General features: G+C 70.2%; 105 protein-coding genes and 2 tRNA genes (2 of these 107 cut by a window edge). 71 read left to right on the forward strand and 36 right to left on the reverse strand.

The window, feature by feature from the left end; all coding sequences use genetic code 11:
• The 4 genes in view from HUJ41_RS02245 to sufU are tightly spaced (at most 22 nt apart) and all read left to right on the forward strand, a layout consistent with a single transcriptional unit that may run on beyond the window.
• Window positions 1–143: the 3' portion of a hypothetical protein gene (locus HUJ41_RS02245; RefSeq protein WP_179873168.1), read on the forward strand. Its footprint begins 553 nt before the window's first position; only the last 143 of its 696 coding nucleotides appear in the window; the start codon falls outside the window, past its left edge; the stop codon is at window positions 141–143.
• A gap of 5 nt (window positions 144–148) precedes the next feature.
• Window positions 149–841, forward strand: a complete 693-nt coding sequence (locus HUJ41_RS02250; protein WP_179873169.1) for an aspartate/glutamate racemase family protein — start codon at window positions 149–151, stop codon at window positions 839–841.
• 22 nt (window positions 842–863) lie between these two features.
• Window positions 864–2,186, forward strand: a complete 1,323-nt coding sequence (locus HUJ41_RS02255; RefSeq protein ID WP_246299287.1) for an aminotransferase class V-fold PLP-dependent enzyme — start codon at window positions 864–866, stop codon at window positions 2,184–2,186.
• On the forward strand, window positions 2,183–2,641 hold the full coding sequence (gene sufU, locus HUJ41_RS02260; RefSeq protein ID WP_179873171.1) for a Fe-S cluster assembly sulfur transfer protein SufU: 459 nt from the start codon (window positions 2,183–2,185) through the stop codon (window positions 2,639–2,641). Before HUJ41_RS02255 ends, sufU begins: the two co-directional genes overlap by 4 nt.
• Before the next feature lie 270 nt (window positions 2,642–2,911).
• Here sufU and HUJ41_RS02265 read toward each other — a convergent pair whose 3' ends face one another.
• Entirely contained in the window at window positions 2,912–3,346 is a 435-nt protein-coding gene (locus HUJ41_RS02265) for a nitroreductase family deazaflavin-dependent oxidoreductase (protein ID WP_179873172.1), read from the reverse strand.
• Window positions 3,347–3,464: 118 nt separating this feature from the next.
• On the opposite strand from HUJ41_RS02265, the gene HUJ41_RS02270 reads away from it, so the two are divergent.
• Window positions 3,465–4,451 carry an IS481 family transposase gene (locus HUJ41_RS02270; RefSeq protein WP_431356474.1) on the forward strand — a complete coding sequence of 329 codons (987 nt, stop codon included), beginning with the start codon at window positions 3,465–3,467 and terminating at the stop codon, window positions 4,449–4,451.
• Window positions 4,452–4,461: 10 nt separating this feature from the next.
• On the opposite strand, the gene HUJ41_RS02275 is transcribed toward HUJ41_RS02270, so the two are convergent.
• Window positions 4,462–5,355, reverse strand: a complete 894-nt coding sequence (locus HUJ41_RS02275; protein WP_179873174.1) for a DUF4349 domain-containing protein — start codon at window positions 5,353–5,355, stop codon at window positions 4,462–4,464.
• A gap of 274 nt (window positions 5,356–5,629) precedes the next feature.
• On the opposite strand from HUJ41_RS02275, the gene HUJ41_RS02280 reads away from it, so the two are divergent.
• The 4 genes from HUJ41_RS02280 (at window position 5,630) to HUJ41_RS02295 (ending at window position 8,877) form a co-directional block, all read left to right on the forward strand.
• Complete coding sequence (locus HUJ41_RS02280) at window positions 5,630–6,436, forward strand: alpha/beta fold hydrolase (RefSeq protein ID WP_246299288.1); 807 nt, start codon at window positions 5,630–5,632, stop codon at window positions 6,434–6,436.
• A 34-nt stretch (window positions 6,437–6,470) separates the two neighbouring features.
• Window positions 6,471–7,457, forward strand: a complete 987-nt coding sequence (locus HUJ41_RS02285) for an aldo/keto reductase (RefSeq protein WP_179873176.1) — start codon at window positions 6,471–6,473, stop codon at window positions 7,455–7,457.
• A gap of 14 nt (window positions 7,458–7,471) precedes the next feature.
• A complete protein-coding gene (locus HUJ41_RS02290; RefSeq protein WP_179873177.1) occupies window positions 7,472–8,251 on the forward strand; it encodes a siderophore-interacting protein in 780 nt (259 codons plus the stop codon).
• Between the two features lie 80 nt (window positions 8,252–8,331).
• The gene (locus HUJ41_RS02295) at window positions 8,332–8,877 is read left to right on the forward strand and encodes an NADPH-dependent FMN reductase (RefSeq protein ID WP_218925624.1); all 546 of its coding nucleotides are present in this window, start codon (window positions 8,332–8,334) and stop codon (window positions 8,875–8,877) included.
• A gap of 18 nt (window positions 8,878–8,895) precedes the next feature.
• On the opposite strand, the gene HUJ41_RS02300 is transcribed toward HUJ41_RS02295, so the two are convergent.
• Complete coding sequence (locus HUJ41_RS02300) at window positions 8,896–10,101, reverse strand: MFS transporter (protein ID WP_179873179.1); 1,206 nt, start codon at window positions 10,099–10,101, stop codon at window positions 8,896–8,898.
• Between the two features lie 309 nt (window positions 10,102–10,410).
• Between HUJ41_RS02300 and HUJ41_RS02305 the strand changes: the two genes are divergently transcribed.
• From HUJ41_RS02305 to HUJ41_RS02315, 3 genes are all read left to right on the forward strand, one after another.
• Window positions 10,411–12,897 (forward strand): ribonucleoside-diphosphate reductase subunit alpha, encoded by a 2,487-nt coding sequence (locus tag HUJ41_RS02305; protein ID WP_179873180.1) that lies wholly within the window; start codon window positions 10,411–10,413, stop codon window positions 12,895–12,897.
• 197 nt (window positions 12,898–13,094) lie between these two features.
• Complete coding sequence (locus HUJ41_RS02310; RefSeq protein ID WP_179873181.1) at window positions 13,095–14,078, forward strand: ribonucleotide-diphosphate reductase subunit beta; 984 nt, start codon at window positions 13,095–13,097, stop codon at window positions 14,076–14,078.
• Window positions 14,079–14,110: 32 nt separating this feature from the next.
• Window positions 14,111–15,868 (forward strand): amidohydrolase, encoded by a 1,758-nt coding sequence (locus HUJ41_RS02315; protein WP_179873182.1) that lies wholly within the window; start codon window positions 14,111–14,113, stop codon window positions 15,866–15,868.
• On the opposite strand, the gene HUJ41_RS02320 is transcribed toward HUJ41_RS02315, so the two are convergent.
• Together HUJ41_RS02320 and HUJ41_RS02325 are read right to left on the reverse strand one after the other, a co-directional pair.
• Window positions 15,844–16,899, reverse strand: coding sequence for a DUF2332 domain-containing protein (locus HUJ41_RS02320; protein ID WP_348531837.1), 1,056 nt, complete (start codon window positions 16,897–16,899; stop codon window positions 15,844–15,846). The genes HUJ41_RS02315 and HUJ41_RS02320 overlap by 25 nt on opposite strands.
• On the reverse strand, window positions 16,853–17,584 hold the full coding sequence (locus HUJ41_RS02325; RefSeq protein ID WP_179873184.1) for a maleylpyruvate isomerase N-terminal domain-containing protein: 732 nt from the start codon (window positions 17,582–17,584) through the stop codon (window positions 16,853–16,855). The genes HUJ41_RS02320 and HUJ41_RS02325 overlap by 47 nt, the downstream gene beginning before the upstream one ends.
• Window positions 17,585–17,677: 93 nt before the next feature.
• On the opposite strand from HUJ41_RS02325, the gene HUJ41_RS02330 reads away from it, so the two are divergent.
• A complete protein-coding gene (locus tag HUJ41_RS02330; protein ID WP_179873185.1) occupies window positions 17,678–18,049 on the forward strand; it encodes a VOC family protein in 372 nt (123 codons plus the stop codon).
• 206 nt (window positions 18,050–18,255) lie between these two features.
• Here HUJ41_RS02330 and HUJ41_RS02335 read toward each other — a convergent pair whose 3' ends face one another.
• Together HUJ41_RS02335 and HUJ41_RS02340 are read right to left on the reverse strand one after the other, a co-directional pair.
• Window positions 18,256–19,614 (reverse strand): hypothetical protein, encoded by a 1,359-nt coding sequence (locus tag HUJ41_RS02335; protein ID WP_179873186.1) that lies wholly within the window; start codon window positions 19,612–19,614, stop codon window positions 18,256–18,258.
• Window positions 19,611–19,955 carry a PadR family transcriptional regulator gene (locus tag HUJ41_RS02340; RefSeq protein WP_179873187.1) on the reverse strand — a complete coding sequence of 115 codons (345 nt, stop codon included), beginning with the start codon at window positions 19,953–19,955 and terminating at the stop codon, window positions 19,611–19,613. The genes HUJ41_RS02335 and HUJ41_RS02340 overlap by 4 nt, the downstream gene beginning before the upstream one ends.
• 195 nt (window positions 19,956–20,150) lie before the next feature.
• On the opposite strand from HUJ41_RS02340, the gene HUJ41_RS02345 reads away from it, so the two are divergent.
• Entirely contained in the window at window positions 20,151–21,128 is a 978-nt protein-coding gene (locus HUJ41_RS02345) for a hypothetical protein (RefSeq protein ID WP_179873188.1), read from the forward strand.
• A gap of 71 nt (window positions 21,129–21,199) precedes the next feature.
• Window positions 21,200–21,577: a hypothetical protein gene (locus HUJ41_RS02350; protein WP_179873189.1), complete on the forward strand. Its 378-nt coding sequence runs from the start codon at window positions 21,200–21,202 to the stop codon at window positions 21,575–21,577.
• Window positions 21,578–21,642: 65 nt separating this feature from the next.
• Here HUJ41_RS02350 and hrpA read toward each other — a convergent pair whose 3' ends face one another.
• Window positions 21,643–25,515 carry an ATP-dependent RNA helicase HrpA gene (gene hrpA, locus HUJ41_RS02355; protein WP_179873190.1) on the reverse strand — a complete coding sequence of 1,291 codons (3,873 nt, stop codon included), beginning with the start codon at window positions 25,513–25,515 and terminating at the stop codon, window positions 21,643–21,645.
• An 83-nt stretch (window positions 25,516–25,598) separates the two neighbouring features.
• Between hrpA and HUJ41_RS02360 the strand changes: the two genes are divergently transcribed.
• From HUJ41_RS02360 to HUJ41_RS02410, 11 genes are all read left to right on the forward strand, one after another.
• A complete protein-coding gene (locus HUJ41_RS02360; protein ID WP_179873191.1) occupies window positions 25,599–26,255 on the forward strand; it encodes a hypothetical protein in 657 nt (218 codons plus the stop codon).
• The gene (locus HUJ41_RS02365) at window positions 26,252–26,548 is read left to right on the forward strand and encodes a transcriptional regulator (RefSeq protein WP_152582213.1); all 297 of its coding nucleotides are present in this window, start codon (window positions 26,252–26,254) and stop codon (window positions 26,546–26,548) included. Before HUJ41_RS02360 ends, HUJ41_RS02365 begins: the two co-directional genes overlap by 4 nt.
• The gene (locus HUJ41_RS02370) at window positions 26,545–27,462 is read left to right on the forward strand and encodes an ABC transporter ATP-binding protein (RefSeq protein ID WP_179873192.1); all 918 of its coding nucleotides are present in this window, start codon (window positions 26,545–26,547) and stop codon (window positions 27,460–27,462) included. Before HUJ41_RS02365 ends, HUJ41_RS02370 begins: the two co-directional genes overlap by 4 nt.
• On the forward strand, window positions 27,459–28,250 hold the full coding sequence (locus HUJ41_RS02375) for an ABC transporter permease (RefSeq protein ID WP_179873193.1): 792 nt from the start codon (window positions 27,459–27,461) through the stop codon (window positions 28,248–28,250). Before HUJ41_RS02370 ends, HUJ41_RS02375 begins: the two co-directional genes overlap by 4 nt.
• A 160-nt stretch (window positions 28,251–28,410) precedes the next feature.
• A complete protein-coding gene (locus HUJ41_RS02380; RefSeq protein ID WP_179873194.1) occupies window positions 28,411–28,848 on the forward strand; it encodes an ArsR/SmtB family transcription factor in 438 nt (145 codons plus the stop codon).
• Window positions 28,849–28,902: 54 nt separating this feature from the next.
• Window positions 28,903–29,646, forward strand: a complete 744-nt coding sequence (locus tag HUJ41_RS02385) for a GntR family transcriptional regulator (protein ID WP_179873195.1) — start codon at window positions 28,903–28,905, stop codon at window positions 29,644–29,646.
• Window positions 29,643–31,151, forward strand: a complete 1,509-nt coding sequence (locus tag HUJ41_RS02390) for an MmgE/PrpD family protein (RefSeq protein ID WP_179873196.1) — start codon at window positions 29,643–29,645, stop codon at window positions 31,149–31,151. The genes HUJ41_RS02385 and HUJ41_RS02390 overlap by 4 nt, the downstream gene beginning before the upstream one ends.
• A complete protein-coding gene (gene prpB, locus HUJ41_RS02395) occupies window positions 31,151–32,047 on the forward strand; it encodes a methylisocitrate lyase (RefSeq protein WP_179873197.1) in 897 nt (298 codons plus the stop codon). The genes HUJ41_RS02390 and prpB overlap by 1 nt, the downstream gene beginning before the upstream one ends.
• A gap of 15 nt (window positions 32,048–32,062) precedes the next feature.
• Window positions 32,063–33,193, forward strand: coding sequence for a bifunctional 2-methylcitrate synthase/citrate synthase (locus tag HUJ41_RS02400; protein WP_179873198.1), 1,131 nt, complete (start codon window positions 32,063–32,065; stop codon window positions 33,191–33,193).
• A gap of 34 nt (window positions 33,194–33,227) precedes the next feature.
• Window positions 33,228–34,070: an aldo/keto reductase gene (locus HUJ41_RS02405; RefSeq protein ID WP_179873199.1), complete on the forward strand. Its 843-nt coding sequence runs from the start codon at window positions 33,228–33,230 to the stop codon at window positions 34,068–34,070.
• A 34-nt stretch (window positions 34,071–34,104) separates the two neighbouring features.
• Window positions 34,105–35,982 (forward strand): thioredoxin domain-containing protein, encoded by a 1,878-nt coding sequence (locus HUJ41_RS02410; protein WP_179873200.1) that lies wholly within the window; start codon window positions 34,105–34,107, stop codon window positions 35,980–35,982.
• A gap of 9 nt (window positions 35,983–35,991) precedes the next feature.
• On the opposite strand, the gene HUJ41_RS02415 is transcribed toward HUJ41_RS02410, so the two are convergent.
• The 4 genes from HUJ41_RS02415 to HUJ41_RS02430 form a co-directional block, all read right to left on the reverse strand.
• Window positions 35,992–37,188, reverse strand: coding sequence for a cellulase family glycosylhydrolase (locus HUJ41_RS02415; protein WP_179873201.1), 1,197 nt, complete (start codon window positions 37,186–37,188; stop codon window positions 35,992–35,994).
• 46 nt (window positions 37,189–37,234) lie between these two features.
• Window positions 37,235–37,825, reverse strand: a complete 591-nt coding sequence (locus HUJ41_RS02420) for a CoA-binding protein (RefSeq protein ID WP_179873202.1) — start codon at window positions 37,823–37,825, stop codon at window positions 37,235–37,237.
• A 2-nt stretch (window positions 37,826–37,827) separates the two neighbouring features.
• Complete coding sequence (locus tag HUJ41_RS02425) at window positions 37,828–39,120, reverse strand: O-acetylhomoserine aminocarboxypropyltransferase/cysteine synthase family protein (RefSeq protein ID WP_179873203.1); 1,293 nt, start codon at window positions 39,118–39,120, stop codon at window positions 37,828–37,830.
• 67 nt (window positions 39,121–39,187) lie between these two features.
• Window positions 39,188–41,050 carry a hypothetical protein gene (locus HUJ41_RS02430; RefSeq protein ID WP_179871838.1) on the reverse strand — a complete coding sequence of 621 codons (1,863 nt, stop codon included), beginning with the start codon at window positions 41,048–41,050 and terminating at the stop codon, window positions 39,188–39,190.
• A 129-nt stretch (window positions 41,051–41,179) separates the two neighbouring features.
• On the opposite strand from HUJ41_RS02430, the gene HUJ41_RS02435 reads away from it, so the two are divergent.
• Entirely contained in the window at window positions 41,180–42,457 is a 1,278-nt protein-coding gene (locus HUJ41_RS02435; RefSeq protein WP_179873204.1) for a DUF418 domain-containing protein, read from the forward strand.
• A gap of 305 nt (window positions 42,458–42,762) precedes the next feature.
• Here the strand turns inward: HUJ41_RS02435 and HUJ41_RS02440 are convergent, their stop codons facing one another.
• Window positions 42,763–44,364, reverse strand: coding sequence for a dolichyl-phosphate-mannose--protein mannosyltransferase (locus HUJ41_RS02440; RefSeq protein ID WP_179873205.1), 1,602 nt, complete (start codon window positions 44,362–44,364; stop codon window positions 42,763–42,765).
• A 36-nt stretch (window positions 44,365–44,400) separates the two neighbouring features.
• On the opposite strand from HUJ41_RS02440, the gene rsmI reads away from it, so the two are divergent.
• The 8 genes from rsmI (at window position 44,401) to HUJ41_RS02480 (ending at window position 52,901) form a co-directional block, all read left to right on the forward strand.
• Window positions 44,401–45,216, forward strand: coding sequence for a 16S rRNA (cytidine(1402)-2'-O)-methyltransferase (rsmI, locus tag HUJ41_RS02445; RefSeq protein WP_179873206.1), 816 nt, complete (start codon window positions 44,401–44,403; stop codon window positions 45,214–45,216).
• A gap of 88 nt (window positions 45,217–45,304) precedes the next feature.
• Window positions 45,305–46,894 carry a methionine--tRNA ligase gene (gene metG / locus HUJ41_RS02450; protein ID WP_179873207.1) on the forward strand — a complete coding sequence of 530 codons (1,590 nt, stop codon included), beginning with the start codon at window positions 45,305–45,307 and terminating at the stop codon, window positions 46,892–46,894.
• A 38-nt stretch (window positions 46,895–46,932) separates the two neighbouring features.
• Window positions 46,933–47,958: a TatD family hydrolase gene (locus tag HUJ41_RS02455; RefSeq protein ID WP_179873208.1), complete on the forward strand. Its 1,026-nt coding sequence runs from the start codon at window positions 46,933–46,935 to the stop codon at window positions 47,956–47,958.
• Window positions 47,959–47,982: 24 nt separating this feature from the next.
• Window positions 47,983–48,849, forward strand: coding sequence for a 16S rRNA (adenine(1518)-N(6)/adenine(1519)-N(6))-dimethyltransferase RsmA (gene rsmA / locus HUJ41_RS02460; RefSeq protein WP_179873209.1), 867 nt, complete (start codon window positions 47,983–47,985; stop codon window positions 48,847–48,849).
• Window positions 48,846–49,853 (forward strand): hypothetical protein, encoded by a 1,008-nt coding sequence (locus HUJ41_RS02465; RefSeq protein WP_179873210.1) that lies wholly within the window; start codon window positions 48,846–48,848, stop codon window positions 49,851–49,853. The genes rsmA and HUJ41_RS02465 overlap by 4 nt, the downstream gene beginning before the upstream one ends.
• A gap of 52 nt (window positions 49,854–49,905) precedes the next feature.
• Window positions 49,906–50,367 carry a TetR family transcriptional regulator gene (locus HUJ41_RS02470; protein ID WP_179873211.1) on the forward strand — a complete coding sequence of 154 codons (462 nt, stop codon included), beginning with the start codon at window positions 49,906–49,908 and terminating at the stop codon, window positions 50,365–50,367.
• On the forward strand, window positions 50,364–51,956 hold the full coding sequence (locus HUJ41_RS02475) for an MDR family MFS transporter (protein WP_179873212.1): 1,593 nt from the start codon (window positions 50,364–50,366) through the stop codon (window positions 51,954–51,956). The genes HUJ41_RS02470 and HUJ41_RS02475 overlap by 4 nt, the downstream gene beginning before the upstream one ends.
• Window positions 51,957–51,965: 9 nt before the next feature.
• Complete coding sequence (locus tag HUJ41_RS02480) at window positions 51,966–52,901, forward strand: 4-(cytidine 5'-diphospho)-2-C-methyl-D-erythritol kinase (protein WP_179873213.1); 936 nt, start codon at window positions 51,966–51,968, stop codon at window positions 52,899–52,901.
• On the opposite strand, the gene HUJ41_RS02485 is transcribed toward HUJ41_RS02480, so the two are convergent.
• From HUJ41_RS02485 to HUJ41_RS02500, 4 genes are read right to left on the reverse strand one after another with little or no spacing between them, the layout of a single operon-like run.
• Window positions 52,831–53,463: a signal peptidase II gene (locus HUJ41_RS02485; protein WP_179873214.1), complete on the reverse strand. Its 633-nt coding sequence runs from the start codon at window positions 53,461–53,463 to the stop codon at window positions 52,831–52,833. The genes HUJ41_RS02480 and HUJ41_RS02485 overlap by 71 nt on opposite strands.
• A 35-nt stretch (window positions 53,464–53,498) precedes the next feature.
• Window positions 53,499–54,665, reverse strand: coding sequence for an acetyl-CoA C-acyltransferase (locus tag HUJ41_RS02490; protein ID WP_179873215.1), 1,167 nt, complete (start codon window positions 54,663–54,665; stop codon window positions 53,499–53,501).
• A complete protein-coding gene (locus tag HUJ41_RS02495) occupies window positions 54,662–55,309 on the reverse strand; it encodes a CoA transferase subunit B (RefSeq protein ID WP_179873216.1) in 648 nt (215 codons plus the stop codon). Before HUJ41_RS02495 ends, HUJ41_RS02490 begins: the two co-directional genes overlap by 4 nt.
• 1 nt (window position 55,310) lies before the next feature.
• Window positions 55,311–56,042, reverse strand: a complete 732-nt coding sequence (locus HUJ41_RS02500) for a CoA transferase subunit A (protein ID WP_179873217.1) — start codon at window positions 56,040–56,042, stop codon at window positions 55,311–55,313.
• A gap of 129 nt (window positions 56,043–56,171) precedes the next feature.
• Here HUJ41_RS02500 and HUJ41_RS02505 point away from each other — a divergent pair, with 129 nt between their 5' ends.
• The 3 genes from HUJ41_RS02505 (at window position 56,172) to HUJ41_RS02515 (ending at window position 60,578) form a co-directional block, all read left to right on the forward strand.
• The gene (locus HUJ41_RS02505) at window positions 56,172–56,954 is read left to right on the forward strand and encodes an IclR family transcriptional regulator (RefSeq protein WP_179873218.1); all 783 of its coding nucleotides are present in this window, start codon (window positions 56,172–56,174) and stop codon (window positions 56,952–56,954) included.
• Window positions 56,955–57,032: 78 nt separating this feature from the next.
• The gene (locus HUJ41_RS02510) at window positions 57,033–58,856 is read left to right on the forward strand and encodes an ABC-F family ATP-binding cassette domain-containing protein (RefSeq protein ID WP_179873219.1); all 1,824 of its coding nucleotides are present in this window, start codon (window positions 57,033–57,035) and stop codon (window positions 58,854–58,856) included.
• Between the two features lie 153 nt (window positions 58,857–59,009).
• The gene (locus HUJ41_RS02515; RefSeq protein WP_179873220.1) at window positions 59,010–60,578 is read left to right on the forward strand and encodes a SulP family inorganic anion transporter; all 1,569 of its coding nucleotides are present in this window, start codon (window positions 59,010–59,012) and stop codon (window positions 60,576–60,578) included.
• A 91-nt stretch (window positions 60,579–60,669) separates the two neighbouring features.
• Here the strand turns inward: HUJ41_RS02515 and HUJ41_RS02520 are convergent, their stop codons facing one another.
• From HUJ41_RS02520 to HUJ41_RS02530, 3 genes are read right to left on the reverse strand one after another with little or no spacing between them, the layout of a single operon-like run.
• Window positions 60,670–61,101, reverse strand: coding sequence for a hypothetical protein (locus HUJ41_RS02520; protein WP_179873221.1), 432 nt, complete (start codon window positions 61,099–61,101; stop codon window positions 60,670–60,672).
• A 9-nt stretch (window positions 61,102–61,110) separates the two neighbouring features.
• Window positions 61,111–61,878: an MIP/aquaporin family protein gene (locus tag HUJ41_RS02525; protein WP_179873222.1), complete on the reverse strand. Its 768-nt coding sequence runs from the start codon at window positions 61,876–61,878 to the stop codon at window positions 61,111–61,113.
• Between the two features lie 4 nt (window positions 61,879–61,882).
• Window positions 61,883–62,233 (reverse strand): ArsR/SmtB family transcription factor, encoded by a 351-nt coding sequence (locus HUJ41_RS02530; RefSeq protein WP_179873223.1) that lies wholly within the window; start codon window positions 62,231–62,233, stop codon window positions 61,883–61,885.
• A 162-nt stretch (window positions 62,234–62,395) separates the two neighbouring features.
• On the opposite strand from HUJ41_RS02530, the gene HUJ41_RS02535 reads away from it, so the two are divergent.
• Entirely contained in the window at window positions 62,396–62,803 is a 408-nt protein-coding gene (locus HUJ41_RS02535) for an arsenate reductase ArsC (protein ID WP_179873224.1), read from the forward strand.
• A 25-nt stretch (window positions 62,804–62,828) separates the two neighbouring features.
• Window positions 62,829–63,236 (forward strand): DUF3592 domain-containing protein, encoded by a 408-nt coding sequence (locus HUJ41_RS02540; protein ID WP_179873225.1) that lies wholly within the window; start codon window positions 62,829–62,831, stop codon window positions 63,234–63,236.
• 7 nt (window positions 63,237–63,243) lie between these two features.
• Here HUJ41_RS02540 and HUJ41_RS02545 read toward each other — a convergent pair whose 3' ends face one another.
• Window positions 63,244–63,747 carry a MarR family winged helix-turn-helix transcriptional regulator gene (locus HUJ41_RS02545; protein WP_179873226.1) on the reverse strand — a complete coding sequence of 168 codons (504 nt, stop codon included), beginning with the start codon at window positions 63,745–63,747 and terminating at the stop codon, window positions 63,244–63,246.
• Between the two features lie 93 nt (window positions 63,748–63,840).
• Here HUJ41_RS02545 and HUJ41_RS02550 point away from each other — a divergent pair.
• Window positions 63,841–63,912 (forward strand) — tRNA-Gln (locus HUJ41_RS02550).
• Window positions 63,913–63,994: 82 nt separating this feature from the next.
• On the opposite strand, the gene HUJ41_RS02555 is transcribed toward HUJ41_RS02550, so the two are convergent.
• The gene (locus tag HUJ41_RS02555) at window positions 63,995–64,792 is read right to left on the reverse strand and encodes a hypothetical protein (protein ID WP_179873227.1); all 798 of its coding nucleotides are present in this window, start codon (window positions 64,790–64,792) and stop codon (window positions 63,995–63,997) included.
• Window positions 64,793–64,835: 43 nt separating this feature from the next.
• Entirely contained in the window at window positions 64,836–65,897 is a 1,062-nt protein-coding gene (locus tag HUJ41_RS02560) for a type IV toxin-antitoxin system AbiEi family antitoxin (RefSeq protein WP_179873228.1), read from the reverse strand.
• 146 nt (window positions 65,898–66,043) lie between these two features.
• On the opposite strand from HUJ41_RS02560, the gene glmU reads away from it, so the two are divergent.
• Window positions 66,044–67,492, forward strand: a complete 1,449-nt coding sequence (gene glmU / locus HUJ41_RS02565) for a bifunctional UDP-N-acetylglucosamine diphosphorylase/glucosamine-1-phosphate N-acetyltransferase GlmU (RefSeq protein WP_179873229.1) — start codon at window positions 66,044–66,046, stop codon at window positions 67,490–67,492.
• Window positions 67,493–67,540: 48 nt separating this feature from the next.
• Complete coding sequence (locus HUJ41_RS02570; RefSeq protein ID WP_152582129.1) at window positions 67,541–68,518, forward strand: ribose-phosphate diphosphokinase; 978 nt, start codon at window positions 67,541–67,543, stop codon at window positions 68,516–68,518.
• Window positions 68,519–68,625: 107 nt separating this feature from the next.
• On the opposite strand, the gene HUJ41_RS02575 is transcribed toward HUJ41_RS02570, so the two are convergent.
• A complete protein-coding gene (locus HUJ41_RS02575; RefSeq protein ID WP_179873230.1) occupies window positions 68,626–69,987 on the reverse strand; it encodes a transaminase in 1,362 nt (453 codons plus the stop codon).
• A 125-nt stretch (window positions 69,988–70,112) separates the two neighbouring features.
• On the opposite strand from HUJ41_RS02575, the gene HUJ41_RS02580 reads away from it, so the two are divergent.
• Complete coding sequence (locus HUJ41_RS02580; protein WP_179873231.1) at window positions 70,113–70,268, forward strand: hypothetical protein; 156 nt, start codon at window positions 70,113–70,115, stop codon at window positions 70,266–70,268.
• 53 nt (window positions 70,269–70,321) lie between these two features.
• Here the strand turns inward: HUJ41_RS02580 and HUJ41_RS02585 are convergent, their stop codons facing one another.
• Entirely contained in the window at window positions 70,322–70,696 is a 375-nt protein-coding gene (locus HUJ41_RS02585) for a hypothetical protein (protein ID WP_179873232.1), read from the reverse strand.
• A 58-nt stretch (window positions 70,697–70,754) separates the two neighbouring features.
• Here HUJ41_RS02585 and HUJ41_RS02590 point away from each other — a divergent pair, with 58 nt between their 5' ends.
• Together HUJ41_RS02590 and HUJ41_RS02595 are read left to right on the forward strand one after the other, a co-directional pair.
• Window positions 70,755–72,035, forward strand: coding sequence for an APC family permease (locus tag HUJ41_RS02590; protein WP_179873233.1), 1,281 nt, complete (start codon window positions 70,755–70,757; stop codon window positions 72,033–72,035).
• Window positions 72,032–73,951, forward strand: a complete 1,920-nt coding sequence (locus HUJ41_RS02595; RefSeq protein ID WP_179873234.1) for a CoA transferase — start codon at window positions 72,032–72,034, stop codon at window positions 73,949–73,951. Before HUJ41_RS02590 ends, HUJ41_RS02595 begins: the two co-directional genes overlap by 4 nt.
• A gap of 6 nt (window positions 73,952–73,957) precedes the next feature.
• Here the strand turns inward: HUJ41_RS02595 and gndA are convergent, their stop codons facing one another.
• Window positions 73,958–75,406, reverse strand: a complete 1,449-nt coding sequence (gene gndA / locus HUJ41_RS02600; protein WP_179873235.1) for an NADP-dependent phosphogluconate dehydrogenase — start codon at window positions 75,404–75,406, stop codon at window positions 73,958–73,960.
• A gap of 153 nt (window positions 75,407–75,559) precedes the next feature.
• Between gndA and HUJ41_RS02605 the strand changes: the two genes are divergently transcribed.
• From HUJ41_RS02605 to mfd, 5 genes are all read left to right on the forward strand, one after another.
• Window positions 75,560–75,883, forward strand: coding sequence for a putative quinol monooxygenase (locus HUJ41_RS02605; RefSeq protein WP_179873236.1), 324 nt, complete (start codon window positions 75,560–75,562; stop codon window positions 75,881–75,883).
• Window positions 75,884–75,906: 23 nt separating this feature from the next.
• A complete protein-coding gene (locus tag HUJ41_RS02610) occupies window positions 75,907–76,386 on the forward strand; it encodes a gluconokinase (RefSeq protein ID WP_179873237.1) in 480 nt (159 codons plus the stop codon).
• 150 nt (window positions 76,387–76,536) lie between these two features.
• Window positions 76,537–77,178 (forward strand): 50S ribosomal protein L25/general stress protein Ctc, encoded by a 642-nt coding sequence (locus tag HUJ41_RS02615; RefSeq protein WP_179873238.1) that lies wholly within the window; start codon window positions 76,537–76,539, stop codon window positions 77,176–77,178.
• Between the two features lie 21 nt (window positions 77,179–77,199).
• Window positions 77,200–77,823, forward strand: a complete 624-nt coding sequence (pth, locus tag HUJ41_RS02620) for an aminoacyl-tRNA hydrolase (protein ID WP_179873239.1) — start codon at window positions 77,200–77,202, stop codon at window positions 77,821–77,823.
• A 55-nt stretch (window positions 77,824–77,878) separates the two neighbouring features.
• Window positions 77,879–81,424 (forward strand): transcription-repair coupling factor, encoded by a 3,546-nt coding sequence (gene mfd, locus HUJ41_RS02625; RefSeq protein ID WP_179873240.1) that lies wholly within the window; start codon window positions 77,879–77,881, stop codon window positions 81,422–81,424.
• On the opposite strand, the gene HUJ41_RS02630 is transcribed toward mfd, so the two are convergent.
• Complete coding sequence (locus tag HUJ41_RS02630) at window positions 81,421–82,248, reverse strand: CPBP family intramembrane glutamic endopeptidase (RefSeq protein WP_179873241.1); 828 nt, start codon at window positions 82,246–82,248, stop codon at window positions 81,421–81,423. The two genes, mfd and HUJ41_RS02630, sit on opposite strands and share 4 nt — an antisense overlap.
• 50 nt (window positions 82,249–82,298) lie before the next feature.
• Here HUJ41_RS02630 and HUJ41_RS02635 point away from each other — a divergent pair, with 50 nt between their 5' ends.
• From HUJ41_RS02635 to HUJ41_RS02675, 9 genes are read left to right on the forward strand one after another with little or no spacing between them, the layout of a single operon-like run.
• Window positions 82,299–82,985: a nucleoside triphosphate pyrophosphohydrolase gene (locus HUJ41_RS02635; protein ID WP_179873242.1), complete on the forward strand. Its 687-nt coding sequence runs from the start codon at window positions 82,299–82,301 to the stop codon at window positions 82,983–82,985.
• A 5-nt stretch (window positions 82,986–82,990) separates the two neighbouring features.
• Complete coding sequence (locus HUJ41_RS02640; RefSeq protein WP_179873243.1) at window positions 82,991–83,947, forward strand: ABC transporter ATP-binding protein; 957 nt, start codon at window positions 82,991–82,993, stop codon at window positions 83,945–83,947.
• A complete protein-coding gene (locus HUJ41_RS02645) occupies window positions 83,944–85,035 on the forward strand; it encodes an ABC transporter permease (RefSeq protein ID WP_179873244.1) in 1,092 nt (363 codons plus the stop codon). The genes HUJ41_RS02640 and HUJ41_RS02645 overlap by 4 nt, the downstream gene beginning before the upstream one ends.
• Window positions 85,036–85,076: 41 nt before the next feature.
• Window positions 85,077–86,351 carry a histidine--tRNA ligase gene (gene hisS, locus HUJ41_RS02650; protein WP_179873245.1) on the forward strand — a complete coding sequence of 425 codons (1,275 nt, stop codon included), beginning with the start codon at window positions 85,077–85,079 and terminating at the stop codon, window positions 86,349–86,351.
• 3 nt (window positions 86,352–86,354) lie between these two features.
• Complete coding sequence (eno, locus tag HUJ41_RS02655; RefSeq protein WP_179873246.1) at window positions 86,355–87,635, forward strand: phosphopyruvate hydratase; 1,281 nt, start codon at window positions 86,355–86,357, stop codon at window positions 87,633–87,635.
• A gap of 8 nt (window positions 87,636–87,643) precedes the next feature.
• Window positions 87,644–88,144, forward strand: a complete 501-nt coding sequence (locus HUJ41_RS02660; RefSeq protein WP_218925626.1) for an FtsB family cell division protein — start codon at window positions 87,644–87,646, stop codon at window positions 88,142–88,144.
• Complete coding sequence (locus HUJ41_RS02665; RefSeq protein WP_179873247.1) at window positions 88,141–88,659, forward strand: DUF501 domain-containing protein; 519 nt, start codon at window positions 88,141–88,143, stop codon at window positions 88,657–88,659. Before HUJ41_RS02660 ends, HUJ41_RS02665 begins: the two co-directional genes overlap by 4 nt.
• Window positions 88,632–89,888: a S8 family serine peptidase gene (locus HUJ41_RS02670; RefSeq protein WP_246299291.1), complete on the forward strand. Its 1,257-nt coding sequence runs from the start codon at window positions 88,632–88,634 to the stop codon at window positions 89,886–89,888. The genes HUJ41_RS02665 and HUJ41_RS02670 overlap by 28 nt, the downstream gene beginning before the upstream one ends.
• Window positions 89,889–89,925: 37 nt before the next feature.
• A complete protein-coding gene (locus tag HUJ41_RS02675; protein WP_179873248.1) occupies window positions 89,926–91,245 on the forward strand; it encodes an NAD(P)/FAD-dependent oxidoreductase in 1,320 nt (439 codons plus the stop codon).
• A gap of 40 nt (window positions 91,246–91,285) precedes the next feature.
• Here HUJ41_RS02675 and HUJ41_RS02680 read toward each other — a convergent pair.
• Together HUJ41_RS02680 and HUJ41_RS02685 are read right to left on the reverse strand one after the other, a co-directional pair.
• Window positions 91,286–91,359 (reverse strand) — tRNA-Leu (locus tag HUJ41_RS02680).
• Window positions 91,360–91,371: 12 nt separating this feature from the next.
• Window positions 91,372–93,450, reverse strand: coding sequence for a hypothetical protein (locus HUJ41_RS02685; RefSeq protein ID WP_179873249.1), 2,079 nt, complete (start codon window positions 93,448–93,450; stop codon window positions 91,372–91,374).
• A 175-nt stretch (window positions 93,451–93,625) separates the two neighbouring features.
• On the opposite strand from HUJ41_RS02685, the gene HUJ41_RS02690 reads away from it, so the two are divergent.
• Together HUJ41_RS02690 and HUJ41_RS02695 are read left to right on the forward strand one after the other, a co-directional pair.
• On the forward strand, window positions 93,626–94,192 hold the full coding sequence (locus tag HUJ41_RS02690; RefSeq protein ID WP_179873250.1) for a LemA family protein: 567 nt from the start codon (window positions 93,626–93,628) through the stop codon (window positions 94,190–94,192).
• A 32-nt stretch (window positions 94,193–94,224) separates the two neighbouring features.
• Window positions 94,225–95,100: a M48 family metalloprotease gene (locus HUJ41_RS02695; RefSeq protein ID WP_179873251.1), complete on the forward strand. Its 876-nt coding sequence runs from the start codon at window positions 94,225–94,227 to the stop codon at window positions 95,098–95,100.
• A gap of 12 nt (window positions 95,101–95,112) precedes the next feature.
• On the opposite strand, the gene HUJ41_RS02700 is transcribed toward HUJ41_RS02695, so the two are convergent.
• Window positions 95,113–96,321, reverse strand: a complete 1,209-nt coding sequence (locus HUJ41_RS02700; RefSeq protein ID WP_179873252.1) for a winged helix-turn-helix domain-containing protein — start codon at window positions 96,319–96,321, stop codon at window positions 95,113–95,115.
• Between the two features lie 64 nt (window positions 96,322–96,385).
• Here HUJ41_RS02700 and HUJ41_RS02705 point away from each other — a divergent pair, with 64 nt between their 5' ends.
• Window positions 96,386–97,549 carry an AI-2E family transporter gene (locus HUJ41_RS02705; protein ID WP_179873253.1) on the forward strand — a complete coding sequence of 388 codons (1,164 nt, stop codon included), beginning with the start codon at window positions 96,386–96,388 and terminating at the stop codon, window positions 97,547–97,549.
• The gene (gene ilvA, locus HUJ41_RS02710) at window positions 97,546–98,787 is read left to right on the forward strand and encodes a threonine ammonia-lyase (RefSeq protein WP_179873254.1); all 1,242 of its coding nucleotides are present in this window, start codon (window positions 97,546–97,548) and stop codon (window positions 98,785–98,787) included. Before HUJ41_RS02705 ends, ilvA begins: the two co-directional genes overlap by 4 nt.
• A 188-nt stretch (window positions 98,788–98,975) precedes the next feature.
• On the opposite strand, the gene greA is transcribed toward ilvA, so the two are convergent.
• Both greA and HUJ41_RS02720 read right to left on the reverse strand, forming a co-directional pair.
• Window positions 98,976–99,467, reverse strand: a complete 492-nt coding sequence (greA, locus tag HUJ41_RS02715) for a transcription elongation factor GreA (RefSeq protein WP_179873255.1) — start codon at window positions 99,465–99,467, stop codon at window positions 98,976–98,978.
• A 66-nt stretch (window positions 99,468–99,533) separates the two neighbouring features.
• Window positions 99,534–99,938 carry a DUF4307 domain-containing protein gene (locus HUJ41_RS02720; protein WP_179873256.1) on the reverse strand — a complete coding sequence of 135 codons (405 nt, stop codon included), beginning with the start codon at window positions 99,936–99,938 and terminating at the stop codon, window positions 99,534–99,536.
• 142 nt (window positions 99,939–100,080) lie between these two features.
• Here HUJ41_RS02720 and HUJ41_RS02725 point away from each other — a divergent pair, with 142 nt between their 5' ends.
• Window positions 100,081–100,368: a hypothetical protein gene (locus HUJ41_RS02725; protein ID WP_224744537.1), complete on the forward strand. Its 288-nt coding sequence runs from the start codon at window positions 100,081–100,083 to the stop codon at window positions 100,366–100,368.
• Here the strand turns inward: HUJ41_RS02725 and trhA are convergent.
• Window positions 100,312–101,079 carry a PAQR family membrane homeostasis protein TrhA gene (gene trhA, locus HUJ41_RS02730; RefSeq protein ID WP_179873257.1) on the reverse strand — a complete coding sequence of 256 codons (768 nt, stop codon included), beginning with the start codon at window positions 101,077–101,079 and terminating at the stop codon, window positions 100,312–100,314. The genes HUJ41_RS02725 and trhA overlap by 57 nt on opposite strands.
• 80 nt (window positions 101,080–101,159) lie before the next feature.
• Between trhA and HUJ41_RS02735 the strand changes: the two genes are divergently transcribed.
• The 3 genes from HUJ41_RS02735 to phoH2 all read left to right on the forward strand — a co-directional run bounded on the left by HUJ41_RS02735 (window position 101,160) and on the right by phoH2 (window position 104,652).
• On the forward strand, window positions 101,160–101,951 hold the full coding sequence (locus HUJ41_RS02735; protein ID WP_179873258.1) for an isoprenyl transferase: 792 nt from the start codon (window positions 101,160–101,162) through the stop codon (window positions 101,949–101,951).
• Between the two features lie 28 nt (window positions 101,952–101,979).
• A complete protein-coding gene (locus HUJ41_RS02740) occupies window positions 101,980–103,101 on the forward strand; it encodes an aminotransferase class V-fold PLP-dependent enzyme (protein ID WP_179873259.1) in 1,122 nt (373 codons plus the stop codon).
• A gap of 258 nt (window positions 103,102–103,359) precedes the next feature.
• Window positions 103,360–104,652 carry an RNA 5'-3' helicase PhoH2 gene (gene phoH2, locus HUJ41_RS02745; protein WP_179873832.1) on the forward strand — a complete coding sequence of 431 codons (1,293 nt, stop codon included), beginning with the start codon at window positions 103,360–103,362 and terminating at the stop codon, window positions 104,650–104,652.
• 89 nt (window positions 104,653–104,741) lie between these two features.
• Here the strand turns inward: phoH2 and HUJ41_RS02750 are convergent, their stop codons facing one another.
• On the reverse strand, window positions 104,742–105,065 hold the full coding sequence (locus HUJ41_RS02750; protein ID WP_224744538.1) for a helix-turn-helix transcriptional regulator: 324 nt from the start codon (window positions 105,063–105,065) through the stop codon (window positions 104,742–104,744).
• A 106-nt stretch (window positions 105,066–105,171) separates the two neighbouring features.
• Here HUJ41_RS02750 and HUJ41_RS02755 point away from each other — a divergent pair, with 106 nt between their 5' ends.
• The 3 genes from HUJ41_RS02755 to HUJ41_RS02765 are packed head-to-tail and all read left to right on the forward strand — an operon-like array spanning window position 105,172 to window position 109,255.
• Complete coding sequence (locus HUJ41_RS02755; RefSeq protein ID WP_179873261.1) at window positions 105,172–106,560, forward strand: proton-conducting transporter transmembrane domain-containing protein; 1,389 nt, start codon at window positions 105,172–105,174, stop codon at window positions 106,558–106,560.
• The gene (locus HUJ41_RS02760; RefSeq protein ID WP_179873262.1) at window positions 106,557–108,935 is read left to right on the forward strand and encodes a putative inorganic carbon transporter subunit DabA; all 2,379 of its coding nucleotides are present in this window, start codon (window positions 106,557–106,559) and stop codon (window positions 108,933–108,935) included. The genes HUJ41_RS02755 and HUJ41_RS02760 overlap by 4 nt, the downstream gene beginning before the upstream one ends.
• Window positions 108,932–109,255 (forward strand): P-II family nitrogen regulator, encoded by a 324-nt coding sequence (locus HUJ41_RS02765; RefSeq protein WP_179873263.1) that lies wholly within the window; start codon window positions 108,932–108,934, stop codon window positions 109,253–109,255. The genes HUJ41_RS02760 and HUJ41_RS02765 overlap by 4 nt, the downstream gene beginning before the upstream one ends.
• On the opposite strand, the gene HUJ41_RS02770 is transcribed toward HUJ41_RS02765, so the two are convergent.
• Window positions 109,252–110,652 (reverse strand): class II fumarate hydratase, encoded by a 1,401-nt coding sequence (locus tag HUJ41_RS02770; protein ID WP_179873264.1) that lies wholly within the window; start codon window positions 110,650–110,652, stop codon window positions 109,252–109,254. The genes HUJ41_RS02765 and HUJ41_RS02770 overlap by 4 nt on opposite strands.
• A 97-nt stretch (window positions 110,653–110,749) precedes the next feature.
• Window positions 110,750–111,201, reverse strand: partial view of a carbonic anhydrase gene (locus tag HUJ41_RS02775; protein WP_179873265.1) — the 3' portion only. The gene runs 187 nt beyond the window's last position; the window shows 452 of its 639 coding nt (coding positions 188–639); the start codon falls outside the window, past its right edge — the gene reads right to left on this strand; it ends in the stop codon at window positions 110,750–110,752.

The raw sequence follows: 111,201 nt of genomic DNA on the forward strand, positions 1-111,201 counted from the left end.
GGGTCGCCGCGAGCGTGAGCGTCGCCCGCGGGCCCGGTGGCGATTCGGTCGGAGAGGTGCGCGGGGTCGACGCGCTGCCGGAGGGCGCTCGCTCCCTCGTGCGCGAGGCGCTGTCGGCCCAGCAACCCCCGCTGGAAGACTAGGGAGCATGCGACGACTCGGACTGCTCGGCGGCATGAGCTGGCAGAGCTCTGCCCTCTACTACTCGCTCATCAACGAGCTGGTTGCGCAGCGGCTCGGCGGCGTGCACTCGGCCGACCTCGTCATGGTGTCGGTCGACTTCGCCGAGGTCGAGCGACTGCAGGCGGCCGGGGACTGGGAGCGCGCGGGCGAGCTGCTCGCGCGGGAGGCGCAGGGTCTCGAGGCGGCCGGCGCCGAGGCGATCCTGCTCTGCACCAACACCATGCACCTCGTCGCGCCGGCGATCGAGGCCGCGGTGAGCATCCCGCTGCTGCATCTGGCGGACGTGACCGCGCGCGCCGTCTCCGCAGCCGGCCTCGACAGGGTCGGGATGCTCGGCACGCGCTTCACGATGCAGCAGCCGTTCCTGCGAGACCGCATCGCCTCGCACGGGCTCGACGTGCTCGTGCCCGAGCCCGACGACCAGGAGGTCGTGCACCGCGTCATCTACGAGGAGCTCGTGCGCGGCGTGGTCTCCGAGCAGTCGCGCGCCGAGTACCTGCGCATCATCGACCGGCTCGTCGCCCAAGGCGCGCAGGGCATCGTGCTCGGGTGCACCGAGATCGAGCTGCTCATCGAGCAGCACCATGTCGCCGTGCCGCTCTTCCCGACGACGCGCCTGCACGCCGAGGCCGCCGTCGAGTGGGCTCTCGCGCCGTAGGCGCACGCTCTACCCTGGAAGCGTGACTGTTGCGACGCCCACGAGCACCCCGACCGCCGAGCCGTTCACGGGCGGCGAGCTCGAGGCGATCCGCGCGCAGTTCCCGATCCTGCAGCGCGAGGTGCAGGGCCACCCGCTCGTCTACCTCGACTCGGCGGCGACCGCGCAGAAACCGCAGCGCGTCATGGACGCGGAGAGCAGCTTCTACGCGATCGCGAACGCGGCCGTGCACCGCGGCGCGCACACCCTCGCGGGCGAGGCGACCGAGCTGTACGAGGATGCCCGGCTCACCATCGCCCGCTTCCTGCAGGTCGACGACAACGAGGTCGTGTTCACGAGCCACGCGACCGAGGCGCTCAACCTCATCGCCTACGCGCTCGGCAACGCGAGCCTCGGCATGGGTGGCGCTGCCGCCGCACCCTACGCGCTGACGCCCGGCGACGAGATCGTCACGACCGAGCTCGAGCACCACGCGAACCTCATTCCGTGGCAGGAGCTCGCCGCCCGCACCGGTGCGACCCTGCGGCACATCCCCGTGCGCGACGACGGCGCCCTCGACGTCGAGGTCGCTCGCAGCGTCATCGGCGAGCGCACGCGCGTGCTCGCGCTCAGCCACGTCTCCAACGTCACCGGACAGGTGAGCCCGCTCGCCCAGCTCGTGCCCCTCGCCCGCGCGGTCGGCGCCCTCGTCGTGCTCGACTCCTGCCAGGCCGCGCCGCACGTGCCCCTCCACCCTCGCGAGCTCGACGTCGACCTCGCCGTCTTCAGCGGGCACAAGCTCTACGGCCCCACCGGCATCGGGGTGCTCTACGGCCGCGCCGAGGTGCTCGACGCCCTGCCGCCGTTCCTCTACGGCGGCTCGATGATCACTACCGTGACCCTCGAGAAGGCCGAGTACCTGCCGAGCCCGCAGCGCTTCGAACCGGGCACGCCGCGCATCGCTCAGGCCGTCGGGCTCGCCGAAGCCGTCCGCTTCGTCGACGGGCTCGGCCTCGACCGCATCGCTGCGAGCGAGCACGCCCTCGGGCAGCGACTGCGCGACGGCCTCGCCGCCATACCCGGCGTGCGACTGCTCGGCACCGACCCCGCCGCACCGACGGTCGCGCTCGCGAGCGTCGTCGTCGACGGAGTGCACGCGCACGACGCAGGGCAGTTCCTCGACGACCGCGGCATCGCCGCCCGCGTCGGCCACCATTGCGCCCAACCCCTGCATCGGCGGCTCGGCGCCACCGCGAGTCTGCGGCTCAGCGCGGCGGTGCACACGACGCCCGAGGAGGTCGAGCTCGCGCTCGACGCGGTCGCGGGCATCCGGTCGTTCTTCGGAGCGGAAGGGAGCACCCCGTGAGCGCACTCGAACAGCTCTACCAGCAGATCATCCTCGACCACTCGAAGCACCCGCACGGCGTCGGCCTCGAGGTCGGCGAGGAGACCAGTCACCAGCGCAACCCCGTGTGCGGCGACGAGATCACGCTCGCCCTGCGCTGGAACGCGGCGGGCGACCGCATCGAGGCGATCGCGTGGGAGGGTGCCGGATGCTCGATCTCGCAGTCGAGCGCGTCCCTGCTCGCGACCCTCGCCGAAGAGTCCGCCGACGAGGGTTCGCCCTGGACGACGGAGGAGTTCGCCGCGCTCATCGAGGAGTTCCGCGAGGCACTGCGCTCGCGTGGCGCCATCCCCCTCGACGAGGAGCGCTTCGGTGACGCGGCCGCTCTGAGCGGAGTGTCGAAGTACGTCGCGCGCGTCAAGTGCGCGATGCTCGCCTGGGTGGCGGCGGAAGACCTCCTCACTCGTCGCGCGTAGCCCGCGCCGCGCCGCGCCGCGTAGCGCCGCATCGCGCCAGATCTGGCGCGAAAGGGCGCTTGGCTCTGCGCGTTCGCACCGTTTGCGGCGAATCTGGGCCGCGCGGGCCGTGGGGTGCGGGCCGCGGGGTGGGTGCGGGGTGCGCGCGAGGGCCGCATCGCGCCAGATCTGGCGCGAAAAGGCGCTTGGGTCTGGGCGTACCGCCCGTATGCGGCAAATCTGGGCCGCGGGGCGTGGCGCGTGGCGCGCGGCGCGTGGCGCGCGCGTGCGCTACGCGCGCTCGAGCACCCAGACGGGGATCTGCCGGTCGGTCTTCGTCTGGTAGGTCGCGTAGTCGGGCCAGGCCGCGCACGCGCGCTCCCACCACGCGGCGCGCTCGTCGCCCTCGACGAGTCGCGCCCGGTAGTCGTGCTTCTCGGCCATGTCCTGCAGCTCGCATAGCGGGTGCGCGGCGAGGTTGTGGTGCCAGACGGGGTGCTCGGGAGCGCCACCCTTGGACGCGATCACGGCATAGTCGCCCTCGTGCTCGACGCGCATGAGCGCCGTCTTGCGCAGCATGTCGGTCTTGGCGCCGAGGGTCGTGAGCACGATGATCCTGCGCCCGCGCAGGTCGTTGCCCTCCTGGCCGTTCGTGCGCTCGTAGAGCTCCGCCTGCTCGCGGGCCCACTCGGATGTGCTGGGTGCGTACTCTCCGGTCAGCGGCATGCCACGAGGCTAGTTGTACTCGGCAGGGACCTTGGTGACAGTTCGGGTCTTGTGAAACAGGAGAACCTCCGGGCTTAGTGGAGATGTCTAACGTCTTCACGATCACACGGAGGTTCTCGTGTCCCAGGGTAGGTCTGTTCGTCCGCGTTTGAACGAGTTCGGGCGGATGCTGATCATTCAGCGCGTGCTTCACGACGGTCGACCGGTCGCTCACGTCGCCAAAGAGCTCGGAGTGTCCCGGCAGTGCGCGCATCGGTGGGTCGCGCGTTATCGCCGGGAAGGTGCCGTCGGCCTGCGGGATCGCTCTTGCAGGCCGCACCGATCACCAACCAGGGTCCCGATCGAGGTTGAGGAACGGGTTCTTCAGCTGCGCCGTGAGCAGCGGCGCGGGCAGGACTGGATCGGGCCGGAGTTGGGAATCCCAACACGAACAGTCGGCGCGATCCTGAAACGTCGTGGGGTGCCGCGACTATCGGACTGCGATCCGTTGACTGGAGAAGTGATCCGAGCCAGCAAGGCCACCGCGCATCGTTATGAGCGGCAACGACCCGGTGAACTGGTTCACATGGACGTCAAGAAACTCGGCCGGATCCCCGACGGCGGCGGTTGGAGAGCCAACGGTCGCGAGCACGGGCAAACCTCAGCGCAGAAGCGCGCCCGGATCGGTTTCGACTTCGTGCATTCCCTGGTCGATGATCACTCCCGGCTGGCGTATTCCGAGATCCTGACGGACGAGAAGGGCGGCACCTGCGCGGCGTTCCTGCAACGGGCCGCCGAGTTCTTTGCCGATCACGGAATCGACCGCATTGAACGGGTGATGACCGATAACGCGTTCGGCTATCGCCTCTCCAACGACGTCGCGGCGGTGCTGGACCAGCTCGGTGCTCGTCACGTTCTGATCCGCCCCCACTGCCCCTGGCAGAACGGGAAGGTCGAACGCTTCAACCGCACCCTGCAAACCGAGTGGGCCTATCGGCAGGTGTTCTCCTCGAATCTCGAGCGTCAGCAAGCACTTGCGCCATGGCTGAACTACTACAACACTCAACGACGCCACTCAGCCCTCGATGGGCTCCCGCCGATCAGCCGAGTGTCACCAACGTCCTAGCCGGATAGATCTAGGGAGTCGGCTCGGCGGCGCGACCCCGGCGGCGTCGAGCGCCGCGCACGACGAGCAGCGTCACGAGGGCGAGCACCCCGAGCACGGCGAGCCAGGGCAGCAGCACACCGGCGATGACGAGCAGGCCCGAGCCGACGGCCACGAGCGACTCCCAGCCGGCGAGGAGGCCGGTCAGGAACGTGTCGGGCTCGTCGACGGGCGCGGTCGCGTCCGAGCCGAGCGTCAGGCGGAGAGTCGAGAGGTCGACCTGGTCGGCGAGGTAGCGCTGCTGCGCCTCGAGGCTCTCCAGCCGACCCTGACGGTCGCTGATCGCCGTCTCGAGGTCGATGAGGTCGTCGACCGTCGCCGCGGCGTCCTGCAGGGCGAGCAGTCGCTCGACGGAGGACCGCAGCGCCGTGATGCGCGCGTCGAGATCCTGCACCTCGCGCGTCACGTCGTCGGTCTGCAGGGTGAGCTCCTCCACCTCGCCGAGCGCCCGCAGCTCCTCGAGCGTCTCCGTGAGCGTCGCGGAGGGGAGGCGCAGCAGCAGTTCGGCGGCGGCGTAGCGACCCTGGTCGGGCGAGTACTCCGTGCGACCGTCGACCCGCCCGCCCGCGCGCTCGGTGATGCGCGCGGCCTCCTCCGCGGCGTCGAGCGGCGCGTCGACGGTGAGATAGAGGTGCCCTGTGGTGATGACGGAGCGCCCGTCGGAGATCTCGCCATCCTGAGCCGCCTCCTCGGCGGCCGGCGCGTCGCCGAACTCGCCACCGAGCTCGCCTCCCGAGTCACCGCCGAAGGCCGGCCCGCCCGAGTCGGTCGCCGAGTCGAAGGCTCCGGCGGAGCATCCGCCGAGCGCGAGAGCGGCGAGCAGGGTGAGCGAGGCGGCGGTCGCGAGGCGCAGTCGTCGAGTCATGGCGCTCACGCTAGACCTGCCTTCGGGCGTGCCACCACCCAACGTTTTGCGCAGTAACGCAACTGTGACCTGACCCCCGGCCTTGAGCATCCTGAGGGACTGATGACAACGGGCCCTCGACGGCCCGCCGGTGGCTACGGTGGCTATCGTATGGACCTGCGCGACTAGGGGTGGACGCGAAGGAGAGGGGGCTGGCGATCGCCGGCCCCCTCACTCTTTCCGCCCCGGTGTCACGGTCGACGCACCCTCGCGGACGATGCGAGAGACTCGAAGCATGGGATTCCTCGATCGACTGCTGCGGCGACCGCCCCCGTTGCATGTCGCCCACGACTCGGGCACAGGGGCCGGCGACGACCGCCCCGTGGTCGTGCTCGTGCATGGCATCGCGTCCTCCTCCGTGACGTTCGACAACCTCGTGCCGCTCCTCGAGCCCGACTACCGCTGCATCGCGATCGACCTGCTCGGGTTCGGGCACTCCCCGATTCCCGAGCACGCGCGCTACACGCTCGACGAGCACACGGCGGCGTTGCGCCGCACGATCAGGTCGTTGCGCCTGCGCCGGCCGTTCACGCTCGTCGGGCACTCTCTGGGCAGCCTCATCTCGGCCCGGTACGCGGCACGCCGTCGAGACGAGGTCAGCCATCTCGTGATGGTCGGCCCGCCGGTCTACCTGCCGCCCGCCGCGATGGGCGACCCCGCCGACCGCGCGAGCATGGGGCTGTACTTCGCCGCGTATCAGTTCTTGCGCAGCAACCGAGATTTCACGACGAGGGCCGCGTCCGCGCTCGCATCGATCGCGCCTATCGAAGACGTTCTGGAGGTCTCGGAGCGCAACTGGACCCCGTTCGTGCTCTCCCTCGAGAACGCGATCGAGTCGCAGACCTCGCTCGCCGACCTCGCTGACGTCACCGCCCCGGTCGACATCGTGCACGGCACACTCGACCCTTTCATCGCGCCGGGAGGGCTCAAGATCGTGTCTCAGCTGCGCAAGGTGACGATGACGCGCGTGACCGGCATGGATCACCTGATCCGCCCGAAGCTCGCGCGCGAGGTCGAGCGGGTCATCCGCGAGCACGGCTGAGAGTCGCGTCCCGAAAGGCGCATACGCTGGAGGGATGCGAACCTCCATTCTCGGCCGCACGGGTGCGGCAGTGTCCTCCCTCGGTCTCGGCACCTGGCAGCTCGGCGCAGACTGGGGTGACGTCTCCGAATCGGATGCCCGTGCCGTCCTCGACGCTGCCCTCGAGTCGGGCGTCACGCTGTTCGACACTGCAGACGTCTACGGCGATGGGCGCAGCGAGCAGCTCATCGGCCGCTACCTCGCCGATCGCCCGGAGGCCGATGTCTTCGTCGCCACGAAGATGGGCCGCCGCCTTCCGCAGGAGCCGGAGAACTACTCGACCGAGAACTTCCGTGCCTGGAACGACCGCAGCCGCGCCAACCTGGGCGTGGACACTCTCGACCTCGTGCAGCTGCACTGCCCGCCGACCGCGGTCTACTCGATCGACCGAGTGTTCGACGACCTCGACCAGATGGTCGACGAGGGGCGTATCCGCCACTACGGCGTGAGCGTGGAGCGGGTCGACGAGGCGCTCGCCGCCATGGAGCGCCCGAATCTGGCGACCGTGCAGATCATCATCAATGCGTTCCGCCTCAAGCCGCTCGAGACCGTGCTGCCCGTCGCCGTCGATCGCGGCATCGGCATCATCGCGCGCGTGCCGCTCGCCTCGGGCTTGCTGAGCGGCAAGTACACGCGCGAGACGACCTTCGCGGAGAACGACCACCGCCACTACAACCGCGACGGCGCGGCCTTCGACGTGGGGGAAACCTTCTCGGGCGTCGACTACGAGTCGGGTGTCGCCGCAGCCGTGGAGTTCTCGGCGCTCGCCGAGCAGCACGGCCTCGCACCGGCGACCGCCGCACTCGCGTGGCTCGCGCAGCTGCCGGGAGTGAGCACCGTGATCCCCGGCGCGCGCTCGCCTCAGCAGGCGCGCGCCAACGCCGCCGCGGGCGAGGTCGACGACCTGCCTCCAGCCTTCCACGAGAGCGTTGTCGAGCTGTACGACCGGTACTTCCGCGCCGCCATCCACGAGCGCTGGTAGCGGGCGGGCGACCGATGCCCTACACGCTCACGCGCCACCCGTTCCCGCCCGCCGTGCGTGAGCTGCGCCTCGGCGCGCGCACGGTCCTCGCGCGTGAGGGGGTAGAGCACTACGTGCGGCTGCGACTCGTCGCGTCGCGACCCGGCGAACTCTCGGGCTTCATCGCGCCCGGGGGCGGTGACCACGTGCGCATCGTCGTGGGGAGCCCCGAGGGCGGCCCGGTCGAGCTCGACGACGAAGAGCACCCTCGCGGCGAGTCCCGTACCGAGACGATCGTCGCGCACGATGCCGACGAGGGCTGGATCGACGTGGACGTGCTCGTGCACGGCGAGGCGGGCGCCGAGGCCGGCGTGATCGGCGCGTGGGCGGCGCGCGCGTCACTCGGCTCGCCCGCCGTCATGATGGGGCCCAAAGGGTCAGTGGTGCTCGACGGCAGCCCCGGTGAGGTCGTCATCGCCGGCGACGACAGCGCCCTCCCGGCCGTGCGCCGCTACCTCGGGATGCTCGGCTCGAGCATCACCGGGCACCTGCTGCTCGAGACCCGGTTCGACCTCGCGTCGCTCGGCATCGAGCCGCCCGCGGGGCTGCAGTTGAGCATCCTGAACCCCGATGCCGCGCGCCCCAGCGCCGCCCTCGTGAGCGCTCTGCAGGCGCTGCCGGCGCCCGCCGACGCTGCCGAGCGCTTCGTCTTCGCGTGCGGCGAGCAGTCGATCGTCGCGCCCGTGCGCCAGGTGCTCGCCGCGTGGGGCATCGACGTCGAGCGCGCCGTCGTGAAGGGCTACTGGAAGCGGTGACCCTCCCGGGTGCCGGGGATTCCCCTGAGTGGGGGAATGTCGTCGAGCAGGGCGCCGTTGTGCGCATCATGACTCGAATCATGATCATCGTCGGTAGCGTTCGCCCCGGCCGCATCGGCCTCCCCATCGCGCAGTGGGTGCGTGAGCGCGTGGAGGCGGCCGGTCACGAGGTCGACTTCGCCGACCTCGCCGAGATCGCGCTACCATTCCTCGACGAGCCTGCGCATCCCGCGAAGAAGCAGTACACGCAGCCGCACACGGTCGCGTGGAGCGAGCGCGTCGACGCCGCGGAGGCGGTCATTCTCGTGACGCCCGAGTACAACCACAGCTACAGCCCGGCGCTCAAGAACGCGCTCGACTTCCTCTTCCGCGAGTGGAGCCGCAAGCCCGTCGCGTTCGTGAGCTACGGCGGAGTCTCCGGCGGCCTGCGGGGCGTCACGGCGCTCGAACCCGTGCTGCTCGCGCTCGGCATGGTGCGCTCGACGGCCGACGTCATCATTCCCGGTGCGAGCCGCCAGATCGAGGAAGGCACGCTCGCGCACGACGACTCGCGCGAGCGTGCGATGGAGGCCGTCATCGACGAGCTCGCGTCGCTCGCCGCACCGCTCGCCGCGCTGCGCACATAGCGCGGGGCGCGGGCACGCTCAGCTGATCTGCTGCACGGGCTCCGTGTCGGCCAGGGGGCTCGCATCGCGGCCACGCAGGTCGGGGTGCCAGCCATGGAAGGCGCTCGCGACGATGACGCCGAGGAGGGCGAAGCCGATCGCCGTGTAGAACCCTCCGAGCGGCCCGATCTCGTCGATGAGGAAGCCCGCGACGGCGGAACCGAAGGCCGCGCCGATGAGCTGGCCGGTGCCGAGCCACCCGTAGGCCTCCGCTGTCTCGCTGAACTTCACGCTCGCCGAGACGATCGCGAACATGACGGCGAGGGCGGGTGCGATGCCGATGCCGGCGATGACGAGAGCGAAGGCGAGCCACCAGAATTCCAGGGCGAACGGCGCGGCCGCCATGCCGACGAACAGGATGCCCATGCGGCGCGCGAGCGCCCACGGCCCGATCGGCAGGTGGCCCATCGACAGGCCTCCGACGAGCGAGGCGATCGCCCAGATGCCGAAGAGGATGCCCGCCTCGGCGCCCTCCTCACCGAACACCGCGACGACGCCGACCTCGATCGACGCGGCCGAGCCGATGAGCAGGAAGCCCGTGATGGTCGACAGCAGCATGGCGCGGTTGCGCAGGACGACGCCCATGCGGCGCCGACTGCGCGGGATGCGCACTTTGCCGACCTCGGGGCACGCGATGAACCACGTGCCGCCGCCGATGAGGAACACGGCGGCGACGGCTATGGCGATGACGCTCGAGACCTGCGTGGCGAGGAAGACCGTCATGACCGGCCCCATGATCCAGATGATCTCCTGCGCCGAGGCGTCGAGCGAGAACAGCGGCGTCAGCTGGCGCGATGTCACCATCTTGGGGTAGATCGTGCGCACGGCGGGCTGAATCGGCGGGGTCGACAGCCCGGTGACGAGACCGACGATCATGTAGAGCCAGATGGGCATGGGTGCGAAGGCGATGAGCAGGATGCCCGTGGCGCACACGATGAGCGTGACGACGAGCACGGGGCGCATCCCGAGGGCTCCCATCCATCGGCTCGTGAGGGGGCCGGCGACCGCCTGGCCCACGCTCGTCGCCGCGAGCACGAGGCCCGCGGCCGCGTAGGAGTCGAAGATGCCCTCGATGTGGATGAGGAAGGCGAGCGAGAGCATGCCGGAGGGCAGCCGGGCGGTGAGCTGCGCAGAGATGATGCGCGCCACGCCGGGAGTTCTCAACAGGTCGCCATATCCACTCACAAGGGCACCAGCCTAGAGCCTGTTGGCCAGGTGGACACATTCTCGGATTTCCGGGCGTTCGGAGGCCTTCCGCGCCGTGTCGGAGGTCGGTGGAAACATGTGCATAACCAGGCGAACTTATGCACAGGTGTGGACGACACGCCCACAAGATGTTGGGTGCCGATCCGACGCGGCACCCGATATATAGTGATCACACCGTGCGCCGGGGGAAGGCGTGCAGAGCCCGGATTTCGGGGCTTTTTCCGACCGTGGACGCCGTTTCGCACGACAGCGAGGCGGCGGCACCGGCGAAACACTGAGGGAGCAGACGTGAGCATCACCGTTGTCAAGCGCGATGGAAGCCGAGAGGCGTACGACGCCAACAAGATCAACCTCGCCATCGAGCACGCCGCCCAGGGCCTCGACGACAACATCACGTGGGTGACGCAGATCGCGAGCGAGCTCGAGCTCACCCTCTTCGACGGCATCACGACGCAGCAGCTCGACGAGGCCGTCATCCAGGTCGCTCTGCAGAACGTGAAGGACGACCCGGCGTTCGACACCGTCGCCGCGCGCCTCCTGCTCAAGACGATCTACAAGCGCGTGCTCGGCGACTACGAGAATGCGGCCGAGCTGCGCGACCTGCACCGCGAGCACTTCGCCGCGTACATTCAGCGCGGCGTGAGCGAGAACCTGCTCGACTCCCGCTTCCCCGACGCCTTCGACCTCGAGGCGCTCGCTGCTGCGCTCGACCCTTCGCACGACGACCTGCTCAAGTACATCGGCGTCGTGACCCTCAACAACCGCTACGGCATCAAGGCGCGCAACGGTCAGCCCCTCGAGACCCCGCAGTACTTCTGGATGCGCGTGGCCATGGGCCTCTCGCTCAACGAGGCCGACCCCACGAGCCACGCCATCGCCTTCTACAAGAAGATGTCGGCGCTCGAGTACCTCGCCGCGGGCTCCACGCTCGTCAACGCCGGCACGAGCTACCCGCAGCTCTCGAACTGCTTCGTCATGGAGATGCAGGACGACATCGAGCACATCGCCAAGAGCGTGCGCGACGTCATGTGGCTCACGAAGGGCACCGGCGGCATCGGCCTCTCCGTGACCAAGCTTCGTGCGCAGGGCTCGCCCATCCGCTCCAACAACACGACCTCCACCGGGCCGATCCCGTTCATGCACACGATCGACTCGGTGCTGCGCGCGGTCAGCCGCGGCGGCAAGAAGTTCGGCGCCCTCTGCTTCTACATGGAGAACTGGCACATGGACTTCCCGGAGTTCCTCGACCTGCGCCAGAACTCCGGCGACCCCTACCGCCGCACCCGCACCGCCAACACGGCCGTCTGGATCAGCGACGAGTTCATGAAGCGCGTGCAGAACGACGAGGACTGGTACCTCTTCGACCCGCTCGAGGTGAGCGACCTCAACGAGCTCTACGGCAAGGCCTTCTCCGCCCGCTACGCCGAGTACGTGGCGATGGCCGAGCGTGGCGAGCTGAACATGTTCAAGAAGATCGGCGCGCGCGAGCAGTTCAAGCAGATCCTCATCTCGCTGCAGTCCTCCAGCCACCCGTGGCTCACGTGGAAGGACACGATCAACAACCGCGCGATCAACAACAACACGGGCACGATCCACCTCTCGAACCTGTGCACCGAGATCTGCCTGCCGCAGGACCGCGACAACATCTCGGTCTGCAACCTCGCCTCGATCAACCTCAGCCGCCACCTCGTGGATGGCCGGCTCGACTTCGCGAAGATCGCCGAGAGCGCGCGGCTCGCGGTGCGCCAGCTCGACAACCTCATCGACATCACCGTGTCGAGCGTCGACGAGGCCGACCACGCCAACACGACCAACCGCGCGATCGGTCTGGGCGTCATGGGCTTCACCGATGTCGTCGAGAAGCTCGGCTACTCCTACGACTCGGAGGAGTCCTTCGACCTCATCGACGAGATCATGGAGCACGTCTCTTACGCGGCGATCGACGAGTCGGCCGAGCTCGCGAAGGAGCGCGGCTCCTACGACAACTTCGCCGGCTCGCGCTGGTCGCAGGGCATCGTGCCGATCGACACGATCGACCTCACCGAGGCCGATCGCGGCCTCGAGATGCAGGTCAACCGCACGACGCGACTCGACTGGGACGCGCTGCGCGAGAAGGTCAAGGGCGGCATGCGCAATGCGACCCTCATGGCCATCGCCCCGACCGCATCCATCGGCCTCGTCGCCGGCACGACGCCGGGACTCGACCCGCAGTTCTCGCAGATCTTCAGCCGCTCCACGAGCTCGGGCAAGTTCCTCGAGGTCAACCGCAACCTCGTCGAGGCGCTGCGCGAGCGCGGGCTGTGGGAGTCGGTGCGCGAGTCGATCCTGCGCAGCCAGGGCGACATCCAGGGCATCAGCGCGATCCCCGACGACGTCAAGGCCACCTACAAGACGAGCTTCCAGCTCTCGCCGTACGCCTTCCTCGAGGTCGCGGCGCGCGCCCAGAAGTGGATCGACCAGGCCATCAGCCGCAACATGTACCTCGAGACGCGCGACGTCGACGAGATGGTCGACATCTACACGGCCGCCTGGAAGAGGGGCGTCAAGACGACCTACTACCTGCACATGAAGCCGCGCCACACGGCCGAGCAGTCGACCGTCAAGGTCAACAAGTCTGAGACCGTCGGCGGCGACGGCTCGAGCACGCGGCGCAAGGGCTTCGGCGCGGCGTCCTCCGGCTCCGCCGCCCCGGCGAGCACCGAGGCGGAGACCGTCGGTGCGTCCGCACCGAAGCGGGGCTTCGGCTTCGGCGGCGCCAGCAAGGCGGCAGAGTGATGCGCCGCGACCCCCAGGCTTCCGGAGGGACGACGGGCGAGGTGGACTACCTCGTGCCGGTCGACCCGATGGACGAGTTGCACTGCGAGAGCTGCCAGTAGGCGCAGCGCTCGGCACGAGCATCCACCCCTGTTTGCTCCCTATTCACCCGCACCGGCCACCGGTGCACTGACGACCAGAAAGACGAGTCACCGACCATGGGCATTCTCGGCACCGGCATTCAGGAGGGCTTGCTGCTCAAGCCCGTCACCTACAAGTGGGCGATGGAGCTGTACGACCAGGCGGTCGCCAACACGTGGTTCCCCAACGAGGTTCAGCTCGGCGAAGACATCGCCGACTTCAAGAAGATGACCGATGAGGAGCGCCACGCGATCACGTTCCTCATGAGCTACTTCAACCCGAACGAGCTGCTCGTCAACAAGGCGCTCGCGTTCGGCGTCTACCCCTACATCAACGCTCCCGAGGCGCACCTCTACCTCGCGAAGCAGATGTGGGAAGAAGCGAACCACTGCATGAGCTTCGAGTACGTGCTCGAGACCTTCCCGATCGACCGCGCGGCCGCCTACGACTCGCACGTGAGCGTGCCGTCGATGGCGCGCAAGGAAGAGTTCGAGGTCAAGTTCATCCGCCGCATGACGGAAGACACGCTCGACATCACGACGACCGAGGGCAAGCAGGACTTCATCCGCAACCTGGTCGCCTACAACGTGATCCTCGAGGGCATCTGGTTCTACAGCGGCTTCATGGTCGCCCTGTCGTTCCGCCAGCGCAATCTGCTGCGCAACTTCGGGTCGCTCGTCGACTGGATCGTGCGCGACGAGAGCCTGCACCTCAAGTTCGGCATCAACCTCATCCTCACCGTGCTCGAAGAGAATGAAGACCTGCAGACGGAGGAGTTCGCGAACGAGATCCGTCAGATGATCCTCGACGCTGTCGAGATGGAGGAGCAGTACAACCACGACCTCCTCCCGGGCGGCATCCTCGGCCTCAACGCGAACTACATCAACCAGTACGTGAAGTACTTGGCCGACCGTCGCCTCGAGGAGCTCGGCTTCGAGACCGAGTACAACGTCACCAACCCGGCGAAGTGGATGGCGACGGCGAACGACACGCTGCAGCTCGTCAACTTCTTCGAGTCGACGAACACGTCGTACGAAGTCAACGCGAAGACCTCGGCATAGCCGAGCCCTTCGCCGACAACCCCCCACGGCCCGTGCCTCACGCTGACCTCCTCTTCCTGGGAGGGGTCGTCCCTCGAGGCGCGGGCCGTGGCGGTTCCGCACGCCCCGAGCCGCTGCAGGTCGCCGTCGTCGACGGGCGCATCGCCGCGATCGACGCCGACCTGAGCGCGTGGCGCGGGCCCGGCACCGAGGTCGTCGATCTCGCGGGCGGGATGCTGCACGCCGGGTTCGTCGACGCCCACATCCACCCCATCCAGGGCGGGTTGGAGCGACTCGGCTGCGACCTCACCTCGGCGTCGACCGCAGCCGAGTACCTCGAGGTCGTCGCGCGGCATGCGCGGGAGCATCCGGCCCGCAGTGACGTGTCGGGCAGCGAGTGGATCACGGGCGGCGGCTGGAGCATGAGCTCATTCCCCGGCGGCACGCCCACCGCGGAGGCGCTCGACGCCGTCGTGCCCGACCGGCCCGTGCTGCTGTTCAACCGCGACCACCACGGTGCGTGGGCGAACACGGCGGCGCTGCGCGTGGCGGGAGTCGACGCGTCGACGCCCGACCCGCCCGACGGCCGCATCGAGCGCGACGCCGACGGCCGTCCGACCGGCACGCTGCACGAGGGCGCCACGCGACTCGTCTCCGCCTTCGCCCCGCCGACGACGGCCGAGGACGAGCATGCGGCGCTGCTCGAGGCGCAGCGCTACCTGCACTCGGTCGGCGTGACCGGCTGGCAGGACGCCATCGTCGGCTCCTACTTCGGCGCCTCCGACACGGCGCTCGTGTACGCAGCCGCGCTCGAGAGCGGCGAGCTCACCGCCGACGTCGTCGGGGCCATGTGGTGGGATCGCGATCGCGGCATCGAGCAGGTGCGCGAGCTCGTCGCCCGCCGCGACGCTCTCGCTGCCCGCCTCGGGCCCGCTGCGCGCTTCCGTCTGACCGCCGTGAAGATCATGGCCGACGGCGTCATCGAGAACGGCACGGCCTCCCTGCTCGAGCCCTACCTCGGCCCCTTCGGCGAGGGCGAGAACCCGCGCGGGCTCGCCTTCGTCGGCGGGCAGGCGCTCACCGACGCGATCGTCGCCCTCGACGCGGCGGGGCTCTTCGTGCACGTGCACACGATCGGCGACCGGGCGGTGCGCGAGGCGCTGGACGGCTTCGCGGCGGCGCGCGCGGCCAACGGATGGGCAGACCGCGAGGCGACGGATGCGCGGCGCCACCACCTCGCGCACCTGCAGTTCGTGCATCCCGACGATGCGGCACGGTTCGCCGAGCTCGGCGTGACTGCGAACGCGCAGGCCGTGTGGGCCTGCCACGAGCCGCAGATGCGCGAGCTCACCCTGCCCGTCGTAGGCGCCGAGCGCGGCGCGCAGCAGTACCCGTTCGCGAGCATCCTTCATGCGGGTGGCGTAACGGAGCGGCGGGATGCTCGGCCGGTGCTGTGCGCGGGCAGCGACTGGCCCGTCTCGACGCCCGACCCGTGGCAGGCGATCCACGTCGCCGTCAACCGGCGCCTGCCCGTCGACGACCCCGAGTTCGACCCCGAGCCGCTGCTCCCGCACGAAGTGCTGACCCTGGCCGAGGCGCTCGACGCCTACACGGCCGGGTCATCGTGGATCAACGGGCGCGGGCGGGGCGACGCCGAGGTCACCGGAGTTATCGAGGTGGGTGCTGTGGCCGACCTGGCCGCGACCGACCGCGACCCCTTCGCGGGACCCGTCGAGGGCATCCACGAGACGCGCTGCGTCGGCACCTGGGTCGCCGGCCGCCGCGTCTACGAGAGAGGGAGCGCTTCGTAGCTTCCGCCGTGCGGCGCGGCCATGCCCATCGGAACTCCGTCGAGCGCGAGTACGAAGCGCGGGTCGTCGAGCACCCCGCTCGGCAACCGCGGGAGAACGCTTGTCATGACGGAAGCCCCTTCGAGACTCACGTGGCGCGCGCCGGTGCGGTCGATCAGGGTCTGAGCCAGCTGTCGTTGCTGCTCGTCCAGGTAGGCGAACACGGCACTGTGCATGATCACCAGAGTCGCTTCGCTCGGAGCTTCGGCAGCGATGCTCGGCAGGTACTCGAGGAGGTCGCCCTGGACCACCCGAGGAGGGCTTTCAGCGAGAAGACGGAGGGAGTCTCGCAGGCGGACCCGGCGCTCGTCGTGCTCTGGCCAGACTAGGGACTCGAACCAGAGCAGCTCCTCGGCGTCCTGCAGATCGACCGACGACCTATCGATTCCCGCACGCCAGACGATGTGGGGGAGCGAAGTCGGCGACGAAACCGCCATCAGTGAGCACTCGAGCGTGACCCCGCGGGACTCGTTCCGGGGGCGAAGCTCGTGAACGCCGGCGTCGGACAAGAATCGGTATCTATATCGATCGGGGATGAGACACAACCCTGCAGATGCACCCAGCTCCAGCAAAGCGATGGGGCCGGGAATCTGGCTCAGAGCCATCAGGAGAGAAGCGCATCGAGCTGGTTCGTTCGTCTGGTTGATGCGAGTCAGGACCGTGGTGCAGACCGCATCCCAGTTCTGTCCCAACCAGTGCGGGAAGTCCGCGGTGTCAGCGGACGCGCCATGAACTCGAGCGGCAGCGAAGAGGAGATTGGGCTGCCGTTTCTCGCGAGGTAGGGCACTGATTCGCTCACACAGCTCTCCGTCTGCTGCTACGGCGAGGGCCCATGCCTCGTACTGAGCGCTCGAACCGTGAGCCTCCAACGCTGCCCAGCGTCGGTACCCATCGGCTACCGCGTTCATGAGCCGAACGTAGCAGGGCACCGCGAGGCCCAGGACGTCAGCGGTGGATCGGCGCGCCTTCGAACGCGCGCACCAGCGCGGCATCGCCGGTGACGCGGAAGCGGTCGGGCTCGTCGAGCGCGCTCGCCCGCTCCCACAGGAGGAGCAGGAGCGCAGCCGCGGACCCCTCGATCGTCGCCGTCGGGTCGGTCTCGTCGTCGAGCGACCAGTCGGGCGTGAGGGTCCACGTACGGTCGGCGTCGGTCGCGGTCAGGCGTACGGCTCCCGGCAGGGGCTCGAGCGACGCGCGGCTGCGAGCGAGGAACACCCCGAGGAACTCGTCGACGCCGTCGGCGGCGAGCTCGGCGTCGAGCTCGGAGGGCACGGCGAATCGGGAGCCGGGCGCAGTGCGCACGTCGAGCAGGTGCTTGAGCGACTCGAGCACCATGCGCCGCCGCCAGAAGGCGGTCGTGCCGGTGGCGCCGCCGATCACCCAGCACTCGCGATCGTCGCGCTCGAGCTCGGCGAGCAGCTCGGTGCGAGCATCCCGCAGCACCGTCGTCTTGGTGTCGTCGTCGAGAGGCGACTCTGCGCGATCGGCGGGCGAGCCGGTGCGCAGGATCGTCGTGACCCAGCGGTAGACGGCAGTCACGTGGCCGGCGACCGCGCCGACCGTCGGCCACAGGGCAGAGTGCACGGCGTCGTCGGCGCGACGCACGCCGACTTCCTCAAGGAGCGCGGTGGACAGCATCGTGAAGCGCCCGATCGGATCGGAGTGGACGGCGACCATGCGGCGAGCATAACCGCCGCCTCCCCGTGGCCCTCGCGCAGGGGCGTGACGAGGGTTAGAGTCGGCCGCACACGAGTAGACGAGGAGACAGCGATGGATCTGGGTGCATTTTCTGTGAGTCTGGCCGTGAAGGATCTGGCGGCGTCACGCGAGTTCTACTCCGCCCTGGGCTTCGAGGTCGTCGGCGGGCAGGCCGAGGAGGGGTGGCTGATCCTGCGCAACGGGACGACGAACCTGGGCCTGTTCCAGGGGATGTTCGAGGGCAACATCCTCACCTTCAATCCGGGGTGGTCCGCCGAGGCGCAGAACGTCGACCCCTTCACCGACGTGCGGCAAATCGAGACGTCGCTGCTCGATCGGGGCATCGAGCTCGACGAGAAGGTTGCCGCCGACGGCGAGGGCCCCGCCCACATCACCCTGCGCGACCCTGACGGCAATGCGATCCTCATCGACCAGCATCGCTGAGAGCGCGGGGGCCGGGCCCTCGATTCGGCTAGCCGGCGAGGTGCTTCTGGATGCGCTGCACCGAGATCGGGCCGCGGGCTCCGAGCTGCTGCACTGAGCGGGAGATCAGCAACTCCTAGCGCATCCAGCGGGCCTTCACTACCAACCTCGGTGAGTCGGAGACTAGACGCAACGTTCCGCCCGCTCGAGCGCATCGCGAGTTCCTTCTAGTTGAGTGCTCCTGCTGTGTCCAGGCGAGACCCACGCGACATCCACAGCGCGAGCAGTAGCCCAGTGATGGGTGCGAGGAAGGCTACGGCGAAAGTGACAATGAAGCCCACGGTGACTGAGTACCCTGCACCGATTGCTACCGCCACCCCCGAGCGCATGCCGCGTGAGCCGCGAATGCGCCAGTAGGCGACTGTGGCCAAGAAGACTGCGCCGCAGAGGACCGTGGCGAGCACGCCGGCCCATCGAATCGGGGATGCCGCGTCGAACAGCGGCAAGGATGTCACGGCTGCGATCACGAGACCGAGGAGGCTGATACCCACCAAGAGGGAAATGCGCGCACGGAGCTCGCGATAGCGCACCACGGCCAGGCCCGCGAGGGCTAGGACAACCATGAGTGCACTGAGGAATCCGCCGGCGATGCCCCATTGCATCGACTGCGTCCCATCCAAGGCGACCCCGGGCCAATGGGAGCCCGTCAGCGCGAACGCGACCGACATGGTCCCGATGGCAAAGCCTAGCCAGGCGAGAGACGCTGCGGCAGCGCGGCCCAAACCGGACACCGGCTCCGCCGCGACGATCGGCGGTAGCGATCGCGCGCCTCGCTGCTCACGGTGGCCACGGTGGTTCAGCAATAGACTCAGGATCACGATCCCGCTCAGTACGCCCAGGGTCGGTGACAGTAGAGACAACGCGAGTACGGGTGCGGCCAAGACGGCGACGAGGCCAGCCCACGCCCAGCGGTCGACGCGGCTGAAGCCAAGGCATACCAGCGCAGACTGCAGTCCGGTGGCGATGGCCGCGGCCCCCGTCGCCCAGCCGACGGCAATGGAGATCAGCAGTCCGGCCTTGTAGTCGGCCGTCGCGGCGGTTCCCGCTTCTGCAGCAGCGAACGCCGACTCCCACAGCGCGGCCACGGCAAGTGCGGACGCGAACCCAGCCAATGCCAGCACGGCAACGGCTAGCGACGCAAGCGCTCCAAGGGTGCCGCTCTCTCGAAGCAGCGCGGCCAGCGCGGTAGCGATGAGAGCTGGGGCGAGGAACACCTGCAGCACCAGCATGCTGGTACCCAGCCACGGCGCCCCGAAGTACGGAATCACAAGGAGCTGCAAGAGCCCGGCCAGGATTGCAGCGGCTAGGCCCAGGGCAGACAGGAAGATGCCGCTTCGCACGTTGAGTCGTCCGCCAAGACCGTGGCCGACCAGCGAGAGCGTCTCGCGCATCGTCGGTCTTTGCCGACCCTCAGACTCAGCGGCCTCCATCAATGTTCCTAGGATGACATCGGCGTGTTGCTCGCGCCATCGCGACGGATACCATCCGAGAAGTCGACGGTACTGGTCTTCGAGCGCAGCGGTCACGATGGTCCCCCAGCCAGCGCTGTTCGGGACTGGAGTCGTACGCGTGCAGCGCTCGCCCGATCTTCCAGGCGCCGAATCTCAGCAGTCAGCCGGTCGAGGCCCGCCTCGGTCAGACGGTAGTAGCGCCTCACCCGCCCGTCGACTACCTCCTCGCCGTCGGCGACGAGGCAACCGACCCGCTCCAGGCGCTCCAGGGCAGCATAGAGGGTCGCCACTTTGAGCACCACCTCACCTCCGGAGGTTCGCTCGACTTCTCGAATGATTGCATAGCCATGCCGACGCTTGTCGGCGAGGGTGGCCAGAATCCAGAAGGCGGACTCGCCTAGTGACACGTGAGTCATGACTCCATGATACGCCACATGCCGCTATATGAAGGGAAGCGAAATATTCCCTTGTGCGGAGTATGTAAAGTGCATACTCTATTGCTCAGAAAGCGAGTGATCTGAGTTGCCCTCGTAGCGGAGGCCATTCTCGCGCGTAGGGCTCCTGCTTACGCGACTCGCTAGGTCACGACCTCAACGAGACGGGAGGTCCACATGCAGAAGCGAGTAGTCGCCGCGGTAGTGTCCGCGGCAGCCCTTGCGATCGGTAGTGTCCAGGCGGCGAACGCGACCGTTGATGATTCGTCACTCGGCGAGCGGGAGCTACTGATCGCGCTCGACGCTGTACCCGACGAGTTCTTGACGATTCCAGATTTGGCCATTCGTCCGAACGAGGACGCTCTCACCGTTCGTCTACCCGTATCCGCGGACGACGATGCGGTGATCTACGGGCCCAACGGCACCCTTTCCATCGGACTGCCATTCGAAACCGGCACGCGGGCCGAACTTAGAGACGGCCTTGCGGGTTTCGACCACGGGAACGGCTCCTGGAGTGTCCCGATCGCCCAGCCGGACGGTTCGGTGCAGATCGCGGCCGTGATCGAGAGTGCAGCCGCGCCAACCGAGTACCGCTACTCACTCAGCCTTCCTGCCGGGGCGGAAGTGCGCGATATCGATGGCCTCGTAACGTTCTGGAACGCTGCGGGCACCTTCCTCGGGGGTGTCGCGCCAGCTTGGGCATTGGACGCCAAGGGCGAGGTCGTGCCGACTTCGTTCCGCGTTGAGGGCAACACGCTGGTGCAGCACGTCGATCACGGGAAGGCGTCGGCTTACCCGGTCGTCGCGGATCCGTGGCTCGGCATCAACCTGTTCCAGGGCCTTTCGACTTCCACTCAGAGCGGGGACATCAGGTACAACTTCTCGCGCACATCATGGGGTGTGTCCATGCACACCGGACTCGCTCAGGGTGGCGGTGCTGGTGGGCTGGCCGCGGGCATCGCGATTATGCAGAGTGCCGGGTGGGATGAACTCAGGACTCCCTGGCCGGCGATTACCAACAAGGCAACCCTCCGGCAGCAGTACGACTGCCACGTGGTCGGAGGCTACTTTGAGGGCCAGTGGAACCTCGAACGGTTCCGCGCAAACTTCTCCAATTGGCTCCCGACCTCCCTGAGCCATCAGTGCAACTGGTAACCGACCGAGGTTCCCGCGGTCGAGCAATTTTCGGCCGTGGGAACCCGTGCAAGCGAACGAGAGGAACTCTGGTGCGAACCCATGCCCGTCTCCTCGTGCCCGTTGTCGTCGCTGCGGTGGTCTTGTCGGGTTGCAGTGATCCGCGCTCCACCATCGACGCGGGGCATGTCATCGACACCTACGCGCAAGCGAACATCCCAGTATCTGGAATCCGCGACGATTCCGCGTCACTATGCGCCAATCCGGCTCCCTGTGTTCAGGTCGTTCGTACCGACCAGCTCACTGTCTGGCGCTTCGCCACCCGAGAAGACGCCGCGACGTATGCCACTGAAGCGGACGACGCGCATGTGTCCGACTTCATCGTGCTCGAATTCGCGTCAAGTGGGCTCACACCGGCCCAACGACGCGACGCAGCGAGCATGGTTGATTCGATGCACACGAGCGATTGACCTCGACGGAAGGTTGATTGAGATATGACGGGATGGCGCGGGTCTCGCGTGATCTCCAGTGCTAATCATCCGGAAGCGACAAGCGCCTTCCGGATGCGCTGCGCCGAGATTGGTCCGCGGGCTCCGAGCTGCTGCGCGAAGAGTGACAGCCGCAGCTCCTCGAGCATCCACCGAGCTTCCACGATCTGAGCCGGCGAGTCGGAGGCGAGGGGCAGAGTCCCGCCCGCGCGGAGGTAGAGCTCGGCAGCCTCGGCGACCTCGAGCATCCACGCGCGATCGCGGCCGAGGTTCTCGGCGAGGCGCTCGACACGGTAGCTGATGCCCCGCACGTAGACGGCGAGGCGCGGGAGGCGCTCGAGCCCGGTGCGCCCGACGAAGCCGTCGAAGACAAGCGCGTTGAGCTGCTCGCGCGCGTCGGCGAGCGGCGCCATGAGCGCGAGCGAGGAGGCGCGACTGATCGCCCCGTCGGCCTCGCGGGCCGCCGCGAGCACTCCGGCCACCGTTGAGACGACGCCGAAGAGACGGTCGGGCAGGCCCGCATTGACGCGATCGCGCACGGACTCGAACGCTGCGGCGTCACGAGGGATGTCGGCAGCGGCATCCAGCTCGGCATCGATGACGGCGCGCAGCGCGTCGTCGATCAGCGCGGCCGTCGAGCGGTACGGCGAGGCGCCGAGGCTCAGCTTCTCGGCGCTCGTGAGGTGCTCCTGGATGTAGGAGAGGGGCGAGTGCACGCCGAGCTGCACGAGGCGGCGCACGCCGGCGCGGTGGGCGCGCTCCTGCTCCTCGGGCGTCGCGAGCACGCGCACGGCGACGCTCGCCCCCTCGTCGACGAGGGCGGGGTAAGCGCGGATCGTCGTCTCACCGCGGCGCGTATCGAGCTGCTGAGGCAGCCGCCCGCCGTCGCCGATAGAGGCATCCCACGTCGTGATGCCGCCGCGCTCGATCGGGTTCGGGGCCGCCGCGGTCGCGACGCGGGCCACCGAGTCGCGCGTGCGCTCGCGCAGCTTCGCCTGCAGGGCCCGCAGGTCGGTGCCGCGCGCGAGCCGCCGCCCGCGGTCGTCGACGACCGCATACCCCATGCGCAGGTGGGCGGGCAGGCGGTCTAGCTCGAAGTCGTCGGGGTCGACGGGCGTGTAGGTCTGCCGCCGGATCTCCTGCGCGAGAAACTCGGTGAGCGGCAGCTCGCGCAGGTCGGCACCCTGCGGCACCGCGTCGAGCAGCTTGCGGGCCCAGTCCGCGGCGGGCACGACGTTGCGGCGGATCGCCTTCGGCAGCGTCTTGAGCAGCGCCGTCACGAGCTCGTGCCGCAGGCCCGGCACGAGCCAGTCGAAGCCGCTCTCGTCGAGCCGGGGCAGCAGCGGCAGCGGCACGGTGACGGTGACGCCGTCGTCGGCGGCACCGGGCTCGAAGCGATAGCCCACACTGAGCGTCTGGTCGCCGAGCGTGAGCCGGGTCGGGTAGGCGTCGGCGTCGTGCTCCGGCTCCTCCTCGACCTCCACGAGGTCGGCGCGGCGCAGCGTGAGCAGATCGGGATGCTCGGCGCGAGCATCCCGCCACCACCGCTCGAAGCGGCGCACGTCGGTGACGTCCGCCGGAATGCGCTCCTCGAAGAACTCGACGATGCGCTCGTCGTCGAGCAGGATGTCGCGGCGCCGGCTGCGCTCCTCGAGCTGCTCGAGCTCGCGGCGCAGGGCGGCGTTGTCGCGCAGGAAAGCGGCGACGCGCTTGTCGAGCCGGGAGGTATCCCAGTCGCCCTCGACGAGCGCGTGGCGGATGAAGAGCTCGCGCGCGAGCGGCACATCGAAGCGCGCGAGCTGGGCGCGGCGCCGCGGCACGATCGGCACGCCGAAGAGCGTGATCTTCTCCGTGACGACCGCGGAGCCTTGGCGCTTCTCCCACCGCGGCTCGCTGTACTGCTTCTTGGCGAGGTCGCCCGCGAGCGGCTCGGCCCACGCGGGATCGATGACGGCGACGGTGCGGGCGAAGAGTCTGCTCGTCTCCACGAGTTCGGCGGCCATCACGGCGTCGGGCTGCTTCTTCGCGAGCCCGGATCCGGGGAAGAGCATGAAGCGGCGCTGGCGCGCGCCCAGGTAGTCGCGCTTCGCGGGGTCCTTGAGGCCGATGTGCGACAGGAGACCGGAGAGGATGGCCTTGTGGATGGCGGTGGCATCGGCTCCCGTCTCGCCATCGGCGGGCTTCTTCCCGGCTGCCTTTACCTGACGGCGAACCTGACGCTCGACATCAGCCCACTCGCGAATGCGCAGGTAGTTGAGAAATTCGCTGCGCACCTCCTTGCGGAACTGGTTGCCGCTGAGCTCCCGCTGCCGCTTCTGCAGGTGGTTCCAGAGGTTCAAGAGGCTGATGAAGTCGCTCGTCGGGTCGCGGAACCGGTTGTGCAGCTGGTCGGCGCGCTCCCGCTTCTCGACCGGCCGCTCACGCGGGTCCTGGATGCTCAGCCCCGCGACGATCGCGATGACCTCCCGCGCAACCCCGAGCCTGGAGGCCTCGACGACCATGCGCGCGTAGCGCGGGTCGAGCGGCAGCTGGGCGATCTCGCGGCCGACCTTCGTGACGCGCGGCTCGCCGTCCTTGGTGGTGATGGCCTGCAACTCGGTGAGCAGGTCGAGGCCGTCCTTGATGCCGCGCTTGTCTGGTGGCTGCAGGAAGGGGAATTGCGCGATGTCGCCGAGGTCGAGGGAGATCATCTGCAGGATGACGGCGGCGAGGTTGGTGCGCAGAATCTCGGGGTCGGTGTACTCGGGCCGCCGCTCGTAGTCGGCCTCCGAGTAGAGGCGGATCGCGATGCCCGGGCTCGTGCGCCCCGAGCGGCCGGAGCGCTGATTGGCGCTCGCCTGCGAGATCGGCTCGATGGGCAGCCGCTGCACCTTCGCGCGCACCGAGTAGCGGCTGATGCGCGCCGTCCCGGTGTCGACGACGTAACGGATGCCCGGCACCGTGAGGCTCGTCTCCGCGACGTTGGTGGCGAGGATGATGCGGCGCCGGATGCCCGGCGCGGGCCGCTCGAACACCCGATGCTGCTCGGCCGCGCTCAGGCGGCCGTACAGCGGCAGCACCTCGGTGGCGGCGCCGCGCGGGCCGGCGTTCGCGAGGTGCCCGCGCAGGGCATCCGCGGCGTCGCGAATCTCGTTCTCGCCGCTGAAGAAGCACAGCACGTCGCCGTCGCCCTCGCGGCCGAGCTCGTCGACCGCGGCGATGAGGCCGTCGAGCATGTCGATGGCCTCACCGGGGGTGCTGGGGCCGTCGCTCTCGTCGTCGTCGGGATCGGTGAGGTTCTCGACGTCGGCGCCGTCGGGGACGAGCGGCCGGTAGCGCACCTCGACGGGAAAGGTGCGCCCGCTCACCTCGATGATCGGGGCGGGCTGGCCCTGCGCGTCGGCGAAGTGCGCGGCGAAGCTCTCGGGGTCGATCGTCGCGGAGGTGATGATGACCTTGAGCTCGGGGCGGCGGGGGAGGAGCTGCTTGAGGTAGCCGAGCAGGAAGTCGATCGTGAGGCTGCGCTCGTGCGCCTCGTCGATGATGATCGCGTCGTAGTTCTTCAGCTCGCGGTCGCCGCGGAGGGCGGCGAGCAGGATGCCGTCGGTCATGAGGGTGACCCGTGTATCGCGGCCCACCTGGTCGGTGAAGCGCACCTTGTAGCCGACGAGGCCGCCGAGCTCGGTACCGAGCTCTTCGGCGATGCGCTCGGCGACGGTGCGCGCGGCGATGCGGCGCGGCTGGGTGTGGGCGATGCGCTCTCGGCCCAGCTCGAGCAGGATCTTGGGCAGCTGCGTCGTCTTGCCCGAGCCGGTCTCGCCCGCGACGATGACGACCTGGTGGTCGCGAATGGCGGTGGCGATGTCGTCGCGCCGCTGCGACACCGGCAGGTCAGCCGGGTAGTGGATGCGCGGCACGGGGCCGCTCGCGGGCGCAGTCATGAGCCCTTCAGTCTACGGTTGCGCCGCTCCACCCCACCCGCCCGGTAGTTGACGGGCAAAGTAGTTTGCAGTACAAAGTAGTCATGACGACGAACTCCACCCCTCCTGTCGACGACGAGCCCCTGCAGAGCCCCGATGAGGCGCTCGCCCTGCTGCGCGTGCAGCAGTCCGCTCTCGAGCGCGACCAGTTGAGCGGCATCCCCTGGATCCTCGCGGTCTGGGGCGTCGCATGGGGTGTCGGGTTCCTCGCCCTGTGGTCGGGGTACGAGGGCGGCAACCCTTGGTTCCAGATCCCGCTCGCTGTCGCCGCGGTCATCTTCGGCGCGCTGCTGATCGGCTCGATCGCCATTTCCGCAGTGATCGGCATGCGCCTCAATCGCGGGGTGCGCGGCCCCTCGAACTTCTCGGGAGCGGTGTACGGCATCGCGTGGCCGGTCGTCTCGCTCGGCGCGTACCTCATCGGTGTCGCGTTGGCGCTGGGCGGCATGGATTCGACGCTGCAGAGCCTCTACTTTCCGGCGATCTACGCTCTCGTGGCGGGCGCGATGTACCTCATGGGCGCTGCGCTCTGGCGCTCGATCGACCAGCTCGTTCTCGGTGCGGTCATCATCGTCGCCGGCACAGTCGCACCGTTCTTCGGCGCGCCGACCAACAACCTCGTCATGGCGGTGCTCGGCGGCGGCGCGTTCCTTGTCGCGGCGATCGTCATGCGCGCGTCGCTGAGCAGGCGAGCACGATGACCGATCTCGACCCGGTCATCCATGCTGCTGCGCGATTGCGCATCACGGCGACGCTCGCCTCGCTCGAGCCGGGGGACCGCATCACGTTCCCGCGGCTGCAGGAGCTGCTCGACATGACCGCCGGAAACCTGTCGACGCACCTGCGCAAGCTCGAGGAGGCCGAGTACGTGGCCGTCGAGAAGAGCCATCAGGGCCGCACGCCGGTCACGTTTGTCACCCTCACCCGGCGCGGCCGTCGCGCCTTCGAGGACTACACCGATGCACTGCGCGCAGTGCTGGGAGGAGAAGAATGACCGCCCTCGCCCGCCTCGACTCCGTCACGCGACGGTTCGGGTCGACGACCGCGCTCGACGCGGTGAGTCTCGAGATCCGCTCCGGCGAGATCCTCGGCCTGCTCGGCCCGAACGGCGCCGGCAAGTCGACGATGCTCACGCTCCTGCAGGGCCGCCGTCGCCCCACATCGGGCACCGTCGAACTGTTCGGCGGAGACCCGAGCCTTGCACGCTTCCGGTCCGAGCTGGGCAGCACACCGCAGGAGACGGCGTTGCCCGACACCTTGCGCGTGAGCGAGGTCATCGACCTCGTCGCCGCGCACTTCCCCGACCGCGTGCCGACAGCTCAACTGGCCGAGGAGTTCGGCTTCGCCGACCTGCTGCGCCGCCAGTGCGGCGCCCTGTCGGGCGGCCAGAAGCGCCGCATCGCGGTGGCGCTCGCCTTCGCGGGCCGCCCCCGCCTGGTGCTGCTGGACGAGCCGACGACGGGCCTCGACGTGGATGCCCGCCACGGGCTGTGGGCGGCCATCCGACGCCACCGTGCCGATGGCGCCACGGTCGTCGTCACGAGCCACTACCTGGAGGAGATCGAGGCGCTCGCGGAGCGCGTCGTCGTGATCGACCAGGGCCGGGTGCTCGCCGATGACTCGCTCGACACTGTGCGTGCGCGGGTGGAGTCGTCCATCGTGTCGCTGCGCTCGCCGAGCGCGGAGCGCATCGCTGAGCTCGCGGGCGTCGTGCGCGCCGAGCGTGGTGACGGCGATCATGCTGATCGCCTCGACCTCACGGTGTCGGATTCCGATGCCTTCGTGCGCACTCTCGTGGCGAGCGCACTGCCGTTCGAACGGCTGACGGTGCGCGGCGCGAGCCTCGAGGAGGCGTTCCTCACCTTGACCATGTCTGACACCGCTCCATCCGAGAGGATCCCCGCATGACCACCGTCGCTTCCGAGCCCCGCGCTGCGGGCCGCGTCTCGATGCTCCGCCTCTACGGCATGCACGTGCGCGCCCTCCTGCTGGAGACCCTGCGAGTGCCGATCGCGATCATCGGCTCGATGGTGTTCCCCGCGATGTCGCTCCTGTTCTTCGTCGTGCCGAACCGGGCGGTGGCGGACGACCCCGTGCTGGCGACGCAGGCGGTCATTTCCCTGTCGGTGTTCGCGGTCATGGTGAGCGCGCTGTTCAACCTGGGCCTGACGATCGCGGAGAATCGCGAGAAGCCGTGGGATCCGTACCTGCGCAGCCTCCCGCTGCCGCCGGCCGTGCGCATCAGTGCGCAGCTCACGGCGACGAGCGCGCTGAGCTTCGCGTCGATGATCCCCGTACTGCTGGTGGGGGCGCTCGCGACGGCGGCGACGGTGTCGGTGAGCGGCCTGCTGCTGGGGCTCGTGGTGCTCGCGCTCACGAGCATCCCGTTCCTGCTCCTGGGGGCGGCGATCGGGTACGCATTCCCGTCGAAGGCGGCGATCGCCGTGATCCAAGTGGGCATGTTCGGCTTCGCGTTCGCGGGCGGGCTGTTCTTCCCTCCCCAGTTCTTCCCCGACTGGCTCGACGCGCTCTCGCGGTTCATTCCGGCCCGCCACGCGCGCGAGCTCGTCATCAGCGCGGTCGACGGCACGGCGCCGGATCTCTGGATGCTCGCGGGCGCGCTCGCGTGGACCCTCGCCGCCGCCGCCCTCGTGCTGTGGCTCTACCGCCGCGACGAGGGGCGCCGCTACCGCTGACGCCGCGGGTGGGTGGGCGCCCGCGGCCGGGCGCCCACCTGGCGGACGCGAGTGCTCCTCCGCCTCCGCCTCCTCCTCCTAAGTCGGCGCTTGCCGCGCGGTATCCCCGTTTCGCGAGTGTGCCTCTCACGGCACATGCCTCAGCAGGCACACTCGCCGAATGCACACACTCTTCCTCCTGGCTCAGCCCGTGCGATGGCGCATTATCGAGATTCTCGCGAGTGGCGAGCACGCGTCGGGCGAGATCGCCAACGCTGTGCAGACTGAGCGCGGAGTCGGGCGTGAAGCGATCTCGAAGCACCTGTCGCTGCTCGCTCGGGCAGGGCTCGTCATTAGCCGACCCGCGGAGAACGTGCGTGTCTATCGGCTGAGCCCGCGTGTCATCGGCGCCCTCTCCGCCCTCATCGAGCGCATCCTCGAGCTGCGCGAAGGCGCCCAGTACGACGATCTCGACCTCGACGGCCACGAGTACGACATCGGCCACGAGCCGGCACCGAGCTGGAAGGACGACGACCCCGAGTTGTGCTGGTGCATCAGGAGGTCGGACGCTCTCGAGCGGTCTCACCGCGCTCCGCGGCCGGCAATGTATACGAAATAGACCCTGAATCTGCGTTGGCTCGACTTGAGAGTCAGCAATGTATACAGTGAGGGGATGGTCGACACGAGCGAGCGATTGCAGCGCGCAACGCCGGGCGCGGGCCCGCGTGCACGCGCCAGCCGCTCCGCGGCCGATCGGGTCCTCGCGACATTGCGCGCCGAGATCGTCGACGGCACCCTGACGCCCGGCACGCCCCTCACGGAGGCGCAGCAGGCCGAGCGCCTCGGCGTCAGTCGCACGCCCGTGCGCGAAGCTCTTGCACGCCTCGTCGCCGATGGACTCGTGGAGGAGCGCGGTCCCCGCACTCTCCTCGTCAGCAGCATCGACCCCGACGACGTCGTCGCGCTCTTCGAGCTGCGCACGACGCTCGACGAGCAGGCGGCGCGCCTGGCCGCGCGCCGTGCGACCCACGACGACCGCGCCGAATTCCGCACGCTCGCCGAGCGCTTCGGGACCGTCACCGTCGAATCCCTTCGCGACGACGACGCCAGCCGCCACGGCTACTACGCTCTCGTCGCCGCCTTCGACGCCGCCATCGACGCCGCGCTCGGCGGCCGCAGCACCTACCTCGCCACCGCGATCGCGAGCGTGCGCCTGCACCTCGCGCGCGTGCGCCGCCTCGCGCGCGACGACGACGGGCGACTGCTCGCCGCCGCCGCCGAGCATCGCGCGATCGCCGACGCGATCGCCGACGGCGACCCCGAACGCGCGGTCGCCGCCACCCGGCTGCACCTGCATAACGCGCTCACGAGCATCCAGAGCCACCTCACCTCCCACGACCGTCAGGAGACCCCGTGAAGACCTACGAGATCCGCACCCGCAAGAGCAGCGAGCACCTGCCGCCGAGCGAGCAGCTCGCCGGCCGGCTCGCCGACCTCGCCGCCGAGACGACGCGACCCCTCGACGAGGCGGCCGTCGACATGGTCATCAACCGCGTCATCGACAACGCCGCCGTCGCTGTCGCGAGCCTCGGCCGCGCGCCCGTCGTCGCCGCGCGTGGTCAGGCAGAAGCCCACCCCTACGGCCTCGGCGCCACCGTCTTCGGTCTGCCGGCCGACAGGAAGGTCAGCCCCGAGTGGGCCGCGTGGGCCAACGGCGTCGCGGTGCGCGAGCTCGACTACCACGACACCTTCCTCGCCGCCGACTACTCGCACCCCGGCGACAACATCCCCCCGATCCTCGCCGTCGCCCAGCACACGGGTGCCGACGGCGCCGCGCTCCTGCGCGGCATCCTCACCGGCTACGAGATCCAGATCGACCTCGTGCGCGCCATCTGCCTGCACGAGCACAAGATCGACCACGTCGCCCACCTCGGCCCGAGCGCTGCCGCCGGCATCGGCACGCTCCTCGGCCTCGACAGCGCGACGATCTTCCAGGCCATCGGCCAGGCGCTCCACACGACCACGGCGACGCGCCAGTCGCGCAAGGGCGAGATCTCCACATGGAAGGCGCATGCCCCCGCCTTCGCCGGCAAGATGGCCGTCGAGGCCGTCGATCGGGCACTGCGCGGCCAGACAAGCCCGAGCCCCATCTACGAGGGCGAGGACGGCGTCATCGCGTGGCTCCTGGGCGGGCCGGATGCTCGCTACGACGTGCCCCTGCCCGAGAAGGGCGAACCGCTCATGAGCATCCTCGACAGCTACACGAAAGAGCACTCCGCCGAGTACCAGGCGCAGGCCTGGATCGACCTCGCGCGCCGTCTCGGCGCCGAGCGGCCCGAGCTGCGTGGCCCCGCGAACGTGACGCGGATCGTCCTCCATACGAGCCACCACACCCACTACGTCATCGGCTCGGGAGCCAACGACCCGCAGAAGTACGACCCGACGGCGAGCCGCGAGACGCTCGACCACTCGATCCCCTACATCGTCGCGGTCGCCCTGCAGGACGGCGGCTGGCACCACGTCGACTCCTACGCGCCCGAGCGTGCCGCCCGCGCCGACACCGTCGACCTGTGGCAGAAGATCACTACGGTCGAAGACAAGGAGTGGACGCGCCGCTACCATTCGCTCGACCTGAGCGAGAAGGCCTTCGGCGGCCGCATCGAGATCGAGCTGACGAACGGCGAGCGGGTGGTCGACGAGATCGCCGTCGCCGACGCGCACCCGCAGGGCGCGCGGCCCTTCGGCCGCGCCGAGTACGTGGCCAAGTTCCGGATGCTCGCGCAGGGCATCCTCGACGAGACCGAGATCGACCGCTTCCTCGATGTCGCCGAACGGCTGCCGCAGCTGACCGCCGACGAGCTCACCGGCCTCACCGTGACGCCCAGAGTCCCCGTGCCCGCCGCGCCGAAGGGACTCTTCTGATGCTCTCCACCACCACGACGCCGAACGCGCGCCGCCGTGCCTTTCGCGCAGGGCTCGCGAGCGGCGAGCTGCAGGTCATGCCTGGCGCGTTCACGCCGCTGAGCGTGCGCCTCATCCAGGAGAAGGGCTTCCACGGCGCCTACATCTCCGGCGCCGTCATGGCCGCCGAGCTCGGCCTGCCCGACATCGGCCTCACGACGCTCACCGAGGTCGCCCAGCGCGCGCACCAGATCAGCCGCATGAGCGACCTGCCGACGCTCGTCGACGCCGACACGGGCTTCGGCGAGCCCATGAACGTGGCCCGCACGGTCCACGAGTTGGAGGACGCAGGCATCGCGGGCCTCCACCTCGAGGACCAGGTCAACCCCAAGCGCTGCGGGCACCTCGACGGCAAGGCCGTCGTCGACGCCGACACTGCCATCAAGCGCATCCGCGCCGCCGTCGACGCGCGCCGCGACGGAGACCTCGTCATCATGGCCCGCACCGACCTTCGCGGAGTGGAGGGTCTCAACGCCGCGATCGACCGCGCCAAGGCCCTCCAGGATGCCGGGGCCGACGCGATCTTCCCCGAGGCGATGGCGAGCCTCGACGAGTTCGCCGCCATGCGCGCCGCCGTCGACGTGCCGATCTTGGCCAACATGACCGAGTTCGGCAAGAGCGAGCTCTTCACGCACCAGCAGCTGCACGACGTCGGCGTGAACCTCGTCATCCACCCCGTCTCCCTCCTGCGCATCGCCTTCGGGGCGATCGAGCGCGGGCTCGACACCCTGCTCGCCGACGGCACCCTCGACGCGGAGGTGCCGAGCATGCAGACTCGGGGGAGGCTCTACGAGCTGCTCGACTACGAGGCGTACAACGCCTTCGACGCGAGCATCTACACCTACAACGGCCGCTAGACCCAAGGAGACCCCATGACTGAGACCGAGATCAAGAAGGGGCTCGCGGGCGTCGTCGTCGACGAGACCGCCGTCTCCAAGGTGAACCCCGAGACCAACTCCCTGCTGTACCGCGGGTACCCCGTGCACGAGCTCGCCGAGCGCTGCACGGCCGAGGAGGTCGCCTACCTGCTGTGGCACGGCGAACTGCCCGACGAGCGGCAGCTCGCCGAGTTCGAGACGCTCGAGCGCTCGATGCGGCACCTCGACCCGACCGTGAAGGACGCGATCGACGCGCTGCCGCTCAGCGCCCACCCCATGGATGTCGTGCGCACGGCCGTGAGCGTGCTCGGCGCGCTCGATGAGACCTTGACGACCGACGCCACGTGGATCGATGTTGACCTCACGCTCGAGCGGAGCATCCGGATGTGGGCGCAGCTGCCCGCGATCGTCGCCTACGCCCAGCGCCGCCTGCGAGATGAGGACCTCGTCGAGCCGCGCGACGACCTCGGCTACTCGGCGAACTTCCTGCACATGACCTTCGGCGAGGTGCCCGAGCTCGTCGTGGTCGAGGCCTTCGACGTGTCGATGATCCTGTACGCGGAGCACTCCTTCAACGCCTCCACCTTCACGGCGCGCGTCATCACGTCGACTCTCAGCGACGTGTACTCGGCGGTCACGGGAGCGATTGGCGCCCTCAAGGGCCCCCTGCACGGCGGCGCGAACGAGGCCGTGCAGAACGTCTTCGAGGAGATCGGGTCGGCCGACGGCGCGCAAGCATGGCTGGATGCCGCGCTCGCCGAGAAGCGCAAGATCATGGGCTTCGGCCACCGCGTCTACAAGAACGGCGACTCGCGCGTGCCGACGATGCGTGCGGCCCTCGCGACGCTCGTCGAGCACTACGAGCGGCCCGAGGTGCTCGACCTGTACGACGCGCTCGAGACCGCGATGGGGGAGGCGAAGAACATCAAGCCGAACCTCGACTACCCCTCGGGCCCCGCATACAACCTCATGGGCTTCGACACGGCGCTCTTCACGCCCTTGTTCATCGCCGCGCGCGTCACCGGGTGGACGGCGCACGTGCGCGAGCAGCTCGCCGCGAACGCGCTCATCCGCCCGCTGAGCCTGTACACCGGGCCCGACGAGCGGCACGTTCCCGCATCCTGAGTGCCGGCCACGGGCGGTGCGAGAGGATGGGGGGATGACTGACGCCATCCCCACCCCGAACGTGACCCTCTCCGACGGCACGACGATCCCGCAGCTCGGGTTCGGCGTGTTCCTCGTCGATCCCGACGAGGCTGAGCGCGTGGTGAGCGAGGCTCTCGAGGTCGGCTACCGCCACATCGACACCGCTCGCGTCTACAAGAACGAGGAGGGCGTGGGTCGGGCGATCGCGAAGAGCGGCATCCCGCGCGAGGAGCTGTTCATCACGACGAAGCTGTGGAACAGCGACCAGGGCACCGACACGACGCCCGCCGCGCTCGACGCGAGCCTCGAGCGGCTCGGCCTCGACTACGTCGACCTGTACCTGATCCACTGGCCGGCGCCGAAGTACGGCAAGCACGTGGAGACGTGGCAGTCCATGGTGGAGCTGCGCGAGACGGGCAAGGCCCGCTCGGTCGGCGTCTCGAACTTCCTCGAGGAGCACCTCGACGACATTGCCGCCGTCTCCGACGTGTCGCCCGTCGTCAACCAGATCGAGCTGCACCCCGCGTTCCAGCAGCGCGCTCTGCGGGCGCACCAGGCCCAGTGGGGCATCCACACCGAGTCGTGGGGCCCTCTCGGGCAGGGCAAGTACGAGCTCGCCGAACTGCCCGGTCTCGCCGACATCGCGGCGGCCCACGGCAAGAGCGTGCAGCAGGTCGCGATCCGCTGGCACCTGCAGGAGGGCCTCATCGTCTTCCCCAAGACGACGAAGCGCGAGCGCATGATCGAGAACGCCGACGTGTTCGACTTCGAGCTGAGCTCCGACGAGATGACGACGATCGCCGCGGCGGACAAGGGCCAGCGCGTCGGAGCCCACCCCGACAACACCGACTTCTAGGGGGCGCGGAGGCGGCGCTCGTAGGGTGGCGGGCATGGCTCGCCGACTCGAGAACGCTGTCAGCCCGTACCTGCGGTCGCACGCCGACAACCCCGTCGACTGGTGGCCGTGGGGCGCCGGCGCCTTCGCGGAAGCCCGCCGCCGCGGCGTGCCCGTCATGATCTCGATCGGCTACGCCACGTGCCACTGGTGCCACGTGATGGCCCGCGAGACGTTCAGCGACCCGACCGTCGCCGAGTGGCTCAACGATCGAGTCGTCAGCATCAAGGTCGATCGGGAGGAGCATCCCCAGGTCGATGCCGCCTACCTCGCGGCCGCGGGCGCGTTCAGCGAGCAGCTCGGCTGGCCGCTCACCGTCTTCGCGACGCCCGAGGGCCGCACGTTCTATGCGGCGACCTATCTGCCTCCCGAGCCCGTGCAGGGCATCCCCTCGTTCCGTCAGGTGGCAGAAGCGGTCCTCGAGGCGTGGACGGAGCGTCGCGACGAGGTGCTGCAGAGCGCGGAAGGGCTGCAGGATGCTCTGCGCGAGGCCACCCGCCGCGACGCAGGAAGCCTGCCGACGGTGGAGCAGCTCGGCGACGCCGTGACCGAACTCATCGGGTACGAGGACCGAGAGTTCGGCGGGTTCGGGGGAGCACCCAAGTTCCCGGTCGCTCCCGTCCTGCTCTTCCTGCAGGCGCAGGGCTCCACCGGCGACCGCGACGCGGCAGGGCTGGCAAAGCGCACCCTCGAGCGACTCGAGGTGAGCCCCCTGCGGGATCCCGTGGAGGGCGGGTTCTTCCGCTACGCGACCCGGCGCGACTGGAGCGAGCCGCACTACGAGCGCATGCTCTACGACAACGCTCTGCTGCTCGAGGCGTATGCTCGCGCGGGGCTGGAGGAGCCCGCAGCCGGCATCATCGACTTCTTCGGTTCGGTGCTGCGCGTGCCCGGCGGGCTCGCCTCGGGCCAGGACAGCGAGAGCGTGCTCGGCGGGGAGCGCAGCGAGGGCGGCTACTACGCTCTGACGGCGGCCCAGCGCGCGGGGGTCGACCCTCCTGCGCTCGACGACAAGGTGCTCACGGCCTGGACCGGGCTCGCGATCGGCGGCCTCTCCGTCGCCGGGCGACGTCTCGCGGATGCCCGTTCGGCCGCGCGGGCCCGTGCCCTCGCCGTCGAGCTCGCCGGCGGGCTGCTCGCCGCCCACCGGCTGCCCGATGACGAGCACGGGCGTGCCCGGTTGGCACGTGCGAGCCGCGACGGTCGACTCTCGGACGCCGCGGCAACGCTCGAGGACTACGGCGACCTCGCGGTCGGCCTGCTCGAGCTCGCGATCACGACGGGGGAAGCCCGCTGGGCATCCGTCGCGCGGGACCTCGTCGACGCGTGTGTCGTCACTCCGCAGGACGGGCAGGGGTCGCTCGTGCGCCCGCCCGGAGGCGACGACGCGACGCTCGTCGCCCACGGCCTCGCCTCGGTCGACGACCCTCAGGAGGGCGCAGCGCCGAGCGGCACGGCGGCGCTCGCGCGCGCGGCTCTCGTGATGCACCAGCTCACCGCCGAGCCGCGCTACCGCTCGCTCGCCGAGAGTCTCGTGGCACCCCTCGCGACGCTCGCGGTGTCCCGTCCGATCGGTTTCGGCGCGACACTGGGCGTCGCCGCCGCGCTCGCCCAGCCCTCCCGTCAACTCGTCGTCGTGAGCAGTCCCGGGGACGACGCCCATGAGCTCGTCGCGCACGCGAGGGGCCTCGACACGTCGGGCACGCTCGCGCTCGCTGTCAGGGCCACGCAGGCGACCGAGTGGGCGAGCGCGGGATTCGCCCTCCTCGACGACCGCACGACGCTCGGCGCTCGGACGACCGCGTACCTGTGCACCGACTTCGTGTGCCGCGTGCCGGTGACGTCGCTCGCCGAGCTGACGGCTCAGGAGTGAGTGCGCCCTTCAACCGCCGAGCAGCTCGCGCAGCGCCGTGCCCGAGGGCGCTCGCGGGGCGAAGTCGGGGCCGTCGACGAGCGCGAAGCGGGCATCCGGCGACGTCTCGTCGGTGATGTCCCACCAGGCCCACGCGAGCGCGCCGACCGCGTGGTCCTCCGCCCACGCGTATGCGTCGCGCAGGAACGCGTCGCCGCCGTCGCTCTGCCCGAACTCGGCGACGAGCACGGGCACGCGGTCGGCGAGCGGTTCGAGCTCGCGCGCCCAGCAGGCGCGGTCGGCGCAGCGCTGATCGGGGTAGAGGTGCACGCTCGCGATGAGCTGGTTGTCGTCGGGCGCCGCCGCGGCCCAGCCGCGCAGGTCGTTCGCGTAGTCGACTCCGCTCAGCACGAGCGGCTGAGTCGCACCGGCGGAGCGCACGGCGTCGACGAGAGCGATCATGCCGACCGCGGTGTAGGTCTCGCCGCTGCGGGTCTGAGCGCGGTCGTTCTCGACGGGCACGGCGCACCCGCCGTGGGCCCAGCACCTCCAGTCGAGCTCGAACGCCCACGCGCCCGCCGTGGCGTCGAAGCGGGAGTGCGGCTCGTTGAAGACATCGAAGATCACACCGCGGTGCTTGCGGTACTCGCTCGCGACCGAGCCCCAGAATTCGACCGAGCGCGCATCGGGCATCGGCCGCAGGCCGTCGGCGGGCACGCCGTCTGGGGCGCTCCAGTGCAGGTCGAGCACGACCACGAGGCCCGCCTGCGTGAGGCGCCCCACCCACTCGCGCACGCTCGCCCGGTACTCGACGCCCGAGGCGTAGGCGATCGCTGGACGGTCGTCGAACCAGCAGTCCTGATTGAGCGGGATGCGCACCGCGGTCATGCCCCACTCGGTCATGGCGGCGACGGCCGCATCGACGTCTCCGCCGTCGTTGTGGCCTCGACCCTGGATGCACGCGTACTCGAAGCCCGGCCAGTTCGCACCCAGGAGCGCGAGGGTGTCACCGGTGCGGCGGTCGATGAGCTCGGCGCCGCGCACCGCGACCACGGGTGCCGCGGGTGTCGCGCTCGCGAGGGCGTGGCCGGCCTGCCGCTCAGGCTTGTCGAACCAGCCGGCCGCGAGTGCAAGAGTGCCGACCGCCGCGACGCCGAGAACGAGCACGCCGACGGTCGAGAGCGCGATCGAGCGCCGCAGTCGAGTTCGGCGAGTGCGCTCGGTCATGCGACCAGTCTGACCCCTGGGCGGCTGGGTGAGTGGGAAGGAGGGGTCAGCGCACCTGGCGGCGCGAGCTGATCACCCCGGTGTCGAAGCCCATGAGGTGCAGGCCGCCGTGGAAGCGCGCGTGCTCGACCTTGATGCAGCGGTCCATGACGACCGTGAGGCCCTGTTCTTCTCCGTAGACGGCGGCTTCCTCGTTCCAGATGCCGAGTTGCACCCAGACGGTGGAGGCGCCGACGGCGAGCACGTCGTCGATGACGGCGGGAATGTCGCTGGCCTTGCGGAAGACGTCGACGATGTCGGGCACCTCGGGCAGCGAGGCCAGGTCAGGGTAGGCGGGCTGGCCCAAGATCTCGCTCGCGTTGGGGTTGACGAAGTACACGCGGTAGTCGCTCGACTGCTGCAGGTAGGTGCCCACGAAGTACGAGGAGCGCGCGGGGTTGGGCGAGGCGCCGACGATCGCGATGCTCTTCGCTTTCCGCAGGATGCCCAGCCGCTCCTTCGCGCCGGGCCCCACCCAGGTGCGCTGAGACTTGAGCAGCTTCGCGAGCGGCGAGCTCGCGGGAATCGCGCAGGTGAGCCCGTTGGCGAGCGTGACCGTCTCGGTGCCGGACGTTTCAGAGGCAGCGGTGTCAGACATCCTCATGCTCCTTTCGCCGCGTCGAGCGCCTGGTCGAGGTCGTCGATGATGTCGGCGACATCCTCGATACCCACACTCAACCGCACGAGGCCCGGCCCGATTCCCGCCTCGACGAGCTGCTGCTCGGTGAGCTGCGCGTGCGTCGTCGAGCCGGGGTGGATGATGAGCGTCTTCGCGTCGCCGATGTTGGCGAGGTGGCTCGCGAGCTGCACGTTCTCGATGACCTTCTGGCCGGCCGCGCGGCCCCCTGCGACGTCGAAGCTGAAGACGGCGCCAGGCCCGATCGGCAGGTACTGCTCGGCGCGCTCGTGATGGCGGTGCGAGGGTAGACCTGCCCAGTGCACGGCCTCGACACGGTCGTCGGCGTCGAGCCACTCGGCGACGGCGCGCGCGTTGTCGACGTGCGCCTGCATGCGGTACGGCAGCGTCTCGACGCCCTGCGCGAGCAGGAAGGCCGAGTGCGGCGCGAGGGCCGGCCCGATGTCGCGCAGCTGCTCGGCTCGGAGTCGGGTGAGGAACGCGTACTCGCCGAAGTTGCCGTGCCAGGTGAGGCCGCCGTAGTGCGGCACGGTCTCCTCGAAGAGGGGGAAGGTGTGGTTCGACCAGTCGAAGCGACCCGACTCGACGACGACGCCGCCGAGGGTCGTCCCGTGGCCGCCGAGAAACTTGGTGGCCGAGTGCACGACGATGTCGGCGCCCCAGTCGATGGGCCGGCACAGGTAGGGCGTGGCGATGGTCGAGTCGATCACGAGGGGGATGTCGGCCGCGTGGGCGACGTCGGCGAGTCCGGCGATGTCGGCGATGTCGCCGCTCGGGTTGGCGACGGTCTCGGCGAAGAGGAGCTTGGTGCGGCCGGGGATGATGGCGGCCGCATAGTCGGCCGGGTCGTCGCTCGCGACGAAGGTCGTGTCGATTCCGAAGCGGCGCAGGGTGACGTCGAGCTGGGTGATCGAGCCACCGTAGAGGGTCGACGACGCGACGATGTGGTCGCCCGCGCCGGCGAGGGAGGCGAACGTGACGAATTGCGCGCTCAGCCCGCTCGCGGTCGCGACGGCGCCGAGGCCGCCCTCGAGGCTCGCGATGCGCTCTTCGAAGCTCGCGACGGTCGGGTTCGCGAGGCGGGAGTAGATGTTGCCGTACTTCTGCAGGGCGAAGCGCGCGGCGGCGTCCTCGGTCGAGTCGAAGACGAACGCGCTCGACTGGTAGATCGGCATGGCGCGGGCGCCTGTTGCCGAGTCGGGCACGTTGCCCGCGTGGATCGCGCGGGTCCTGAATCCGTATTCGCGGTCGGCCATCCCTTCAGGCTAGGCGAGCGGATGCTCAGGGCCGAGCCGCCGCGTTACGCAACGTAACCTTCGCCTCTCAGGGATGGGGGCCGGTCGGCACCGCGTCGTGCGCCGGGTTGCGGTCGGCCGCGCCGCCATCCTGGGCATCTCGGGATTCGAGGATGCGGAAACTGAGCCAGACGGCGGCAACCACGAGGCAGAATGCCACGAACACCCCTATCCACAGCAGGAGGGGAGCTCCGTCGTCGAGCGTCTCGGAGGTGGGCAGCACGAGGAGCGCGAACGCGACCGCGGTCGGCCCTGCGAGGGCCACCCATACTCGCTTGTCGGCGTCGAACAGGTCCTTCCCGTCGAGGAAAGCGAGGGGCAGGAGCGCCACGAGGAGACCCGTGAGCCCTTCGTGCACCGTGGCGATGAGGGTCTCGATGAGGAAGACGGAGGCGACATTCGTCTCGGCAGCGGGTATCGCGCCGTCGAGCCATGAGTAGCCGAGCCAGGCGAGAAGGGCGATGGCGAGTGTGACGAGCATGCGCGTCACGATCGCTCTCTGGTGGTCCTCCCGACGCGCGGTGGACGCGAGCTCGAGCCCGAGCACGAGGCCAATGAGCAGTCCGGGGCTGAAGTCGAGCATGCGTGAGGCGAGCACGCCGAGCACCGCGATCACGATGGCTCCCGGCTGAGTGATGATCGCGCTCGGAACGCGCCAACGGCGGCCGAGGAGCACCGCCGTGATGCGTTGCGGCAGGTGGACGACGAGGATGAGGCCGATCGCCAGCGACGCAACGAGGCGCAGCGAGGTCAGGTCGAAGCCGAACTGGGGGTCGGCGAAGCCGAAGGCGATGCTCGTGAGGATGATGACGACGGCGGGTGATGAGGTCCACGCCGGCATGACGCGCAGAGCTCGCCGCAGTCGAGCCAGAAGGGGCAGCGACCACGCATACACCCAGCGCCACCGGTGGGCGTTGCGCTCCAGAGTCGAGTTGAGGATCTCGGCGGGAATGGCGACGAGGAGGAGGAAGAGGGCGCCGATGCCTCCGGCGACCGCGAGGATGAAGGGGTCGCGCCACACGGTCGCGAGGGTGATCATCCCCGAGCTGAGTGCGCTCGGGGCGGCGGGGTCGTTGCGGTCGATGGGCGCGAGCGTCGGGTCGACCGTGCGCTCGGGGGTCGCGCGCTCGGCGAGCGACTCGGTCGGAAGATCGAGGCGGGCGCCGTCGGCCGGGTTTGGTGACGGCTCGCGCGGTGTCCGCTCGTCGGATCGCTCGGTCTCGGGCGCGCGCTCCGTCTCGGTGCTGGGCGAAGTCGGCTTGTCCGCGGGCGGGGGGTTCGGTCCAGGCTCGGGCTCGGGCTCGGGCTCGGGCTCGGGCTCGGGTTCTGGGTCGGGCTCGGGCTCGGGCTCGGGCTCGGGCTCGGGTTCTGGGTCGGGTTCGGGTTCGGGCTCCGGCTCGGGCGCGGCTGCTGCGTGCTGGACGGCCGGGGGCACCACGACGAAGTGATTGCCGACGACCGTGCGGGCGGAGTCGCTGGTCTCGGTCGCGCGCAGGTGGTGGTCGCCGAGGACGCTTCCGCTGCTGAGTCGGCAGCTCCACGACGTGGAGCCTTCCTGCACGCCCGTGCACGCCGCCGTGACGCTCTGCCACCCGCCGCCGCGCGGCGGCCGCAGCTCGACGACGACCGTGCTCTCCGCGCTCTTCGTGCCGCTGATGCTGACAGCGGTGTTCTGCAGCACCTGGGTGGAGGTGAGCGAGAGGCTCATGCTCGTGGCGATCGCGGCGCCTGCCCCGCCGAGCGAGAGTGCGCCAGCGAGCCCGAGGCTCACGATCGCGCGCAGCGGGAGCACGCGCCGACGAGCGCGCGGGCGCGGCAGGGTGCGGGGTTCCATGCTCAAGGTCGCGACTTTCGGGTAGGCGAGGCCATGGAGTGCAGGTGTCGTGAGCATATTCCGTGCAGGCGACCGTGCGCCAGGGGGATTTCTCGCCCCGTGAGCACAGCGTCCCGCGGGAGGCGGGCGCACTATCCACCATCCGGGGGAGGCGGCATCGCGCGGTGCTCTCCTAGTGTCGAAGGCATGAGCGAGTCGACAGCGCCCCCGACCCCTGCCCCCGCGACGCGCCCGACCTCTCGTCGCGACCGTGCCCTCGCCCCCGACGTCGCGCGCGGCCTCGTGCTGCTCGGCATCGCCGTGGCGAACGTTCCGTTCCTGCTGTGGGGTCGCGAGGTCGGCCTCATGTTCAAGCCGGTGACGGATGCTCCCGCCGACCCCTGGGTCAACGCCGCGGTCGCACTGCTCGCCGACAACCGCAGCTACCCGCTCTTCGCGCTGCTCTTCGGCTACGGCCTCACGCAGATCCTCTTGCGCGAGCACGCGCGCGGCACCGAGTGGCGGGGAGTGCGGCGCCTCCTGGTCAGCCGCAACCTGTGGCTCATCGCCTTCGGCGCCGCGCACGGAGTGCTGCTCTTCTTCGGCGACATCCTCGGCGCATACGGTCTGCTCGGCCTCGCCCTCGTGCTGCTCATCCGGGTGTCGGGCAAGGTGCTCGCGATCGTGGGGTGGATCTCGTTCGGCGTGCTCGCGATCACGGGCTTCGCCGAGGGTCTCACCGGCGTGCTGAACAAGTTCGGCGGCGCCGAGGCGGGCCTCACAGTCTTCACCTCTCCCGGTGCGGATTCCTACCTCCTCGCGACGCTGCAGCGCGCTCTCGAGTGGTCCCTGGGCCTTCTCGCGATCCCGTTCGGCGGTTTCGGCCTACTGGCGCCGATGATCCTGGGTATGTGGGCGGCGCGGCGGCGCATGCTCGAGGAGCCGGCGCGTCACCGGCGCGCGCTCGGTCTCATGGCCGGCATCGGAGTGCCGGTGTCGCTGCTGGGCGCTCTGCCGATGTCGCTCGCGCTGCTGGGTGTCTGGGAACCGGGCATCTTGGGGGAGCCCTTCGTGAGCATGCTGCACGTGGTGACGGGCGCGATCGGCGGTGCCGGATACGTCGCCCTCATCGCCCTCATCGTCGGGGGCGCCGGCACGGGCGGCCCGATCTCGCGCCTCTTCGCGGCGCTCGGACAGCGCTCGCTCAGCGGCTACCTGACCCAGTCGGTGGTGTTCCTCATCCTGTTCGCGCCGTACACGCTCGGCCTCGGCGGCGTCGTCTCGGTGGCCGAGGCGACACAGATCGCCGTGCTCACGTGGCTCGGCACGCTCATCATCGCGGGGGTTCTAGGCGCGGTCGACAAGCCCGGGCCGACCGAGTGGCTCTACCGCCGCATCGTCTACCGACGTCGGCCCGCGCTCCCCGCTCCCGCTACTGCGCCTGCGGCACCCGGGGCGCCCGAGGCGCCTGGCTCGAGGCCCTGACCGGCGTCACCCGCCAGTGGCGAACAGCTGCTCCATCCCCTTCCAGAACTTCGGAAAAAAGTGAGCGGGTGTCAGTCCACTCCGAAGTGGTGGAAGAGCACGAGCTCCGCAACCGTGCCTCGAGCGGCGCCCGCACCTCGAGTCGAACCCGCGCCCGGGCCTCGGCGCTCCACAGCGCTGCACGACTGTGCCCGTCGGTGGCATCCGTGCCCGCGCGAGCGCACCCACACGCCACTGAGGAGCACAGTCGGGGCGATTCGTGCGGTGTGGGTCTCGGCGAAGCCGGGCGTGACGCGGCGACCGCGCTAGATCCAGCTGGGCAGCCAGTAGTGCATGCGCAGGAACTCGATCGGAATCGGCGTGCCCGTCCACAGGGGCAGGAAGAACATGCTCAGGAGCACGAGCACGGTCACGATGGTCACGACGAGGGCCGTCCCGAGGCGGCGGCGCTCCGGAGTATCGGAGGGCCGGCCGCGCACAGCGCCGAGCACGCTCACGAGCGCGAGCACGAGGAACGGCGTGATCACGATCGTGTAGAAGAAGAACGTCGTGCGCTCGGGGTAGAGCATCCACGGCAGGTAGCCGGCAGCGACGCCCGTGAGAACGACCGCGATCGCCCAGGGCGAGCCGACGAACGGCAGAGGTGCGTCGGCAGCACCGGTCGGGGTCGCACCGGGGTGCGGTGCCTCGGGCTCCACGGCCGCTCTCCACTGCGCGGGCCGACGGCGCCACGCCGCGATACCGCACCCCACGAGGATCACGACCACCGCGGCGACCGACCCCCACCACAGCAGCGGGTTCGGAATGCCCGTGAGCGCCTCGGCCGTGCCGTCGCCCCGGTCGAGGTAGTGCATGTACGTGGGGCGCAGCAGCAGCGGCCAACCGGCCGCCGGCGCCTCGTAGGGGTGCGGCGACGACTCCCCGACGTGGTAGCCGTAGACACTCTGCTGGTACGCCCACCAGTTCTGCAGAGCATCCGGAGCAGCGCCCAGGATGCCCGGCCATCGCTCGGCCGCGTCGATCGTGCGCGACCGCCCGTAGCCGCCGCTCGTCGCGAACCAGCCCCACCACGTGACGAGATGCGCGGCCGCGGCGGCGGGGATCGTGAGCAGCACGCTCAGCGGTGCCTGACGCAGCAGCGTGCCGCTCGCCCACAGCGCGACACCTGCGCGGCGCCGGTCGAGAGCATCCGCGACGACGGTGAGCACGGCGAACGCCGCGAAGAGGTAGAGCGCGCTCCACTTCACCGACACCGCGAGGCCGAAGAGCACTCCCGCCGCGAGCAGCCACGGGCGTGCGAGCATCGCCGGGCCCCAGTCGGTCGACCGGCCCCCGGCACGACGCGCGGCCAACCACCGGGCTAGCTTTGCGCGCGACGACCGCCGATCGAGCACGACCGCGATGACGGCGAGCACGACGACGAGCGCGAGCACGCCGTCGAGCAGGGCGACCCGGCTCATGACGATCGCGTTGCCGTCGATCGCGAGCAGCCCGCCGGCGAGGGTCGTGAGCGCGACCTGGCGCCACAGCAGGTGGGCGAGCAGCATGAGGGCGGCGACGAGGAGCACGCCCGAGACCGCGACGCCGAGCCGCCAGCCGTAGGGGGATGCGGGGCCGAGGGCGAGCATCCCGAGCGCGATGACCCACTTGCCGAGCGGCGGATGCGCGACGAACGCCGCGTTCTCGCCCACCGTCGGCGGGGTGCCTGCGGCGAAGAGCTCGTTGGCGCCCTCCGGCCAGCGGCCCTCGTAGCCGAGCTCGAGCAGCGACGCTGCGTCTTTCACGTAGTACGTCTCGTCGAAGACGAGCACGCCGGGCTGGTCGAGCGCGATGAGCCGGGTGGCGGCGGCGGCGCCGAGCACCGCGGCGGGCATCCCGAATCGCAGGAGGCGCTCTCGGGTGACCACGCGCCCATGCTACGGGCGGGGTGGGAGGATGGCCGGATGATCGTGCTCGCGGCGACGCCCATCGGCAACCTCGGCGACGCGAGCCGACGCCTCGTCGAGGCGCTCGAGTCGGCCGAGCTCGTCGTCGCGGAGGACACCCGCACGGCCGCGCACCTGCTGCGCGCGCTCGGCATCGACAACCGGCCGCGGCTGGAGGCCCTGCACGAGCACAACGAGCGGGAGCGGTCGGCCAACCTGGTGGAGCGGGCGCGCGAGAGCGACATCCTCGTGCTGACCGACGCGGGGATGCCCGGCATCAGCGACCCCGGCTACATCCTCGTCGAGGCGGCCATCGCGGCCGACGTGCGCGTCACGGCGCTGCCCGGCCCGAGCGCGATGCTCACGGCCCTCGTGCTGAGCGGCCTGCCGACCGACCGCTTCGCCTTCGAGGGGTTCCTGCCGCGCAAGGGCCGCGCCGGCGCGCTGCGCGCCCTCGCCGCGGAGCCGCGCACCCTCGTGTTCTTCGAGGCCCCCCACCGCATCGCCGCGGCGCTCGCCGACGCTCGGGACGCCTTCGGCGCCGAGCGCCGCGGCGCCGTCTGCCGCGAGCTCACGAAGCGCTACGAGGAGGTCGCCCGCGGGTCGCTGGCCGAGCTCGCCGAGCGGTTCGCCGAGGGCGCCCGCGGCGAGATCGTGCTCGTCGTCGAGGGAGCGCGCGAGAGCGATGCCGATCTGCCCACCGCGGTCGAGGAGGTGCTCGCGCGCGCCGTCGCGGGGGAGCGGCTCAAGGACGCCGCCGCCGCGGTCTCCGACGCCACGGGGCTCGGCAAGCGCGAGCTCTACGAGGCGGCGCTCGCCGCTCGCCGCACCTGACGCGGTCCCTCCCGCCGCTCGGCCGTCGCCCAGGCGCTGTCCAGCCCCGCCGTCACAGTCAGGAGCCCGCCCATAGACTGGGGGCATCATGGCCGCCGCTGACACCTTCTCCATCTCGACGCCGATCTTCTACGTCAATGACGCGCCCCACATCGGGCACGCGTACACGGAAGTCGCCGCCGACGTGCTCGCGCGGTGGAACCGGCAGAGCGGCCGCGACACCTGGTCGCTCACGGGCACCGACGAGCACGGCCAGAAGATCCTGCGCACGGCCGTCGCGAACGGGGTGAGCCCCAAGGAGTGGGCGGACAAGCTCGTCGACGAGGCCTGGGTGCCGCTGCTCAAGACGATCGACATCCAGAACGACGACTTCATCCGCACGACGGAGGAGCGCCACGAGAGCGTCGTGCAGGCATTCCTGCAGAAGCTCTACGACACCGGGTTCATCTACGACGGCGAGTACGAGGGCTTCTACTGCGTCGGCTGCGAGGAGTTCAAGCAGCAGGGCGACCTCGTCGAGGGCGCCGGCGAGTTCGACGGGCAGCTCGTGTGCCCCATCCACGGCCGCCCCGTCGAGGTGCTCAAGGAGAAGAACTACTTCTTCCGCATGAGCGACTTCCAGCAGCGTCTGCTCGACCTGTACGAGTCGCAGCCCGACTTCCTGCAGCCCGACAGCGTGCGCAACGAGATCGTGTCGTTCGTCCGCCGCGGCCTCGACGACCTGTCGATCTCGCGCCAGAGCTTCGACTGGGGCGTGCGCGTGCCGTGGGACGACACTCACGTCGTCTACGTGTGGTTCGACGCGCTGCTGAACTACATCTCGGCGCTCGGCTGGGAGCCGACCGCCGATGCGCCCGCCTTCGAGCGGTTCTGGCCGAGCAACCACATCGTGGGCAAGGACATCGCCCGGTTCCACTCGGTCATCTGGCCGGCCATGCTCATGGCCGCCGACCTGCCCGTGCCGCGTCGCGTCTTCGCGCACGGCTGGCTGCTCGTGGGCGGCGAGAAGATGTCGAAGTCGAAGCTCACGGGCATCGCGCCGAGCCAGATCACCGAGGTCTTCGGGTCGGACGCCTTCCGCTACTACTTCCTGCGCGCCATCAACTTCGGTCAGGACGGCTCGTTCAGCTGGGAGGACCTGAGCGCCCGCTACCAGGCCGAGCTCGCGAACGGCTTCGGCAACCTCGCCTCGCGCGTCGTCTCGATGGTGGGCCGCTACTGCGATGGCATCCTGCCCGCCGCGACCGAGGTGACGGAGGCGGAGGAGCGCATCCACGGGGTTCTCGCGAGCGCCGTGACCCGCGCCGAGGGTGCCATGGAGCGCTTCGCGATCCACGAGGCGCTCGCGGCGATCTGGACGGTCGTCGACGAGCTCAACGGCTACCTCACCGAGCAGGAGCCGTGGAAGGTCGCGAAGGACGAGGAGCGCACGGCGCGCCTCCACACGATCCTCTACACGGCGGCGGAGGGCCTGCGCGCGCTCGCCGTGCTGCTGTCGCCCGTGACGCCGCAGGCCACGCAGAAGCTGTGGCGGGCACTGGGCGCCGAGAGCGCCCTCGGCTCGCTCACCGACCAGCGCATCCCCGACGTCGGAGTGTGGGGCCAGCTGCCCGCCGGCGCGGTGGTGTCGCCCATGGAGGGACTGTTCCCCCGCATCGAGCAGGAGGCGGCCGTCTAGCGACGCCGCACCGGCGACGGGGAGAGAAGGAGCAAGGCATGACCGATCCAGTCGACTCGCACGTGCGCACGCGCGCCGCGATGGAGGATTCCAGCCGCGACCTGAGCTACCCGCCGAGCCCCGAGGCGCTCGTCGTGCCCGTCTACGACAACCACACGCACCTGGAGATCGCCGACGGCGAGAACCCGTTGCACTACCGCGAGCACCTCGATCGAGCATCCGCCGTTGGCGTGCGCGGCGTCGTGCAGGTGGGCACCGACGTCGTCACGAGCCGCTGGTCTGCCGCGGTCGCCGCGCGCGAGCCGCGCGTTCTCGCTGCCGTCGCGCTGCACCCCAACGAGGCACCTGCTCTCGTCGACGCGGGCGAGCTGGATGCCGCACTCGCGCAGATCGACCAGCTGGCCGCGCAGCCCCGCGTCGTCGCGATCGGTGAGACGGGTCTCGACTACTTCCGCACCGACTCCGAGAGTGGACGCGCCGCCCAGATCCGCTCCTTCGAAGCGCACATCGAGCTCGCCAAGAAGCACGACCTGGCGCTGCAGATCCACGACCGCGACGCGCACGACGATGTCGTGCGGACGCTTCTGCGCGTCGGTGCCCCCGAGCGCGTGGTGTTCCACTGCTTCAGCGGCGACATCGAGTTGGCAAGCATCCTCGCCGAGCGCGGGTGGTACGCGTCGTTCGCCGGCACGGTGACGTTCAAGAACGCCCGCAACCTGCGCGACTCGCTCGAGATTCTGCCTCGAGCGCTGCTGCTCGTGGAGACGGACGCGCCGTTCCTCACGCCGCACCCGCACCGCGGCCGGCCGAACGGTCCGTACCTGCTGCCGTGGACGGTGCGCGCGATCGCCGACCACCTCGGCACCGACCCTTCGATGCTCGCGGCTCAGCTGAGCTCGAACACCGAGCTCGTCTACGGCCACTGGGACGCCGAGCCGGTGACCTCTCCCGGCGATCCGTGGGCGGACCGCATCGACGAGATCCCCGGCCACCCGGCCGATCTGACGGACGGGCCCGATCACTCGGGTTCCAGCACGTCGGGCTCCGACTCCTCGGGCTCGTGACCTCGAGCTCATGACGACCCACCCGTGAGCGCACTGCTCGGCCCTGCGGAGGTGCGCGACCTCGCCGACCAGCTCGGCGTGCAGCCCACCAAGCGGCTCGGCCAGAACTTCGTGCACGACGCCAATACCGTGCGGCGCATCGTCGCCGCCGCCGGGCTGCCCGCGGGCGCGACGGTGCTCGAGGTGGGCCCCGGGCTCGGCTCGCTGACCCTCGGGCTGCTCGAGGCCGGGCATCCGGTCATCGCCGTCGAGATCGACGCGCGCCTCGCCGCCCAGCTGCCGCGCACGGTGGAGCAGATGCAGCCGGATGCTCCGCTCACGGTCGTCACCGCCGACGCCATGCGAGTCGACTCGGCGGCCTTGCGCGTGACCGAGCTGGCCGGCTCGCTGGCGCCGCCGACGGCTCTGGTCGCGAACCTGCCGTACAACATCTCGGTACCCGTGCTGCTGCATCTGCTCGCTACCGTGCCGACCCTCGACCGCACTCTCGTCATGGTGCAGGCCGAGGTCGGCCACCGCATCGCGGCGCCCCCCGGGTCGAAGGTGTACGGCAGCCCGAGCGTCAAGGCGCGCTGGTACGGGCCGTGGCGCGTCGAGGGCACCATCAGCCGGCAGGTGTTCTGGCCGGTGCCGAACGTCGACAGCGTGCTCGTCGGCATGACGCGCACGCCGCCGCCCGGATCGGAGGCCGACCGCATTCGTCTGGGGAAGATCGTGGACGCCGCGTTCGGGCAGCGCCGCAAGATGCTGCGGCAGGCGCTCGCCGAGCTCTACGGTTCGTCGGCCGCAGCGACCTCTGCACTGGAGGCGGCGGGGCTGGACCCGACGGCGCGCGGTGAGCAGCTCGGCTTCGACGACTACCTGCGGCTCGCGCAGGCGTCGCCGTCGTGACGACCGCGCGGCCGGAGGGGGTCGGCCCCGTCCTGGGTTGGCCGGGCGAGTACCCCGTGCCGGTCATCCTCGCCGGTGTCGGCGCCGGCTTCCTCGCCGGCGTGCTCGTGCCCGGCCTCGCGGAGGTTCCGGATGCCGTGGTCGCCACCGTCGTCGCCGTCGCGATCGCGATCACGCTGCTGCCGGTGCCGCTCGCCTCGCTCGGCCGCGCTGTCGTGGACCGTCGCTTCCTGCTCGCCGTGATCGGGCTCAACGTCGTCGTCTCGCCTGTGCTCGCGCTCATCCTCAGCCGCATCGTGTTCCGCGACCCCGACCTGCAACTGGGGCTGCTGCTCGTGCTGCTCGCACCCGGCGTGGGCATCGTCGCCATCTTCGTGCGTCGCGCGGGCGGGGCGGTCGAGTCGCTGCTGGCCACGGCGCCGCTCATGCTCGTCATCCAGGCGGTGAGCCTCCCGGCTCTCATGGTGCTCTTCACGGCGGGCGACGGCTTCTTGAGCCTCGACCTCTCCCGTCTCCCTCTCGCTGTGCTGCTGGGCATCGTCGCTCCTGCGGCGGTCGTCACGCTGCTGCAGCTTCTCGCGGCTCGCGCGCCGCGACTGCAGCGCGCGAGCCGGCAGGGGGCGGCGCTCGCAGTGCCGGCAACCGCCATCGCGGCGGGGCTCGTCGTAGCGGTCTGGCTGCCGCGCACGGCGGAGCGCAGCGAGCTGCTGGTCGCCGTCGCGCCGCTGTTCGGCGTCTACCTCATCCTCATGACGCCGGTCGGCATCCTCGTCGGCACGGCCGCGGGCCTCACCCTCTCGCAGGTGCGCGCTCTGACATTCAGCGGTGCCGCGCGCAACGGGCTCCTCGTGCTGCCCATCGCGATGGCGTTCGAGGAGGGCTTCGAGCTCATACCCGTCGTCGTCGCGCTCGGCATCGGCATCGAGGTCGTGGGCCTCTTCGTGTACCGACTCCTGGTGCCGAGCGTGACGCAGCAGTCGCGCGGCCCGCTCGCGCAGGACTAGGAGCCGCCAGCGAAATTCTTGCAGTTGTGCATATACTGCATGAATGCAAGAAATGAGCAGGCGTGAGCAGAATCGTCGCGAGACGTGGGATGCCCTGCATCGCGCCGCCGCCGACCTCGCGCTCGACGGCGGTCCCGCGGCCGTGACGGTGGACGCCGTCGCCGCACGCGCCGGCGTCTCCACCCGCACGTTCTTCAACTACTTCGCCACGAAGGAAGACGCCATCATCGGGTTCCGCACGCCGAGCCTGAGCGCCGAAGCGGTCGACGCCTTCCGCATCGGTCCCGCGGATCTGCTCGAGCGCACGGTGAGACTCATCTTCGCGGCGTTCTCCTCCGTGACTCTGCCCGAGCACGTCGGCGGTCGCCGATTGGCCCTCGTGCAGCGCCACCCGGAGTTGCGGGCGACCTTCGACGCGCACGTCGCCGCTGTCGAGGCGCTCGTGGCACCTCTCCTTGCGGAGGAGATCCGCGAAGGACTCTCGACCTTCCGCGACCTCGGGATCGCCCGGTGACGGCCCCCGCGGGCGTGCCAGCAGCCCCGGTCGACGAGCGCGTCGACCGCCGCACCCTCACACTCCTCTTCCTCGCCCTCATGGTCGTCATGCTGCTCGCGAGCCTCAGTCAGATGGTGCTCTCGAGCGCGCTCCCCACCCTGGTGGGCGAGCTCAATGGCGTGGAGCACCTCTCCTGGGTGATCACGGCGTACCTCCTCGCTGCCACGGTGACGATGCCCATCTACGGCAAGGTGAGTGACCTCCTCGGGCGCAAACCCCTCCTGCTCGCGGCTGTCATCCTCTTCATCATGGGCTCCGTGCTCGGCGGGCTGGCTCACGACATGACGATGCTCATCATCGCTCGGGCCGTCCAGGGTCTCGGCGGTGGAGGGCTCATGGTGCTCTCGCAGGCCGCGATCGCCGACGTCGTCCCGGCGCGCGAGCGCGGGCGCTACATGGGAATCCTCGGCGGAGTGTTCGCCTTCTCCTCGGTCGCCGGCCCCCTTCTCGGCGGCTGGTTCACCGAGGGGCCGGGATGGCGCTGGACCTTCTGGATGAACGTGCCGCTCGGCGTCGTCGCGGTCGTCGCGATCGCGATCCTGCTGCCCGTGCCGCCGCCTGCGCGGGGAGCTCGCGCCCGCATCGACTACCCCGGCATGGTTCTGCTCACGCTCGCGACGACGGGCATCGTGCTCATCGCCACGTGGGGCGGTACGCAGTTCGCCTGGGGCTCGGCGACGATGGTCGCGCTCATAGCGGGCAGCGTCCTCGCCGCAGGGCTGTTCGTCGTCGTCGAGCGGCGCTCGCCCGAGCCGGTCATCCCGCTGCGTCTGTTCCGGTCCCGCAACTTCGTGCTCGCGACGACAGCGGGCATGCTCGTGAGCGTCGCCATGTTCGGAGCCATGAGCTACATGCCCACGTACTTCCAGATGGCGGCGGGTGCGAGCGCGACCGAGGCCGGGCTGCTGATGATCCCCATGATGGCGACCTTCCTCACGACCTCGATCGTGGTCGGAATCGCCATCTCGCGCACGGGGCGCTACAAGGTGCTGCCGATCATCGGCTCGGTGGTGCTCGCGATCGGTCTCGGCCTGCTCTCCACCGTCGGGCTCGAGACCCCGATCGCGCTCGTGTGCACCTGGATGGCGCTCATCGGGGTCGGGCTCGGCACGAGCATGCAGGTCATGACCCTCATCGTGCAGAACACCTTCGCCCATCGCGAGGTGGGCACGGCCACGGCCGCGCAGAACTACTTCAGGCAGGTCGGGGGCACGCTCGGCACCGCGGTGGTGGGTGCCGTGTTCGCGGCGCGACTCACGGGGCTACTCGCAGACCGAGTGCCCGCAGAGGCAGCCGCAGCACCGGGCGTGAGCTCCCTCACGCCCGAGCTCGTGGCGGGACTGCCGGAGGCGCTGCGCCTGCCGATCGTCGCCTCCTACAACGATGCGCTCATGCCCATCTTCCTGGCCGTCGTGCCGCTCGCCCTCGCGGCGGCCGCCGTGCTCGTCTTCCTCATCGAAGCTCCTCTTGCGACGACGATCCGTGGAGAGGGCGCCAGCGGGCAGGACCAGGGCGCAAAGGATCGGGAGCCCACGCCGCTCGCATAGGGTGGTGGCATGACGGCTGCGGCGACCCCTCCTGTCGTGCACGCGCGGGCGCCGGGCAAGATCAATGTCTTCATGAAGGTCGGTTCGCTCCTCGACGACGGCTACCACGACGTCGCGACCGCCTATCAGGCGATCTCCCTCTACGAGGAGGTCTTCGCGCGCGACGCCGACGACTTCTCGGTGCGCTTCCGCGGCCCCATCGACACGGCCGGGCTGCCGACCGACGGCAGCAATCTCGCAATCCGCGCGGCGCGCCTGCTCGCCCGCACGACGGACTACCGCGGTGGCGTGGCTCTCGACATCGAGAAGCACGTGCCGATCGCCGGCGGCATGGGGGGCGGCTCTGCCGACGCGGCGGCGACCCTCGTCGCGTGCGACCACCTGTGGGGCACCCGGCTCGGTCGGGATGAGCTGCAGTCTCTCGCCGCCGAGCTCGGCGCCGACGTTCCCTTCGCCCTCATGGGCGGCACGGCCGTCGGCACGGGCCGGGGCGACCGCCTCTCGCCCGCGCTCGCACAGGGCACCTTCCACTGGGTGCTCGCCCTCGCCGACTCCGGGCTGTCGACGCCCGAGGTCTACGCAGAGCTCGACCGGCATCGAGAGCGTCACGCGAGCGACATCGCTCCTGCTCCCGAGCAGCCCGCCGTCGAGGTCGAGGTGCTGCAGGCACTGCGCGCGGGCGACGCGCACCAGCTCGCCGAGTACCTCTACAACGACCTGCAGGCACCGGCGCTGCACCTGCAGCCCGAGCTCGCGCAGACCCTCGAGCAGGGGGAGCTGCAGGGCGCCCTCGCGGGCATCGTCTCGGGCTCCGGCCCGACAGTCGCCTTCCTCGCGGCCGACGCGGATGCCGCGCTCGAGCTGCAGGTTGCGCTCAGTGCGTCCCGGTTGACGGTGCTGCGCGCGACGGGTCCTGTTCACGGGGCACGGGTCGTCGCGGGCTGACGCCGAGCAGGCTCAGCAGCACGATCGCGATCGCACCGCCGACGAGGGCGATGTCGGCGACGTTGCCGACGAAGAAACCGAAGTAGTCGATGAAGTCGACGATCTCCCCGCGCGCGAAGCCAGGCTCGCGGAAGAGCCGATCGCCGAGGTGGCTGATCGCACCGCCGAGGAGCGCTCCGCCGGCGAGAGCCCACGGCACACTGGAGATGCGGGCGACGAAGATGGCGATGCCGACCACGGCGACCGCCGCCACGATTGCCAGAATCCAGGTGTAGTCGCCGCCGATGCCGAAGGCCGCCCCCGGGTTGTAGACGAGCCGCCACTCGATCCAGTCGCCGATGACGGGAACACCGACGCCGCGCTCGAGCGTCGCCTCGGCCCAGTACTTGGTGCCCTGGTCGAACAGGATGATGCTCGCCGCCCACACGAGAGTCCACGGCAGCACGCGGCGGATCGGTCGGGTCTCGATCGGCTCCTCCGCCGGCACAGAGCTCGCGGTAGGCGACGGCCCGTCGGCGGGTGTGGAGCTGGCGGGCTGGGCGTGCGACTCGTCGGCGGGCATCCCCCTATTCTGCCCTGTGGGGGAGGGGCGCGGAGTCAGAGAGCGCGCAGCACGATCGCCGAGCCCTGACCGCCGCCGCCGCACAGGGCAGCTGCGCCGAGCGAGCCCGCGCCGAGCGCCTGGAGTCGGCGGGCGAGGTGCCCCACGAGGCGAGCACCGGAGGCCCCGATCGGGTGGCCGAGCGCGATCGCGCCGCCGTGCGGGTTGATGAGCTCGTCATCGACCCCGAGCACGTCGGCGGATCGCACGGCCACGGAGGCGAAGGCCTCGTTGATCTCGACGCCCGCGAGCTCGTCGACACGCAGACCGGCGCGGTCGAGAGCCGCCTCGATCGCGCGGGCCGGCTGCTCGAGCAGGGAGAGGTCGGGCCCGGCGACGAGCGCGCCGGCCTCGATGCGCGCGAGCGGGGTGAGGCCGAGCTCGGCGGCGTAGGACTCCTCGACGAGCACGAGCGCCGCCGCACCGTCGGAGATCTGCGAGGCGTTGCCCGCGGTGACGGTGCCCTCGCTCGCGAACGCGGGGCGCAGACGCGCGAGCGACTCGGGCGTCGTGTCGGCGCGCAGGCCGTCGTCTGCGGTGATCGCACCGACCTTGGCGGAGGGCGTCACGGGCGTGATCTCGTCGGCGAGCATCCCGACCGACGTCGCGAGGCGCTCGTGGGAGCGCGCCGCCCAGGCGTCCTGCCGATCGCGAGAAATGCGCGCGGAGGCCGTGTGGCCTTCCGTGAGCGAGCCCATGGAGGTGCGCTCGAAGGCATCGCTCAGACCGTCGTGCTCGAGCGTGTCGACGACCTCCATCGCGCCATAGCGGCGCCCCATGCGGGCATCGCGCAGCACGTGCGGCGCGAGCGTCATGGACTCCTGGCCGACCGCGACGACGATGCGCGCCTCGCCGGCGGCGATCGCGCGGGCGCCGGCGGCGACGGCCTCGCTACCCGAGAGGCACACGACGTTGAGGGTGGCGGCGGGGGTCGTGAGCGGGATGCCCGCCGCGACGGCTGTCTGCCGCGCAGGGTTCTGGCCCGCGCCGCCCTGGAGCACCTGCCCGGCGATCACGAGGTCCACCTGATCGGGGGAGACTCCTGCGCGACCGAGAGCGGCCGTCGTCGCGTGCGCGCCGAGCTCTGTCGCGGAGAGGGCGGAGAAGACCCCGCAGAACTTCACGAAGGGTGTGCGGGCGTACCCCGCGATGACGGTGCTCATGCGGCCTCCTCCAGCTCGACGGCGAACGGTGCGCCCGTGTCGGACCGTAGCGCATCGAGTTCTTCGCCCGGCGCGAGGCGGCGCAGCACGAGTCCGTTGTCGGTAACGTCGAACACCGCGCGATCGCTCACGATGCGGTGCACGACGCCGACGCCCGTGAGGGGCAGATCGCACTCGGCGACGATCTTCGGGCTGCCGTCCTTCGCGCAGTGCTCGGTGATGACGACGACGCGGGGCACGCCCGCGACGAGGTCCATCGCGCCGCCCATGCCCTTGACGAGCTTGCCGGGAATCATCCAGTTGGCGAGGTCGCCGCGGGCAGAGACCTGCAGGGCGCCGAGGATGGCGATGTCGACGTGCCCGCCGCGAATCATGGCGAACGAGGTCGCCGAGTCGAAGTACGATCCGCCGGGCAGAATCGTCACGGTCTGCTTGCCGGCGTTGATGAGGTCGGCGTCCTCCTCGCCCTCGACGGGGAAGGGGCCCATACCGAGCATCCCGTTCTCGCTCTGCAGCGACACCGAGACCCCGGGGGGCAGGAAGTTGGCGACGAGGGTCGGGATGCCGATGCCGAGGTTCACGTACTGCCCGTCGGCGAGCTCGAGTGCCGCGATCGCGGCCATCTCTTCACGCGTCCAGCTCATGTCAGCGACCTCCGTCTGTCTCGGCGCTCGCCGTTCGCGGGCGCGTCGTGCGCTTCTCGATGGGCTTCTCGCGGTCGCTCGCCGGCACGACGTGCTGCACGAAGACGCCGGGGGTGTGAATCTCGTCGGGGTCGAGGTAGTTCTCCTCGATGATCTCCGCCTCGGCGAAGGTGACGCGGCCGCACATGGCGGCGAGGGGGTTGAAGTTGCGCGCAGTCTTCCGGTAGATGAGATTGCCCTCGCGGTCGGCGCGGTGCCCCCGCACGAGGGCGACGTCGGCGACGATGCCGCGCTCGAGCACGTACTCGACGCCGTCGAGCTCGCGCGTCGGCTTGCCCTCGGCGACGGGCGTGCCGACCCCCGTGCGCGTGTAGAAGCCGCCGATGCCGGCGCCTCCCGCGCGCATGCGCTCGGCGAGCGTCCCCTGAGGTGCGAACTCCACCTCGAGCTCTCCCGAGAGGTACTGCTCGGCGAAGAGTCTGTTCTCGCCCACGTAGGAGGAGATGACGCGGCGCACCTGTCGGTTCTCGATGAGCAGACCGAGTGCGACGCCGTCGACACCCATGTTGTTGCTCACGATCGTGAGGTCTTTCACGCCCAGGTCGCGCAGCGCTTCGATGAGGTCGGTGGGGTTGCCGCTGAGCCCGAATCCTCCGACCGCGATCGTCTGCCCGTCGGTGACGACGGGTTCGAGAGCCTCCGCCGCCGAGCTCCTGACCTTGCTGCTGCCCATCTCGACTCCTCCTCAGCGGGTCACCGGTGACCACATTCTGATGAGTGCTGACGCTATCCAGCCCCCGCTGGACGGTCAACGTCTGCACTCATTGTGGAATCCGAGGCGGAGATGGTCCATTATGTGGACATGGATGCTCCGCTCGAGCCGCGCACCGGTACGCAGGTCGTCGCGCGCGTGGGTGCGGTGCTGCGGGCGGTGAGCGCCCACGCCCCCGCGCCGATCTCGACGAGCGACGTCGCGGCCGCGACCCGCCTCACGCGCCCGACAGCCCACCGCCTGCTGAGCGCGCTCGCCACCGAGGGCTTCCTCGATCGAGATGGTGCCGGTTGGGTCACGGGCCCCGAGCTCTACCTCATGGGCTCGATCGCCGCCGAGCGCTACGACATCGCCGAGCTCGCGCGCGAGCACGTGCGCGAGCTCGCGCGCCTCACGGGGGAGAGCGCGTTCCTCTCCGCGCGCCGCGGTGACGAGACGGTGTGCCTCCTGCGGGAGGAGGGCAGCTTCCCGATCCGCTCGTTCGTGCTGCACGAGGGCATCCGCTTCCCCCTCGGCGTCGCATCGGCGGGCCTCGCGATCCTCGCCTTCCTGCCCCAGGAGGAGCGCGATGAGTACCTCGACCGCGCTCGCCTCGAGGGAGAGTGGGGAGTCTCGCACGCCACCGCGCAGCTCCTCGAGCGTCTGGAGCGCACGCGCGCGACCGGGTACTCGGTGAATCCCGGCCTCCTGGTCGAGGGAAGCTGGGGCATGGGCGCGGCGGTGTTCGACGAGCGCGGCCGCCCCGCGTGGGCCCTCTCGCTCACGGGCATCGAGTCGGGGTTTCGCGACGACCGCCGCCGCGAGCTCGGTCGCGCGCTCCTGCAGCACGCGCACGCGCTCACGCAGCAGCTCTCCCGGGCGCCCGGCCGCTGAGCCTCCGCGGCCGCGCCTCGGCGCGCGCCCGTCTGGCACCCCGCGACCGCCCAGCGGCCTGCCTCTAGGCTGATGCGAATGGCCCACCTGCTGGGAGCCGAGCAGCTCCGCGTCGAATATCCCACCCGCGTCGTCCTCGAGGGGGTCACGGTGGGCATCGGCGACGGCGACCGCATCGGCGTGGTCGGGCGCAACGGCGACGGCAAGTCCACCCTGCTGCGCATCCTCGCCGGCCTCCAGGAGCCCGACGACGGTCGCGTCACGCGCCGCCGCGGCGTGACCCTCGGGATGCTCGACCAGACCGATGACCTGGGAACGGGTCGCACGGTCATCGACACCGTCGTGGGCGACCGCGACGAGCACGAGTGGGCGGGAGACGCCAACGTGCGCGACGTGCTCGCGGGGCTCATCGCCGACATCCCCGGCAGCACCCTGGTCGACGACCTGAGCGGTGGCCAGCGCCGCCGCGTCGCCCTCGCCGCCCTTCTCAGTCGGGAATGGGACATCGTCGTGCTCGACGAGCCCACCAACCACCTCGACATCGGCGGCGTCGCGTGGCTCGCCGAGCACCTCAAGCGCCGGTGGCCGCGGGGGCAGGGCGCCCTGCTCGTCGTGACGCACGACCGGTGGTTCCTCGACGAGATCAGCGAGAACACGTGGGAGGTGCACGACCGCATCGTGGAGCCTTTCGAGGGCGGCTATGCGGCATATGTGCTGCAGCGCATGGAGCGCGACCGTCAAGCGGCGACCATGGAGTCGAAGCGCCAGAACCTCATGAAGAAGGAGCTCGCCTGGCTGCGGCGCGGGGCGCCCGCCCGCACGGCCAAGCCGAAGTTCCGCATCGAGGCCGCGAACGCGCTCATCGCCGACGTGCCGCCGCTGCGCAACACCGTCGAGCTCGCGCAGATGGCCACTTCGCGCCTCGGCAAAGACGTCATCGACCTGCTCGACGTCGGCGTGAGCTACGGCGACACCGAGATCCTGCACGATGTCGAGTGGCGCATCGCGCCCGGCGAGCGCACGGGCATCCTCGGCATCAACGGCGCCGGCAAGTCCACACTGCTCAAGCTCATCGACGGCTCGCTCGAGCCCACCACCGGTCGCGTCAAGCGGGGAAAGACCGTCGTCGTCGCGACACTCGACCAGCAGCTCGGCGACCTGAGCGCCGTCGCCCACCAGCGTGTGAGCGCCGTCATCGCCGAGAAGCGCACGACATACGTCACGGGCGGCAAAGAGCTCACGCCGGGCCAGTTGCTCGAGCGCATGGGCTTCACCTCGGCCCAGCTCTCCACACCCGTGAAAGACCTCTCCGGTGGCCAGAAGCGCCGCCTCCAGCTGCTGCTGATCCTGCTCGACGAGCCCAACGTGCTCATCATGGACGAGCCCACCAACGACATGGACACCGACATGCTCGCGGCGATCGAGGACCTGCTCGACTCGTGGCCCGGCACGCTCGTCGTCGTGAGCCACGACCGGTACCTGCTCGAGCGCGTCACCGACAACCAGTACGCGATCCTGAACGGTCGGCTGCGGCACCTGCCGGGTGGGGTCGACGAGTATCTGCGCATCGCGGCGTCCGCCGCGGCGCCCACGGGCTCGCAGGATGCGGGGCGCGCGACCGTGGCCTCCGTCACGGAGGCGGGAGGAGCATCCGCGACCGCGGCCCCCGTCTCTCGCCTGTCGGGGGCGGAGAAGCGCAACGCCGAGAAGGAGCTCGCCGCCGCCGAGCGCAAGATCGCCAAGCTGCAGGGCCAGATCGACGCGCTGCACGTCCAGCTCGCCGAGCACGACCCCGCCGACTACGCCGGCATGGGCGCTCTGCACGAGCAAGTGCGCGGGCTCGAGTCGCAGCTCGCCACCGTCGAGACGCGCTGGCTCGAGCTCGGCGAGCTGCTCGCCTAGAGAACACTGCCCGGAGTGCCTGGCGACGCTCCGTGTAGGCTGGGAGCGACGCCGCAGTCTGCGTCACCTTCCCACACCCCCGGTTCGATCTGGACGCCGCTTGTGCCTGTGCGCCGCGGCCGCCGCTGAATCCGCAGGACTGCCTGCCGCGCGATGACGCGCTCCTGTCATGTCCTGTGCGCGCGATCCGCGCCCGATCGAAGGGTGACCTCCGTGTCCCTGCTGTCCAAGATTCCGTTCCGCCAGTCCCAGACGCTCGGCGCGCTGCGCAGCCCGCGCATCCTCACGCGCGAGGTGCTCGCGGGCCTCGTCGTCGCGATCGCGCTCATCCCCGAGGCGATCGCCTTCTCGATCATCGCGGGCGTCGACCCGCGCGTCGGGCTGTTCTCCTCGTTCGTCATGGCCGTCGCGATCGCCTTCCTCGGCGGTCGCCCCGCCATGATCACCGCCGCGACGGGAGCGATCGCGCTCGTGATCGCGCCGGTCGCGCGCGAGTACGGCACCGACTACTTCATCGCCACGGTGATTCTCGGCGGGCTCATCCAGGTGGTCATGGCGGCGACCGGCTTCGCCAAGATCATGCGCTTCATCCCGCGCTCGGTGATGGTCGGCTTCGTCAACGCGCTCGCGATCCTCATCTTCACCGCGCAGCTGCCCTACCTGTTCGATGTGCCGTGGCAGGTCTACCCGCTCGTCGCGGTCGGCCTCCTCATCATGATCGGGATGCCCCGCCTCACGACTGTCGTGCCGGCACCGCTCGTCGCGGTCGTCGTCGTGACGGTTCTCGTCGCGTGGATGTCGATCACGGTTCCGACTGTGGGCGACCAGGGCGACCTGCCCGAGAGCCTGCCCGAGCTGCTCTGGCCGGACGTGCCGCTGAACCTCGAGACGCTCGGCATCATCGGGCCATACGCGATCGCCCTCGCGGTCGTCGGGCTTCTCGAGTCGCTGCTGACGGCGAAGCTCGTCGACGACATCACCGACACCCCGTCGGGCAAGACCCGTGAGGCGTACGGCCAGGGCATCGCCAACGTGCTCAGCGGCTTCTTCGGCGGCATGGGCGGGTGCGCCATGATCGGCCAGACGATGATCAACGTGAAGGTCTCGCGAGCGCGCACACGCCTCTCGACGTTCTTCGCCGGCGTGTTCCTCCTCGTCCTGGTACTCGCCCTCGGCGATGTCGTCGCGGCGATCCCCATGGCTGCGCTCGTCGCCGTCATGGTCATGGTGGCCTTCGCGACGTTCGACTGGCACAGCGTGCAGCTGGGCACGCTGCGGCGCATGCCGAAGAGCGAGACCTCCGTCATGGTCACGACGGTCGTCGCGGTCGTCGTCACGCACAACCTCGCCATCGGGGTCGGTCTCGGTGTGGTCGTCGCCATGGCGCTCTTCGCCCGCCGGGTCGCCCACTTCGCGACCGTGGAGCGGCGCATCGTCGACGCGCTCGACGGAACGCAGTCGGCGCTGTACACGGTCGACGGGGAGCTGTTCTTCGCCTCGAGCAACGACCTCACGACGCAGTTCCACTACCGCGACGACCCCGAGTACGTCGTCATCGACCTCTCGCGCTCGCACATCTGGGACGCCTCGACGGTCGCCTCGCTCGACGCCATCACGACGAAGTACGAGCGCTACGGCAAGAGCGTCGAGATCATCGACATGAATGACGAGTCGTCAGCGCTGCACGGGCGCCTCGCCGGCCACCTCGGCGCCGGGCACTAGCGCGCCGAGAGGTGTCGAGTCGAGTGCTTCTGTCGAGTTGACGGTTCGCGACACTCCTGTTCGACAGAAGCGCACAACTCGACGCGGCTGATCAGCGGGTGAGGCCCATCTGCAGGTCGACGCGGTAGCCGTGCTTCGTGGCGGCGATCACGATCGGGATGCGCGGCTTGTCGCCGCGACCCTCCAGCCGGCGGATCGCCTCGTCGACCACACCCTCGAGCCCGCGTGGCACCGTGCCGACGACGCCGCTCACGCGGCGCCCGGCGAAGACGCGGATCTCGAGCGGAGCATCCACCTTCTCCTGCTCCAGCGAGCGGGCCGGTGTCGCGGTGGTGAGCGTCTCGGGGTCTTCGCCGCTCAGGGCGGTGAGCTCGTCCTGGTGGGCGTCGCTACCGGCGAGCCGCATCGTCGTCGACTTCTTGTTCGGCACGAGGTCGTAGTCGTAGTCGTCGAGCGAGCCGCTGCCGCGGTCGCTCTTGGGCAGATGCGCGTCGGCGCTGGAGGTGCGTCGCCAGAAGGGCATGCGCCGATGCTAGTGGGCGCCGCTGCGCTGCGTCTCGGGCTCGACGTGCGCGGCGGCGTCCGTGAGCGTGCCGGGCTCGCCGGGGTCGCCCGGCGTCTCGGCGACGACGATGACGGTGCGCGGGTAGAGCAGCACGGCGAGCCCGACGGCGATGGCTGCGCCGAGCAGTTGCGCGGCGATGAAGGGCGGGGCGCTCGCCGGGGCGATCCCTGCGAAGGTGTCTGACAGCATCCGCCCGATCGTGATGGCGGGGTTCGCGAAGCTCGTGGATGCCGTGAAGAAGTACGCCGAGCCGATGTAGGCGCCGACCGCGGGCGCCACCCAGTCGAGACGGTTCGAGCGCACGAGGGCGAGGATCACGAGCACGAGTCCCGCCGCGGCGACGACCTCCGCGAGAAGATTCGCTCCCGTCGCGCGCGCGGTCGTGCTGATCGTCACCGCGGGCAGGGCGAACATGGCGTTGCCGAGAATCGCGCCGGATGCGCACCCTGCGATCTGCGCGACGACGTACGCGGGGGCGTCCCGCCACCTCATGTCGCCCAGGGTCGCGATGGCGAGGGTCACGGCGGGGTTGAAGTGCGCCCCGCCGACGGGGCCGAAGACGAGGATGAGCACCGTGAGGCCCATCGCTGTCGCGAGTGCGTTGATGAGCAGCTGTACGCCGACGTCGGGCGTGAGGGTCGTCGCCATGATGCCGGAGCCGATGACGATCGCGGCGAGCAGAGCGCTGCCGAGGTATTCGGCGAGCAGGCGGCGGGGCAGCGGGGGAGTGGTCACGGGCTTAGACCGTCGCGAGGAGGTGGGCGACGGAGTCGAGCGAGCCGGGCACGAGCCGGAAGTACGCCCACGTGCCGCGCTTCTCGCGCTCGAGGTATCCGGAGTCGACGAGCACCTTGAGGTGGTGCGAGACGGTCGGCTGGCTGAGACCGAGCGGCTCGGTGAGGTCGCACACGCATGCCTCGGCGCCCTCGCTCGCGGCGACGATCGAGATGAGCCTCAATCGCGCCGGGTCGGCGAGGGCCTTGAGCGAACGGGCGAGGTCGTCGGCGTGGTCGGCGCTGATCGTCTCGCGCGTGAGGGGCGAGCAGCACGCCGTGGCGTCGATGACGGGCAGCAGTTCTCGTGTGGTCATGCGGGCATCCCCTCGTTCATCGTGCGTTCACCGTCGGGCTGTTCCATTGACAGTGGTCGATGCGATGAGCGTATCCTGGTCATCGACATTCATCAATACATCAGGTGCTGCCCCTCCGGGGTCGGCCCGCCCGCGCACCTACTCACTCACGAGGGAGCACCCGTGTCCGACACCCCCACCGTCCTGTTCGTCTGCGTCCACAACGCCGGCCGCTCGCAGATGGCCGCCGGCTACTTGCGCCACTTCGCCGGCGACCGCGTCGAGGTGCTCTCGGCCGGTTCGGAGCCCAAGGATCAGATCAACCCGACCGCGGTCGAGGCGATGGCGGAGGAGGGCATCGACATCGCGAACAACACGCCCAAGGTGCTCACGACGGAGGCCGTGCGCGACTCGGACGTCGTCATCACGATGGGCTGCGGCGACGCGTGCCCGATCTTCCCCGGCAAGCGCTACGAAGATTGGGAGCTCGAGGACCCTGCCGGGCAGGGCATCGAGTCGGTGCGCGTGATCCGCGACGACATCAAGGGCCGCATCCAGGCGCTCCTCGCGGAGCTCGTCCCCACCGCCTGAGCCCGACTGGCCCTACGATGTGAGGGTGACCGAGCCCCTCGATGCCATCGCGATCGCCGCCGAGGTCTTCGCGTGGCTCGCCCTCCCCGTGGGTCTCGTGCTTCTCGTGATCGGCATCGGCCGTCGCGCGTGGTCGAGCCGCTACACGACGGCGAAAGCTGTCGTCGCGACGGTGCGCGACCGCGATGCGAAGATCCGCTGGTTCGGGGAGGAGGGCGAGGTGCGCGAGAGCACGTCGCCGCTCACGGGTCAGATTCCTGCTGTCGGGGATGCCCGCACCGTGTGGGTGCACCCCTCGCGCCCGGACACGCCGCGCCTCGACGACCCCTCGCACGACGGGCGAGTGCTTCTGACTCTCGGCGGCATCCTCACCACCGTTGGGGCGATCGCGACGATCGTCGCGTTCCTGCTGCCCCTCATGGCGAGCGCGTAGGCACAGCTCAGGCAGGCATCTCGTCGAAGCCTGCACCGAGCGTGCGCAGCAGGTCGGCGAGCTGCGTCTGATCGGCGCGCGGCAGCCTCTCGAGCAGCTCGGTTTCGCTCTGCAGTAGCACGCCGATCGCGCGGTCGACGCGGCTGCGCCCCTCCGCCGACATCCTGACCCGGATGCTCCGCCCATCGTTGGGGTCGGTGCGACGCTCGACGAGCCCGCGCACGGTGAGCCGGTCGACCCGATTGGTCATGGTGCCGCTCGAGACGAGCGTCTGCTGCAGCAGAGCCTTGGGGCTGAGCTCGTAGGGTTCACCGGCGCGGCGCAGGGCGGAGAGCACGTCGAACTCCCACGATTCGAGCTCGGAGGCCGCGAAGGCGGCCCTGCGGGCGCGGTCGAGGTGCCGCGCGAGGCGGCTCACGCGCGAGAGCACCTGCAGCGGTTCGACGTCGAGGTCGGGGCGCTCGCGGCGCCACGCGTCGACGATGCGGTCGACCTCGTCCGGCTGCGTCATCCCCCCATTATCGAGGTGCGCGCCTCGGCGTCGCCCTTTCGAGTGCTCGCGCGCGCTCTGGCAGACTGGAGCCGTCCCTCTCTGGGGGCGCTTTCCGCCTTGGTGTAATGGCAGCACGACAGCCTTTGGAGCTGTTAGGTCCAGGTTCGAGTCCTGGGGGCGGAGCGATCCGAAGGATCGCTCCGGAGTGACGGTCAGTCGAGTCACGTCGTGAATGGGCGCCGACACGCTCGAGAACTTTGGCTGGCTAGGCACTCTCTAGTCCGCGAAGAAACGCTTGAGCCGACTGGCTCACGTCTACCCGCAGTTGCTCCGTCGGCGAATCGTCACCGGCCTGGTTGAGTTGGAGCACAACTGCGCCCACAATGCCGGACGCCGGGTCTGCGAGCTTGCTCACGGCTTCTACAACTATCTCCCTGACCGGCTCCACGTGCGGAGGTAGCCGAACCTCCGCAACGGCGGCCGCAGCGGCACGAGGCCCGCGCGGCGCGTACATGATCACGAAAGCGAGATCGTACGCGTCCTTGTCTTCGCCGCGCGACATCATCGCTGCAGACTTCGCGGCCAGGTAACCCCCCAAGCTGGCGAACTTCAAGCGCACGGCATCCGGCGCTCCCGGCAACTCTGCAAGTATCGCGGTCGGAACCCGGAGGTTGCGCTCGATAGGATCGTGCAACGCAGCCGCCGGCCCGCGAAAATTTTGGACCCTCGCCCTGGTCGCCCCCGGGAGCGCCATCGGTTGACCGGGGTGGTCGTAGACATCGCTGAGCAGATCGAGCCTTACTACGGAGTCACCGAGCACTCCGTTCCATTGCCACCCGTGGTCGCCTGACCTGGGATGGAACTGCGCAGCCTCGAGAGCCTGATCCAGCCACTCGAAGTCCTGATCATCGCGCTCAAAACTGAGACCCAACTCGAAGAGTAAATCCACGTCGGTCGTTCCCAGGTGCGGGTATGGCGAGTCGGGCGCCAAGAAGTCGGGGTTCAACCCGCCGATGACGACGAAGTCGGAAACGTGAGGTCCTGCAAGCAGGGCCAACCGCACGAGCACTTCTTCCGCCCGGTGACGGGTGGCTCTACTTCGCTCGTCAGAAGCCAATCGCGATCTCCCGAAGGTGTTCCGCAGCCTCTAGCGCCCGCCCGCCAGAACGCACCAGGTCCGCATAGACCCGTACCGGAGACGCGACGGGCAGCCCATCGATGTGTCGATCGAATTCGAAGGTGAAGCGCGGTGCGCTGCGAAGATGCACGCGTCCACCCCGATCGACGACCGTCATGTCGTCGTGGCGCGTTAGTCGCTCGATTGAGCTTTCGAAGTCCTTGTCGGGAACGTAGACAATCATGTCCGGCACAGATGTTGTGAACGGGGCAAGCGCAGAGGCACCAAGCCAGCCGGAGACTGCCCACGGTGTAGTTGTGAGACCTTGGGAAATGTAGCGTTGCCAATCGCGAGGTTCGCGCGAGAGCACGTGAAGTTCTGCACTCTCCTCGCTGTGGGTGGATCGCTTGTACCAGGCCGCCCAATCGCTCAACAGCCTCCCCCGCTGCGGAAGCTCTCGCCACGATGTCGGCCCTCTTTCTGGGCCGAACTTGGAGGTGTAGCCCTCGTTATCGAGCATGAGCAGGACCTTGGCAACCGAACTTGGCGAGATCCCTGTTGCTTCAGCGATCAACGAGATGCGGTCAATACTGCTCCACGGTGTGGGTGCTGGACTCACCGCGGATATCTGACGACTGAGGATGTACTCGACGACCCGCTTCGCGCTGGGTGACCAGTTCATTCCGGTCAGCATGCGGCGCGGGATCGGTTTCGGCTTCTGTCGGGATATGTATATGCCGCTATCTGGGGTGATCTCTGCGTGACCAGCGGCATCCGCCCACGAGAGCCGGTGTTCAGTGAGCAACTCGACTGCACCGGGGCTCATGCGGCGCGCGGTGACGACCATTGTTCCGCGCTGCTCCGGATTGCGCGCCTTATTGAGCAGTATTCGAACGTCGGCAGGGAACCCTTCACCGATCCATTCTGGATCGAGTCGGATCGTTGTGCCGTTGTAGCGGAGCTCGACATGGTTGATGCCGTCGACTGGCATCATGGCGGGCGGCACGACGTTCATGAGAACAGCGATGCCGGGGTTGTTTCCAGATTTCACAGTTTTCACTGTATCAAGAAACAACTCAGTTTTCTCGAAATAACTTCCAAGAAGCTGGAAGGGGAAACAAATCGGCACAGTACTCGAGGTCCGCTCCCGTGGGCGACGACCGCTGACACAATGACGACCGCTGACACAATGGGGCCATGACCGATTCGCGCCTCGCCGTCATCGTCCTCGCCGCCGGGCAGGGCACGCGCATGAAGTCGCGCACCCCGAAGGTGCTGCACCGGCTCGCCGGCGTGCCGCTCATCGGCCACGTTCTCGCGACGGCCCGCGCGCTCGACCCCGAGCACGTCGTCGCGGTAGTGCGTCACGAGCGCGACGTGGTCGCCGCGGCGATCGCCGACCTGGATGCCCACGCGATCATCGCCGATCAGGACGAGATCCCCGGCACCGGCCGAGCAGTCGAGGCGGGCCTCGCCGCGCTGCCCGCCGACTTCGAGGGCGACGTGCTCGTGGTCTCGGGCGATGTGCCGCTGCTCGACGCCGAGACGCTCGCCTCCCTGCTCGCGCGGCACCGGGGAGCCGAGGCCGCGGCGACCGTCCTGAGCGCGGTGCTCGACGACGCCACCGGGTACGGCCGCATCGTGCGCGATGTGGCGGGCACGCTCGACCGCATCGTCGAGCAGAAGGACGCGACCGAGGCGGAGCGGGCGCTCACCGAGATCAACTCGGGCACCTATGTGTTCCGCTCGGCGCCGCTGCGCGAGAAACTCGCCCTCGTCTCGACCGACAACGCGGCGCAGGAGAAATACCTCACCGACGTCATCGGCCTGCTGCGCGGGGACGAGCACCCCGTCGCCGCCTTGCCCGCTGGCCAGAGCTGGATCGTCGCGGGCGTCAACGACCGCGTGCAGCTCGCCGACGCGGGTCTGCGCCTCAACCAGATGATCGTGCGCGGCTGGCAGCTCGCCGGCGTCACCATCAGCGACCCCGCGAGCGTGTGGATCGACCGCACCGTGACCCTCGAGGAGGACTCCGAGATCCTCCCGGGCACGCAGCTGAAGGGCGCGACGACGATCGCGCGCGGCGCCGTCGTCGGCCCCGACACGACCCTCACCGACTGCGAGGTGGGGGAGGGTGCGCGCGTGAGCCGCACCGACGGCACCCTCGCCGTCATCGGAGCGGGCGCATCCGTCGGGCCCTTCGCCTACCTGCGACCCGGCACTCGGCTCGCCGCGGACGGCAAGATCGGCACCTTCGTCGAGACGAAGAACGCCGTCATCGGGCTCGGCAGCAAGGTGCCGCACTTGAGCTACATCGGCGACACGACGGTGGGAGAGGGCTCCAACATCGGGGCCGGCACCATCACGGCCAACTACGACGGTGTGAAGAAGCACCGCACCGAGGTCGGCTCGCACGTGCGCAGCGGCTCGCACAACGTGTTCGTCGCCCCCGTTAGGATTGGGGACGGAGCGTACACGGGAGCAGGAACGGTGGTCCGCAAGGATGTTCCGGCCGGCGCCCTCGCGGTGAACCACGCACCTCAGCGCACTGTTCCACGATGGGTGGCGGCGAATCGCCCGGGGACGGCTGCGGCGGAGGCGGCAGCGGCCGCATCCGAGACCGATGGGGACCGGAGCACCGAGTAGGCGACCAGAACACGACAAGTCGCACAACGCGGCGGAAGGCGGGCAGTAGTGGCCAGCATCAAGATCACCGGCCAGAAGAGACTCGTCATCGTGTCGGGGCGATCCCACCCCGAGCTCGCCGCGCAGGTTGCCGAATACCTGCAGACCGACGTCGTGCACACCGACGCCCGCACCTTCGCCAACGGTGAGATCTACGCCCGCTACGACGAGAGCGTGCGCGGCTGCGACGCCTTCGTGCTGCAGTCGCACGCGAAGCCCATCAACGAGGCGCTCATGGAGCAGCTCGTCATGGTCGACGCCCTCAAGCGGGCCAGCGCCAAGCGCATCACGGTCGTCGCGCCCTTCTACCCCTACTCGCGTCAAGACAAGAAGGGCAGAGGTCGCGAGCCCATCAGCGCGCGACTGGTTGCTGACCTGTTCAAGGCCGCCGGCGCCGACCGCATCATGAGCGTCGACCTCCACGCCGCTCAGATTCAAGGCTTCTTCGATGGCCCCGTCGACCACCTCTTCGCGATGCCCGTGCTGCTCGAGCACTTCCGCGCCCAGCTCGACCCGGCGACGCTCACCGTCGTCTCGCCCGACATGGGGCGCGTGCGCGTCGCCGACATCTGGAGCCAGAAGCTGGATGCTCCACTCGCGATCATCCACAAGCGGCGCGACCCGATGGTGCACAACCAGGTGACCGTGCACGAGATCGTCGGCGAGGTGGAGGGCCGCGTGTGCCTGCTCGTCGACGACATGATCGACACCGGTCGCACGATCGTCAAGGCCGCGGAGGCGCTCAAGAAGTCGGGCGCCACGGGCGTCGTCGTCGCCGCGACTCACGCGATCTTCAGCGACCCGGCCTTCGAGATCCTCCAGGATGAGTCGATCGACCAGGTCGTCGTGACCGACACGCTGCCCGTGCCGGCCGACAAGCGCTGGGATCGCCTCACGGTGCTGCCCATCGCGCCTCTGCTCGCGCGCGCCATCCACGAGGTGTTCGACGACGGGTCGGTCACCTCGATGTTCGACGGCGCCGCCTAACCTGCTGCGGCACCTCAGCTTGGTACAACTGTGCCCGTGGGTGGCAACTGTGCCGCCTACAGCGAGCACAGTTGCCACTACGTGGCACACTCGTGCGCCGGAGACAGCTAGAGCGCGAGCAGCTCTCGGATGCACGCCTCGAAGACCTCGTGGTGAGCATCCACGTCGGCCCGCGTCGTCATGGGCGCCATGAGCGCCATGTTGTGGAACGGCGTCAGCATGATGCCGCGGTTGGCGAGGTAGAGGTGGATGACGTCTTCGAGCTCGCCGTCGGCGGCCTCGGCCGCGAGCGTGCCGTTGATCGGGTACGGCCTGGCGAAGCGGTACTCGGCGCGCGCCCCGAGCTGGTTGATCGCCCACGGCAGCTCGTACCGGTCGAACAGCTCGTTGACCCCGTCGGTGAAGTACGTCGCCGTGTCGATCATGTGCGCGAAGGCCTCGTCGGTCAGCACGTGCTCGAGCGTCGCGCGCATCGCCGCGACCGAGACCGGGTTGCCCGCGAGGGTGCCGCCGACGCCTCCCATGTCGACGAGGTCGAGGTCGTCGCGCGCGAGCGCGCGCTCGGCGAACTCGGCTGAGAGGCCGTAGGCCCCGGTCGGGATGCCCCCGCCGATCGACTTGCCGATGACGACCAGGTCGGGCTCGAGGTTGTACGCCGTCGTCATGCCACCGGGCCCGGCCGAGAACGTGTGGGTCTCATCGATGATGAGCAGCGCGTCGTACTGGCGGGTCAGCTCGCGCACGCCTTCGAGGTAGCCCGGCTCGGGCAGGACGATGCCGATGTTGGTCAGGGCAGGCTCGATGAGCACCGCGGCGACGTCGCCGTGCGCGAGGGCGCGCTCGAGGCCCGGCAGGTCGTTGTACTCGGCGGCGCGCGACGTCTCCGTGACGTCGACCGGGGCGCCCACGTTGCCGGGGCGCGCCATGCTCTCGCCGTCGGGCCCGACGACGACGAGCGACTCGTCGACCGATCCGTGGTAGCAGTACGAGTGGAAGAGGATCTTCGGCTTTCCGGTGATCGCGCGCACGAGTCGAATCGCCCAGCGATTCGCATCCGTCGCCGTCAGCGAGAACGACCAGCGGTCCATGCGGAATCGGCGGGACAGCTCGGCGCCGACCCACTCGGCGTCCTCCGTCGGCAGCATCGTCACGAGGCCGCCGAGCTCGTCGATGCGGCGGGTGACGGCCTCGACGACGGCGGGGTTCGAGTGCCCGGCCATCGAGCCGGTGTCGCCGAGGGCGAAGTCGATGTACTCGTGCCCGTCGATGTCCCACACGCGATTGCCCTGGGCGCGATCGAGGTAGATCGGGAAGGCGCCCGACTTCTTGTTCATCCAGGTCATGGGCACCCGTCCGAAGAGGTGCTCGGCGCCCTCGTAGGCGGCGCGCGAGCGGGGCCGTGCCGCGGCGAAGGCGGCCTGCTCGCGCTCGGCGAGTTCGGTGAGTCGGGTGCGATCGATGACGGTCATGCGCTCATTCTGTCCCGGACTGGCGGCGAGTGCGCAGTGCGCACTCGTGCGGCGGCGCCGAGAGCCTGTGCATCTCCTGGGCGCCCTCCTGGGCGCGTTACCGAGAGCCGAGTAGCGTGGCGGAGATGATCCAGTTCATCGTCATCCTTCTCGTCATTTGGCTGGTGCTGTCGATTCTCGGCTTCGTCATCGAGGGCCTCTTCTGGCTCGCCGTCGTCGGCATCGTGCTCTTCCTCGCCACCGGCATCTTCGGCTGGCTCAAGCGCAAGACCACATCGTGAGTCAGCCGGTCTGAACCGCCCAGACTCGGCTCGGCCTGTGCCGAGCGCGAGCGTCAGACGCGTGTCGTGGGCACGAGGCGGGGCGGGCCCGGGATGAGCCCGAGCAGCGCGACGCGCACCTCCCCGGTGGGGGCGACGGCGTAGCAGTTCCAGCCGAGCGTGTCGGGAGAGCCGAGCTCGAAGGCGACGCGCGAGGGCGTGCGCTCGTTGGCGTAGTAGTCGACCGCGATGCGGCACGACCTCTCGGCAGTGGACTGCGCGATCGCCCATGATGTGAGCGCGCCGGGTACGACCATGGCGATCATGGTGATGAGGGCGACGATGCGCATGATCCGGCGGCGGCGCTCCCACGGGGTGGTCGCCTCGTCGTCGGAGGCGTCGTAGGGCTCCCAGTCGTCGAGCTCGCGGGGGTTCTCGTCATCGGCCATCTCCTCCAGTCTCGCACCCGCCGCTCCGGACCCTGTGCGCGCCGATAGTCTGGCGTCCATGAGCCCGAGCGTGCCCACGTCGTCGCCCGGGGGGCTCGTTCGCAGCCTCGGCGTCGTCGGGGCGGTGGGCATCGGGCTCGCGTCGATGATCGGTGCTGGGGCGTTCTTCGTGTGGGCGCCGGCGTCGGCGGCTGCCGGCGCGGGCGGTCTGCTCGTGGCGCTGCTCGTCGCCGCGGTCGTCGCGACGCTCAACGCGTTCAGCACGACGCAGCTCGCTATGGCGCACCCGGTGTCGGGCGGGGCGTACGCGTTCGGGCGCCGCTGGGTGGGCCCGTGGTGGGGCTTCACCGCGGGGTGGCTGTTCGTGACCGGCAAGACGGCGTCGGCCGCCGCGATCGCGTCGGTCGCCGCCGCGTACGTGTGGCCGGAGGCCCGTACGCCGCTCGCCGTCGGCCTCATCGTCGTGTTCGCCGCGCTCAACATGACGGGAGTGCGCACGACGGCCCGTGTGTCGTTGGTCATCGTCTCGGTCGTGCTCACGGGTCTGATCGGGATGCTCGTCGCGGCCTTCGCCGCCCCCCAGCCGGGCGGCCCCGAGCTCGACCTCACGCTCGCCACTCCGTACGACGTCGTGCAGGCCGCCGCGCTCCTGTTCTTCGCCTTCGCGGGCTACGCGCGCATGGCGACACTGGGGGAGGAGGTGCGCGATCCTCGGCGCACGCTGCCGCGCGCGATTCTTCTCGCCCTCGCCGTCGTCCTCGCCCTCTACGCGATCATCGCGATCACGCTCACGAGTCGACTGTCGTCTGGTGCTCTCGCCGCGAGCGCCTCCCCGCTGGCGGAGCTTCTCGACCCCGCGTGGCGCCCGCTCGTCGCGGTGCTCGCGGGTGTCGCGTGCCTGGGCTCCCTCATGGCGATCCTCGCGGGGCTCAGCCGCACGTCGCTCGCGATGGCGCGCGAGCGCGACCTGCCCGGCGTGCTCGCCCACGTGTCGCCGCGCACCCACGCTCCGGTCGTCGCGGAGGGGGTGATCGCTGCGGTCGCGATCGTGATCGTGCTGCTGCTCGAGCCGGCGCAGCTCGTGGCGGCCTCGAGTGCGGCGGTGCTGCTCTACTACGCGATCGCGCACCTCGCGGCTCTGCGTCAGGAGGCGCAGTACCGCTGGCAGCCGCGCGCCGTCGCGGTGGCGGGCCTGCTCGGCTGCGTGCTGCTCGTCGCCGCGCTGCCGTGGGGCTCGCTGCTCGGCACGGCCGTGCTGCTGGCGGCAGGGCTACTCGTGCGGGTGCTCGCCGTCCGCGGCGGCGCAGCACCGTCGCGTCGAACCCCGGAGGACACATGACCGAGACACCCGCCGTCGCCGTGACGGGCACGCCGACCCTGGGCGGCGCGTACCCGGTCAGCGTGTTCGCAGCGCAAGCCGTCGGCGCGGTCGGCCTCGCGCTCGCGAGGCTCGCCGAAGGGTCGGGCCATCCTGCCGTCGAGGAGTCCGCGCATGCGGAGGGGGCGAGCGGCTCGGTCGTGGTCCACGGACCTCTCGCTGACGCCTGGTTCTCCGCGGCGGTGCGACCGGTTCAGCCGCTTGCCTCGCCGTGGGACGCGATCGCGGGCGACTACCGCACGGCCGACGGCTGGATCCGACTGCACACGAACGCTCCCCACCATCGGGCGGTCGCCCTGCGCGTGCTCGGAGTGCCGGAGCCGGCCGACCGCGCGGCGGTCGCCGCGGCGGTCGAGCGGTGGACCGGCGACGTGCTCGAGACGGAGGTCGTGATCGCCGGCGGATGCGCCGCGGTCATGCGGTCCGTCGAGCAGTGGTCGCGGCATCCTCAGGGCATCGCGGTGGCCGCGGAGCCTCTCGTCGCGGTGGACGTGCGCGAGGCGGGTCGACCGCTCCCCGCGGGGGTGGCGGAGCGGCCCCTCGCCGGCGTGCGGGTGCTCGACTTGACGCGTGTGCTCGCCGGGCCTGTGGCGACGCGCGTGCTCGCCTTGTTGGGGGCCGATGTTCTGCGCGTGGATCCGCCGAGCTGGAATGAGCCGTCGGTGGCGCCGGACATGACGCTCGGCAAGCGGTGCACGCGCCTCGACACCGACGACGTGGAGGATCGCGCGGAGCTGCTGGCCCTGCTCGCGGAGGCCGACGTTCTCGTGCACGGCTATCGCCCGGGGGCCCTCGACTCGATGGGGCTCGATGCCGCGACGCTGCGGCGCGTGCGACCCGGACTCGTGGAGGTGCAGATCGACGCGTACGGGTATTCGGGCCCGTGGGCAGGGCGGCGCGGCTTCGACAGCCTCGTGCAGATGTCCTCGGGCATCGCGCACCGGGGGATGCTGCAGGCTGCCGCCGAGACACCGTTGCCCCTTCCTGTGCAGGCGCTCGATCACGCCACGGGCTGGTTCGCGGCGGCGGCCGCTCTGCGCGCTGTCGCGCGTGCCCGCCACACCGGTGCGGGGTCGCTGAGTCGCCTGTCGCTGGCGCGCACCGCGCTCGAGCTGGAGTCGCTGCGCGATGCCATGCTCACCTCGCAGGGCCCCTCGACCGATGCAACCGCCTTTGCGACGTCGCCCGCGCCGCCGACGCTGCCGGGTCGCACGATCGAGACGTTCTGGGGCGAGGCTCTCGTGCTGGACCCGCCGCTGAGCGTCGCGGGCGTGCGCATCGAGACTTTCGTGGCGCCCCGACCGCTCGGGTCGGACGAGCCAGAGTGGCAGTCCGACCTCGACGAGGCCCCGCCCGCGCGCCGCACGGGCCCCACGGGCCCCGCGGCTGGTTCGCCGGGGCGGGCCGTGGCGGCGCTGGGCGCTGGTCGCACGCTCGTGTGGGCGTTCCTGAGCGCGGCGCTCGTGTGGGGCCTGCAGGGAGCCGTCGGGCTGCTCGGCTCCCTGGCCCTGGGCGGCGCGCCCCAGCTGTACTTCTGGACGCAGCTGGAGTGGCTCGCGGGCGCCGCCGCGCAGGCCGCGGGTCTCGCCGGCGCCTGGTACGCCGCCTCGCGCGTCGTGACCGTGGCGCCCGCGGTGGCGATCACGACGCTCGCGGGCTATGCCGCGAGCGTTCTCGTGACGGGTGCCGCTGGGGCGCTGCGCGTGGGAGAGCCGATCGCGGGGGAGTCTTTCGCGACGGTGCTCGTCGTGTCGCTCTCGACGGGCGCCGCTCTCATCGCGTTTCTCGTGCCCGGCCTGCTCCTCTTCACCCGCTGGTTCGTGGGTCGCGTGAGCGGAGATCAGTCCCTCGCCCGAGCGAAGTACTCCCGCAGCTGAAGGTCCTCAGTGCGTGTCGGCGGCGCTGATCTCGGCGCGGTCGCCGCTCCACAGCGTGTGGAAGGTGCCGTCCTTGTCGACGCGCTGGTACGTGTGCGCTCCGAAGAAGTCGCGCTGCCCTTGCACGAGGGCGGCGGGCAGGCGGTCGGCGCGCAGGCCGTCGTAGTAGGAGAGCGAGGAGGCGAAGGCGGGGGTGGGGATGCCGGCGAGCGCGGCGCCCGCGACGACGCGTCGCCACGACGGAAGCGCACCCGAGACGGCGTCGGCGAAGTACGGTGCCGTGACGAGGGCCACGAGGTCGGGCTGCTCGGCGTAGGCGTCGGTGATGCGGTTGAGGAAGCGCGCGCGGATGATGCAGCCGGCCCGCCAGATCTTGGCGATGTCGCCCTTCTCGATGCTCCAGCCGTACTCTTCGGCGCCCGCGACGATGGCGTCGAACCCCTGGCTGTACGCGACGATCTTGGAGGCGAAGAGCGCGCGCCGAACGTCCTCGATGAAGGCGTCCCGGTCGGTGACCCGCCACTCCTCGGCGCCGGAGGGCATGCCGGCGGCGGCGGCGCGCTGCGCGGGCTTGGAGGAGAGTGAGCGGGCGAAGACGGCTTCGGCGATGCCGCTCACGGGCACGCCGAGGTCGAGGGCGCTCTTGACGGTCCACGCACCGGTGCCCTTCGCGCCGGCCTGATCGAGGATGACGTCGACGAGGGGCTTGCCGGTCTCGGCATCCACCTGGCGCAGCACCTCGGCGGTGATCTCGATGAGGTAGCTCTCGAGCTCGCCGGTGTTCCACTCGGCGAAGATGTCGGCGATTTCGGCGGGGTCGAGCTCGCCGACGCGGCGCAGCAGGTCGTAGCCTTCGGCGATGAGCTGCATGTCGGCATACTCGATGCCGTTGTGGATCATCTTGACGAAGTGGCCGGCGCCGTCGGTGCCGACGTGGGTGACGCAGGGCTCGCCCTCGGCCACGGCCGCGATCGATTCGAGGATGGGCTTGAGCGTGACCCATGCCTCGGCGGAGCCGCCCGGCATGATCGAGGGCCCCAGCAGGGCGCCTTCCTCGCCGCCGGAGATGCCGGCGCCCACGAAGTTGATGCCCGTCTCGCGCACGGCCTTCTCACGGCGGATCGTGTCGGTGAAGAGAGCGTTGCCGCCGTCGACGATGATGTCGCCCGGCTCGAACACCTCGGTGAGCGCGTCGATGACGGCGTCTGTGCCGCGGCCGGCCTGCACCATGATGATGGCGGTGCGGGGCTTCTGCAGGGCGGCGGCGAACTCGGCGTAGTCCTGCGTGGCGACGAAACCGGCTTCGGGGTGCTCGGAGAGGAGAGTCTCCGTCTTCTCGTAGGAGCGGTTGTACACGGCGACCGTGTTGCCGTCGCGGCTGGCGAGGTTGCGGGCCAGGTTCGACCCCATGACGGCGAGTCCGACGACTCCGATGTTGGCGGTGGGCTGGGTCACGGGGAACTCCTGCGGGTGTGGGGCGGATGAGATGCACGGGGGTGCGGGACGCGGTCGCACGGCTCTTCCCAGCCTAGAGCCTCCTCTCTCGCGAGTCCCTCGCGCCGTGAGCGGGCGCCCAGGATTCTGCGGTGCGACGGGTACCCTGACCCCATGACCTCCGCCGAGCCCGTCGTTGTGACCGCGTACTTCCGCCCGCTGCCCGAGAGCCGCGGTGCCGTGCTCGACGCTCTGCGCGAGGCGATCCCGCTCGTGCACGACGAGCCGGGGTGCGAGCTCTACGCGATCCACGATGCTCCCGATGGCAGCATCGTCATGCTCGAGAAGTGGTCGAGCGCGGCCGAGCTCGACGCGCACGGCGCGGGCGCCCCGGTCGCGGCCCTCGTCGCCGCACTCGACGGTCATCTGGCGGAGCCGGTCGAGGTCACGCGCCTCGCTCCCCTGCCCGTCGGCGATGCTCGCCGGGGTGCGCTCTGAGCGGCACCCTCTCGCTCGTCCTCATGGGCGTCTCGGGGGCAGGCAAGACGACCGTGGGCCTCGAGGCGGCCGCGCTCGCGGGCGTGCGGTTCCTCGATGCCGACGACCTGCACAGCCCGGCTAACGTCGAGAAGATGCGGTCGGGCATCCCTCTCACCGATGAGGACCGCGCCCCCTGGCTGGACGCCGTCGCCGCATCCCTGCGCGACGACGCGCCCTGCATCATGGCGTGCAGCGCCCTGCGCCGGTCGTATCGCGATCGACTGCGGCAGGATGCTCCGCTCACGGCCTTCGTCCTGCTGCGGGCGACACGCGAACTGCTCTCCGAGCGCCTCGCGGGGCGCACTGGCCACTTCATGACCGAGCAGCTGCTCGACTCGCAGCTCGCGACGCTCGACGACCCGGAGGATGACGAGGTCGTCATCGAGGTCGACGCCGCGCGCAGCGTCGAGTCTCTCGCCGAGGAGATCGCGGCGGTGTTCGACCGCCCTGTGCTCGGGTAGACTGACGGGCGGACTTCGGCGAGGGAGCGTGCTACACGCTCCGTGATCGACGCGGTGGGCAAGGCATTCACGGTCTTTCCTCACGCGTTCGCGCGTTCGAGACGACACCACAGACCGGGCCAGGAGCCCACCGATCAAGGAGATTCACCCATGGCTGACCAGAACAAGCTCATCGCCGAGGACCGCACGGCCTTCGGCAAGGGCGCGGCCCGCAAGCTGCGCGCGACCCACAAGATCCCCGCCGTGGTGTACGGCCACGGCACCGAGCCGCGCCACATCGCGCTGCCGGGCCACGAGACCGCGCTGCTGCTGCGCAAGTCGAACGTCATCGTGACGCTCGACATCGAGGGCGAAAAGCTGCTCGCGCTCGTCAAGGACGTGCAGAAGGACCCGGTGCGCCAGCTCATCGAGCACATCGACATGATCGTCGTGCGCAAGGGCGAGAAGGTCACCGTCGACGTGTACGTGCACCTCGAGGGCGAGTCCGCCCCCGGCACGATCGCGATGGTCGACCACAACACGCTCACCGTCGAGGCCGAGGCCACGCACATTCCCGAGTCGTTCACGGTCTCGATCGAGGGTCTCGAGGAGGGCGCGCAGATTCACGCATCCGACGTCGAGCTGCCCTCCGGCACGACCCTCATCACCGACCCGGAGGCGCTCGTGGTCAACATCACCGTGCCGCGCGCGACGGTCGCCGAGGGCGATGAAGCCGCCGAGGGCGAGGCCGCCGAGGGCGAGACCGCCGAGGACGCGTCGGCCGAGGCCGGCGACTCCGAGTCGGACGACTAGCGAGCCGAGCACCCCGCCACCATGTTCGGCCTGCAGCGGCGCTCGCAGCCGAGCGCGGCAGACGGCAGTACCTGGCTTGTGGCCGGGCTCGGCAACCCCGGGCCCGGCTACGCCGGCAACCGCCACAACGTAGGCGCGATGGTGCTCGACGAGCTCGCCGACCGCATCGGCGCGCGCTTCAGTCGGCACCGCACGACCACGATGCTCGCCGAGGGGCGCGTGCGGCCCGGCGGGCCCAAGCTCGTGCTGGCGCGCCCGTTGAGCTACATGAACACCTCGGGCGGCCCCGTCTCGAGCGCTGCCGCCTACTTCGGCATTCCGCCGGAGCGCACGATCGTCATCCACGACGACATCGATCTGCCGTTCGAGACGATCAGGCTGAAGGCCGACGGCGGGCACGGCGGCCAGAACGGCGTGCGCGACGTCATCAAGGCGCTCGGCACCCCGGAGTTCGTGCGCGTGCGCGTCGGGGTCGGGCGGCCTCCGGGTCGCCAGGAGGCGGCCGACTATGTCCTCCGCGACTTCCCGGCCGCCGAGCGCGCCCGACTGCCGTTCGTGCTGTCGGACGCCGCCGACGCGGTCGAGCTCATCGTCGACGAGGGTCTGCTCGCTGCCCAGCAGCGCGTGCACGCTCCGCGAGCCTGAGCCGGGCATCCCGCCCCCGGCCGAGCGTCAGGGTGGCCGCGTAGACTCGTCCGACGTGAGTCTCGAGCGGTTGATCCCTGCCCTGTCGCGCGCCCGCACCCTCGAGAAGGCGCTCGACCACGCTGCGCGCAGCACCGACTTCTCCGTCGTCGAAGGCCTGCGCGTTCCGCTCCTGGCGGGCCTGCTCGAGCGTCGTGACGGCCCGCAGTGCCTTCTCGTGATCGCGGCGACCGGCCGTGAGGCCGAAGCCGTGCAGCAGGCGCTCGCGTGCGTCGCACCCGGCACGACCATCCTCGACCTGCCGGCGTGGGAGACTCTGCCGCACGAGCGTCTGAGCCCGAGCGCCGAGACGGTCGGCCGGCGCATCCGCACGCTGCGGGCGCTCGCGGCATGGGAGCACGATGAGGATGCCCGGCGCGGCGACCTGGTCGTCGTCGCGTCCGTGCGCGCCGCCCTGCAGCCCCTCGCCACCGGCCTGACCGACATCGAGCCCGTGCGCCTGAGGGCCGGCGGTCGAGGCTACGACCTCGCCGAGGTCACGCGCCATCTGGTCGATCTGGCCTATACGCGCGTCGACATGGTGACGCGCCGCGGCGAGTTCGCCGTGCGCGGCGGCATCCTCGACGTCTTCCCCGCGGTCGCCGAGCACCCGGTGCGCGTCGAGTTCTTCGGCGACGAGGTCGAGCAGCTGCGCGAGTTCTCCGTCGCCGACCAGCGCTCGCTGCCGGACGAGGTCGCGAGCGTCGAGCTGCCGCCCACGCGCGAGCTGCTGCTCACCGACGCGGTGCGCCAGCGCGCGCGCGAGATGCAGCACGAGTTCCCGAGCCTGCAGCAGCTGCTCGAGAAGATCGGCGAGGGGATTCCCGTCGAAGGAATGGAGAGCCTCGCGCCCGCCCTCGTCGACGAGCTCGTGCCGCTCACGCACTACCTGCCCGCCGCAGCGTCCGTCGCCGTCCTGAGCCCCGAGCGGGTCGCGACGCGCGCCGTGAGCCTCGCCGAGACCAACCGCGAGTTCCTCACGGCGGCCTGGCACGCCGCGACGGCGGGGGCTGAGGCGCCCATCGACCTCGACGCCGGCGACTTCCTCACCGTGAACGGCCTGCGACTCGCGGCGGGCGATCGCGCCTGGTTCACGGTGAGCGCGTTCGACGCCGACGACCCCGAGGTTGTGCGCATCGACGCCTCCGAGCCTCCGAGCTTCGCGGGCACGAGCGCGGGCGCCGTCGACCACGTCGCCGAGCGGGCGCGGGCCGGCTGGTCGATGGTCGTCGTCGCAGGCGGTCATGGTCTCGTCGAGCGCGCCGCCGACGTGCTCGCCGAGCAGGAGGTCGCCGCGCGCGAGGTCGATGAGCTGCCCGACGTGCTCGAGGCCGGCGTCGTCTACCTCGTGCAGGGCAGCGTCGAGCACGGCTTCGAGCTGCCCGAGCTGCGCTTGGGCCTCCTGAGCGAGACCGAGTTCTACGGTCGCAGCGTCGGCTACGATTCGCGGCAGCCGAAGAAGCTCGCGAGCCGCCGCAAGACGCAGGTCGACCCGCTGCAGCTCACGCCGGGCGACCACGTCGTGCACGTCACGCACGGCATCGGGCGCTTCGTCGAGCTCACGACGCGCGAGGTCTCCACGGGCGGCCGCAACGCGGTGAAGACGACGCGCGAGTTCCTCCTGCTCGAGTACGCGCCGAGCAAGCGCGGCTATCCCGGCGATAAGCTCTACGTGCCCACCGACCAGCTCGACTTGCTCAGCCGCTACGTCGGCGGGGAGGCGCCGACGCTCAGCAAGATGGGCGGCAGCGATTGGGCCGCCGCGAAGGGCCGTGCCCGCCGCGCGGTGCGCGACATCGCCGTCGAGCTCGTCAAGCTCTACTCGGCACGCATGTCGAGCAAGGGGCACGCCTTCGAGCCCGACACCCCGTGGCAGCGCGAGCTCGAGGAGGCCTTCCCCTTCGCGGAGACCCCCGATCAGCTCACGACGATCGACGAGGTCAAGGCTGACATGGAGCGGCCGATCCCCATGGACCGCCTGCTTGCTGGTGACGTCGGCTACGGCAAGACGGAGGTCGCCGTGCGCGCGGCGTTCAAGGCCGTGCAGGGCGGCAAGCAAGTGGCCATGATCGTGCCGACGACGCTGCTCGTGAAGCAGCACATGGAGACCTTCGCCGAGCGCTTCGCGGGCTTCCCCGTGCACTTGCGCGCGCTCAGCCGCTTCCAGTCCGACCGCGAGGCGAAGGAGACCCTCGAGGGCCTCGAGCGCGGCACCGTCGACGTCGTCATCGGCACGCACCGCATCCTCAGCCAGGGCGTCCAGTTCAAAGACCTGGGGCTCGTGATCATCGACGAGGAGCAGCGCTTCGGCGTCGAGCACAAGGACGCGCTCAAGAAGCTCAAGACCAACGTCGACGTGCTCGCGATGTCGGCCACGCCGATTCCCCGCACCCTCGAGATGGCGGTGACGGGCATCCGCGAGATGTCGACTCTCGCGACGCCGCCCGAGGACCGCCACCCGATCCTCACCTACGTCGGCGCCTACAGCGACAAGCAGGTCGCGGCCGCGATCCACCGCGAGATGCTGCGCGAGGGGCAGGTGTTCTACGTGCACAACCGCGTGTCGAGCATCCAGCGCGTCGCCTCGCACCTCGCCGAGCTGGTGCCGGATGCGCGCGTCGCCGTCGCCCACGGCCAGATGAGCGAGTCGCTGCTCGAGCAGGTCATGGTCGACTTCTGGGAGCGCAAGTACGACGTGCTCGTCTCGACGACGATCATCGAGACCGGCCTCGACGTCGCCAACGCGAACACGCTCATCATCGACCGCGCCGACAAGTACGGTCTCTCGCAGCTGCACCAGTTGCGCGGGCGCGTCGGCCGCGGGCGCGAGCGCGCCTACGCATACTTCCTGTACGACGAGTCGAAGCCGCTCAGCGAGACCGCGCACGACCGCCTGCAGACGATCGCCGCGCACACCGACCTCGGCGGAGGCATGCAGATCGCCATGAAGGATCTCGAGATCCGCGGCGCCGGCAACCTGCTCGGGGCCGAGCAGGCCGGCCACATCGCTGGAGTCGGCTTCGACCTCTACCTGCGCATGATCGGCGAGGCGGTGAGCACATTTCGCGGCGACGCGGCTGCCGAGCAGACGGAGCTGCGACTCGAACTGCCCGTCGACGCGCGGATTCCCGAGGAGTTCATCGAGAGCGAGCGCCTACGGCTCGAGGCCTATCAGAAGCTCTCGACCGCGGCGGCGCCGACGAGCGACGAGGATGCTCTCGGTGCGGTTCTCGAGGAGCTGGCCGACCGCTACGGCGACCCTCCCGCCCCCGTGCACGCCCTGCTCGCGGTGTCGAGACTGCGGCGGCTCGCCCAGGGTCTGGGACTCAGCGACGTCGTCGTCATGGGGCAGATGCTGCGCATCGTGGGGCTCGAGCTGCCCGACTCGCGCCAGCTGCGGCTGCAGCGCATGTACCCGGGGGCGAAGTACTTCGCGCAGCAGCGCGCCGTCGCCGTTCCGCTGCCGAAGGATGCGAGCGACGACGACCTCATCGAATGGGTCGGGCGCACCCTGGAGAACCTCTACGCCGCAGAGCCCGCTGCCTCCGCCGCTCGCGACTAGGCGTCGGCCTCCGGCTGGGCAGGCGGGGCAGCGAGGGCGAGAGGGCGGGGGAACCGCACGCTGCCCGGCACCTCGTGCACGCGGTACACGGCCATCGGGATGACGACGAGCGTGCGCAGATCGAACAGGATGTGCACGAGCATCGCGAGCAGGATGCTGCCGCTCACGACGTAGAGGGTCGTGAAGAGCAGGCCCACGACGCTCGTCGCGACGACACCGAGCCACCCCTGGTAGGCGTGCAGCGCGCCGAAGACGAGAGCGGCGAGCACGAAGGCGCTGAGCGGCTCGCCCGTCACGATCACGAGCAGGGCGGGGAGTGCGAGACGGAACAGCGACTCCTCGACGATCCCTGCGTTGACCGAGAGCGCCGCGCCCCAGCCGAGCTCGGGCCGGTTGCGCGGCAGGAGCGAGGCGATGTCGCCGACCATGATGACGCCGCCCTCGGCGCGGGCGCTGCGCACGCCGAGCACGGTGAGCAGGGTGCCGCCGACGACGGCGCCGAGCAGCAGGCCGGCTCCGAGGCCGCCGGTCAGAGCATCCCGCAGCCAGGCCACCGGCGGCAGGGCCTGCGTCTCGGCGAGCAGCGGCGCGACGAACGGGTGCACCGCGAGGAGCACGAGAGCGGCGGTGCCGCCGAAGAGGGCGAGCGATTCGATGAGCCAGCGCCGCAGCATCGCCTGGCGGCGCACCGTCGAACGGTAGCGGCGGAAGCGCGCGTACTCGCGGCGATCCTTGCGGATGGCGCGCACGAGGAACAGCACGAGCAGGCCGGTCGCGAGGAGGGCGGCCGCGAGCCGAGTGAGCCAGTCGAGGTCGGGGAGCACGCCCCCAGTCTCCTGCACGCGGCAGCGAGGCGGGCTGAGAGGATGGCGGCATGAGCGAGCTCCCGACCCCGCGACCGCACCCGCAGCTGGACCAACTCATCGCCGTGCTCGAGTACCTGCGGGCTCCCGGCGGCTGCGCCTGGGATGCCGAGCAGACGCACGAGAGCCTCGTGCAGTACCTCGTCGAGGAGTCGCACGAGCTCATCGAGGCCATCGAGCACGGCTCGCGCGAGGACGTGCTCGAAGAGCTGGGCGACGTTCTCTACCAGGTGCTGTTCCACGCGGACATCGCGGCGGCGAGCGCCGAGCATCCGTTCACGATCGAGGATGTCGCGGCCGCGACGACCGCGAAGATGGTCGGCCGCCACCCGCACGTCTTCGGCGACGTGGTCGCCGACACGGCAGACGACGTCGCGGCGAACTGGGAGACGTGGAAGCGGCAGCAGAAGCCAGCACGCACCTCGGTGCTGGACGGCGTCCCGGCCGGCCTGCCCGCGCTCGCCCGGGCCGAGAAGGTCCTCGGGCGAGCGCACAGCGTCTCCGCCGACATCGTGGTCGACGAGAGCGAGCCGGGTCTCGACGACGAGGCCGAACTGGGGCACCGGCTCTTGAGCCTCGTGGCCGCGGGCCGCGCACAGGGGTTGGACGCCGAGCGCGCCCTGCGCGCCGCCGTGCGCGATCTCGAGTCGCGCATCCGCGCGGCAGAGTCGGCAGCGGCTCGCACAGTGGTTGACTGACGCTCATGACGGCAACCCCCTCGCACGCCTCGAGCGGCGCCGCGATCGAGGTGCACGGGGTCGCGCGCTCCTTCGGAGACGTGCACGCCGTGCGCGACGCGAGCTTCACCGCGCACGCCGGGTCGGTCACGGCCCTCATCGGCCCGAACGGCTCCGGCAAGACCACGCTCATGCTCGTGCTCGCGACCCTGCTCGCGCCGGATGCGGGAACCGTGCGCATCGCCGGAGCCGACCCCGTGCGCGATGCGCGAGCGGTGCGCCAGCGCATGGGATGGATGCCCGACGTGCTCGGCTCGTGGGCGACGCTGAGCGTGCGGCAGACGCTCGAGACGACGGGGCGGCTGTACGAGCTCACGCCGGCGCAGTCCCGCGAGCGGGCGCGCGAGCTCATCGAGCTCGTAGGGCTCGAGTCCCTCGCCGACCAGCCGACGCGCGTTCTCAGCCGCGGCCAGAAGCAGCGTTTGAGCCTCGCACGCGCGCTCGTGCATCGGCCGGAAGTGCTCTTGCTCGACGAGCCCGCGTCGGGCCTGGACCCGGCGGCGCGCGTCGACCTGAGGGTCCTCGTGCGGCAGCTCGCTGCGGAGGGCGTCGCGGTGCTCGTCTCCAGCCACGTGCTCGCCGAGCTCGACGAGATGGCCGACGCCGCCGTGTACCTCGACCACGGCGTCACCGCCAGCGCCGAGCGCATCGAGTCCTCGCGTGCGGGGGCGCGACAGTGGCGCATCCGCGCGGTCGACCCCGCGGCTCTCTCGGCAGCGCTCGAGAGCGAGGGCGTCGAGAGCGCTGGTCAGGACTACCTCGGAACCCTGATCTCCGTGGCGAGCGAGGCCGACGCGGCCGCCCTGCTGGCCCGTCTCGTGAGCGCGGGAGTCGCCGTGAGCGCCTTCGGGCCGGCGGTGGGCGACCTCGAGCACACCTTCCTCGACCTGGCGCGCGGCGAGCGGCCGGAGGAGGCGCGATGACCCGGTACTCGGACACACTCGGCACGATCATCCTGCTCGAGCTGCGGCAGCGCATCCGCTCGGTCGCCTGGATCGTCCTCGTGATCGTCGTCTTCGTGCTCGTGGGCGTCGTCACGGCGATGCTGTGGGCCTCGATATCCGCCTTCGGGGGCGACGCCGAGACGGCGGGCGTCTACTCGACCATCATCTTCTTCGTGCTGCTCGTGGGCACTCTCGTCACGCCCGCCATCAGCGGGGGCGCGGTCAACAGCGATCGGGACGCCGGAACGCTCGCGACGACGCAGGTGACGCTCGCGAGTGCGCCGCAGATCGTGCTCGGCAAGTTCGTGGCGGCCTGGACCGTGGCGCTCACCTTCCTGCTCGCCTCCCTGCCGTTCCTCGTCTTCTCCGTTGTGGCGGGCGGCGTGCGGCTCGACACGCTCCTGGCCTCGCTCGGCGTGCTCGTGCTCGAGCTCGGCGTCGTCGCCGCGATCGGCGTCGGTCTCTCCGCACTCATGTCTCGAGCCCTGTTCTCGGTCGTGACGACCTACCTGGCCGTCGCCGCGCTGAGCATCGGCACGCTCATTGCCTTCACGCTCGGCGGGCTCGCCTTCCAGTCAGAGGTTCGCTCGACCTACATCGGCGTCGACTACTCCGTCGGGGGCGAGTTCGATCCGCAGACAGGATTCCCCGAGCAGGTCGAGTGCCTTCCGCCCGAGACCTACGAGTACCTCGTGCCGCGCTTCGACCACGTGTGGGGCATCCTCGCCGCGAACCCGTACGTCGTGCTCGCCGATGCCGCGCCGACCACGTTCGACAGCAACGGCAACCCGCAAGACCTGTTCGGCACCATCGCGACGGGCGTGCGAGCGGCCCAGCTCGCCCCCGAGCTCGAGATGGTCACGGACGAGTGCGCGGCGGCGCTCGCCGGCGACCTCGACCTTCTCAACGACTACGAGACGCCTCAGGAGATCTTTGAGCGCACGGTGCCCAGCTGGTTCGTCGGCCTGCTGCTGCACCTCCTGCTCGCAGCACTCGTACTGGGCGGCGGCATCGCGCGCACGCGCACCCCGGCGGGTCGCCTGCCGAAGGGCAGCCGCATCGCCTGAGCGCGCCGGAGGCGCCCGGGCTGCGTGACAGAATCGAGCGTATGGCCAGCCCGGTGACCCCGCCCCGCGGGATGCGCGACATCCTGCCCGCCGACAAGGCCCGGCGCGAGCGCGTGCTCGCGACGGTGCGCGGCGTGTACCGCGCGCACGGTTTCGACGAGATCGAGACTCCCGTCATGGAGGACGCCGACCGCCTGCACGCGGGCCTCGGCGGCGACAACGAGAAGCTTGCGTTCGCGGTCATGCGGCGCGGTCTCACCGTGGATGACCTGCGCACCGCCGAGTCGCCGCTCGACCTCGCCGACCTCGGGCTGCGGTTCGACCTCACGGTGCCGCTCGCGCGCTTCTACGCGAGCAACCGCGGGCAGCTGCCGACCGTGTTCCGCGCCATCCAGGTGGCGCCGGTGTGGCGGGCGGAGCGCCCGCAGAAGGGCCGCTACCGGCAGTTCGTGCAGTGCGACATCGACATCATCGGCGAGCCGGGCATCATCGCCGAGGTGGAGCTCATCGCGGCGACCTCGGCGGCGCTCGACGCCCTCGGCATCCCCGACTGCAGCATCCGCGTCAACGACCGCCGTCTGCTCACGGCGTGGCTCACGCGGCACGGCGTGCCGGCGACTCTGCAGCCGCAGGCGCTCATCACGATCGACAAGCTCGACAAGCTCGGCGTCGACGGGGTGGTGGAGGAGCTCGTCGCCCTCGGCGTCACGCAGGCGCGGGACCTGTTCGAGGCGCTCGCCGCCGACGAGGACGACTCGTGGAGCCTGCTGCAGAGTCCCGCGTTCGACGGAAGCCCCGCCCTCGACGATCTGCGCGCACTGCGCGCGGCACTGCCCGAGCTTCCGCTGCAGTTCGACCCGTTCCTCGTGCGCGGCATGGGCTACTACACGGGCCCGATCTTCGAGGTCGCGCACCCGCAGCTCGGCTACTCGCTGGGCGGCGGAGGCCGCTACGACGGCATGATCGGGCGGTTCCTCGGCAGCGAGGTGCCCGCGACGGGCTTCTCGCTCGGCTTCGAGCGCCTCATCGACCTCGTGCAGCTCGCCGAGACGGGGGGCGCAGAGGATGCGGCTCTCGTCTACGACCGCGATGTCGCTCCCGCGACGATCGTGACCCTGCAGGCCGCCCTCGTCGCGGAGGGCGCCCGGGTGCGTCTGCTGAAGCGGCCCAAGAATCTGCGCGCCGCTCTCGAGCAGCTCGAGGCGGACGGCTTCCGCCGCTTCGCGCCCGTGGCGCACGACACCGCACCCGACCCTGCGCTTCTCGACTGGCGTAGGCTCGGAGCCGCAGATTCGACCACCACCGAAGGAGACTGACCCGTGGCAGCTATCGAGGCCGTTGGAGCCCGTGAAATCCTCGACTCGCGAGGCAACCCGACCGTGGAGGTCGAGGTTCTGCTCGACGACGGGACGGTTTCGCGCGCGGCCGTGCCCTCGGGCGCATCGACGGGCGCCTTCGAGGCGTATGAGCTGCGCGACGGTGACAAGGGCCGGTACCTCGGCAAGGGCGTGCTCAAGGCCGTCGATGCCGTGCTCGACGTGCTCGGCCCGGCCGTGGAGAACCTCGACGCGAGCGACCAGCGTCTCATCGACGCCGCTCTCATGGACGCCGACGGCAGCGACAACAAGTCGAAGCTCGGCGCGAATGCCATCCTCGGCGTCTCCCTCGCCGTCGCGAAGGCGGCAGCCGACTCTGCCGACCTACCCCTGTTCCGCTACGTCGGCGGCCCCAACGCCCACGTGCTCCCCGTGCCGATGATGAACGTCATCAACGGAGGCTCCCACGCCGACACGGGCGTCGACGTGCAGGAGTTCATGATCCTGCCGATCGGCGCGGAGAGCTTCACGGAGGCTCTGCGCTGGGGTGCGGAGACCTACCACGCGCTCAAGGGCGAGCTCAAGGCCGGCGGCTTCTCGACCGGTCTCGGCGACGAGGGCGGCTTCGCCCCCGACCTTCCCGGCACGAAGGCCGCGCTCGACTTCCTGCTCGCGGCGATCGAGAAGGCGGGCTTCACGCCCGGAACCGACATCGCGCTCGGGCTCGACGTTGCGGCGACCGAGTTCTACTCCGACGGGGTCTACAGCTTCGAGGGCTCGACCCGCACGGCGGCCGAGATGGCCGCCTTCTACGCGGAGATCGTGAACGCGTACCCGCTCGTCACGATCGAGGACCCGCTCGACGAGGATGACTGGGACGGCTGGGCCTCGCTCACGACCGACGTCGGCACGAAGGTGCAGATCGTCGGCGATGACCTCTTCGTCACCAACCCCACGCGACTCGCGAAGGGCATCGCGCACGGCACCGCGAACTCGCTCCTCGTGAAGGTCAACCAGATCGGCACGCTCACCGAGACGCTCGACGCTGTCTCCCTCGCCCAGCGCAGCGGCTACACGGCCGTGCTGTCGCACCGCTCGGGCGAGACGGAGGACACCACGATCGCCGACCTCGCGGTCGCGACGAACTGCGGCCAGATCAAGACGGGCGCGCCCGCGCGCTCGGAGCGCGTCGCGAAGTACAACCAGTTGCTGCGCATCGAGGAGGAGCTGGGCGAGGCCGCCGTGTACGCCGGTCGCTCGGCCTTCCCGCGCTTCACCGCCTAGGCGGCGCCGTGGCCCGCCCCCCGCGCAGCGCCTCCCCGGCTCCGGCCGCGGAGGCGCTGGGGGTGGGCGCCTGGTTCCGCAACCTTCAGCTCTCCGGGTTCACCGTTACCGTCTTCCTGCTGATCGTCGCGGGGCTCGTCGTGCTCGCGCCCTCCCTGCGCATCCTCGTGGAGCAGCGGCAGGAGATCGCCGAGCTGGAGCGAACTGTCGCCGAGCAGCAGGCGGCGGTCGAGGATCTCGAGATCGAGATCGATCGCTGGCAGGACCCTGCCTACATCGAGGCGCAAGCGCGCGGTCGGCTGCTGTACGTGTACCCGGGCGACATCAGCTATCTCGTGATCGACGACGGGCTCACTCCCGCCTCGGATGACGGTCAGCCGATCAGCGACGAGATTCAGACGACGCGCGTCGACTGGACGCGCGCGCTGCTGTCGTCGTTCGTCACGGCGGGCCTCACCGACCTGCCGGCCGACTCTCTCGTCTCCCCTGCGTTCGAGGGGGCGCAGTGAGCCGGCCGCCGTTCGCACCTTTCAGCGAGGGCGATGTCGCGCTCGTCAGTGCGCAGCTCGGTCGCCCAGCGCGCGACGTCGTCGGCATTCCCGCCCGCTGCGTGTGCGGCGCGCCCACGGTCGTCGCGACCCGGCCGCGGCTCTCGAACGGAACACCCTTCCCGACCCTCTACTACCTGAGCCACCCCGCGGCGACGGCGGCCGTCTCCCGACTCGAGGCCGACGGCCGCATGGCCGAGTTCACGGCGATGCTCGCCGAGGACTCCGCAGTCGCTGCGCAGTACCGCGCCGCTCACGAGGCGTACCTGGCCGACCGCGGGCAGCTGCTGGACGTTCCCGAGATCGACGACTACTCCGCCGGGGGCATGCCGACGAGGGTCAAGTGCCTGCACGCCCTCGTCGGCCATTCCCTGGCCGTGGGGCCGGGCGTCAACCCGATCGGCGACCGCGCCCTCGCAGAGTGCGGCTGGACCCCCGAGGTGTGCGCGTGCACTCCCGACCTGCGCGGCTCCTAGCGCGCCTGACCGTGCTCGCCGTGGCGGGCGCTGGCGCTCTCGCGCTCGCTCCGGCTCCGGATGCCCGCGCAGACTCGATCAGAGACCTCCAGTACTGGCTCGACGAGTACGGAATTCGCGAGGCGTGGCAGATCACGCGAGGCGCGGGTGTCACGATCGCGGTCATCGACTCGGGCGTCGACGCGGCGCATCCCGATCTCGCGGGCGCGGTCATCGGGGGCACCGACGTCTCGGGGCGGGGAGCCGACGACGGAACGCGGCCGGTCAGCGGAACGGGCAGCACGCACGGCACTATGGTGGCCTCCCTCGCGGCAGGACGGGGCAGCGGGCCCACGAACGGTGTCATCGGCGCGGCTCCAGCGGCCTCGCTGCTGAGCATTTCCCTCGCCTTCGGAGCGGGGGAGCGCAGCGCCGACGCGCAGGTCGCCGACGCGGTGCGATGGGCCGTCGACAACGGCGCCGACATCATCTCGCTCTCCCTCACGCGCAACACCCTCGGCTGGCCGGAGAGCTGGGACGACGCGTTCGGCTACGCCGAGGAGAACGACGTGGTCGTCGTCGCGGCGGCGGGCAACCGGGGCAGCGGCACCGAGTCGGTGGGAGCGCCAGCGACGATGCCGGGAGTGCTCGCGGTCGGCGGAGTGGACCGTTCGGGCGTCGCGAGCGACAACGCCTCGTCGCAGGGCATCACGATCGGGGTCATGGCTCCGAGCGAGCAGCTCGTGGGCGCGGTGCCGGGTGGCGGGCACGCCCTCTGGCAGGGCACGAGCGGGGCCACGCCGATCGTCGCGGGCATCGCGGCGCTCGTGCGCGCGGCGCATCCCGAGCTCGATGCCGCGAACGTCATCGAGCGCATTCTGCGCACCGCCCGCCCCGCGACGCCCACCGTGCCCGATCCGCTCTACGGCTACGGCCTCATCGACGCGCGCGCGGCCGTGGGCGCGAGTGTCGCTCCTGTCGCGAGCAATCCGCTCGGCAGCCTCGCCGAGTGGGTCGTCGTGCACCGTCGAGCGGAGGCCGACACCGTCGCAGCCGACCTTCCCGCGGCGCGCGAACCGATCGCCCGCGGCTCGGTCGCGAACGATCCTGTCGCGGATGCCCGGCCTGCGATCGCCGCGGCGGCACCCGTGCTGCCGATCGTGGGCCTGCTGCTCGGGCTCGTGCTCGTCGTCGTGGGAGCGGTCACCGCAGGCGCCGTGCAGTTCGCCAGGCGCACGCCGTCGGAGTAGATTAACCGGGTTCCCCCAAACAAGGAGTGTTTTTCTCGTGCCCAGAATTCTCATCGTCGGTGGAGGCTACGCCGGTTTCTACACCGCTCTGAAGCTCGAGAAGTGGCTGCGCAAGGGTGAGGCCGAGGTCGTTCTCGTCGACCCGCTGCCCTACATGACCTACCAGCCGTTCCTGCCCGAGGTCGCGGCGGGCTCCATCGAGCCGCGTCACGCGGTCGTCTCGCATCGGCGCCACCTCAGGAGCACCCGCGTCATCACGGCGAAGGTGTCGGGAGTGAACCACGCGAGCAAGACCGCCACGATCGAGCCCGAGGTGGGGGAGCCCTTCGAGCTCGACTACGACCACGTCGTCATGACCGCCGGCTCCGTCTCTCGCACGTTCCCCATTCCCGGCGTCGCGGATGAGGCCATCGGCATGAAGTCGATCGAGGAGGCCGTCGCGGTGCGCGACCGCCTCATCGACAACTTCCACCGTGCCGCCCTGCTGCCGGCCGGCCCCGAGCGCGATCGGCTGCTCACCGTCGTCGTGGTCGGTGGCGGCTTCGCCGGCATCGAGACCTTCGCCGAGCTGCGCAGCCTCGCGAGCGCCCTGCTGCGGGACCACCCGCAGCTGACGATCGACGACACGCACTTCCACCTCATCGAGGCGATGGGCCGCATCATGCCCGAGGTGTCGCTCAAGACGAGCCACTGGGTTCTCAAGAACCTGGCCCAGCGTGCCGCGATCGTGCACCTCGAGACGCAGCTCACGAGCGCCGTCGACGGCCGCATCGAGCTGTCGACGGGCGAGAGCCTCGAGTCGGACCTCATCATCTGGACGGCGGGCGTCATGGCGAACCCGGTGCTACGCGGCACCGACCTGCCGGTCGACGAGCGCGGTCGCCTGCGTGCGCAGGCAGACCTGCGCGTGATCGACGACAACGGCATCGTCGACGCCGCGTGGACCGCGGGCGACGTCGCCGCGGTGCCCGACCTCTCGGGCGGCGGAGTCGGTGGGTTCTGCGTGCCCAACGCGCAGCACGCCGTGCGCCAGGGCAAGCAGCTCGCGAAGAACATCGTGGCGGTGCTGCGCGGTGAGGACCCGAAGGACTACGAGCACAAGAACCTCGGCGCCGTCGCCGGCCTGGGCCTCGGTTACGGAGCCTTCCAGTCGGGCAAGTTCGCCGTCACGGGCTTCCCCGCCTGGGTCATGCACCGCGGCTACCACGGCCTCGCGATCCCCATGTGGGAGCGCAAGCTGCGCGTCGTGGGCGACTGGGTCGGCAACCTCGTGCTCGGGCGCGACAACGTGAGCCTCTCGGCGCGCGAGGAGCCCGCGGCGTACTTCCAGGAGTTCGCGGCCCGCCCCAAGGGCTAGTGCCCGCGACCGCAGGTTATGCGGTCGCGCCAGTGCGGTGTACCCCGGCTGGGGTTCGAACCCAGACTGAAGCGATTTTAAGTCGCCTGCCTCTGCCAATTGGGCTACCGGGGCCCGCCCGCCACATTAGCTGTCGAGGGCGGGTGCCACCCAGCGCACCCAGACGGTGAGCGCGGTCAGCACCGCGGCGATTCCGAGCGCGATGAGGCCGAGGGCGAGCAGCGGGAAGCTCGCGCCCGAGGCGACGATCGCGCCCGTGACGGAGGCGCTCGTGAGGGCGACGACGGCCCAGCCGCCTCGCGAGATGGCGTAGAGCTCGCGACCGGGCAGCCCGCCGATGGGCAGCAGGAGCAGCAGGAGCGACCCGAACCCGCCGAGGGCGATCGCCGCCATCGTCTCGGCGGCGAAGGTCTCCCAGAATCCGACGGTCGGCATGAGCAGGGTGTGCGCTGCCCACGCGAGCAGGGCGAGTGTCGCGACGCCCGCGATCTGAGCGATGGCGACTCCCCCTCGCGCGCGCAGGCGCGCGGGCTCGAGGGCGAGGCAGGCGAGGAGCACGCCGAGCAGGACGGGTGGCTGCAGGTCGAGGAAGCGCGAGAGGAGCGCGGCGACGAAGGCGACGATCAGGATGCCCGGCAGCAGTCGCGCGCGTGCGGGGGCGTGCAGCACGCGCCCGGCGATCCTCGCGGGGATGACGACGGCGAAGAGGTTGAGCAGCACGAGCCCGAGCCCGATGGCAGCCATGAGTCTGATGTACCGCACTTCCGCCGTGATGCCTCCGGAGAGCGCGGCGACGAGCGCGGCACCCGCGAAGGTGGCGACGACGACGAGGAGAGGGGAGAGGACGGGCCGCTCGCCGCCCTCCTCGCCCTGCTGCTCCTCATCATCGGGCTCCTCGTCCTGGCGGTTGCGGCCGGTGAGCCGCCAGGGTGAGGTGCCGAGCCGTGGCCCGACGATGGTCGCGTACGCGCGCAGGGGGAGCGCGATGAGCAGCAGGTAGGCGAGCGCCACGATCGGGGCGAGTGCCCAGCCGCCGCGCTCGATGATCTGCTCGGCGGAGGGCAGCGAGTTTCCGAAACCCGTCTCGGTGCCCCAGTGGGTGGCGGGTGAACCGCCGCTTCCGCTCTCGCCGAACGGGGGCGACGGCACGCCGGGGGCCGGCCGCTCGGGGGGCGTCGTGGGGCTGGGGATCGGTGAGCTCTCGGGTTCGGGCGACCCGGTGCCACCGGGTTCCGGGGCGGGAGCGGGAGGCACCGCAGGGCCGCCCGGCGATCCGCCTCCCCCGTCGGGGCCGCGGGGGGAGGCGATGATCTCGACGCGCTCGCTCGCGCTGCTGAAGTTGCCGGCGACATCCCGCTGCAGTGCCTGCAGGGTCCACTCTCCGGGGCCGGGGAGGCCGAGTGCGCAACTCCACTCGCCGGTCGGCTCGACGTCGGCCTCGCACGCGATGTCGCCGTGCGTGAAGACCTGCACCCGGGCATCCGGTTCTCCCTCGCCCGCGACGGTCACCGCGGGGCCGCTCACCGCATCGCCGTTCGAAGGGCTCGTGATGAGGGGAGCAGCGGGAGGCGTGCGGTCGATCGTCGCCGTCGTCGCGGGGGAGTAGCTCGAGTACTCCGGCCCGAGAGAGGGCAGCGATTGACTCACGCGCACCTCGTGCTCGCCTTCGGGGAGGATGACGACGCACGACCAGAAGCCGCTGTCGACCGCCGCTGGGCACGAGTGCTGCTGCGGAGCTCCGGACCCGTCAGACTGCACCTGGATGGTCGCCCCGGGCTCAGCCTGACCCGTGAACCGGCCCGTCGTCGTGATCTGAGCTCCAGAACCGTCGAGCGTGGGGGGACGCAGGACGCGCAGCACGAGAGGCTCGAGCGGCTCGACGGAGTCGTCGGCGAGGGTCTCCACCCCCGTGAAGGTCTGCTCGCCGTTGGGCACCGAGATCGACGGGCACTGCCAGGTCGTCGCCGCTGAGGCGGTGATCGTGCACACCACGCCGGCGCCGGCGCGGCGCAGCTCGAGCGCGCTCTCGGCCTCCTTCGTGCCCTGCAGCACCACGTGCCCGGTGCCGACGAAGTCGCTCGTCGGCTCGGTGAACGAGGCTGCGGCCGCCGCAGGAACGGAGGGCAGTGCGGCGAGTGCGGTAGCCGCGGCGACGACGATCGCAGCCCTGAGCATCCCGCGAGCGGGCGACGATGAGCGGCCCATGCTCATCCCCCTCTCCGCTCGTGAGGGTGACGGCCCTCGGTGCTGCCGGCGCGCCGACATCGGACCATCCTCGCGACCATCATGTCGTGTTGGGCCGGTGACTGCTGGGCGGCTCCACAGGAGGCGCCAAGCCTGGCGCCTGTTGCGGGTCGGATGCGCGCTCTATGCTGTGCTCATGGAATTCTTGGTCATCGTCGGCGTCATCGTCCTTCTCGTCGTCATCGCGGGCATCTACCTATGGGCGACGTACAACTCGCTCGTCACCCTCAATGTGCGCGTCGACGAGGCGTGGAGCGACATCACGGTGCAGCTCAAGCGCCGTGCCGACCTTCTGCCGAATCTCATCGAAGCCGTCAAGGGCTACGCGGCGCACGAGAAGCAGGTCTTCGAGAACGTCACCAAGGCGCGCGCCGAGACGCTGACCGCGCAGGGCCCGGCAGAGGCGAGCGCGGCCGAGAACCACATGCAGCAGGCGCTCAAGAGCATCTTCGCGGTCGCCGAGGCGTACCCGCAGCTCCAGGCGAGCCAGAACTTCCTGCAGCTGCAGGGGGAGCTCGTCGACACGGAGGACAAGATCCAGGCGTCTCGCCGCTTCTACAACGGTGGGGTGCGCGAGCTCAACGTCAAGATCAAGCAGTTCCCGAACACGCTCTTCGTGCGCGGCCTCGGCTTCACCGAGCGCGACTTCTTCGAGGTGGCGGATGCCGCGGCGATCGCGGAGCCTCCGCGCGTGCAGTTCTGATCACCGCGCTCGCGAGCAGGGAGTAACCGCACGTGTATCGCGCCATTGCGGCGAACAAGCGCAACACGGTGTTCATCATCATCGTGTTCGTGCTGCTCATCGGGGGTCTCGGCCTTGTCGCCGACTACCTGTACGGCGGCGGCATGACGATCTTCATCGGCACGCTCATCGGCGCGACAGCGTACGTGCTGTTCCAGTACTTCGCGTCGAGCTCGCAAGCGCTCTCGATGGCGGGTGCCCGCCAGATCGAGAAGCGGGACAACCCTCGCCTCTACCGCATCGTCGAGAACCTCGCGATCACGGAGGGCATGCCGATGCCCAAGGTGTACATCGTCAACGATCCTGCGCCGAACGCCTTCGCGACGGGTCGCGACCCCGAGCACGCGAGCGTCGCTGCGACCACGGGCCTGCTCGAGCTCATGGACGATCGGGAGCTCACGGGGGTCATGGCGCATGAGCTGGGCCACGTGAAGAACTACGACATCCGTGTGTCGACGATCGTGTTCGGTCTCGTCGTCGCGGTCGGGCTGCTCGCCGACATCCTGGTGCGCATGGCCTTCTTCGGCGGCAATCGCAACAACGGCAACCCGATCGTGCTCATCTTCGGCGTCGTCGCGATGATCGTGGCGCCGCTCGTCGCGAGCCTCATCCAGGCGGCCGTCTCCCGGCAGCGGGAGTACCTCGCCGATGCGACGGGCGCTCTCACGACGCGCGACCCGGAGGCGCTCGCGAGCGCTCTCCAGAAGCTCGGCGACTACGCGCGCCCCATGCGCAAGCAGAGCTCGACGATGGCGCACTTGTGGATCAGCGACCCGATGAAGCCCGGAGTGATCGACCGCATGTTCCAGACCCACCCCCCTATCCCCGACAGGGTGAAGCGGCTCATGGAGAACTCGACGCGCTTCTAGCCGGTCGAGCAGTCATCGACCCCGCAGTGCTTCCCGCACGGCGGCGGCGGCCGTGCCCCGATCGGCGACGAGAACCTCCCCGAGCCCCTGCCAGGCCGATGCCCGTCTCAGCACCGGGGCGATGCGCTCGGCGAGCGCACCGGCTGACACGCCCGGCTCGGCCCACGCCGACTGCACGCGCAGCACCCCCGCCTGGCGGTCGCTCTTGAGGTCGATGCGCCCCAGCAGGGCATCGTCGACGAGCACGGGCAGCGAGTAGTAGCCGTACTGGCGGTGCGCAGCCGGTGTGTAGATCTCGATGCGGTAGGGAAAACCGAACATCCGCAGGGCTCGCTCACGGTTCCACACGACCGGGTCGAAGGGAGAGAGAAGGGCGGTCGACTCGATGCGGCGCGGGATGCGCGCGCCCGAGGGCATGAACGCCGGGAGCGGCCGGCCTCCGCGCACCCACCCCTCCACCTCGACCTGTACGACCTCGCCCGCGTCGAGGAGCGCGCGCAGGGCATCCTTCGTCGGAGCGATCTTCAGCCGGTGGTAGTCGGCGATATCGCCGATCGTGCCCACGCCGAGGGCTCGCACGCTACGCCGGACAAGCTCGAGCTGCGCATCGTCGCGCGCAACCCGCTGCGCGTGCAGTTCGCCGAGGCCCACCTGCTCGGGCAGGGCGTACACCCGCGAGAAGCCCCGCCGCCCGCCGCTCACGACGTCGCCCACGGCGAACAGGTGCTCCAACCCGATCTTGACGTCGCTCCACCCCCACCACGGCCCGCGTCGCGCGGTGGCCTCGTGCTCGACGTCGCCCACGGTCATGGGTCCCACCGCGGCGAGCTCGCCGAGCAGCCAGGAGAGCATCGCTGCGTTGTCGCGCACCCACGCGTTCGAGCGGTTCTCCTTCTCGCGCAGCGCCTCGCGCTTCCAGTGCCACAGCGGCCAATCATCGCGACGGATGATCGCCGCCTCGTGCGCCCAGTACTCGGTGTAGCGGCCTCGGGCGTGGAAGATCAGCCGGTCGAGCAGTGCGGGGTCGTACGAGCCGAGTCGCGCGAAGAGCGGCAGGTAGTGAGACCGCGCGAACACGTTCACCGAGTCGAGCTGCAGCACCGCGAGGCGATCGAGGGCGGCCGTCAGCTGGCGCGCGCCGATCGTCTCGGGATGCGGGCGGGCGAAGCCGCCCGCCCCGAGGGCGAGCCGCCGAGCCTGATCGCTTCGGAGCCGGTCCACCTGCGAAGGCTATCGAGGACCAGCGACCCGCGAACGGGGCCTCGCGGGCTCGTAGACTGACCGCATGTTCCGCGCGTTCCGCTCCGCAGAGCAGAGCAGCGCGCCCGCGGTCTCCACGGTCCCCCCGGGTGTGCGCATCGCGAGCGAGTGGTCCTGGCGCTTCCTCGCCATCGCGGGCGCCGCCGGGGTCCTCATCTTCCTCATCATCCAGTTGCGGCTCCTGGTCATCCCGCTCTTCATCGGCGTGCTGCTCGCGGCGCTGCTCGTCCCCTACGCATCGTGGTTGGGCTCGCGCCTGCGCTTTCCCCGCTGGCTCGCGATCCTCACCGCGATGCTGACCCTCATCGCGGTCGTCGGGGGCCTCGTCTGGCTCGTCGTCTCCCAGGTGCGGGCCGGCTACGGTTCGCTCGAGGAGCGATCGGTCGAGCGCTACGCCGACTTCCTCTCCTGGCTGTCGGCGACCTTCGAGCTCTCCGACGCCGAGCTCGCGACGGTCATCGACGACACGGTCGCCCAGCTCGACCTGGGCGGAGGCTGGCTCGTGAGCGGAGCGCTCTCCGTCGGCTCCACGCTCACCGAGGTGCTCACGGGCTCGGTGCTCGTGCTCTTCGCCGTGCTGTTCTTCCTCATCGACGGGCGCCGCATCTGGCAGTTCGTCGTGGGGCTGTTCCCGCGGCGGGCGCGCACCCCCGTCGACGGTGCCGGTCGAGCCGGGTGGCTGACCCTCACCAACTTCGTGAAGGTGCAGATCTTCGTCGCGTTCGTCGACGCGGTGGGCATCGGGCTCGGTGCGGTCATCCTGCAACTGCCGCTCGCTCTGCCCATCGCGGTCGCGGTGTTCCTCGGCGCGTTCGTGCCCATCGTCGGCGCCGTCGTCACCGGAGCGCTCGCCGTCTTCGTCGCGCTCATCTACTACGACATCGTGATCGCGCTCATCATGCTCGGCATCGTGCTGCTCGTGCAGCAGATCGAGGGCAACGTGCTGCAACCCCTCGTCATGGGCACCGCGGTCAAGGTGCACCCGCTCGCGGTCGTGCTCGCCGTCGCCGCGGGCGGATTCCTCGCAGGCATCCCGGGTACGCTCTTTGCCGTGCCCATCGTGGCGGTGCTCAACGTCGTCGTCCGCTACCTTTCTCGTGGGCAGTGGCGCACCAACCCTCGGCCGAGCCTCGCCGACGTCATAGCGCCCCACGATCACGATCCCCCCACGACAGAAGGGCGAGCATGACGACCCCCGTGACGCTGGCCGGCCCCACGCTCGACGACGTCGAGGCCGCGCGCCTCCTCGTGCGCCGAGTCGCGGAGACGACGCCCATCGAGACCTCCCGGTACCTGAGCGACATCCTCGGCGCGACCGTGCTGCTCAAGTGCGAGAACCTGCAGCGCACCGGCTCGTACAAGATTCGCGGCGCATACACGCGCATGGCGCGGCTGACCGAGGAGGAGCGCTCGCGCGGAGTGGTCGCCGCGAGTGCCGGCAATCATGCGCAGGGCGTGGCCTTCGCCGCGCGCGAGCTGGGCATCCACGCCACGATCTTCATGCCGATCGGGGTGGCCCTGCCCAAGCTCCAGGCGACCCGCGACTACGGAGCCGAGGTCGTGCTGCGCGGGCACTCCGTGTCGGAGCCGCTTCAGGCCGCCGCCGAGTACGCCGAGCGCACGGGCGCCGTCTACATCCCGCCCTTCGACCACCCCGACGTCGTCGCCGGTCAGGGCACGCTCGGGCTCGAGCTGCTCGAGCAGGTTCCCGACCTCGAGACCGTCGTCATCCCGATCGGCGGAGGCGGGCTCGCGAGCGGCGTCGCGAGCGTGCTCAAGCGACGGGCGGCCGAGGAGGGGCGCACGATCCGCATCATCGGGGTGCAGGCCGCCAACGCGGCCGCCTACCCCATCTCGCTCGCCGCGGGCGAGCCGACCGACATCACGATCGGCTCGACCATCGCCGACGGCATCGCCGTCGCACGGCCGGGCGCTCTCAACTTCGCGATCATCCGGGACGCCGTCGACGAGGTCGTCACCGTCGAGGAGGACGACATCGCCCAGGCCATGCTCGTGCTGCTCGAGCGCGCCAAGCTCGTCGTCGAGCCGGCGGGCGCCGTCGGAGTCGCCGCGGTCATGCAGGGCAAGGTGAGTGCTCAGGGCACGACCGTCGTCATCCTGTCGGGCGGCAACATCGACCCGCTCATCATGGAGCGCGTCATCAGTCACGGTCTCGCGGCGGGGGAGCGCTATCTCAAGCTGCGCATCCCCCTGCCCGACCGGCCCGGCCAGCTCGCTCGCACGAGCGAGATCGTGGCTTCGCAGAACGCGAACGTCGTCGAAGTGCTGCACACTCGCCACGGCACGGGGCTGCAGATCAGCCAGGTCGAGCTCGAGCTGCACATCGAGACCCGCGGCCCCGAGCACGCCGACCAGGTGCTGGGCGCGCTGCGGGACGCAGGGTATGAGCCGCGTGTCGACTTTTAGCGTGCGCGCGCAACGCTGGCGCGTTGGAGGTCGAGGCCGCGCGTCGACGTTTGGCGTTCGCGCGCAACGCTCGCGCGTTGCGGGGTGCGAACCGCGCGTCGACTTCTCGAGCGCCGTCTCCTCTGACGGCCCCGGTCGTCTGTTCGGGAACGGGTGAGGCGGGCCGTCAGAGGAGACGGCACGGTCCGCTAGGGCGTGTAGGTCTCGACGTTCACGATCGTGACGGAGACCTGCGCGCCGCTCGGCGCCTCATAGCTCGTCGAGTCGCCGACCTTGAGCCCGAGGATCGCCGAGCCGAGGGGGCTCTGCTCGCTGTAGACGGCGAGCTCTCCGCCGTCGCCGACGATCTCACGGCTGCCGAGCAAGAACTTCTCCTCATCGCCCATGATCGTCGCCACGATGACGGTGCCCGGCTCGACGACGCCGCTCGACTGGGGCGCCTCGCTGACGGTCGCGCTCTTCAGCAGGGCCGAGAGCGTCCTGATTCTCGCCTCGATCTTGCCCTGCTCGTCCTTCGCGGCGTGGTAGCCGCCGTTCTCCTTGAGGTCGCCCTCGTCTCGGGCAGCCTCGATTCGCCGCGCGATCTCGGCGCGACCCTCGGTGCTGAGCTGCTCGAGCTCGGCGTTGAGGCGATCGTAGGCCTCCTGGGTCAGCCACTTCGTGTCGGTGGTGTCGCTCATCTTGTCTGCCTCCTGACGCAACAGAGCCGACCCGGTGGGTCGGCTCGCCGCAGTGATCTGAGGATATTACGGGAGCCAGCAGCGGTACGGCAAACCCGTCACGGCTGGTTCTGAAGTTCGCACGGTCTGCGCGAGGGACCGGGTGCGCTCAGGAGAGGCGGGGATCTCGACGATCGTCCACCCCACGATGCCGAAGCTGCTGTTGAGCGCCTGCAGTGCGCAGTGCACAGTGGTCTCCGGTGGTGCCGTCACCTCCCACTGCACGGTGATCGACGTGTCGGTGACGTCGGTATAGCCCAGTTCACGCGTCTCGAGCGTCGCGCTCGTGCCCGATAGTCCTCCCCACACGACCCACGCGGTCAGGACCACGGCGAGAGTGATGGCTCCTGCGATGAGGATGCGGCGAGTACGGCGCTCGCTCCCGGCGCTGCGCCCGTAGCGCTCATCGAGGAGCTGCTGGGTCGTCGTCATGGTTTCCTGTGCGGGTGGTCGGCGAGCATCCGGATGCGCTCGATAGTGTGGCTCTCAGGGTAGTCGGCGCCGCTGAGAGGCGAGCGCTCGGCGCCCTCCCCCCTCGGCGTGAATCCCACGCCGATCGACTCGAGGAGCACGCGTGCACTGGCTGACCGTTCACCGAACCGGCATCGGGCCGAACCCTGTGGACGACCCGCTCCTCCCGCCCATACAGGTCGATGAGAACCTCGTGACGCCGGGCGTCATCGGCTTCGTCGTCACGCTCCTCGTCGCGGTCGGTGCGATTCTGCTCATCATCGACATGTCGCGGCGGGTGCGCCGCGTGCGGTATCGCGGAGAGGTGCGCGAACGCCTCGAGGAGGAGCAGGCCTCAGCCGCCGTAGGGCGGGTCGAGGGCGACGATGAGGACCCCCGCCCAGTGGCATAGGAACGCCACGACCGTCAGGGTGTGAAAGATCTCGTGGAAGCCGAACACGCCCGGCACCGGGTTCGGGCGCTTGAGCCCGTAGATGACCGCCCCAGCCGTGTAGGCGAGCCCTCCGACGATCACGAGCGTCATCATGGCCGGGCTCGCGGCGAAGAGGTCGACGATGTACAGCACAGCCGCCCACCCGAGCAGCACGTAGAGCGGCACGTACGCCCAGCGAGGCGCGGTGATCCAGAAGACGCGGAAGCCGATGCCCAGCAGAGCACCCGCCCAGACGAGCGCGAGCAGCAGGTAGCCCTTGTCCGGGGGCAGCGCCATGATGGCCAGGGGCGTGTAGGTGCCGGCGATGAGCAGGAAGATGTTGGCGTGGTCGAAGCGCTTGAGCAGTATGCGCGTGCGCGTGCTCCAGTGGAACCGGTGGTACGTCGCCGAGATGCCAAAAAGCAGGAGCGACGAGGTCATGAAGACGGCGCTCGACCACGTGGCGGCGACACCGTCGGCGACGATCAGCAGCACGATGCCGGCGACGACGGCCAGCGGGAACGTGCCGGCGTGAATCCAGCCGCGCCAGGTCGGCTTCTCCTCTCGTTGCTCGATCCGCTCGTACTCGATCGACTCCTCGAGGAGAGGGACATTCGGGATGTCCGCCGCGGGCTCGTCGTCGACGCGGTCTGCGGCGGTGGTCACGGGCTCCTCAGCGGCAGGCGTCATGCCGCGATCGTAGCCCGCCCAGCTCACAGGCGCCTTTCGACTGGAGACCGTGAACAATGCGAGCACGGTGCACTACCGTGATGGCTGTGCAATCGAGGAGAAGTCTCCGCGGGCGCGGCGTGCTCTACCAGCTCTACATGCGCCGGCTGCGGCATCAGTTGTCCGATGCCACGCACCCTCGTCATGTCGCGATGATCCTCGACGGCAACCGGCGCTGGGCGCGACTGCGCGCCGGCGGCACGAGCGCGCACGGGCACCGCGCCGGAGCGGAGAAGATTCGCGAGTTCCTGACGTGGTGCGACGACGCGGGCATCGGAGTCGTCACGCTCTACCTGCTCTCGACCGACAATCTGACGGGGCGGGAGTCGGAGGAGCTGCGGGAGCTCATCCCCATCATCGGCGAGCTCGCGAGCGCCCTGTCGCAGTTCCGCGACTGGCGCGTGCAGCACGTGGGCAGCCGCGACGGCCTCCCGGACCCGCTCCTGGCTCAGCTGGACGCCGCCGTGGCGAGCACGCGAGACCACAAGGGCCTGCACATCAATCTCGCCGTCGGCTACGGCGGCAGGCGCGAGATCGCCGACGCCGTGCGCTCGCTCGTGCACGAGCACGCCTCGGCGGGCGGCACTCTGGACGCGCTCGGCGAGCTGCTCACACCGGAGAACATCGCCGACCACCTCTACACGGGAGGCCAGCCCGACCCCGACCTCGTGATCCGCACGTCGGGCGAGCAGCGCTTGAGCGATTTCATGCTGTGGCAGAGCGCTCACAGCGAGTTCTACTTCGTGGAGGCCCTCGGGCCCGACCTGCGCGAGGTGGACTTCCTGCGTGCTCTGCGCGACTTCTCCCGCCGCCAGCGCCGTTTCGGCCAGTAGGCTCGCCGTCTCACACCTGGAGACCCTCATGACAGCTCTCGATGCGTTTATCGCCGACTTCCACGAAGACCCCGGCTACCTCGACTTCGCCCGTCTCGCCCCCGTGGGAGACCCGGTCCTGGCCGAGGAGCGCGCGCACGCCGAACTTCTCGCGCGCGCGCGCTTCGGCTCGCTCCAGACACTCGCTGAGCAGGATGCCCGGGCACGGGCCGCGCTCGGCGAGATGCTCGGCTTCCGCCCCGATCAGGTGGTCTTCCAGCCGAGTGCCTCGCAGGCGCTCATGCACGTCATGTTCGGGTTGACGGGTGGCGTCTCCGCATCGCCGGGCGATTTCCCCGCCGTCGGCTACGCCCTCGCGCGGGCGGCGGAGGCCCTCGGCGTGCTGGTGCCGCGTGACCTCGTGCCGCAGCACGAGCGCGTGACGCCGGGAGTCGTGAAGGAGCAGGTGGGGGCGAACACGGTCGCGGTGATCGTGAGCCTCGTCGACTACCGCACCGGCCAGGTCGTCGACCTGGAGGGAGTGCGCCAGGTCATCGGCGACCGGCTGCTCATCGTCGACGCCTCGCAGGGCGCGGGGGTCGTGGACGCACCGTGGCAGGCGGTCGACGTGATCGCGGGCGGAGGCCGGACCTGGTTGCGCGCCGGCCCTGGCACCGGGTATCTGGTGCTCTCTGATCGAGCCCGCGAGAGCCTCACGCCGGTCTGGTCGGGGTGGCTCGCGCAGGGCTCGGTGGAGCCCGTTCACGAGATCCTGCCGCCGCAGGACGATGCGGGTGCCTTCAGAGTGGGCGCTGCAGACCCGGGTGCCGAGGCGAGACTCGCTGCGGCTGTCGAGGCAGTCGTCCGTGTCGGCGTCGAGGTCATCGCCCCTGTGGTGCTCGACCGCACCGCCCGCATTCTCGAACTCGTCGACGAGGCAGGCCTCGCGGTCGTCTCCCCGCGGGAGGACGAGGAGCGGGCAGGCATCGTGGTCGTCGAGCCCGATGCCGACCAGTTCGGCGTGCTCGCCGCCGCTCTCCACAACCACGGCATCTCAGCGACCAGTCGAGAGGGGCGCGTGCGGTTGAGCGCCCACGTGTCGACGAGCGAGGACACGCTCGCACTTCTGCGAACGGCCCTGCTCACCTTCCGAGCCGCCACGCGGCACTGAGGGAGGCACCGTGCTCTCTCCTGGGTGAACCAACCCGTAACACGCGCGTGTCGTTGCGCGTCGAGCGCGACGGGAGGCATAGCGTGGCGCTCATCAGGCATCGAGCCTGGTCGAGACGGCCGGAAGTTCGTCTTGCGAGCCCTGGCCGGCACGTCAGATGAGTCCGGGGGCGCCCGCGCTTCCGGGGTTGGAGCACTGGTGGCCGCATCGAGAACCTCCTCCCAGACATCCCGCACCACGGCGTCGACGACGGAGGTGATGCAGCGCACCTACGTCTTGGACACCTCGGTCCTCCTCAGCGATCCGAGAGCCATGTTCCGGTTCGCGGAGCATGCCGTCGTCCTCCCTGTCGTCGTCATCACCGAGCTGGAGGCGAAACGCCACGACCCGGAGATCGGGTACTTCGCGCGTCAGGCGCTACGCCACCTCGACGAGTTGCGGGTGCAGCATGAGCGCCTGGACTTCCCGATCGCGGTGGGGGAGGAGGGCGGTTCGCTGCGGGTCGAGCTCAACCACTCGAACCAGTCGGTGCTGCCGAGCGGGCTGCAGCTCGGCGACAACGACTCGCGCATTCTCGCGGTCGCTCTGAACCTCGCGCAGGAGGGCCTGGCCGTCACGGTCGTCTCGAAAGATCTCCCCCTGCGCGTCAAGGCCTCGTCGGTCGGTCTCGCGGCCGAGGAGTACCGGGCCGAGCTCGCCGTCGACAGCGGGTGGACCGGCACGGCCGAGATCACGCTGTCGGCCGAGCAGATGGCCGATCTCTACGACCGGGAGACGGTGTCGAGCGCGGCGGTGCGCGAGCTTCCCGTCAACACGACGCTCGTCATCCATTCCGACCGAGGGTCGGCCCTCGGGCGCGTCCTCGGCGAGGACGTCGTGGGCCTCGTGCGCGGGGATCGCGACATCTTCGGTCTGCACGGCCGCTCTGCCGAGCAGCGCCTCGCGATCGACCTGCTCATGGACCCCCAGATCGGCATCGTCTCCCTCGGCGGTCGCGCGGGCACGGGCAAGTCAGCGCTCGCGCTCTGCGCGGGTCTCGAGGCGGTGCTCGAGCGTCAGCAGCAGCGCAAGATCATGGTGTTCCGTCCCCTGTACGCGGTCGGGGGGCAGGAGCTCGGCTACCTGCCGGGCGATGCGGGCGAGAAGATGAACCCCTGGGCGCAGGCGACGTTCGACACGCTCAGCTCGGTCGTCTCGCAGAACGTGCTCGACGAGGTCATCGAGCGCGGGCTGCTCGAAGTGCTGCCGCTCACGCACATTCGCGGTCGGTCGCTCCACGACGCGTTCGTGATCGTCGATGAGGCGCAGTCGCTCGAGCGCAACGTACTGCTGACGGTGCTCAGCCGCATCGGGCAGAACTCGAAGGTGGTGCTCACGCACGACGTCGCCCAGCGGGACAATCTGAGGGTCGGGCGGCACGACGGCGTCGCGAGCGTCATCGAGACGCTCAAGGGCCACGCGCTCTTCGGCCACATCACCCTCACGCGCAGCGAGCGCAGCGCCATCGCGGCGCTCGTCACCGAGCTCCTGGAGGGCAACGAGCTCGCCTGAGCGCACCTGATCAGCACGGCGAGGGGTGTCCTGTCGGGCACCCCTCTCGTGCTATTCGAGCTGTGCTGCGCGTCGGAGCGCGACTCCGCTCAGCCCTGGTCGCCCGGCGATCCTGACGGTGCTTCGCCACGCTGCCGCGCGCGGTCGCCGACGGCGCGCAGGAGCTCGCCGATCGTGTGCGTGCGCTCGAGGGGGTGCCGCAGCGGCTCGTCGTCGACGACGCTGTAGCGGTTGCGTCGGCCCTCGCGCGTCTTGACGAGGTAGCCGGCCTTGACGAGCTCGGCGACGATGCGCTGCGTGCCGCGCTCGGTGATGCCGACGCGCTCGGCAATGTCGCGCATGCGCAGATCGGGGTCGTCGGAGAGGCACACGAGCACGTGCGTGTGATTCGTCAGAAACGTCCACTCGGCCACGCGACCACTGTACGAGCCACATCGCGCCCCGTCCGGCATCGAAATGCACGTTGTGCAATACGCGAACTAGCAATCGTGTATTGTGATGCGCGCAAGGAGGTTCTCCATGTTCTCAGCCGGTACCCCCCTCGACCCTCGCGCACTGCTCGCGGTGGCACCCATGCCCCCGATCGATGGTGGCCTGTGGCGACTCGACGGCGTCGCGCTGGTGCTGCTCGTCCTCGTCGTCGGCATCGCCGCAGCCGTCGTGCCCTTCGCCCACCGCTCACTCCGCGGCGACCGGCACGGCACTGCCCTCACGATGGCGTTGGGTGCGATGCTCGCGACGACGGCACTGCTCGCCGTCGCGGGCCCGCTCTGGATGCTCGGCCTCGCCTGGAGCGCCTCCACCGTCGCGACGCTTGTGGCCCTCGGTCTCGGCGGGGGAGTGCGCGCACTCCTTCCCGGTGCCGTATGGCTCGTCGCCGCCGACGTCGCGCTCTGGGCCGCGATCGTTCTGATGTCGCTCGGTGCCGAGGGGGATGCCGCAGCACTGCTCTTCGTGATCGCCGCCGTTCTGCGCTGTGCCCTGCCGCCCGCGCAGAGCTGGCTCGTCGGCTCTCTCTACGCTCCGACTCCCGTGAGTGCCGCTCTGCACGGCGGCATCGTGAACGGCGGGGGCATCCTCGTCATCACCCAGTTGCCCCTCATCGGCGAGAGCGCCCTGGCATCCCTCGCGCTCAGCCTCCTCGCGGCGGTCGGCCTCCTCGTCGGTGTGACGGCCTCGCTCGTGAGAACGGACGTCAAGGGCCGACTCGTCATGTCGACCGTCGCGCAGATGGGCTTCATGCTGCTGTGCGCCGCCCTCGGCCTCGCCGCCGCCGCGCTCGTGCACCTCGTCGCCCACGGCCTGTACAAGAGCTCGCTCTTCCTCGCCTCGAGCGACGGCATCGACCGTCGCGCCTACGACCGCCGCGCCCCGGCGGTCCTCGCGCTCTCCCGCCCCAGCGCCGCGGCCCGGGCCCTCGCGGGCATCGCGCTCCCCGTGATGACACTCGCGGCCGTGGCGGTCGCGGTGTACCCGGGCGGCCGGGGCGTGCCCGAACTCCTGCTCCTCGTCGTGGTGGGCGCGGCCTTCGCCGCCGCGGGCGCCCGCGCGGCACGACTCGCCCCGAGCACCGCGCTCGCCGCCGCGTCGACCACCCTGCTCGCGGGCGGTGCGGCGGCGTACGCACTCGCTGCATCGCTGCTCTCGGCGGTGATCACACCCGAGTCTGCGCCCGAGGCGCAGCCCGCCATCGTGGTCGTCGCGGTGCTCGCCCTCCTCCTCGTCGTCGCTCTCGGCGTCGTGCGTCGATGGTTCCCGATGAGCCGGACGGGTCTGGCCCTGCAAGCCTTCGGTCTCGGCTTCGGCGACCCTCGCGCTCGGCGTCCCGCGGGCAGAGCATCCACGGCGCGCGCGATCCCCGCATCCGACCCCCTCGGCAGCCCGCTCACGACAGGAGCCTCGTCATGACCGATATCGTCGCACCCATGCGCGCGGCCCTCCGCGCCCGGGCACGCGCCGAGATCGCCGCCTCGGTGATCGCCCCGTACTACGGCCTCGACGCGGCGATCGCAGTGAACCCGCTCCTGCCCTCGCTCTCCGAGGGGTTCGCCGGTGCGGTGACGCGGGCCGCACCCGCGCTCGGAGCCCGCGGGGCGCTCTCCGAGGGGCAGTACCGCGACCTGCTCGACTCCGGTCGCATCGCGGAGGCCGACCTCGCCCAGGCGATCCGTCGCCGCGACGCCGAGTCCCCGCGGGGGGCGACCGACGCGCAGCTCGTCACGCGGTTCCTCACCCGTGCTGCCCCGCCTCCACCGCTCGAGCGGCAGCCGATCAGCGCCGTCGACGAGCGACTCGCCCAATGGTGCCGCGCAGCGCTCGCCCCCGATGCCGCGGCGTGGCCCGTGCCCGTCGCCGAGCTCGGATACTTCGGCGCGTGGCGCGCCCTCGCGCTCCACGACGCGACCCTCCCGCGAGAGGCGAGGCGTCGCATCGCCGAACTCCCCGACGTCGCCGATCGTGCCCTCGCCACCGTTCTCGAGATCACCGACGTGAGCGAGGACGAGCAGCTCGCGCACTTTCGCGCCGGGCTCGCCCGGCTGCCCGGTTGGGCCGCCTACGTGCGATGGCGCGCCGAGACCGCGGGCGATGTGGACATCGTCGACCTCCTCGCCGTGCGCGCAGCACTCGAATGGGCACTCGACGAGCCTCGACCCATGCCCGCTGCGGGGCACGGCGACGAGGCGGGCGCCGTGCGCACGCTCGTCTGGCAGGAGGCTTTCGAGTCGGCCCCCCATCGTCGGGTGCTCGAGCAGATCACCGCATGCTCGGGTCGTCACCGTGACGCCTCGGCACCCCGCGCTCACCTCGTCTTCTGCATCGACCCCCGCAGTGAAGGACTGCGACGGCACCTCGAGCGTCGCGGCCCCTACGCCACCTCCGGCTTCGCCGGCTTCTTCGGAATCGCCGCGCTCGTGGAGCCCCTCGCCGCGACCGAGCCCGCGGCAGCATGCCCCGTGCTGGTGACTCCCCGCTACCGCGTGGCCGAGCGACCGGCACCCGGGGCGTGGCGCGACGCCGCTCGGTTCGTGCGCTCTCTCGCCCTCCGCCGCGCCCTGCGCTCGAGCGTCAAGGCGCCCGACGCCCTTCCCGGCGCCCCGCTCGGCTGGGCCGAGGTCACCGGGTGGCTCTTGGGCCCGCGCTCGATCGCGCGCAGCCTGCTGGCCGGGCGAGCAGTGCGCGCGGGGCGCCCCGACGATCCGGCCATGAGCGTGCCCACGCTCCTCGACCTCGATAGCGCGCTCACCCCTGAGGCGCAGCTCGACACGGCCGAGGTGATTCTGCGCACCATGGGCATGGTGGAGTCGTTCGCGCCTCTCGTCGTCTTCGTCGGCCACGGCACGTCGACGACCAACAACGCCTACCGAACGGCGCTCGACTGCGGAGCGTGCGGGGGCCACCGGGGCGCTCCCAATGCGCGGGCTGCCGCCGCGCTGCTGAACACGCCGGCGGTGCGGGTGGGACTGAGCGAGCGGGGGATCAGCATCCCTGAGGCCACCGTCTTCCTCGCCGGGGAGCACGACACGGCTACTGACGTGGTCACGCTCGCCGACCTGCACCGGCTCGAACCGGTGCGGCGCGACGCCGCCGCCGAGGTCGAGCGAGACGCTCGGGCAGCGGGGCACGACCTCGCCGCCGAACGGATGCTGGATCTGCCGGGCGCGTCTGCGCGCACGCCGGCGAGCATCGCCGCCGCTCGTCGGTCGCGGGACTGGGCTCAGGTGTACCCGGAGTGGGGTCTCGCGCGGAACGCCGCGATCGTCATCGGGCCGCGGTCGCTCACCGCGGGCGCCGACCTCGAGCGCCGCGTCTTCCTGCACTCGTACGCGCCCGAGCACGACGCCGAGGGCACGGCGCTCGAGACGATCCTCACGGCACCGCTCGTCGTTGCGCACTGGATCAACGCGCAGTACTACTACTCCGCCGTCGATCCCGAGGTGTTCGGCGCCGGGTCGAAGACGGTGCACAATCTCGTCGCGGGCGCTGGAGTGCTCAGCGGGCCGTCGGGAGACCTGCGACTCGGCCTGCCGTGGCAATCGGTCGGCACCCGCGACGGTCTCCACCACGAGCCCGTGCGGCTGCTCGTGGTCGTCGACGCGCCGCGCGAGCGCATCGAGCGCATCGTCGAGCGCGCCGACGTCGTGCACGATCTCGTGCACGGCGAATGGGTGACCCTCGTGCGACCGGGCGACACGGTCGGCGAGTGGGAGCGGTACACCCGAGCAGGGTGGCAGTCGTGGCAGCTGCCCGGCGCCGAGTGGACTGCAGGAGAGGAGGCGGCATGAGCCGCGAAGCACTGACGAGGATGACCAAGATCGAGATCGTGGCGCGCACGGTCGATGCCGACGCGGTGCGCCGCCAGATCGTCGCGGCGGGAGCGACGGGCTACACGAGCCTGCCTGCGGTGGCCGGTCTCGGGCACCACTTCGCTCACGAGGGCCGGCAACTGTTCAACGACCGGGACGCGCTCACGCTCATCATCACGGTCGTGCCCGATGACCGGGCGGACGATCTCATCGAGGGTCTGCGCTCACTGCTCGACCTCACAGCGGGCGTCATGTTCGTCTCCGACACCTACGTGAGCAGACCGCACTACTTCCGTTAGAGGCCCGGCGCCGTCATGCGCAGCACTTCGAGAGCGCTGTCGAGCTGCTCGAGCGTGACCTCGCCGCGCTCGACGAATCCGAGGTCGATCACGGCCTCGCGAATGGTGAGACCCTCAGCGACGGAGTGCTTGGCGACCTTCGCGGCCGCCTCGTAGCCGATGACGCGGTTGAGGGGCGTCACGATCGAGGGCGAGCTCTCGGCGAGGGCCCGAGCGCGTTCGAGGTTCGCCTCGAGACCGGTCACGGTCTTGTCGGCGAGCACCCGCGTCGAGTTGGCGAGGAGGCGGATCGACTCGAGCAGCGACGTGCCCATGACGGGGATCGCGACGTTGAGCTCGAAGGAGCCCGATGCGCCCGCCCACGCAACGGTCGCGTCGTTGCCGATGACGCGCGCGCACACCATGAGCACGGCCTCGGGCACGACCGGGTTGACCTTGCCCGGCATGATCGACGAGCCCGGCTGCAGATCGGGGATGCGCAGCTCCCCGAGGCCGGTGTTCGGGCCCGACCCCATCCACCGCAGGTCGTTGCAGATCTTGGTGAGCGACACGGCGATGACGCGCAGGGCGCCGCTCGCCTCCACGAGGCCGTCCCTGGCGCCCTGCGCTTCGAAGTGATCGAGGGCCTCGGTGATCGGCAGCCCCGTGGAGCTCGCGAGCTCAACGATGACCTTCTGCGAGAATCCGAGCGGGGTGTTGATTCCTGTGCCCGTCGCCGTGCCGCCGAGCGGCACCTCCGCGACGCGCTCGATCGTGGAGCGCACGCGCGCGACGCCGAGGCGCACCTGTCGCGCATAGCCGGCGAACTCCTGCCCCAGAGTGACCGGCGTCGCGTCCATGAGGTGGGTGCGTCCGGCCTTGACTGCGGTCGACCACACCTCGGCCTTCTGCTCGAGGGCGACGGCGAGGTGCTCGAGCGCGGGGATGAGCTCGTGCAGCAGCGCGCTCGTCACGGCGACGTGCACCGAGGTGGGGAAGACGTCGTTGGACGACTGGGAGGCGTTCACGTGGTCGTTGGGGTGAACGTCCATCCCCGCGATGCGCGTCGCGAGGGTCGCGAGCACCTCGTTCATGTTCATGTTCGAGCTCGTGCCCGAGCCCGTCTGGTAGGTGTCGACCGGGAAGTGATCGTGATGCTGCCCCTCGATGATCTGCTCTGCCGCTTCGGCGATGGCCTGCGCGAGCGGAGCATCCAGAATTCCGAGCTCGGCGTTCACGAGAGCGGCGGCGCGCTTGATCTGCGCGAGAGCGATGATCTGCCCCGACTCGAGCCCCGAGCCGGAGATCGGGAAATTCTCGACGGCGCGCTGGGTCTGGGCCCGGTAGAGGGCGTCGCGTGGCACGCGCACCTCGCCCATGGTGTCGTGCTCGATGCGGTAGTCGTCTGTCTCGGTCACGTCGATGTGCGTCCTTCTGTGCGTGGCGGTGGGGTGTCTGGTCGGCGGGTGGCGGGTGAGGATGCCCGGGTGTCGGCTCGGCGTGCGTCGAGCTCGGTCAGATCTGGCCCACGACGACGTCGGGCTCGACGCGACCCTCGCGCAGCTTGTAGTTCGCGCCGACGATGGCCAGCGTACCGGCGGCGACCTCCTCGCTGATGAGCTCGCTCGCCGAGAGCAGCGCTCCGACGGTGTCGCGCAAGTGCTGACGACCGACCTCGAGAGCGTCGAGCTGGTCGATCGCGCTCGCCCCCGCGCTCATGCGCACGCGCTGAACGGCGGGGAGGATCTGGTTGACGATGCCGCGGATGTGCACGGGCAACGGCTCGGCGCCGGGTCGGGCGGAGTCCATCGCGGCCCGCACAGCACCGCACTCGTCGTGCCCGAGCACGAGGATGAGCGGCACGCGCAGCACTGCCACGGCGTACTCGAGCGAGCCGACGACGCTGTCACTGATGACCTGCCCGGCGTTGCGCACGACGAACAGGTCGCCGAGTCCCTTGTCGAAGA

Source organism: Microcella indica, assembly GCF_013414345.1.
GTDB classification, from domain to species: domain Bacteria; phylum Actinomycetota; class Actinomycetes; order Actinomycetales; family Microbacteriaceae; genus Microcella; species Microcella indica.

What these genes read in the sequence shown, in the direction of transcription:
- HUJ41_RS02250 (WP_179873169.1), top strand. Translation starts at nt 149, where the DNA reads ATGCGACGACTCGGACTGCTCGGCGGCATGAGCTGGCAGAGCTCTGCC.
- HUJ41_RS02265 (WP_179873172.1), bottom strand. Translation starts at nt 3,346, where the DNA reads ATGCCGCTGACCGGAGAGTACGCACCCAGCACATCCGAGTGGGCCCGC.
- HUJ41_RS02275 (WP_179873174.1), bottom strand. Translation starts at nt 5,355, where the DNA reads ATGACTCGACGACTGCGCCTCGCGACCGCCGCCTCGCTCACCCTGCTC.
- HUJ41_RS02280 (WP_246299288.1), top strand. Translation starts at nt 5,630, where the DNA reads ATGGGATTCCTCGATCGACTGCTGCGGCGACCGCCCCCGTTGCATGTC.
- HUJ41_RS02285 (WP_179873176.1), top strand. Translation starts at nt 6,471, where the DNA reads ATGCGAACCTCCATTCTCGGCCGCACGGGTGCGGCAGTGTCCTCCCTC.
- HUJ41_RS02290 (WP_179873177.1), top strand. Translation starts at nt 7,472, where the DNA reads ATGCCCTACACGCTCACGCGCCACCCGTTCCCGCCCGCCGTGCGTGAG.
- HUJ41_RS02295 (WP_218925624.1), top strand. Translation starts at nt 8,332, where the DNA reads ATGATCATCGTCGGTAGCGTTCGCCCCGGCCGCATCGGCCTCCCCATC.
- HUJ41_RS02310 (WP_179873181.1), top strand. Translation starts at nt 13,095, where the DNA reads ATGGGCATTCTCGGCACCGGCATTCAGGAGGGCTTGCTGCTCAAGCCC.
- HUJ41_RS02320 (WP_348531837.1), bottom strand. Translation starts at nt 16,899, where the DNA reads ATGCCGCGCTGGTGCGCGCGTTCGAAGGCGCGCCGATCCACCGCTGAC.
- HUJ41_RS02325 (WP_179873184.1), bottom strand. Translation starts at nt 17,584, where the DNA reads ATGGTCGCCGTCCACTCCGATCCGATCGGGCGCTTCACGATGCTGTCC.
- HUJ41_RS02330 (WP_179873185.1), top strand. Translation starts at nt 17,678, where the DNA reads ATGGATCTGGGTGCATTTTCTGTGAGTCTGGCCGTGAAGGATCTGGCG.
- HUJ41_RS02340 (WP_179873187.1), bottom strand. Translation starts at nt 19,955, where the DNA reads ATGACTCACGTGTCACTAGGCGAGTCCGCCTTCTGGATTCTGGCCACC.
- HUJ41_RS02345 (WP_179873188.1), top strand. Translation starts at nt 20,151, where the DNA reads ATGCAGAAGCGAGTAGTCGCCGCGGTAGTGTCCGCGGCAGCCCTTGCG.
- hrpA (WP_179873190.1), bottom strand. Translation starts at nt 25,515, where the DNA reads ATGACTGCGCCCGCGAGCGGCCCCGTGCCGCGCATCCACTACCCGGCT.
- HUJ41_RS02360 (WP_179873191.1), top strand. Translation starts at nt 25,599, where the DNA reads ATGACGACGAACTCCACCCCTCCTGTCGACGACGAGCCCCTGCAGAGC.
- HUJ41_RS02365 (WP_152582213.1), top strand. Translation starts at nt 26,252, where the DNA reads ATGACCGATCTCGACCCGGTCATCCATGCTGCTGCGCGATTGCGCATC.
- HUJ41_RS02370 (WP_179873192.1), top strand. Translation starts at nt 26,545, where the DNA reads ATGACCGCCCTCGCCCGCCTCGACTCCGTCACGCGACGGTTCGGGTCG.
- HUJ41_RS02375 (WP_179873193.1), top strand. Translation starts at nt 27,459, where the DNA reads ATGACCACCGTCGCTTCCGAGCCCCGCGCTGCGGGCCGCGTCTCGATG.
- HUJ41_RS02380 (WP_179873194.1), top strand. Translation starts at nt 28,411, where the DNA reads ATGCACACACTCTTCCTCCTGGCTCAGCCCGTGCGATGGCGCATTATC.
- HUJ41_RS02385 (WP_179873195.1), top strand. Translation starts at nt 28,903, where the DNA reads ATGGTCGACACGAGCGAGCGATTGCAGCGCGCAACGCCGGGCGCGGGC.
- prpB (WP_179873197.1), top strand. Translation starts at nt 31,151, where the DNA reads ATGCTCTCCACCACCACGACGCCGAACGCGCGCCGCCGTGCCTTTCGC.
- HUJ41_RS02400 (WP_179873198.1), top strand. Translation starts at nt 32,063, where the DNA reads ATGACTGAGACCGAGATCAAGAAGGGGCTCGCGGGCGTCGTCGTCGAC.
- HUJ41_RS02405 (WP_179873199.1), top strand. Translation starts at nt 33,228, where the DNA reads ATGACTGACGCCATCCCCACCCCGAACGTGACCCTCTCCGACGGCACG.
- HUJ41_RS02410 (WP_179873200.1), top strand. Translation starts at nt 34,105, where the DNA reads ATGGCTCGCCGACTCGAGAACGCTGTCAGCCCGTACCTGCGGTCGCAC.
- HUJ41_RS02415 (WP_179873201.1), bottom strand. Translation starts at nt 37,188, where the DNA reads ATGACCGAGCGCACTCGCCGAACTCGACTGCGGCGCTCGATCGCGCTC.
- HUJ41_RS02420 (WP_179873202.1), bottom strand. Translation starts at nt 37,825, where the DNA reads ATGTCTGACACCGCTGCCTCTGAAACGTCCGGCACCGAGACGGTCACG.
- HUJ41_RS02425 (WP_179873203.1), bottom strand. Translation starts at nt 39,120, where the DNA reads ATGGCCGACCGCGAATACGGATTCAGGACCCGCGCGATCCACGCGGGC.
- HUJ41_RS02430 (WP_179871838.1), bottom strand. Translation starts at nt 41,050, where the DNA reads ATGCTCACGACACCTGCACTCCATGGCCTCGCCTACCCGAAAGTCGCG.
- HUJ41_RS02435 (WP_179873204.1), top strand. Translation starts at nt 41,180, where the DNA reads ATGAGCGAGTCGACAGCGCCCCCGACCCCTGCCCCCGCGACGCGCCCG.
- rsmI (WP_179873206.1), top strand. Translation starts at nt 44,401, where the DNA reads ATGATCGTGCTCGCGGCGACGCCCATCGGCAACCTCGGCGACGCGAGC.
- metG (WP_179873207.1), top strand. Translation starts at nt 45,305, where the DNA reads ATGGCCGCCGCTGACACCTTCTCCATCTCGACGCCGATCTTCTACGTC.
- HUJ41_RS02455 (WP_179873208.1), top strand. Translation starts at nt 46,933, where the DNA reads ATGACCGATCCAGTCGACTCGCACGTGCGCACGCGCGCCGCGATGGAG.
- HUJ41_RS02470 (WP_179873211.1), top strand. Translation starts at nt 49,906, where the DNA reads ATGAGCAGGCGTGAGCAGAATCGTCGCGAGACGTGGGATGCCCTGCAT.
- HUJ41_RS02480 (WP_179873213.1), top strand. Translation starts at nt 51,966, where the DNA reads ATGACGGCTGCGGCGACCCCTCCTGTCGTGCACGCGCGGGCGCCGGGC.
- HUJ41_RS02485 (WP_179873214.1), bottom strand. Translation starts at nt 53,463, where the DNA reads ATGCCCGCCGACGAGTCGCACGCCCAGCCCGCCAGCTCCACACCCGCC.
- HUJ41_RS02490 (WP_179873215.1), bottom strand. Translation starts at nt 54,665, where the DNA reads ATGAGCACCGTCATCGCGGGGTACGCCCGCACACCCTTCGTGAAGTTC.
- HUJ41_RS02495 (WP_179873216.1), bottom strand. Translation starts at nt 55,309, where the DNA reads ATGAGCTGGACGCGTGAAGAGATGGCCGCGATCGCGGCACTCGAGCTC.
- HUJ41_RS02500 (WP_179873217.1), bottom strand. Translation starts at nt 56,042, where the DNA reads ATGGGCAGCAGCAAGGTCAGGAGCTCGGCGGCGGAGGCTCTCGAACCC.
- HUJ41_RS02505 (WP_179873218.1), top strand. Translation starts at nt 56,172, where the DNA reads ATGGATGCTCCGCTCGAGCCGCGCACCGGTACGCAGGTCGTCGCGCGC.
- HUJ41_RS02510 (WP_179873219.1), top strand. Translation starts at nt 57,033, where the DNA reads ATGGCCCACCTGCTGGGAGCCGAGCAGCTCCGCGTCGAATATCCCACC.
- HUJ41_RS02515 (WP_179873220.1), top strand. Translation starts at nt 59,010, where the DNA reads ATGACGCGCTCCTGTCATGTCCTGTGCGCGCGATCCGCGCCCGATCGA.
- HUJ41_RS02520 (WP_179873221.1), bottom strand. Translation starts at nt 61,101, where the DNA reads ATGCCCTTCTGGCGACGCACCTCCAGCGCCGACGCGCATCTGCCCAAG.
- HUJ41_RS02530 (WP_179873223.1), bottom strand. Translation starts at nt 62,233, where the DNA reads ATGACCACACGAGAACTGCTGCCCGTCATCGACGCCACGGCGTGCTGC.
- HUJ41_RS02545 (WP_179873226.1), bottom strand. Translation starts at nt 63,747, where the DNA reads ATGACGCAGCCGGACGAGGTCGACCGCATCGTCGACGCGTGGCGCCGC.
- glmU (WP_179873229.1), top strand. Translation starts at nt 66,044, where the DNA reads ATGACCGATTCGCGCCTCGCCGTCATCGTCCTCGCCGCCGGGCAGGGC.
- HUJ41_RS02575 (WP_179873230.1), bottom strand. Translation starts at nt 69,987, where the DNA reads ATGACCGTCATCGATCGCACCCGACTCACCGAACTCGCCGAGCGCGAG.
- HUJ41_RS02580 (WP_179873231.1), top strand. Translation starts at nt 70,113, where the DNA reads ATGATCCAGTTCATCGTCATCCTTCTCGTCATTTGGCTGGTGCTGTCG.
- HUJ41_RS02585 (WP_179873232.1), bottom strand. Translation starts at nt 70,696, where the DNA reads ATGGCCGATGACGAGAACCCCCGCGAGCTCGACGACTGGGAGCCCTAC.
- HUJ41_RS02590 (WP_179873233.1), top strand. Translation starts at nt 70,755, where the DNA reads ATGAGCCCGAGCGTGCCCACGTCGTCGCCCGGGGGGCTCGTTCGCAGC.
- HUJ41_RS02595 (WP_179873234.1), top strand. Translation starts at nt 72,032, where the DNA reads ATGACCGAGACACCCGCCGTCGCCGTGACGGGCACGCCGACCCTGGGC.
- HUJ41_RS02605 (WP_179873236.1), top strand. Translation starts at nt 75,560, where the DNA reads ATGACCTCCGCCGAGCCCGTCGTTGTGACCGCGTACTTCCGCCCGCTG.
- HUJ41_RS02610 (WP_179873237.1), top strand. Translation starts at nt 75,907, where the DNA reads ATGGGCGTCTCGGGGGCAGGCAAGACGACCGTGGGCCTCGAGGCGGCC.
- HUJ41_RS02615 (WP_179873238.1), top strand. Translation starts at nt 76,537, where the DNA reads ATGGCTGACCAGAACAAGCTCATCGCCGAGGACCGCACGGCCTTCGGC.
- pth (WP_179873239.1), top strand. Translation starts at nt 77,200, where the DNA reads ATGTTCGGCCTGCAGCGGCGCTCGCAGCCGAGCGCGGCAGACGGCAGT.
- HUJ41_RS02635 (WP_179873242.1), top strand. Translation starts at nt 82,299, where the DNA reads ATGAGCGAGCTCCCGACCCCGCGACCGCACCCGCAGCTGGACCAACTC.
- HUJ41_RS02640 (WP_179873243.1), top strand. Translation starts at nt 82,991, where the DNA reads ATGACGGCAACCCCCTCGCACGCCTCGAGCGGCGCCGCGATCGAGGTG.
- HUJ41_RS02645 (WP_179873244.1), top strand. Translation starts at nt 83,944, where the DNA reads ATGACCCGGTACTCGGACACACTCGGCACGATCATCCTGCTCGAGCTG.
- hisS (WP_179873245.1), top strand. Translation starts at nt 85,077, where the DNA reads ATGGCCAGCCCGGTGACCCCGCCCCGCGGGATGCGCGACATCCTGCCC.
- HUJ41_RS02685 (WP_179873249.1), bottom strand. Translation starts at nt 93,450, where the DNA reads ATGGGCCGCTCATCGTCGCCCGCTCGCGGGATGCTCAGGGCTGCGATC.
- HUJ41_RS02690 (WP_179873250.1), top strand. Translation starts at nt 93,626, where the DNA reads ATGGAATTCTTGGTCATCGTCGGCGTCATCGTCCTTCTCGTCGTCATC.
- HUJ41_RS02705 (WP_179873253.1), top strand. Translation starts at nt 96,386, where the DNA reads ATGTTCCGCGCGTTCCGCTCCGCAGAGCAGAGCAGCGCGCCCGCGGTC.
- ilvA (WP_179873254.1), top strand. Translation starts at nt 97,546, where the DNA reads ATGACGACCCCCGTGACGCTGGCCGGCCCCACGCTCGACGACGTCGAG.
- greA (WP_179873255.1), bottom strand. Translation starts at nt 99,467, where the DNA reads ATGAGCGACACCACCGACACGAAGTGGCTGACCCAGGAGGCCTACGAT.
- HUJ41_RS02720 (WP_179873256.1), bottom strand. Translation starts at nt 99,938, where the DNA reads ATGACGACGACCCAGCAGCTCCTCGATGAGCGCTACGGGCGCAGCGCC.
- trhA (WP_179873257.1), bottom strand. Translation starts at nt 101,079, where the DNA reads ATGACGCCTGCCGCTGAGGAGCCCGTGACCACCGCCGCAGACCGCGTC.
- HUJ41_RS02735 (WP_179873258.1), top strand. Translation starts at nt 101,160, where the DNA reads ATGGCTGTGCAATCGAGGAGAAGTCTCCGCGGGCGCGGCGTGCTCTAC.
- HUJ41_RS02740 (WP_179873259.1), top strand. Translation starts at nt 101,980, where the DNA reads ATGACAGCTCTCGATGCGTTTATCGCCGACTTCCACGAAGACCCCGGC.
- phoH2 (WP_179873832.1), top strand. Translation starts at nt 103,360, where the DNA reads ATGCAGCGCACCTACGTCTTGGACACCTCGGTCCTCCTCAGCGATCCG.
- HUJ41_RS02755 (WP_179873261.1), top strand. Translation starts at nt 105,172, where the DNA reads ATGTTCTCAGCCGGTACCCCCCTCGACCCTCGCGCACTGCTCGCGGTG.
- HUJ41_RS02760 (WP_179873262.1), top strand. Translation starts at nt 106,557, where the DNA reads ATGACCGATATCGTCGCACCCATGCGCGCGGCCCTCCGCGCCCGGGCA.
- HUJ41_RS02765 (WP_179873263.1), top strand. Translation starts at nt 108,932, where the DNA reads ATGAGCCGCGAAGCACTGACGAGGATGACCAAGATCGAGATCGTGGCG.